113 protein-coding genes and 1 tRNA gene (1 of these 114 running past the window's edge) are annotated in these 115,343 nt (G+C 40.2%); 64 read left to right on the plus strand and 50 right to left on the minus strand.

The window, feature by feature from the left end; all coding sequences use genetic code 11:
* The 26 genes from AC1XUO_RS09670 to AC1XUO_RS09795 form a co-directional block, all read left to right on the plus strand.
* On the plus strand, positions 1–1,585 hold a 1,585-nt coding region (locus AC1XUO_RS09670; protein WP_483329578.1), incomplete at its 5' end, for a rolling circle replication-associated protein.
* Positions 1,586–1,614: 29 nt separating this feature from the next.
* A complete protein-coding gene (locus AC1XUO_RS09675; protein WP_483329579.1) occupies positions 1,615–1,884 on the plus strand; it encodes a hypothetical protein in 270 nt (89 codons plus the stop codon).
* Positions 1,884–2,219, plus strand: a complete 336-nt coding sequence (locus tag AC1XUO_RS09680; RefSeq protein ID WP_483329580.1) for a hypothetical protein — start codon at positions 1,884–1,886, stop codon at positions 2,217–2,219. Before AC1XUO_RS09675 ends, AC1XUO_RS09680 begins: the two co-directional genes overlap by 1 nt.
* A gap of 71 nt (positions 2,220–2,290) precedes the next feature.
* Positions 2,291–2,719, plus strand: coding sequence for a hypothetical protein (locus AC1XUO_RS09685; protein WP_483329581.1), 429 nt, complete (start codon positions 2,291–2,293; stop codon positions 2,717–2,719).
* A 510-nt stretch (positions 2,720–3,229) separates the two neighbouring features.
* On the plus strand, positions 3,230–3,715 hold the full coding sequence (locus tag AC1XUO_RS09690; RefSeq protein ID WP_483329582.1) for a hypothetical protein: 486 nt from the start codon (positions 3,230–3,232) through the stop codon (positions 3,713–3,715).
* Position 3,716: 1 nt separating this feature from the next.
* Positions 3,717–4,367, plus strand: a complete 651-nt coding sequence (locus tag AC1XUO_RS09695) for a hypothetical protein (protein ID WP_483329583.1) — start codon at positions 3,717–3,719, stop codon at positions 4,365–4,367.
* Positions 4,367–5,059 (plus strand): hypothetical protein, encoded by a 693-nt coding sequence (locus tag AC1XUO_RS09700; protein WP_483329584.1) that lies wholly within the window; start codon positions 4,367–4,369, stop codon positions 5,057–5,059. The genes AC1XUO_RS09695 and AC1XUO_RS09700 overlap by 1 nt, the downstream gene beginning before the upstream one ends.
* Complete coding sequence (locus AC1XUO_RS09705; RefSeq protein WP_483329585.1) at positions 5,038–5,514, plus strand: hypothetical protein; 477 nt, start codon at positions 5,038–5,040, stop codon at positions 5,512–5,514. The genes AC1XUO_RS09700 and AC1XUO_RS09705 overlap by 22 nt, the downstream gene beginning before the upstream one ends.
* Before the next feature lie 2 nt (positions 5,515–5,516).
* Positions 5,517–5,840: an LPXTG cell wall anchor domain-containing protein gene (locus AC1XUO_RS09710; protein WP_483329586.1), complete on the plus strand. Its 324-nt coding sequence runs from the start codon at positions 5,517–5,519 to the stop codon at positions 5,838–5,840.
* A 38-nt stretch (positions 5,841–5,878) separates the two neighbouring features.
* Complete coding sequence (locus AC1XUO_RS09715) at positions 5,879–6,529, plus strand: hypothetical protein (protein ID WP_483329587.1); 651 nt, start codon at positions 5,879–5,881, stop codon at positions 6,527–6,529.
* Positions 6,530–6,603: 74 nt separating this feature from the next.
* Positions 6,604–6,783 carry a hypothetical protein gene (locus tag AC1XUO_RS09720; RefSeq protein WP_483329588.1) on the plus strand — a complete coding sequence of 60 codons (180 nt, stop codon included), beginning with the start codon at positions 6,604–6,606 and terminating at the stop codon, positions 6,781–6,783.
* A 67-nt stretch (positions 6,784–6,850) separates the two neighbouring features.
* Entirely contained in the window at positions 6,851–7,396 is a 546-nt protein-coding gene (locus AC1XUO_RS09725) for a hypothetical protein (RefSeq protein WP_483329589.1), read from the plus strand.
* Positions 7,397–7,422: 26 nt separating this feature from the next.
* On the plus strand, positions 7,423–7,686 hold the full coding sequence (locus tag AC1XUO_RS09730; protein ID WP_483329590.1) for a hypothetical protein: 264 nt from the start codon (positions 7,423–7,425) through the stop codon (positions 7,684–7,686).
* Between the two features lie 10 nt (positions 7,687–7,696).
* Positions 7,697–8,158 (plus strand): hypothetical protein, encoded by a 462-nt coding sequence (locus tag AC1XUO_RS09735; protein ID WP_483329591.1) that lies wholly within the window; start codon positions 7,697–7,699, stop codon positions 8,156–8,158.
* Positions 8,158–8,700 (plus strand): lysozyme, encoded by a 543-nt coding sequence (locus AC1XUO_RS09740; RefSeq protein WP_483329592.1) that lies wholly within the window; start codon positions 8,158–8,160, stop codon positions 8,698–8,700. Before AC1XUO_RS09735 ends, AC1XUO_RS09740 begins: the two co-directional genes overlap by 1 nt.
* Positions 8,697–9,098: a hypothetical protein gene (locus AC1XUO_RS09745; RefSeq protein ID WP_483329593.1), complete on the plus strand. Its 402-nt coding sequence runs from the start codon at positions 8,697–8,699 to the stop codon at positions 9,096–9,098. Before AC1XUO_RS09740 ends, AC1XUO_RS09745 begins: the two co-directional genes overlap by 4 nt.
* A gap of 10 nt (positions 9,099–9,108) precedes the next feature.
* Positions 9,109–9,396: a hypothetical protein gene (locus tag AC1XUO_RS09750; RefSeq protein WP_483329594.1), complete on the plus strand. Its 288-nt coding sequence runs from the start codon at positions 9,109–9,111 to the stop codon at positions 9,394–9,396.
* Positions 9,393–9,947, plus strand: coding sequence for an N-acetylmuramoyl-L-alanine amidase (locus AC1XUO_RS09755; protein ID WP_483329595.1), 555 nt, complete (start codon positions 9,393–9,395; stop codon positions 9,945–9,947). Before AC1XUO_RS09750 ends, AC1XUO_RS09755 begins: the two co-directional genes overlap by 4 nt.
* Positions 9,948–10,034: 87 nt before the next feature.
* On the plus strand, positions 10,035–10,295 hold the full coding sequence (locus AC1XUO_RS09760; protein ID WP_483329596.1) for a hypothetical protein: 261 nt from the start codon (positions 10,035–10,037) through the stop codon (positions 10,293–10,295).
* 52 nt (positions 10,296–10,347) lie between these two features.
* Positions 10,348–10,548 carry a hypothetical protein gene (locus AC1XUO_RS09765; protein ID WP_483329597.1) on the plus strand — a complete coding sequence of 67 codons (201 nt, stop codon included), beginning with the start codon at positions 10,348–10,350 and terminating at the stop codon, positions 10,546–10,548.
* Positions 10,545–10,877: a phage holin family protein gene (locus tag AC1XUO_RS09770; protein ID WP_483329598.1), complete on the plus strand. Its 333-nt coding sequence runs from the start codon at positions 10,545–10,547 to the stop codon at positions 10,875–10,877. The genes AC1XUO_RS09765 and AC1XUO_RS09770 overlap by 4 nt, the downstream gene beginning before the upstream one ends.
* Positions 10,874–11,053: a hypothetical protein gene (locus AC1XUO_RS09775; RefSeq protein WP_483329599.1), complete on the plus strand. Its 180-nt coding sequence runs from the start codon at positions 10,874–10,876 to the stop codon at positions 11,051–11,053. Before AC1XUO_RS09770 ends, AC1XUO_RS09775 begins: the two co-directional genes overlap by 4 nt.
* 16 nt (positions 11,054–11,069) lie before the next feature.
* Complete coding sequence (locus AC1XUO_RS09780) at positions 11,070–13,655, plus strand: hypothetical protein (protein WP_483329600.1); 2,586 nt, start codon at positions 11,070–11,072, stop codon at positions 13,653–13,655.
* Positions 13,656–13,660: 5 nt separating this feature from the next.
* Positions 13,661–15,745, plus strand: a complete 2,085-nt coding sequence (locus AC1XUO_RS09785; protein WP_483329601.1) for a hypothetical protein — start codon at positions 13,661–13,663, stop codon at positions 15,743–15,745.
* A 198-nt stretch (positions 15,746–15,943) separates the two neighbouring features.
* Positions 15,944–16,156, plus strand: a complete 213-nt coding sequence (locus tag AC1XUO_RS09790; protein ID WP_483329602.1) for a hypothetical protein — start codon at positions 15,944–15,946, stop codon at positions 16,154–16,156.
* Between the two features lie 86 nt (positions 16,157–16,242).
* Complete coding sequence (locus tag AC1XUO_RS09795; RefSeq protein ID WP_483329603.1) at positions 16,243–16,611, plus strand: hypothetical protein; 369 nt, start codon at positions 16,243–16,245, stop codon at positions 16,609–16,611.
* Between the two features lie 520 nt (positions 16,612–17,131).
* Here AC1XUO_RS09795 and AC1XUO_RS09800 read toward each other — a convergent pair.
* Positions 17,132–18,295 (minus strand): hypothetical protein, encoded by a 1,164-nt coding sequence (locus AC1XUO_RS09800; RefSeq protein WP_483329604.1) that lies wholly within the window; start codon positions 18,293–18,295, stop codon positions 17,132–17,134.
* 166 nt (positions 18,296–18,461) lie between these two features.
* Between AC1XUO_RS09800 and AC1XUO_RS09805 the strand changes: the two genes are divergently transcribed.
* From AC1XUO_RS09805 to AC1XUO_RS09820, 4 genes are all read left to right on the plus strand, one after another.
* Positions 18,462–19,046: a hypothetical protein gene (locus tag AC1XUO_RS09805; protein ID WP_483329605.1), complete on the plus strand. Its 585-nt coding sequence runs from the start codon at positions 18,462–18,464 to the stop codon at positions 19,044–19,046.
* A 446-nt stretch (positions 19,047–19,492) separates the two neighbouring features.
* Positions 19,493–20,014 carry a hypothetical protein gene (locus tag AC1XUO_RS09810; RefSeq protein WP_483329606.1) on the plus strand — a complete coding sequence of 174 codons (522 nt, stop codon included), beginning with the start codon at positions 19,493–19,495 and terminating at the stop codon, positions 20,012–20,014.
* Positions 20,011–20,415 carry a hypothetical protein gene (locus tag AC1XUO_RS09815; RefSeq protein ID WP_483329607.1) on the plus strand — a complete coding sequence of 135 codons (405 nt, stop codon included), beginning with the start codon at positions 20,011–20,013 and terminating at the stop codon, positions 20,413–20,415. Before AC1XUO_RS09810 ends, AC1XUO_RS09815 begins: the two co-directional genes overlap by 4 nt.
* Before the next feature lie 91 nt (positions 20,416–20,506).
* A complete protein-coding gene (locus AC1XUO_RS09820) occupies positions 20,507–21,259 on the plus strand; it encodes a hypothetical protein (RefSeq protein WP_483329608.1) in 753 nt (250 codons plus the stop codon).
* A gap of 81 nt (positions 21,260–21,340) precedes the next feature.
* Here the strand turns inward: AC1XUO_RS09820 and AC1XUO_RS09825 are convergent, their stop codons facing one another.
* The 8 genes from AC1XUO_RS09825 to AC1XUO_RS09860 form a co-directional block, all read right to left on the minus strand.
* A complete protein-coding gene (locus AC1XUO_RS09825) occupies positions 21,341–22,522 on the minus strand; it encodes a site-specific integrase (protein WP_483329609.1) in 1,182 nt (393 codons plus the stop codon).
* A gap of 140 nt (positions 22,523–22,662) precedes the next feature.
* Positions 22,663–22,734 (minus strand) — tRNA-Arg (locus AC1XUO_RS09830).
* A gap of 103 nt (positions 22,735–22,837) precedes the next feature.
* Complete coding sequence (locus AC1XUO_RS09835) at positions 22,838–23,509, minus strand: NUDIX domain-containing protein (protein ID WP_235153907.1); 672 nt, start codon at positions 23,507–23,509, stop codon at positions 22,838–22,840.
* A 23-nt stretch (positions 23,510–23,532) separates the two neighbouring features.
* A complete protein-coding gene (locus AC1XUO_RS09840) occupies positions 23,533–24,216 on the minus strand; it encodes a hypothetical protein (RefSeq protein ID WP_483329610.1) in 684 nt (227 codons plus the stop codon).
* A 79-nt stretch (positions 24,217–24,295) separates the two neighbouring features.
* Complete coding sequence (locus AC1XUO_RS09845; protein WP_483329611.1) at positions 24,296–24,529, minus strand: hypothetical protein; 234 nt, start codon at positions 24,527–24,529, stop codon at positions 24,296–24,298.
* Positions 24,530–24,744: 215 nt separating this feature from the next.
* Positions 24,745–26,742 carry a 1,4-alpha-glucan branching protein GlgB gene (glgB, locus tag AC1XUO_RS09850; RefSeq protein WP_483329612.1) on the minus strand — a complete coding sequence of 666 codons (1,998 nt, stop codon included), beginning with the start codon at positions 26,740–26,742 and terminating at the stop codon, positions 24,745–24,747.
* A 163-nt stretch (positions 26,743–26,905) separates the two neighbouring features.
* Complete coding sequence (locus AC1XUO_RS09855; protein WP_483329613.1) at positions 26,906–28,111, minus strand: dipeptidase; 1,206 nt, start codon at positions 28,109–28,111, stop codon at positions 26,906–26,908.
* Positions 28,112–28,228: 117 nt separating this feature from the next.
* Positions 28,229–30,217 (minus strand): maltotransferase domain-containing protein, encoded by a 1,989-nt coding sequence (locus AC1XUO_RS09860; protein WP_483329614.1) that lies wholly within the window; start codon positions 30,215–30,217, stop codon positions 28,229–28,231.
* Between the two features lie 247 nt (positions 30,218–30,464).
* Here AC1XUO_RS09860 and AC1XUO_RS09865 point away from each other — a divergent pair, with 247 nt between their 5' ends.
* From AC1XUO_RS09865 to AC1XUO_RS09900, 8 genes are all read left to right on the plus strand, one after another.
* Positions 30,465–31,046: an RNA polymerase sigma factor gene (locus AC1XUO_RS09865; RefSeq protein ID WP_483329615.1), complete on the plus strand. Its 582-nt coding sequence runs from the start codon at positions 30,465–30,467 to the stop codon at positions 31,044–31,046.
* Positions 31,047–31,153: 107 nt separating this feature from the next.
* A complete protein-coding gene (locus AC1XUO_RS09870; protein ID WP_483329616.1) occupies positions 31,154–32,155 on the plus strand; it encodes a FecR family protein in 1,002 nt (333 codons plus the stop codon).
* 232 nt (positions 32,156–32,387) lie between these two features.
* Complete coding sequence (locus AC1XUO_RS09875; protein ID WP_483329617.1) at positions 32,388–35,861, plus strand: TonB-dependent receptor; 3,474 nt, start codon at positions 32,388–32,390, stop codon at positions 35,859–35,861.
* A 27-nt stretch (positions 35,862–35,888) separates the two neighbouring features.
* On the plus strand, positions 35,889–37,706 hold the full coding sequence (locus AC1XUO_RS09880) for a RagB/SusD family nutrient uptake outer membrane protein (protein ID WP_483329618.1): 1,818 nt from the start codon (positions 35,889–35,891) through the stop codon (positions 37,704–37,706).
* Positions 37,707–37,913: 207 nt separating this feature from the next.
* On the plus strand, positions 37,914–40,511 hold the full coding sequence (locus AC1XUO_RS09885) for a TonB-dependent receptor (RefSeq protein ID WP_483329619.1): 2,598 nt from the start codon (positions 37,914–37,916) through the stop codon (positions 40,509–40,511).
* 236 nt (positions 40,512–40,747) lie between these two features.
* Complete coding sequence (locus AC1XUO_RS09890) at positions 40,748–42,004, plus strand: NAD(P)/FAD-dependent oxidoreductase (protein WP_483329620.1); 1,257 nt, start codon at positions 40,748–40,750, stop codon at positions 42,002–42,004.
* A gap of 141 nt (positions 42,005–42,145) precedes the next feature.
* Complete coding sequence (locus AC1XUO_RS09895) at positions 42,146–42,697, plus strand: DoxX family membrane protein (protein ID WP_483329621.1); 552 nt, start codon at positions 42,146–42,148, stop codon at positions 42,695–42,697.
* Positions 42,698–42,817: 120 nt separating this feature from the next.
* A complete protein-coding gene (locus AC1XUO_RS09900) occupies positions 42,818–43,492 on the plus strand; it encodes an outer membrane beta-barrel protein (RefSeq protein WP_483329622.1) in 675 nt (224 codons plus the stop codon).
* Positions 43,493–43,547: 55 nt separating this feature from the next.
* Here AC1XUO_RS09900 and AC1XUO_RS09905 read toward each other — a convergent pair whose 3' ends face one another.
* The 4 genes from AC1XUO_RS09905 to AC1XUO_RS09920 form a co-directional block, all read right to left on the minus strand.
* A complete protein-coding gene (locus AC1XUO_RS09905) occupies positions 43,548–44,744 on the minus strand; it encodes an efflux RND transporter periplasmic adaptor subunit (RefSeq protein ID WP_483329623.1) in 1,197 nt (398 codons plus the stop codon).
* Between the two features lie 59 nt (positions 44,745–44,803).
* The gene (locus AC1XUO_RS09910) at positions 44,804–49,141 is read right to left on the minus strand and encodes a CusA/CzcA family heavy metal efflux RND transporter (RefSeq protein ID WP_483329624.1); all 4,338 of its coding nucleotides are present in this window, start codon (positions 49,139–49,141) and stop codon (positions 44,804–44,806) included.
* A gap of 178 nt (positions 49,142–49,319) precedes the next feature.
* The gene (locus AC1XUO_RS09915) at positions 49,320–49,730 is read right to left on the minus strand and encodes a hypothetical protein (RefSeq protein WP_483329625.1); all 411 of its coding nucleotides are present in this window, start codon (positions 49,728–49,730) and stop codon (positions 49,320–49,322) included.
* 152 nt (positions 49,731–49,882) lie between these two features.
* The gene (locus tag AC1XUO_RS09920) at positions 49,883–50,554 is read right to left on the minus strand and encodes an NAD(P)-dependent oxidoreductase (RefSeq protein ID WP_483329626.1); all 672 of its coding nucleotides are present in this window, start codon (positions 50,552–50,554) and stop codon (positions 49,883–49,885) included.
* Positions 50,555–50,930: 376 nt separating this feature from the next.
* Between AC1XUO_RS09920 and AC1XUO_RS09925 the strand changes: the two genes are divergently transcribed.
* The 7 genes from AC1XUO_RS09925 to AC1XUO_RS09955 all read left to right on the plus strand — a co-directional run bounded on the left by AC1XUO_RS09925 (position 50,931) and on the right by AC1XUO_RS09955 (position 56,023).
* Positions 50,931–51,446, plus strand: a complete 516-nt coding sequence (locus AC1XUO_RS09925; RefSeq protein WP_483329627.1) for a hypothetical protein — start codon at positions 50,931–50,933, stop codon at positions 51,444–51,446.
* Between the two features lie 78 nt (positions 51,447–51,524).
* The gene (locus AC1XUO_RS09930; protein ID WP_483329628.1) at positions 51,525–52,103 is read left to right on the plus strand and encodes a Crp/Fnr family transcriptional regulator; all 579 of its coding nucleotides are present in this window, start codon (positions 51,525–51,527) and stop codon (positions 52,101–52,103) included.
* Between the two features lie 227 nt (positions 52,104–52,330).
* The gene (locus AC1XUO_RS09935) at positions 52,331–53,206 is read left to right on the plus strand and encodes a pirin family protein (protein WP_483329629.1); all 876 of its coding nucleotides are present in this window, start codon (positions 52,331–52,333) and stop codon (positions 53,204–53,206) included.
* A 177-nt stretch (positions 53,207–53,383) separates the two neighbouring features.
* On the plus strand, positions 53,384–53,962 hold the full coding sequence (locus tag AC1XUO_RS09940; RefSeq protein WP_483329630.1) for a nitroreductase family protein: 579 nt from the start codon (positions 53,384–53,386) through the stop codon (positions 53,960–53,962).
* Between the two features lie 7 nt (positions 53,963–53,969).
* Entirely contained in the window at positions 53,970–54,305 is a 336-nt protein-coding gene (locus AC1XUO_RS09945; RefSeq protein ID WP_483329631.1) for a response regulator receiver protein, read from the plus strand.
* 73 nt (positions 54,306–54,378) lie between these two features.
* Complete coding sequence (locus tag AC1XUO_RS09950; RefSeq protein WP_483329632.1) at positions 54,379–55,311, plus strand: ring-cleaving dioxygenase; 933 nt, start codon at positions 54,379–54,381, stop codon at positions 55,309–55,311.
* Positions 55,312–55,402: 91 nt separating this feature from the next.
* Positions 55,403–56,023 carry an alpha/beta hydrolase gene (locus AC1XUO_RS09955; RefSeq protein WP_483329633.1) on the plus strand — a complete coding sequence of 207 codons (621 nt, stop codon included), beginning with the start codon at positions 55,403–55,405 and terminating at the stop codon, positions 56,021–56,023.
* Between the two features lie 84 nt (positions 56,024–56,107).
* Here AC1XUO_RS09955 and AC1XUO_RS09960 read toward each other — a convergent pair whose 3' ends face one another.
* From AC1XUO_RS09960 to AC1XUO_RS09980, 5 genes are all read right to left on the minus strand, one after another.
* Positions 56,108–57,007, minus strand: a complete 900-nt coding sequence (locus AC1XUO_RS09960; RefSeq protein ID WP_483329634.1) for a hypothetical protein — start codon at positions 57,005–57,007, stop codon at positions 56,108–56,110.
* A gap of 250 nt (positions 57,008–57,257) precedes the next feature.
* Positions 57,258–57,941, minus strand: a complete 684-nt coding sequence (locus AC1XUO_RS09965) for an SIP domain-containing protein (protein WP_483329635.1) — start codon at positions 57,939–57,941, stop codon at positions 57,258–57,260.
* A gap of 181 nt (positions 57,942–58,122) precedes the next feature.
* The gene (locus AC1XUO_RS09970) at positions 58,123–58,983 is read right to left on the minus strand and encodes a helix-turn-helix domain-containing protein (protein WP_483329636.1); all 861 of its coding nucleotides are present in this window, start codon (positions 58,981–58,983) and stop codon (positions 58,123–58,125) included.
* A 31-nt stretch (positions 58,984–59,014) separates the two neighbouring features.
* A complete protein-coding gene (locus tag AC1XUO_RS09975) occupies positions 59,015–61,582 on the minus strand; it encodes a M1 family aminopeptidase (protein ID WP_483329637.1) in 2,568 nt (855 codons plus the stop codon).
* A 23-nt stretch (positions 61,583–61,605) separates the two neighbouring features.
* Positions 61,606–62,559, minus strand: coding sequence for an esterase-like activity of phytase family protein (locus AC1XUO_RS09980; RefSeq protein WP_483329638.1), 954 nt, complete (start codon positions 62,557–62,559; stop codon positions 61,606–61,608).
* Positions 62,560–62,766: 207 nt separating this feature from the next.
* On the opposite strand from AC1XUO_RS09980, the gene AC1XUO_RS09985 reads away from it, so the two are divergent.
* Entirely contained in the window at positions 62,767–63,528 is a 762-nt protein-coding gene (locus AC1XUO_RS09985) for an NYN domain-containing protein (RefSeq protein WP_483329639.1), read from the plus strand.
* A 312-nt stretch (positions 63,529–63,840) separates the two neighbouring features.
* On the opposite strand, the gene AC1XUO_RS09990 is transcribed toward AC1XUO_RS09985, so the two are convergent.
* Positions 63,841–64,071: an addiction module component CHP02574 family protein gene (locus tag AC1XUO_RS09990; protein ID WP_483329640.1), complete on the minus strand. Its 231-nt coding sequence runs from the start codon at positions 64,069–64,071 to the stop codon at positions 63,841–63,843.
* Positions 64,072–64,271: 200 nt separating this feature from the next.
* On the opposite strand from AC1XUO_RS09990, the gene AC1XUO_RS09995 reads away from it, so the two are divergent.
* The 3 genes from AC1XUO_RS09995 to AC1XUO_RS10005 all read left to right on the plus strand — a co-directional run bounded on the left by AC1XUO_RS09995 (position 64,272) and on the right by AC1XUO_RS10005 (position 66,554).
* The gene (locus tag AC1XUO_RS09995; protein ID WP_483329641.1) at positions 64,272–65,048 is read left to right on the plus strand and encodes a 3-keto-disaccharide hydrolase; all 777 of its coding nucleotides are present in this window, start codon (positions 64,272–64,274) and stop codon (positions 65,046–65,048) included.
* 172 nt (positions 65,049–65,220) lie between these two features.
* Positions 65,221–66,099, plus strand: a complete 879-nt coding sequence (locus AC1XUO_RS10000) for a cyclase family protein (RefSeq protein WP_483329642.1) — start codon at positions 65,221–65,223, stop codon at positions 66,097–66,099.
* Positions 66,100–66,113: 14 nt separating this feature from the next.
* Positions 66,114–66,554 carry an acyl-CoA thioesterase gene (locus AC1XUO_RS10005; RefSeq protein ID WP_483329643.1) on the plus strand — a complete coding sequence of 147 codons (441 nt, stop codon included), beginning with the start codon at positions 66,114–66,116 and terminating at the stop codon, positions 66,552–66,554.
* 75 nt (positions 66,555–66,629) lie between these two features.
* Here AC1XUO_RS10005 and AC1XUO_RS10010 read toward each other — a convergent pair whose 3' ends face one another.
* Positions 66,630–67,913, minus strand: a complete 1,284-nt coding sequence (locus tag AC1XUO_RS10010; protein WP_483329644.1) for a PQQ-dependent sugar dehydrogenase — start codon at positions 67,911–67,913, stop codon at positions 66,630–66,632.
* Positions 67,914–68,155: 242 nt separating this feature from the next.
* On the opposite strand from AC1XUO_RS10010, the gene AC1XUO_RS10015 reads away from it, so the two are divergent.
* The 5 genes from AC1XUO_RS10015 to AC1XUO_RS10035 all read left to right on the plus strand — a co-directional run bounded on the left by AC1XUO_RS10015 (position 68,156) and on the right by AC1XUO_RS10035 (position 74,248).
* The gene (locus tag AC1XUO_RS10015) at positions 68,156–68,491 is read left to right on the plus strand and encodes a hypothetical protein (protein ID WP_483329645.1); all 336 of its coding nucleotides are present in this window, start codon (positions 68,156–68,158) and stop codon (positions 68,489–68,491) included.
* 233 nt (positions 68,492–68,724) lie between these two features.
* Positions 68,725–71,358 (plus strand): glycoside hydrolase family 2 protein, encoded by a 2,634-nt coding sequence (locus tag AC1XUO_RS10020; RefSeq protein ID WP_483329646.1) that lies wholly within the window; start codon positions 68,725–68,727, stop codon positions 71,356–71,358.
* 80 nt (positions 71,359–71,438) lie between these two features.
* A complete protein-coding gene (locus tag AC1XUO_RS10025; protein ID WP_483329647.1) occupies positions 71,439–72,620 on the plus strand; it encodes an AGE family epimerase/isomerase in 1,182 nt (393 codons plus the stop codon).
* A gap of 266 nt (positions 72,621–72,886) precedes the next feature.
* Positions 72,887–73,093 carry a hypothetical protein gene (locus AC1XUO_RS10030; protein WP_235153828.1) on the plus strand — a complete coding sequence of 69 codons (207 nt, stop codon included), beginning with the start codon at positions 72,887–72,889 and terminating at the stop codon, positions 73,091–73,093.
* A gap of 240 nt (positions 73,094–73,333) precedes the next feature.
* Entirely contained in the window at positions 73,334–74,248 is a 915-nt protein-coding gene (locus tag AC1XUO_RS10035) for an RpnC/YadD family protein (protein ID WP_483329648.1), read from the plus strand.
* A gap of 103 nt (positions 74,249–74,351) precedes the next feature.
* Here the strand turns inward: AC1XUO_RS10035 and AC1XUO_RS10040 are convergent, their stop codons facing one another.
* The 5 genes from AC1XUO_RS10040 to AC1XUO_RS10060 form a co-directional block, all read right to left on the minus strand.
* On the minus strand, positions 74,352–76,130 hold the full coding sequence (locus tag AC1XUO_RS10040; protein WP_483329649.1) for a DUF885 domain-containing protein: 1,779 nt from the start codon (positions 76,128–76,130) through the stop codon (positions 74,352–74,354).
* 220 nt (positions 76,131–76,350) lie between these two features.
* The gene (locus tag AC1XUO_RS10045; protein WP_483329650.1) at positions 76,351–77,121 is read right to left on the minus strand and encodes a dienelactone hydrolase family protein; all 771 of its coding nucleotides are present in this window, start codon (positions 77,119–77,121) and stop codon (positions 76,351–76,353) included.
* Between the two features lie 35 nt (positions 77,122–77,156).
* Entirely contained in the window at positions 77,157–78,389 is a 1,233-nt protein-coding gene (locus AC1XUO_RS10050; RefSeq protein ID WP_483329651.1) for a multidrug effflux MFS transporter, read from the minus strand.
* A gap of 92 nt (positions 78,390–78,481) precedes the next feature.
* On the minus strand, positions 78,482–79,642 hold the full coding sequence (locus AC1XUO_RS10055; RefSeq protein ID WP_483329652.1) for a lycopene cyclase family protein: 1,161 nt from the start codon (positions 79,640–79,642) through the stop codon (positions 78,482–78,484).
* Between the two features lie 152 nt (positions 79,643–79,794).
* The gene (locus AC1XUO_RS10060) at positions 79,795–81,162 is read right to left on the minus strand and encodes a Gfo/Idh/MocA family protein (RefSeq protein ID WP_483329653.1); all 1,368 of its coding nucleotides are present in this window, start codon (positions 81,160–81,162) and stop codon (positions 79,795–79,797) included.
* Positions 81,163–81,357: 195 nt separating this feature from the next.
* Between AC1XUO_RS10060 and AC1XUO_RS10065 the strand changes: the two genes are divergently transcribed.
* From AC1XUO_RS10065 to AC1XUO_RS10075, 3 genes are all read left to right on the plus strand, one after another.
* Positions 81,358–82,002: a hypothetical protein gene (locus AC1XUO_RS10065; RefSeq protein ID WP_483329654.1), complete on the plus strand. Its 645-nt coding sequence runs from the start codon at positions 81,358–81,360 to the stop codon at positions 82,000–82,002.
* A 154-nt stretch (positions 82,003–82,156) separates the two neighbouring features.
* Entirely contained in the window at positions 82,157–82,780 is a 624-nt protein-coding gene (locus tag AC1XUO_RS10070) for a class I SAM-dependent methyltransferase (RefSeq protein WP_483329655.1), read from the plus strand.
* Positions 82,781–82,919: 139 nt separating this feature from the next.
* Complete coding sequence (locus AC1XUO_RS10075; protein WP_483329656.1) at positions 82,920–83,198, plus strand: hypothetical protein; 279 nt, start codon at positions 82,920–82,922, stop codon at positions 83,196–83,198.
* Between the two features lie 67 nt (positions 83,199–83,265).
* On the opposite strand, the gene AC1XUO_RS10080 is transcribed toward AC1XUO_RS10075, so the two are convergent.
* The 18 genes from AC1XUO_RS10080 to flxA all read right to left on the minus strand — a co-directional run bounded on the left by AC1XUO_RS10080 (position 83,266) and on the right by flxA (position 100,153).
* Positions 83,266–85,893, minus strand: coding sequence for a sodium-translocating pyrophosphatase (locus AC1XUO_RS10080; protein WP_483329657.1), 2,628 nt, complete (start codon positions 85,891–85,893; stop codon positions 83,266–83,268).
* Positions 85,894–86,106: 213 nt separating this feature from the next.
* Positions 86,107–87,039: a M90 family metallopeptidase gene (locus AC1XUO_RS10085; RefSeq protein ID WP_483329658.1), complete on the minus strand. Its 933-nt coding sequence runs from the start codon at positions 87,037–87,039 to the stop codon at positions 86,107–86,109.
* Between the two features lie 40 nt (positions 87,040–87,079).
* The gene (locus AC1XUO_RS10090; RefSeq protein ID WP_483329659.1) at positions 87,080–88,237 is read right to left on the minus strand and encodes a DUF2062 domain-containing protein; all 1,158 of its coding nucleotides are present in this window, start codon (positions 88,235–88,237) and stop codon (positions 87,080–87,082) included.
* 52 nt (positions 88,238–88,289) lie between these two features.
* The gene (locus AC1XUO_RS10095; protein ID WP_483329660.1) at positions 88,290–88,646 is read right to left on the minus strand and encodes an ApeI family dehydratase; all 357 of its coding nucleotides are present in this window, start codon (positions 88,644–88,646) and stop codon (positions 88,290–88,292) included.
* A 36-nt stretch (positions 88,647–88,682) separates the two neighbouring features.
* Positions 88,683–89,315, minus strand: a complete 633-nt coding sequence (gene lolA2, locus AC1XUO_RS10100) for a flexirubin biosynthesis/transport protein LolA2 (protein WP_483329661.1) — start codon at positions 89,313–89,315, stop codon at positions 88,683–88,685.
* Positions 89,302–90,072 carry a polysaccharide deacetylase family protein gene (locus AC1XUO_RS10105; RefSeq protein ID WP_483329662.1) on the minus strand — a complete coding sequence of 257 codons (771 nt, stop codon included), beginning with the start codon at positions 90,070–90,072 and terminating at the stop codon, positions 89,302–89,304. Before AC1XUO_RS10105 ends, lolA2 begins: the two co-directional genes overlap by 14 nt.
* Complete coding sequence (locus AC1XUO_RS10110) at positions 90,062–91,030, minus strand: beta-ketoacyl synthase chain length factor (RefSeq protein ID WP_483329663.1); 969 nt, start codon at positions 91,028–91,030, stop codon at positions 90,062–90,064. Before AC1XUO_RS10110 ends, AC1XUO_RS10105 begins: the two co-directional genes overlap by 11 nt.
* A gap of 52 nt (positions 91,031–91,082) precedes the next feature.
* Entirely contained in the window at positions 91,083–92,267 is a 1,185-nt protein-coding gene (locus tag AC1XUO_RS10115) for a beta-ketoacyl-[acyl-carrier-protein] synthase family protein (protein ID WP_483329664.1), read from the minus strand.
* 83 nt (positions 92,268–92,350) lie between these two features.
* Positions 92,351–92,608: a phosphopantetheine-binding protein gene (locus AC1XUO_RS10120; protein WP_483329665.1), complete on the minus strand. Its 258-nt coding sequence runs from the start codon at positions 92,606–92,608 to the stop codon at positions 92,351–92,353.
* Between the two features lie 46 nt (positions 92,609–92,654).
* Positions 92,655–93,278, minus strand: a complete 624-nt coding sequence (locus tag AC1XUO_RS10125; RefSeq protein WP_483329666.1) for a hypothetical protein — start codon at positions 93,276–93,278, stop codon at positions 92,655–92,657.
* On the minus strand, positions 93,275–94,357 hold the full coding sequence (locus AC1XUO_RS10130) for a beta-ketoacyl synthase N-terminal-like domain-containing protein (protein WP_483329667.1): 1,083 nt from the start codon (positions 94,355–94,357) through the stop codon (positions 93,275–93,277). The genes AC1XUO_RS10125 and AC1XUO_RS10130 overlap by 4 nt, the downstream gene beginning before the upstream one ends.
* A 33-nt stretch (positions 94,358–94,390) precedes the next feature.
* A complete protein-coding gene (locus AC1XUO_RS10135; RefSeq protein WP_483329668.1) occupies positions 94,391–94,804 on the minus strand; it encodes an acyl-CoA thioesterase in 414 nt (137 codons plus the stop codon).
* Between the two features lie 40 nt (positions 94,805–94,844).
* Positions 94,845–95,261, minus strand: coding sequence for a hotdog family protein (locus AC1XUO_RS10140; protein WP_483329669.1), 417 nt, complete (start codon positions 95,259–95,261; stop codon positions 94,845–94,847).
* Positions 95,261–96,127: an LpxL/LpxP family acyltransferase gene (locus tag AC1XUO_RS10145; protein ID WP_483329670.1), complete on the minus strand. Its 867-nt coding sequence runs from the start codon at positions 96,125–96,127 to the stop codon at positions 95,261–95,263. The genes AC1XUO_RS10140 and AC1XUO_RS10145 overlap by 1 nt, the downstream gene beginning before the upstream one ends.
* A gap of 3 nt (positions 96,128–96,130) precedes the next feature.
* Entirely contained in the window at positions 96,131–96,397 is a 267-nt protein-coding gene (locus tag AC1XUO_RS10150) for a phosphopantetheine-binding protein (protein ID WP_483329671.1), read from the minus strand.
* A gap of 279 nt (positions 96,398–96,676) precedes the next feature.
* Positions 96,677–97,894 (minus strand): beta-ketoacyl-[acyl-carrier-protein] synthase family protein, encoded by a 1,218-nt coding sequence (locus AC1XUO_RS10155; RefSeq protein WP_483329672.1) that lies wholly within the window; start codon positions 97,892–97,894, stop codon positions 96,677–96,679.
* A gap of 1 nt (position 97,895) precedes the next feature.
* A complete protein-coding gene (gene flxB / locus AC1XUO_RS10160) occupies positions 97,896–98,627 on the minus strand; it encodes a flexirubin biosynthesis SDR family reductase FlxB (RefSeq protein WP_483329673.1) in 732 nt (243 codons plus the stop codon).
* Positions 98,624–100,153 carry a flexirubin biosynthesis tyrosine ammonia-lyase FlxA gene (gene flxA, locus AC1XUO_RS10165; RefSeq protein ID WP_483329674.1) on the minus strand — a complete coding sequence of 510 codons (1,530 nt, stop codon included), beginning with the start codon at positions 100,151–100,153 and terminating at the stop codon, positions 98,624–98,626. The genes flxB and flxA overlap by 4 nt, the downstream gene beginning before the upstream one ends.
* Positions 100,154–100,411: 258 nt before the next feature.
* On the opposite strand from flxA, the gene AC1XUO_RS10170 reads away from it, so the two are divergent.
* The 3 genes from AC1XUO_RS10170 (at position 100,412) to AC1XUO_RS10180 (ending at position 107,048) form a co-directional block, all read left to right on the plus strand.
* Positions 100,412–104,164: a 1-acyl-sn-glycerol-3-phosphate acyltransferase gene (locus AC1XUO_RS10170; RefSeq protein WP_483329675.1), complete on the plus strand. Its 3,753-nt coding sequence runs from the start codon at positions 100,412–100,414 to the stop codon at positions 104,162–104,164.
* 110 nt (positions 104,165–104,274) lie between these two features.
* Positions 104,275–105,804, plus strand: coding sequence for a phytoene desaturase family protein (locus AC1XUO_RS10175; protein WP_483329676.1), 1,530 nt, complete (start codon positions 104,275–104,277; stop codon positions 105,802–105,804).
* 2 nt (positions 105,805–105,806) lie between these two features.
* Positions 105,807–107,048 carry an NAD(P)/FAD-dependent oxidoreductase gene (locus tag AC1XUO_RS10180; protein WP_483329677.1) on the plus strand — a complete coding sequence of 414 codons (1,242 nt, stop codon included), beginning with the start codon at positions 105,807–105,809 and terminating at the stop codon, positions 107,046–107,048.
* 63 nt (positions 107,049–107,111) lie between these two features.
* Here the strand turns inward: AC1XUO_RS10180 and AC1XUO_RS10185 are convergent, their stop codons facing one another.
* Together AC1XUO_RS10185 and AC1XUO_RS10190 are read right to left on the minus strand one after the other, a co-directional pair.
* Positions 107,112–108,158 carry a beta-ketoacyl synthase chain length factor gene (locus AC1XUO_RS10185; RefSeq protein WP_483329678.1) on the minus strand — a complete coding sequence of 349 codons (1,047 nt, stop codon included), beginning with the start codon at positions 108,156–108,158 and terminating at the stop codon, positions 107,112–107,114.
* Positions 108,159–108,173: 15 nt separating this feature from the next.
* On the minus strand, positions 108,174–109,826 hold the full coding sequence (locus AC1XUO_RS10190; protein WP_483329679.1) for a glycerol-3-phosphate dehydrogenase/oxidase: 1,653 nt from the start codon (positions 109,824–109,826) through the stop codon (positions 108,174–108,176).
* Positions 109,827–110,038: 212 nt separating this feature from the next.
* Between AC1XUO_RS10190 and lysM the strand changes: the two genes are divergently transcribed.
* Positions 110,039–110,494, plus strand: coding sequence for a peptidoglycan-binding protein LysM (lysM, locus tag AC1XUO_RS10195; RefSeq protein ID WP_483329680.1), 456 nt, complete (start codon positions 110,039–110,041; stop codon positions 110,492–110,494).
* Positions 110,495–110,603: 109 nt separating this feature from the next.
* Here lysM and rplI read toward each other — a convergent pair whose 3' ends face one another.
* From rplI to AC1XUO_RS10215, 4 genes are all read right to left on the minus strand, one after another.
* Positions 110,604–111,050, minus strand: coding sequence for a 50S ribosomal protein L9 (gene rplI, locus AC1XUO_RS10200; RefSeq protein ID WP_235153793.1), 447 nt, complete (start codon positions 111,048–111,050; stop codon positions 110,604–110,606).
* 20 nt (positions 111,051–111,070) lie between these two features.
* Positions 111,071–111,322 (minus strand): 30S ribosomal protein S18, encoded by a 252-nt coding sequence (gene rpsR, locus AC1XUO_RS10205; protein WP_015811483.1) that lies wholly within the window; start codon positions 111,320–111,322, stop codon positions 111,071–111,073.
* Positions 111,323–111,325: 3 nt separating this feature from the next.
* Complete coding sequence (gene rpsF / locus AC1XUO_RS10210; protein ID WP_235153792.1) at positions 111,326–111,703, minus strand: 30S ribosomal protein S6; 378 nt, start codon at positions 111,701–111,703, stop codon at positions 111,326–111,328.
* A gap of 139 nt (positions 111,704–111,842) precedes the next feature.
* The gene (locus AC1XUO_RS10215) at positions 111,843–112,784 is read right to left on the minus strand and encodes a kinetochore Spc7 family protein (RefSeq protein WP_483329681.1); all 942 of its coding nucleotides are present in this window, start codon (positions 112,782–112,784) and stop codon (positions 111,843–111,845) included.
* A 138-nt stretch (positions 112,785–112,922) separates the two neighbouring features.
* Here AC1XUO_RS10215 and AC1XUO_RS10220 point away from each other — a divergent pair, with 138 nt between their 5' ends.
* Positions 112,923–113,585: a YggS family pyridoxal phosphate-dependent enzyme gene (locus AC1XUO_RS10220; RefSeq protein ID WP_483329682.1), complete on the plus strand. Its 663-nt coding sequence runs from the start codon at positions 112,923–112,925 to the stop codon at positions 113,583–113,585.
* Between the two features lie 17 nt (positions 113,586–113,602).
* Here the strand turns inward: AC1XUO_RS10220 and AC1XUO_RS10225 are convergent, their stop codons facing one another.
* Positions 113,603–114,673 (minus strand): glycosyltransferase family 9 protein, encoded by a 1,071-nt coding sequence (locus AC1XUO_RS10225; RefSeq protein ID WP_483329683.1) that lies wholly within the window; start codon positions 114,671–114,673, stop codon positions 113,603–113,605.
* A gap of 183 nt (positions 114,674–114,856) precedes the next feature.
* Here AC1XUO_RS10225 and AC1XUO_RS10230 point away from each other — a divergent pair, with 183 nt between their 5' ends.
* Both AC1XUO_RS10230 and AC1XUO_RS10235 read left to right on the plus strand, forming a co-directional pair.
* Entirely contained in the window at positions 114,857–115,237 is a 381-nt protein-coding gene (locus AC1XUO_RS10230) for a DUF423 domain-containing protein (protein ID WP_483329684.1), read from the plus strand.
* Between the two features lie 97 nt (positions 115,238–115,334).
* Positions 115,335–115,343, plus strand: partial view of a hypothetical protein gene (locus AC1XUO_RS10235; RefSeq protein WP_483329685.1) — the beginning only. 195 nt of this gene lie beyond the right edge of the window; only the first 9 of its 204 coding nucleotides appear in the window; it begins with the start codon at positions 115,335–115,337; its stop codon lies beyond the right edge, outside the window.

The following is a 115,343-nucleotide window of genomic DNA, read 5'->3' on the forward strand; positions in this document are numbered from 1 at the left end:
CGCACTTTCGTATTATTCATCTCTTTCAATCCTTTCAATGCAAGCTGCTCAATTCTTAACCGCTCCTGCTCCTAAAACTTTTGTTGAATATGAATTCCAGCGTTATGCAAAGCTGAAACCGCATTCAGTAATTATTCAGAAAAAACCCATCGTTTACAGCTATGACGAAAACGGGAACCAATCAATAATGAAGTTTGATAAAGGTCAGGACAATTTGAACAGCTTGAAAAACTTGGAAAAAGGTGCAAGTGGCCAATACAACGGGTATATGTCCCCGGCGACGCGTAGAAAAGTCAGAGGAATAATTGAAAATTTTCTGACTGCAATTCAAATGAATACGTCTATGGCTTTTCCTGCTTCATTTCCTTCTCAGGAGATATACCCAACATTTTTGACACTGACATTACCATCAAAACAGTTTCATTGTGATTTGGATATTCGCCGTGATATTTTCGGACGTTTTATTGAATGGCTTACAGGAGACAAGAAAAAAGGGTATTCAGGCTACGGAGTTAAAAATTACCTGTATTGCGCTGAAACTCAGAAAAACGGAAACATACACTTTCATGTTATATTAGATCGTGCGGTGCCTGCTGTTACCACTCAAAAAGTATGGAATCATTTTTGTGAAAGCCTGGGATATGTTACCAGGTTCAGAAATATTCAAAATGCCATTTACATGGACAAAACGAAGTACGGTAAAACCTGTTTTTACGTTCGTAAGGACATGTTGAATTCCAAGGTTCAGGAAGTCCGGAAGTATTGCCAAAAAATGAAACAGAATTTCAACTATGGTGATGCGGTGAATAATGAGAGAAAAAGGCAGCTGAAAGCATACAACAACGGGGTTGCAGACAATTGGAGAAATCCACCAACAACCAAAATACACGCTATCCAAAACATTAAAAAACTGACTGCTTATGTGTCCAAGTATATGACAAAAGAGCCGCCAATTAATCAACCGAACCTGCTACCAGGTGAAACACTGGTTGAAGAAAACGGACATTTCTTTATTGATTCAGAAGTGATTGAGCAAATTGAAACAATTGAAGGATTACAGGTGGAAACGGTTTCTAAGTCAAGAAGGCCAATTATTGTAAAGTTTGAAACACGCCGGTTGCGTGGCCGTACCTGGGGATGCTCTCAAAAGCTTCATTCGGATCTTGTTAAACCAATGCAGGTTATTTTAGAAACAATTTCAATGCAGAATACAACAACATATTCAATTCATCAAAGCAAAAACCAGGTAGCACAACATACGATTAATTTATTTGGTGAACGTGTTTTTGATAAAATGGTCACGGAATATCATTCGAAAATAATTTCAGAAGAAAAAAGAGGTGCCAAAGTTACCCAGGAACCGGACGCGTATACATATGTTAAATTCCTTGAAACTCAGTATGTACCCAAAGAAGATATTGAAAAGGCCACTTCGAAAGCCGGGGAACAGTTTCAGCATTTTGGCGGCGTAATAATTCCACTTGAATTTCATCAAAAGGACGTACTGAAAATGTACAGTCCATTGATGTACAATGCCTATTCAAACTATTATTCTGAAATGTTCAGTCAGCTTTACTCAGCGTAGTTTTTAAAAAGTAACCTTCCTGGATTATAATGAAAGTTGTAAAAATCGAACAGCCCTTTGCAACCTTCGGGACCTGGTCGGTTTATAAAGATGGAAGTATCAAAGGAATGTACCGGGGAGCAAATGGGAAAGAAAGTTTAGTCACAATTTACCCTGATAGGCTTGCAGAATCAAATATGTTGCAAGAAACGATAAATTCTAAATTGACCTCTGATTTGGGCGGTTTTGTTGAAGCCTGGTTTTTGGGATTGCGGATACTTGGAATTAAACAACTAACAATTCAAATAGAATACGAATAATGGCAAAAAATCCTACTCTTAAATATAATCATAACTGGAACGGGAAATTATTAAATCCGGTACATACGACGCTTAGACTTTGGAACACTAATATTTATTTCAAAGGTGCAAAGTTTGAAGAGACCCTGAACGGGGTTTATATGGGAACTGTAATTGTTGTGGATATTAAAAGAATGAAATTGGACGCGGTTAATGATTGGATTGCGGGATTAGATACAGGTTATCTGGCTGCTCCTTGTCATGAAATGATAAAAACAATGTATAAAAACATTGTAAAAGATTGGAGTACTCAGGAATTAGCTTGGATGCTTTTGAAGAAAGTAGATCCTGCATAGATGAAAGTATCTGTAAGCGATCGTTAATCGTAATTTTTATTTATCATTGTAAAATTTAAATCCCTATTAAAATGAAAAACTTAGCGTTATTATTGATTTTATTATTTTGCTTTTCCTGCTCGAAAGATGATCCGGAAGCCGATAAAATGAATGACCTTTTAGGAACATTTGAATATCAGGACAGTGATAAAGATGGATTGTACACAATCACCTGGGTAATTACAAAACAGAATTCTGAAAGAGTTGATTTGGTAATGACGCAAAAAGCCGATTTCAAGGATAGTAGAATTGCTGACATTGTAACAATAGTTCCTGTAAAATCAATCTTAGTTGAATCATTGAATATGATGAAATTTGACAATCCATGTGAATACGACGGTGAGAAATTTTGGATTAAAGGAAGCGCATTTTTAACAGCGGGTAGGTTAAATGCGGATTTAAAAGTAACAGATTCACAAGGAAGCGTAGAATACCAAGGATATGAATTAAGAAAACATTAATCACTTAGAAAATCGGTTGTGTAATCATTCAATTATCACTCTGATATAAATATCAAATCACATAAAAAAAGCCGCTAGAATTTGATTTCTAGCGGCTTTTTGTGTGTAAAAATCAGTGTTACCATACATATTCCTCTTTTTTAAGTGGTGCCCCTACTAAATTAATAATTCTTCGAACCTGTTTTGGGGTGAATCTCATTTTGCCAGACTTCCAGTTTAAAATTTCTTCACCGGATTTTCCGATCATATTTAGAAACTGTTTCTCATTTCGGATGTTCCAGATTCCCATTAGATCGGACTTGCTGTAAAAGTGAGTGTTAAAGCCTCGTTTTGTTGAAGTGGCGGTGTTTGCAGTTGTTGTCATAGGTGTTCTGTGCTTCGCTGTGCTTTCCGGTGATACACTCTAATTTACGAATATTTGACGGCAATAAAAAGCATATTAGTATTGTATCAACAAGAAACAATCATAAATAATCAAATGTGATCATTTAAAGATTTTAACATGTAAATATGTCTTATTCCACCACTGCAAATGTCTTTACACCTGAATATTTCAGACGAGCAGCAATTGCATATAACAATTCGCCAACGGATAGAAAGCAATGGTTGAAAGGACAAATTATTAATCTGGAAGCAAGTTTGAATAACTATGCCAAAGCAATGAATAATTTAATGGCAGCGGGCGCAACATTGGATGGTCAAAATACTGCTGCTCAATGGATGCAGACGCTTGGAGGTGTGGCCGTAGTCATACCAACGGTTGTCACTCAAATAGCCGGTGCCGTTGCAATTGCGGCGGGGACTATACTTGGAGCATTGGAAAAGAAAAAAGATAGTAAGGCATTGGCCCAACTTTCAAACCAGGCAAGAGAAATTCAGTTAGATGTTGCAGCTATTCAAACGTACTACAACAGCTATAATAATGAGTTGAATAAAATAACGTATTTACCGTTGGCTCTTTTGGGCGTAGCGGCATACATAATTCAAAGTAAATAGTATGTCAGGATATACAAGTGATTTGCGCGAATACATAAATCCGGGAAGGGGAGAAACCAAACCGCGTCAATATTCCGATCCTAGTACATACAACTTTATTGAGCATATCGGAGCTATTGGGCATACTGGGACTACTTATGGAAATGGTGCAAATTTTGGATTAGTTGCGGGATATTCAATTTATGCCAAAGCGGGTAATGTCGTAGCTTTTTATGAAGATAGTTTAGGTTCAAAACAAGTTGGTCCATCGGGTGGTAAAGGTGGTCAAGATAATCCACCAACACGGAGTGAATCCGAATTTGTAGGGACATTCACAGGTAAGGCAACAAAAGAATTTATTGAGGTTACCTGGGTGAATAAGTGGTGGCAAAATGCGTCTTGGAAACCGTGGATTCCATTTGCCACAATAAAAAAAGGTGAATACAAAACTGAAAAAAAAACCAGTTGGGTAAGGTTTTCACAGGTTGAAGGTCAGAAAGAATTTGTTCCTGCTTCTGATAGGCAAGATACAATTAATGAAGAAAAAGCATTGCAAGATGCATTGAACGTTTCTTCTGGAAATGTTGCCGCTGAAAGTATCGATACAACAACACTTGGAGTAATTGCAATAGGTGCCGCTTTATTTCTGAAACGTAAAAAGAAAAAGAAATAATGGCATACGAACTGATAAAAAAGCCGATTTGGACACGTCCACCGCTTACACCCTGGAAGCCGCCGTTAACTTTAACCCCTATTTATTCGGGTGGTGAAAACGAGGGCGTATATACAGGAGGGGAACAGCCGGAAACAGGAACCGAAACGGATACAACGGTAAGTTCAACCGTAGAAACGAACAGTTCATCAACTACGTTTTTGCAAGCTGAAAAGCCGGTTGCAGGTGACTTTGTAATATTTACCGGAAAGGTAAACTATTGGTATTTTGATTCTGATCTGCAAAGTAAGTTTCAGGTTCCGGGTCACCCTTCGGGAGATTTTACAAGAGGAGCCGGTGCGTTTGCAGGTGTTTACCAGGGAAAGTTTTCAGCATTCCTTGATTCGAAAGGAGTTAAAAGGGTCAAAGCATTTTTGGTCAAAATTGTGATGCCTTATAACGGAGCTGGGCAATTGGTTGATACGGAACATTTGCTGTGGGTTGTTGGTGATTCTCAGTATGGGAAAACTGCTGAAAACCAGTTTGAACTTTCAAACAACGGTTACGGCACCACACCAAACAATCCAGTCAATCCAGGTAATGGAACCGGATACGGACAAACCGGAAATAATGGCACAAACAACACAGGGACAAATATGAAGTGGGTAATCATTATAGGGATAATATTTTTATGGCTAATAACAAAAAAATAAATCCTACGCTGATCATTGCGATTGTAGTAGTCGTGTTTCTGGTAATCATGCAGAAAAAGCGGGTATTCGATAGTATGGATTTGCGCCCGACTTTTCCAAGGAATTTCAAGTTTGAATTCCCAACGACATTAATTTTTGATTTGCCTTTCACGGCATTCAATGCAAGTCAGGGTAGTTTAACATTAGGATCTGTCGATTTAAGAGTTTTTGCGGAAAATCAATACATAGGCCGTGCATACGCACTTATGCCGCAAACAATTTTCCCGACAGGGCAAAGCGTGTTAAATACGCGAGTAATTGTAAGCATTATCGATTTGGCAGCGGCGGTTCCTGGGTTCTTGGGAGGTGTGAAAGATCAGGCGGTTGATTGGAACATGAAAGGAACCGTCAATGTCGAAGGCTTTTACGTTCCGCTCGATATTCCATTACGTTTTAACCTACCGAAATTTAAATAGTTATGCCATACGGAGGATACGAAGAATTGACATTTACAACCGATTCGGAGGGAAACGTTCAATACGGTCAAACCGGAACGACACCCACTACACCCACCCCAACAACGCCAACAACAGGCGGCGGTGGTACAAAATGGTGGGAAGCAGTAATCGGAATTGTACCCGGTTTAACAACTGCAATTGGTGGACTTTTCGGGCAAAATAACCAACAGGTAACGCCGGTGTACTTACCAGCGGCCAATACAAGCAACAACAATAATACGCTGTTGATTGGAGGCATTGCTGTAATCGCAATCTTGTTTTTCACAATGCAAAAAAGAAGATAATTTATAAATCAAACGAGTAACCAAAACAAACCAAAAATATGGCAGATGTTCGCGTAATAGCCAATGTCGGTATATTTAAAGGCCTGAACGGATCAGGTGTTATTTATGTCGGCAAAACAACAGGAGGTACTTATTTTGCACTTTTGAAATCTCTGGAAGGAGGTATTGAATTGTGGAGATACTACCGTAAATCTCGTATTGAAACGGGTATGTCTTCCGGAGAAATCCAAATGGCAACTGATTTCAATATGACCCTTTTAACCGATGTAGAAGCCCCTGACTTTGCGCCGGATGGTGGAAACTTCCCAGAAGTTGAAGCAGTAACAAACGGTGATGATCTTGTACGCTTGTACAATCTGAATGCTCCTTACTCTTTGAAAGGTGAAGGCGTAACAACAGCGGAAGTTGATTCTATCAAAGTTGGATCAACAACAGGTGCAAAAACTGTAAAAACTCAGGTTACCAATGCTGACGGTTCAATAACCATCACATACAGCGATGGAACAACCGAAACAAAACCGGCTGGAACTTCAACGGCTGCTTTGGGTGGACTGATCCCGACTGACTTCTCGTTAGCATTTTCCAATCCGCTGAAATTCATTCAGGACAATATCATGTTTATGGTGCTTGTTCTGGCTGTGATTTATTTCTTCCGTAGAAAGAAGAAAAAACCGCTCTGGTTATTCTAGGCTAAGACCTATAAGGTCCGGATAAAACCGGACCTATAATAAATCATTCTATCAATTCTAATCAGGTTAAAATCATGGCCGTAAAAAAGAAAAAATACCCTAAAACACCAAAAGCAACTGCACCACTTACAAGTTGGGAAAGACACCGCGATAAGGTGAAGGAAGTTGACCGTTTCAATGCTCAGATTGAAGCTGACAAGAAAAAGAAATCTACTTTGATTTCTCAGGTTTCGAAAATGAAATCTAAGCGATAGTAGGTCTGATAAAATATTAAAAAGCGGCTTATCATTAAGCCGCTTTTTAACCTAACTCATTTCAGAAATGGATACCCGTGAAAAAGCACTACAATTTGTAAAAAACAAAGGCTTTCCGTTTTGGAAACTTTACCGCGGAAGCGTGCGGGTTTCACAGTGTGAGATTGGTGAAAATGAAACCATGTCTCAGGATGAAGCCGTTTATCTATTTCAGCAGGAAATGGAACAGGAACGCCCGGAAGGTCTGTATTATGTGAATGTTTTCAAAAATTCCAAAGGCGACAAAGGCGGGTTTAGATATGAATTCCGGGTTGAAAATCAGCAACAATCACCATCACAAACAACAACCTTTAACCGTGGCGGTATGGATCACCAAATGTTTGTACAGTTCATTCAAGACCAACTATTACAGAAACAGGCGAATGAACGAATTGAAAAGAAATTAGACGCATTGTTAGAATCCGTATTGCTTTTAAGTGATGGAGATAAAGACAATGACGACGATATTAAAAAACTGATCATGCCATTATTGGCTACCTGGATCGGAAAAGCAAAAACAGCATCAGTTGCGGCTCCCGCGGCGGCGGCTATTAAAACAGGAGCATTCGTTTAACAATCCATTTTTCAAAACTCATTATCATGCCAGACGCAAAAGAGATTCTTAAAGATTTTGCCGTATCCATTGAAAAAGTGATCGGTAGCGATGCAACAACTAATTTGTTGCAGGCAGTAACAAACTTTGCCAACGAATGCCCGGATACCATTAAAGAGCTGGAACAGCTTGTAATTGAAAATCCAGACGTGTTCAATAAGCTTCTTACAAAAGAGGGAGTTTTGGAGGCAAAGGAAACAATTGAAATGATCAAACTATACGCGCCTGCATTTTCTGCATTCGCAAAATAAAAAATAGCTTATGAATTACTTAGCCTTGGTTTTAGAAGCCTTACCTATTGTTGCCAGTATTTTTCTTTCAACAGGTAAAGTAATCAAAGGAAACAAAAAATACCTGGTTGCGATTGCGGCATATTTCGTACTGAAATGGATTGCTGACAAAGCGGCTTTGGAACGGGCTAAGGATAATTTACAAGTACCGATCAATCCAAGTACAGGGAACCCGGTTACACCACAGTACACAAGCCCGGAACTTTTGGCGAAGGAATATCGCCTCGCTTTTGATCCGTGGAATACTGGGTTCACTGGCTGGAATGGAACAGATACGGAAGCACTTTATACGCTTGCGGGTAAAACTTTCAATTGGTCTGCTGTTCGTCAGTCTTATAAGACTTTGTACAAAACAGATTTGATTGAAGACCTGGAAAGCGAGTTGGGCGCGTCTGAACTGAAAAACTTTTACAGCATTTTGAACCGTACCTAATGGCGAATTTCACAGTACAGGAAAGTACCCTAAAAATTATCAGGCCGTTTGAATCCCTGGTATTAAAAGCATACTGGGACGTTTCCCGGTGGTCAATCGGGTACGGATCAGGTACGCTCAGAAATGGCGCGAAGGTAAAACAGACAGATGTTGTCACAGCCGCGGAAGCTGAATATTTGCTGAAACGTGATGCAAGCGAAGCCGGTGGATATGTAAACAAATATGTCACTTCCAATATAAACCGTAATCAATGGGATGCGTTGGTTGATCTGGTTTACAATATTGGAATTGGGACCTATACCAAATCAAACCTGTATCAGCTGGTCAATGCCAATCCTAATAATTTACCATTGATCAAAACGGCTTTTGAGGCTCCGAACTTTACCAGCTATAACAGATTAGGCAGGCGGCGTGCGGAATATGCCATTTACTCTTCTCGGATAATTTCAACGGAAGAAAATGCAAGCGGGAACAGCATGTTGATAATTGTCGTGATCCTGGTAGCCATATTTTATTTATACAATAAGAAAAAACGGAAATGACAAAAAAGCAAAAAGAAACACAGCAAAACTGGATCATTGCCGGAATTGCAATTTTGGCACTTTTCTTTCTTTCGAAAAGTAAAGTAAATACGCGTCAAGCCTCCGTAAGATATTCCACTACCGGGACCTTAACCCCCGACATTCTTGCTGAAATGTACAATTCATTAATGCAGGACACCACCCGGACATTCATCACAGATGAAGCGTTGGGGATCGTGGATATGCCGTGGCAAAATGATCTTGCGCATTCAACCAAAAATTACTTTGCCGTTCAACAGGCATATTTCAAATACTACGGTAAAAACCTGACTACTGAATTGATAGCCTGGATGACACCGCCTGAACTGAGTAGCTATGTTGCTGAACTGCTGACCGTAAATCAAGTGATGTTACCGTAAACTCAACGCCGTGAACCTTGACGATTTTATAAAGTATGCCGTAACACTGGGTTCCGGTGCAGGAATTCAACAAGTAATTACGCATTACCTAAACCTGAAAAAAAACAAGATAGAACACGAAAAAGGAAGGGTTGAGATTGATACCAGGGTTTCAGACAATTGGATTAAATTCTGTATTAAGTTGGAAGAAAAAGTAAACGTTCAGGAAAAAGAAATACAAAAGTTGAAGCTGGAAAACATGGAACTTAAAGAACAGTGTATTTCACTTCAACAACAAATAACATTTGGACCAATATGAAACAGACCAGACGAATTTTAATTACAGCCGGACACCAGGGAGCCGGGACCGGTGCCCAAAACAAAGGGTATGATGAAGGAGCGGAAGCGATCATTTTACGTAACCTGGTAACGGAAGAATTGAAAAGTTTGGGTTTCAAGGTGATCAATGACGCTGACAAAGATTCATTGACAAAGGTGCTTGCCTATATCAATAAGCAGTTCAATGCAAAAGATTTGCTCGTTGACATTCATTTCAATGCGTCCATTTCAAACCAGGCTACCGGGACAGAAGTATTTGTGGCGAATAGTGCGGTTGATTTTGAAAAAGAACTAGCTGCAAAAATTGGCTGGGCAACTTCCGATTTGCTACAAGTTAGTAATCGTGGTGTGAAACCTTCCAGTCTTACCCAGCATAAAACAATTGGTGTTTTGGATAAAACAAAACTCAATGCCTGCCTTTGGGAGGTCTGTTTTCTAAGCAACAAAAATGACTTTAAAAAATACCAGGATCACAAATCGCAGCTGGCAAAAGAAGTAGCTGCAATAATTGCCGGGTATGCCGAAGCATAGATAAAATTATCTGTGCTGGCCGACATAGACAAATCGATCTATAAAGGATCCAGAAACACAAAATCAACTCATTAAAAAACTCATAAGATGAACCCAAAAATAATTCAAACCGCCGTTGCCGTTCTTTCTTCATTACGTCCTGTTCTGTTTGCCGTGATCGGTGGATTAATGGTTGCAGGTGTGAACAGATGCAGCACGCCGGAACCTGTTACCATTAATTTAACAAACCAGGCTTATGAACAGAAATTATCTGAAATTCAGAAAGGTCAGGATACTCTTAAAACTTATCTGCCTTCTATTGATCAGTCATTGCAGTATCTCTCAAAACGCTACCCAGCCAAAAAGTAGGCTTGATATAGGCGTTACACCTTACATCACACGCGATTTAATGGAATGTGATTTGATTAAGCAAGAACGAGACATTCAAAAAGCGTACATCTCCTCTTTAAATAATCAGATCAAAGTTTATCCGGATAGCTTAAAACAGGAGCGGAAGCAGACAGAAAAATACAAAGGCCGATCAAAACGCCGGGGAAATGGCGTGGCAATTCTGGCAATTGCAGACGTATTATTAATTGCCTTTATCAAAATAATCTTATGAAAGTACTGCAATATTTAGTCAACCATCCCGAAGCCTTTTACATGGTTTGGATTGTAGTCGCAATCGATACAATTACGGGAATTGTCAATGCAATTCTTTCAAAACGTTTTCAGTGGGTTTTGCTGGATACCTGGATTCGTAAAACGGTGAAGTATTCCGGAATGCTGCTGTTTGCAAATTTAATGGAATATTATACGCTGCTGGCCGGTGTGAACTTGAATAATATGGGTGTGATTGCAATAGCCGGGACAATCATTATTAAAGAGGCCGGAAGCATTCAGGCAAACTTTAAAAACCTTTGGCCGGACGAACAAAAAGAGCAATTATGAAAACATCAACCGTTATTTTAATTCTGGTCATTATGTTCCTGCTTTTTAGAAAACGCACGGTAGTCATGCCTCAAACGCAGTACGTTACCCGTGCTGAATTTGATGAACTAAAAAAGCAGGTAGGATTTGTGCAAACAGATTTCAGAGAAATGATTACAGAAACCGGATTAGCTTAAACCAATCAAAACTATTATGAAAAAGTTATTCACAGCATTACTGCTGATTGTTATTTCTTTGCCCGGATTTTCTCAGGTAGATACGTCAACAGTCGAGAAAAAAGCAAGGTTTCGTATTTCTCAGATTCGGGGAGTAAACATTTCCAAACTGCCAAATTACGCGCTTTCCAACGGTATGAAAGCATTGGCTGATATGGCAGCAATGCGAACGCCTTTTGTTTCTATTGCAGAATTAAGAGCCGGAAAAGCGGATACAGCTAGTATTGTTCAGATCACAGACAAAGATAAAAGCGGGGTTTTCAAATATGACGCTCTAAACACTACGTCCCTGGATGATAGTGTTTCTGTCATTAGGGTTGGGAGCAAAAGGTATATCCGTCAACCGGAAGGATTTCTTAATTCTAAATGGATAACTGCCAACACTGAAAACAGTTTTTTTAAGTTAATTGCGTCGGCTGGTTCCGATCCGCAAACAATCATTTTAAATAAAACAATTCCCGTTACTTCAAACCGTACTATTCCTGCAAATATCAAAATTGATTTCCAGGGCGGTGCAGTTTTCAATATCAGTGCAGGCGCGACTTTAACAATTCAATCAGGGATCAATGAAAGATTTCAGCAATTGTTTTCAGGTGATGGAAATGTGATTTTAAACGGTATTACTGAAATTTCACCGGCTGCATTCGGTGCAGTAATGAACGGGACCGTAGATGACAGAACAGCATTTGTTAAAACGTTGAAATGTGCGTCCACTTCTAAAATTTTAGTCGTAATAGAAAAACCTTTATTTATCAACATTCAGGATGATATTAATAAACCTGTGTTGATTGATGACAATACGCATATTTTGGGACGTGGATTAGGAAGTATTACCGTAAACAATAGGTACATACCTGCATTTGTTTTACCTCTTACAAAAAACTGCTCATTTGATATTACCATTTATTTTAATGGACAATACGACGCGGCGCAGTATGGATATGTTGAAGGATCAACAACTGAAACGAAAGGAAGCCGGTTTACAAATACGGTATACAAGACTTTTTTAACTGAAAAAAGAGGCGTTGTATTTACGGGTGCCTATAATCCGCGGGCACTTACTTACGCGTCTTCCTGGGCAATGTTCATGCTGAAAGGAGCTGAAAACATTGAATTCAAAAATACAAAACTGATTTCCACAGGAACAACGCCTGATAAATTTATCGTATGGGCTTTTAAGCTCATACGAGAAAGACCGGCTAATTCAACCGTAAATTCAACAACCGCTGATACCTACACGCATTGTAGTAATATCAGCTTTAAAAATGTTGAGTTTGACGGCGTAATTATGGGAATTCAGGGAGGCGGTAAGGATATTTTAATTTCTGATCTGGTCAGCAAAAGATATGCTGACGCGCAAAACGCTGACGGAACTTTTGTGGGAGGTTATAATTACGACGGAGCCAATAATTACTGGATGAGCCCGCCTCATTTAATTTACATGAATGATGAAAATGAAAGGCTTACAATACAAAATGTTTTTGATCATGGTATTCAGGTAGGATTAACAACAGCCAGGCCGACAGATAGCGGTTTTTCTAATAGCTTGAAAATTAAAGGTGATCGTGTAAATGTTGATGGTTATACCTCATATAGAAAAGATGGGTTTGCCGATATTATAAACGGATCAAAAAACATATCTATCAAAAACGTGTATGCAGTTTATGATTCTGGAATTTTCCCCGCTGGTATTGATTACATGGCGATGAGATTTCCGAGTGATGATGAATCGACAACCCCGCCTTTCAATAAATTGGAAGTTTCCAATGTGACTATTATAGATTTGAATCCCTTACCGCGCGTTTTTCCAATTGGTCAAATTTCCCGCGGTAGTCTTGTTTCGTTTAAAAACGTCAAAGTGTTCCTGGATGATTTCGTCGGGACAAGTTGTTCATTTGCGGCCAATGGCGACAACAACGACATACAATATGATGTGACGTTATTGAATCATACCCAAACAAATGATGCAGTTTTTCATTTGAATGTTAACAGTGTTAGCGGTACTGTTCCAATTGGAAGACAAAACTCGAAAAACAATAAATACGACATTACGATTCGAGGTTGGCGACTAATTTCAAATGATTCATTTTTCAGCACTAAAAAAGGGCGTATCACACTAAGTACCGCGGATAATGTCAATAATAATCAGGTAAGGGTACGCGACATTAGTAATGCCCTTGAAACATACCAGGAAGGAATACTGAAAAAAGAAACTTGGACCCGTAGCCAAATTATACCCGCTCCCACTTCGGTAGCTTCGGTACTCGCTACTATAAATGTACCGCTTGGATGGACGGTTCAAAGTGCGTCATTAGTCGTAATTACACCATTTGGAACAACAGGCGGAATAACGGGTATTGCCTTAGGTAGCACTAGTGGTGCAACTGATTACCTTCCTAGTTCTGCTTTAACAGCGGGAACAACCACAAATAATTTATCTATAACAGACCTGCCAACCAGCGCCAACCGCGCCATTCGATTAAATGCCATTGGAGGAAACTTTGACGGAACAGGGAGCGCGAAAATAATTTTCGCCATAGTTAGAACTATTCAAGGAGAATAATAAATATGAAAAACAGCGTAGAAAAATTTCTGAAAAATAAGAAAAACCGAAAAGTTCTGTTTTTCCTAATGGGTGTAATTGTGCTTTATTTCTATTCGAAAAGAAAAGGTAGCACCGGAAGCGGCACAAGTGATTACAGTAGCTTGCGCGTGCAGGATTTGTACGGAGATAAAGCCGGCCCAGGAACGGGTACTGAAACCGGAACAGGAACGGGCGGCGGTGATGGATATGGAAACAGCGGCGGCATTGGCGGCGCAATTGATCCACCAATTATAACTGATCCGGGCGCGGTTAATTACAAGCTCATTACGAAAGGTATGGACGAGCACATGAAAATTACCCGAAGTTCCCAGGGAGATATTGATTATGTAACAGATACGGTTGATACTAATTTGCAGCCAAATTATGAGTACCGTTATATTGTTGGTGCACAGGTTATCACAAGACCTACGCCACTGGTTAATTATCCGTTTGCGCGGAACAACGGTTTTAGAATAATCAAATTCATGTCAAAGGTTGGTTTGGATTCGATTAACCATTGGCCGGGACAAGGTGAGGACGGAAGCCAGGGCGGGTATTACGATAATAACGCAGGTCAAAGTTTCCAGTATAACGCGTCGGCGGCTGTTCAGTCGGGCGTATTTACCGGAAGTCCATCAGGTTTTAAAAACTATGTTCCTGCCAATTATATGCCAGAATCAGCGATGCCACAATGGGCTGATATTGTTCCGGACTTACAATTACCAAAAGGACATGTATTTATTTTAAAAAGAGGTGATTGGGGAATTGACCAGGTGATGCGTAAAGGTATTACGCACATATCTCACTTTGAATTACCACGTCCGGGCGGCGATGAATCCCAGGCCGTAGCATTAAAAAAGTTAGGTATTACCTACAATGACGTTCCAACTTCGTTCAGTATTTTCGGTAATCCATTACCGAACAATCCATCAGATGCACAAGTAGATGCAATGGTTTCGCAGCACAATCTCACAGATGCCGTTTGGATCAATGAAACGATGGAACAGGCGCACGCGGTGCCTCCTGAATCGGGGTGGTTAAAACGGTTCTATATGGGTATTGCAGCAATTCACAAACGTCTGTTTACAGACAAGGGAATACCATCATATATCTGCCATAACTATTTTCAGTTTTGGCCTACCCATTACCACATTGATCAGGTATCAGCTGACATTGCTAAAAACAATTTCAGAATTCCTGTTAACCAACTTCAAAATACAAATTTCAGTCCGGGCGGTTCTCTGTCAACTACGAACCTGATTGTTGAAGCGGTTTATCTGAGTGCTCCTGATATTCAGCAAAAGCAAATTTATGATCTTGCTTATAAACTGTTATTGTTCAAACGCATGGGTTATACGGGCGGGGTTTTCCTTGCCGGGGAACATGAGTGGAGACCCAACAATTTCTTTGAATCTGTATGGCCGGAAGGAAAACTTTACGGTGATGGAAAAATACCGCTTGATCCAAACGTTCTTGTAACCAGTGTAGTTTGGAGCCAGATATATGGTAAGGTGTTTGTTCAGTGGGGCGGCGGTGGAAAAGTGTCGGCGAAAATACTTGATAAATTTACTTTCGGTACTACGTTTTGGAAACGCAACGGGACCAACGATTATAAAACAAGTTTGGATAACCCGAATTATAACGGCGGTGCAAACGGCGACATATTCCCAAAAATGACGCACCCTGATTTTCCACACCAAAAAGCAGGCGGCATTGGTTATTATGGCTATAACGGTAATACGGATTTGTGCCGGTTCGCGGAACAGCTCTACGCTGAAACCTGGGGACAAATTGACGAAGACGGACAACGTCGTTTCCTTGCATTCAGGATTGACGGTGGTGCATGGGTTGAACCTGCAAACTTTGAAGCAGATGACATTATCAACGCTCACTCTGGGAAAAGAGGCTTTGTTGAATCCATCAACAAAAACGGAAAGATTGCATGGTTTTATGTGAATGGATACGCAGACAATAACTGGCATACTTTGGAAACGCGTTTCCCAAATGACAGAATTGTTTCAAACAGAATTGCAGGAAATGGAATTCACATGAAATTAGAGAATTTATAATTGATGTTTGGGTTTTGAAGTTAGTGAGTTAGGCGTATTGAGCGGTTCCATTGGGGCCGCTCAATTTTGTTTCATTAAAATGGTTCAAAAAAATAAAACGATTAGTCATCACGTTAAATAAATTTATTATTAGCATCATGTTTTATTTTTCTAATGTTTAGTACATTTAAAACTTAAATATTTAATAAAAATACAAATATGAGAAAACGATTTAATGAAGTTTTTAATGTCGCCAATGGAATGATTACACCAAAAGTAACAGTGCATATTAATGGTGTAACAATGACCCCTGGGGTTTCTTTTGGGGGTGGAGTTTCTTTTGGTGGGGTTGACCTTACTACAATTATAGGTAAAGATTTAGATGTCCAAGTAGGGTCAGATGGAGTGCATAACATAATTGGCCATTACTAGTTTTCGGCTTAAACAAAAAGCCTGATCCTTTGATCAGGCTTTTGCTATATCTATAATATCTTATTTTTAAATGAAATGCGTGCTATATGTGGTTAACCGAAGAATCAGCACCGAAAGACGGAAGTTTATTTTTAGTGATTGAGGAAGATTCGCCCGCAGTGTGGGCACCCTGGGAATTGGTGTTTTGGGATGGTGAACAGTTCAGTGGAAAAGATACGAATGAAGAAATATTTTTTGAATATTGGATGCCGTTAAATGAATCAATAGAGGTGGCATGCTTGCCACGTGAATATGCTCCAAAGGATGGAAGTTGGTTCCTAGCGATTGCAAACACTTCTGGTTCTCCACATGCACCATATGAATTAGCTTACTGGAATGGACAGCAATTTTGTGAATGTGACATTAAAGTAAAAATTGATTTTGATTTATGGATGCCATTACCACCGAAAAATTAACTATGGAACCAATCGAAAAATTACCTTACTAATACTTGACGACGCCTTTCCTATTAATCTATGGAATGGTATTAACAATTACCGGATTGTTCTTTCTGGGTTGGGGCGGGTATTTGTTTTACAATGCATATTTAAGATATAAACAATGATTTGTAATTAATAATAAAAAAGCCTGAACGATTCATCAGGCTTTTGTTACCAGTTGTAATTATTAATGTTCGGATCTGTTCGAAAACCGAGGGATATGTTTTGCAATTCTTTTATTCCCACTTCTGAGCGGTAAGCATTAACTGCTCCTGTATTCCGCCACGAATATCACGAATATAAAGTGTAATCCTTATTCAGTAATTTACATTTCTTCAACGCTGTGAGGTGCCTATTGTAAGGGACATTAAATTTCCAAACGGCCGAGTTGTTACAAACCGTGTAGACGGAAACGGAAAGTATCAAAAGAGAAAATTTAAATTGAGCATTCGGATAGTGAGTTAAATTTTTATAGAGCGGTTCCTCTGTGAACGCTCTATTTTTTTAAAGATGACAACCATTCCAAAATTGAATATTTAGCAATGTGCGCAATCAAGTTATAAGTCGGCAATTGTAGGTTAGTGCCCGTTTTAACATCGCTGTAGGTTTCGAAAAATTTGCTATAACTTGAATCCGGTGACTTATGCGGGGGTTGGATTCCTCTATGAACGAAAGAGGATCGATGAGCATAAGAGTTTGATAAGATAATTGATAGTTCATCATGACTTAAATCCTCGGGATAAACTTCATTTGGATTTTTGGCGGTCAATAAATCAGTTCTAGTTTCTCCTCTTGCCTTTAATAAATTGACAATATAGTCCATTGGATGCGAAATATAGCTACCCCAATCATTCGGTGGACAATATTTAAATATGAACTTTACATACCGCTGTTGTAGGTATAAATTATGTCCCCTAGCTTCTTTATATAGCATATACAATTCGCTGTATTCATCATCCACTTTTGCTTTTTGTTTCCATTTAACTTCTCGTGAATCTTTAAGTTTTACTGAATCTCGGGAAATCGTAATCTGAGTTATTGATTCAATTGCTGCAATTACCAATAGATAACATAATCCAAAATCCTCTCTTTTATTGAATAAAGAAAGCTGAACCAATCTTATACCTTGCATTGCATCTACGTAAGTCTTGAACGGAACAGCCATTAGTAAATGAATTAGCTTAACGGTTTCGTTAATATATATCACTTCTTGTTCATAACTAATAACAGTCTTCGAAGATCCTGGTCCATTAACTAATAATGGATTGAGTAGCGCTACCCTAATATAATCATCTGTCGTTAAATTATCGGAAAACATCGAGATGAAATCTTTGGGAGCCTTACACGGTTCTAAAAAAATAAATGACAGAATAGCTGCTAATGCATTCCCAAAATGGTGAGTATGACGGCTATCTACGTAGCTTGGGCATTCTATCTTACTTACATAAGAATTTTCCTGAAAGGATAATTGAATTGTCTGAGATGGGTAAATTGTCATGATACCCAAATTCCATATTTGGGTTATTTTAAATCCAGTTGCTATGTAAGTAAAGGGATTTCCGTTATAAAAAGGCTTATCATTTGGATCATCATTTCTAAAAACATCTATACTTTCATTGAAAAGAATATGATTTGAACTTACCGGCCTTATGTTTGGCATCCGTTGGTAATTAAAATTATGAAATAATAACTAGTTATATTTGATCTAGCAACCAAGGGCGTAATTTCCTCAGACAAGTTCTAAGTTAACTGAATTCATACTATTGCTCTTGATGGAATCAATACTAATACTTTGATCAAAAATATTTAAATTACAATTAATTTCTATGGATGGGCGTCTAGTATTTCTTCGAAGTTTGGAGGAACTTAAATCGAAAGTTAAAGGAGACAACTATGAACTCATAAGTGCGTGTGGAGTTTTAAGAAGATTTTTTTTAGATTCCAGACCATTGTATATTTCTGCCCTTAAATTGGTTGATTATAATTTCAAAATAGTATTCCGTCTCAAAAACTTGAAAAATGATTCGTCAATAGATAAAGGCACGTTAATGTTTTGGAGTAGAATTGTCCCTTTTAATTCAGTTTACCCATATGATCAGGTAGGAATAGATAAATTTCTTAAAACCGTATGCTTACATTATATGTTTGAAACATATACTATTAAGGATTTAATTTTGGTTTGTGCTAATAAGCTTGGAGGGGTTCACTATGACGATACTAGAAATGAAAAAGAAACTATAATAGCGGAGTGGATAAATTCCGAAGAATTTAACACAATTTATGAACCAGTTAACAAAGTTAAGTTTGACGATGTCTTCCCGACTGGTTCAATGGGATTTCATACAATAAGAGATATTATAAACATTTCTATTATCGCTTTGGAACCATTAGCAGAAAAATTGAAAGCTTAAAACTTTTAGGCGGCAAGTATGCAACAAATAAATTAGGCCACTTTATTAAAGTAGGTCATTTGTTTTGAATGCAGAAACTGGTAATTAGGTTTATGATTTCTGTTGTATTTGATATTGTAGTAAGACGTTAATAACGCTCAAATATCAAAATAGCTCATTTAATTTAATAAATTCGACTTATTGAGCGGCTCCAAAAACCACGGGCTTCTGGCAGTACCAGACCATAAACTTCTGAATCTTCCATTAGATAAATTCTGCACGTTTTTTTTAACTTTTTCGTTATATACTACACATATGTATAAAAAAATAATTTAGATTTACGGAATTCAAAAAATCAGTATAATGGTTTCGTAAACAAGAAGGAATTTAAATTCTACTAGTTATTATTGATAAATAGGATGTGGATTGCAAAAAAAACAACCCGACGATAAAACTAACTCGCTATAATGGAAATGGAAAAATTATCTTCTTTGGAAGGTAAATCAGATTTGGAAAGAAGCCACTCCAAATTAACTGCTATGTTATTTCTTCTTCAGACATATTTGGAAGAGCTAAAAACAGAAGCTGACAGGAGTTATGAACTTCATAAGATTGGAGAAAAGACTGATTTGATTAATATGATCGAGGAACGTCTTGCTGATCCTGTTGGTGGAATCATAAGTATGTCCAATAAACTTGATGGGCAATTGAAAGATATAGTAGATAGTTTTGTCAAACACTTCCTCAAAGATCGACGTGAATTGATAACTTCTGCATATATAAGTAATACACCTAAGAACGATTTATATTATTCAATAATTTTGAATGATGATTCATTTGAGACAAGGAGTGAAATTCTAGATTTCTTCGATATTTATGAAAAGCTTGAAACTGAACTGAGATTTCCAGTTTATTTTCAGTTTGTCCCTGGTACTTTGGAAGGAAAAATTAAATATTCCGAAAAAATTGATTTAAACGTATCGGAATGAGGGAACATTTAGAACAGGCAATCCATAACAATAACTTTCATTCCAATATCCAAGAGAATTTCACAGAACAATTTTTTGATTGGAAAATAACGGTAATTTTTTATATAGCGCTGCATCTTTTACAAGCACGTGCCGGACAATTAGGAAAAGATATTGGTGAATCACACCATGAAATGTTAAATAATATAAATCCTGATAAAGACAATTTATTGGGATTTTCAAGAGGTGCTTATCGGTTGTATCGAGATTTGTACCAATATTCCAGAACTGCACGTTACGATGGAATTTCCGATAAAAAGTTGTTTCAAGAATTGAAAAAGGCAGACCATGAGGTTTGCCTTGAAATAATAGTTAAGTTAAAACTTTACTTAAAAGGTGTGGGATTTGATTGCGGATTCTAAACAAATAGCTTTTCAAACATTAAAAAGGCCTGATCTATTAATCAGGCCTTTTTAATGACCTATATTAAATTCTTTAATTAATAAATTCGTTATGATCCTCTCCTACCCAGTAAAAAATAAATATAATTTAACAAGAACAATCCCTGATCCAGTTCAACGCCAAATCAGGCAGAATTCGGGATTTGGCTGCGTGATGTGCGGTTCAACTTTAACGGACTACGAGCACGTTGATCCTGAGTTTAAAGACGCTAAAACACACAACCCTAATTGCATGACACTACTATGTAAAGAACATCATGGTCGTGTTACCAGTAATTTATTATCCAAAGACATAGTAAAAGGAGCGATGGCAAATCCTTATTGTAAACGTAACGGATTCGCGCATAACTATTATGAATTTGAAAATCTTTCACCAACGATACTAATTGGTGGGAATACCTTTGTGAACTGTACTGTTCCATTGCAAATAAATAATAGGCCAATTTTAATTATTGAAGCACCTGAAAATAATGGAGATCCGTACCAACTTAGCGGACTATTTACTAATATAGAAGGTCATTCAACTTTAATTATCGAGCGTAATAATTTGAAATTATTCGAAAATAACTGGGATATTATATCAGTCGGTGCATCCATTAAGATAATGCATGCAGCAAGGAAGGTATGCCTGGAACTGGAATATAAGTTGCCAAACATAATTCAAATAAGGCGTTTAAATATGTCTTTTGGAGGCTACACGGTCGAAGTGAAAAATGGAGTACTGCAAATTACTGGTCCTGGGATAGGCCCGATTACGTGGACTAATTCTTTCATTAACGGTGTGTATGGAATTAGTTTACAATAATGGTAAGTGAGTAAAAAAGCCTGATTATAAATAATCAGGCTTTTTTAAAAAATATCATCCAACAACCCAATAATAAATTGTTCAAGTCAAGTGCACCGTATGCCTCAAAACTGTTTCCTGTAACATAAACGCGTAAATCTTTTCAGTAGTCCTAATTGACTTATGTCCTAATATTCTGCTGACAACTTCTAGCGGTACATCATTATTTAGAAGAAATGTACCTGCTGTTTTTCTTCCAACATGTGTTGTTAAATTCTTTTGAATTCCTACAGTTTTTGCAACTGTTTTCAAAAACTCATTCATCTTCTGATTACTAATAACCGGGATCGCACCGTTGTATTTATCAAGTAAATGTTGGGTGTAAGCTAAAACCGGAATTGTAAACATTACCGAGCCCTTTTGTCTGGAATATTGTATGATGTCCCGACCATGCAGTTGAATGATATGGTGCTTTGCTGAAAAGCGTTTGAGATCACAGTAAGCCAATCCGGTAAAACATTGAAATAAAAAAGCGTCTGCAACTCTGGTTAAGTGACTGTTGAGCAAATTACTTTCTTTGATTAAAGAAACTTCATTTTCTGTAAGAAATTTAGGATCACCAGGAGGAGCAATTTTTTCATGCAGATTTTCCAGTGGGTTCTTTTCTAAATATTCTGCTTTTACAGCATATTGAACAATACGTTGCAAGTGGCTCAAATTGCGGACAACATAGTTCTGCTTGTACTTCTTGACAGTTTTCAAATATTTAACAAAATCCTTCCCAAAAGATTGACGAATATCTACTAACTGAATATCCTTTCTTCCCTGATAGGTTAAGAAACGCCTGATAATCCGGTCAAGGCTTGCATGTGCTTTTTTTGTTCCTTTTGAATATCCGGGTTGTCCCAAATGTTCTTTTACGTATCGCTCATGAATTTTGTACTGGTCCAGTAGAGAGCGTTTTTCTTTTTTCTTTAAATACTGGTTCCGTAAATCATGGACATTAGGATCAGATTTTCTACGCAGCTCTTTTAAAAGAATCTCAATATCTGTTTTGATTTCAGAAAGCGTGTCATTGGATTTTAATGACTGAGAATCTTTGCCGATGAATAATTGATTGACTTTGTCCCAGTTTGAAGAACAAGGAATGAAGGTTGAAAAGTCAGTAGCATCAAACCCGGCGTATCTGATCCGGCAATAAATGTATGAGCTGTTACCTTTCTTTTGAGTTTTAGATCGAAAATTAATTTTTAGAGACATGGGTTTGTGCTTAACGTTATTCATTGATGAGTTAGGTATTATAATTGGTGAGATGTGAGAATACCTCAAATCATACATTATAATAATACCTAAAACAGACGTTTTTGCAGTATTCCAAGTAACTCTTTCGTAACTAACTGATAAGCAGTTGTAAAAATTTTATGTGCACCCAACGAGATTCGAACTCATATCGTCGGTACCGGAAACCGAAATTCTATCCATTGAACTATGGGTGCAGAAGGCTTATAGCCTGTAACGGGGTGCAAATATAGTTTCTATTTTGATTTCTTGTTATGGATTCACAGAAATTGTTCAAAATAATGTCACCATCCCTACGAATTATATTTTTTTCATCAGTTCCCAGTCTTCCACATGTTTCAGATACATGTAGTCAAGAAGTATTCCGTTTACATTTGTTATTAATTTATGACCTTCTGTGAAAGGCACAACGTGTGTCGTAATAAACTCATGATCTGATATTAACCCTTGCGTTTGATTGTGGTATGACGCAATTTGTTCGGAAGTCAACTCTATTTCGCTGTAAAATAAATACATTGCCTCATCACTCGTTCCTGTGGAAGGAAAGAACGGATCTTTATTCAGTTCGACCAACTCTTCTTTGGGAATGCTGATACCTGTTTCCTCAAAAACTTCACGGGCCGCAACAGACGCCGCATCGCTTTCGCTATCAAGCATTCCCGCAGGATGTTCATAAGTTAATGATCCATCACAGATCCTGCGTTGGCGAACCAAAAGTAGAAATTTTTCTCTTGTCTCTTTTTCAATGAAACAAATCAGAACGCAGACAACCTCTCCTTTTAGAAAACAGATTGGAGGAATTTTATCACCTTCCGGCGTTGTTGCGTCAGTCATCAGCAATGAGAACAGGATTTCACCGTTTCCATTTCTACGGGAATAAACCTCTTCTATGCCGTGAATGTCAAGACCATTTTTTTCCAGATTTCCTTTCCACAGATTGTATTTGTGGGAATCAACAAGTTTTTCACTCATATTGACCTTGCTATAATGCTGAATTAGTTATATAACGGGAATGATATTGCAACATAAGGCATATCGTATGTCGTTGAAAACAGGTTCTGATTATTGTCAAGCTTCACGTCAGTTTTATACGTTTGACGTCCATGGACATAACCAAGTTTTACGCCCACTCTTTCGGTAACCCAGTAGCGTACGAACACTTCCGACTGTCCACTGTTTTTTTCAAGGGCGAGTGGAACGACGTTGAAAAAGTTTGGAGAACTTGGAACATTGCTATTGTAGTAATCTGCGCTTTCGCCGGTTGGAAAAGCATTTTTCACATAATATCCATTCCTTTTTACACCGATTGCAATACCCATAATATCTGTGTTCGCGCCGATATCGAATTTGCCGAATTTTACGGAAATCCCTAGTAGTACACTTAACGAATTAGATGTAATTCTGCCAAATTTTAATGAGTCGCCCTTGGATTGCAAGTTGTCTGGCACAAGCGTTTTGTCACCAGTATAGTATGCAGCCGTACGTACACCCCACCCTAAATTGAACCAGGGAAAAGCCTTAACACTCAACTCCTGATGGTACATCGCTGAGGGTGCCCATTCTTTGTCGTAATAGCCTGTTCCCAGATCAATACCGGAGGTAACACGAGATGTATATTGTGCGTGGGATACCACTGTGCTCAACAAAAAGAATACTACTGCTAGTCTTACAATTTTCATTTTTTTAATAATTATGCTGACGTAAAGGTAAAGAAATGTAAAAAACAAGTGTGAAATGTTAATCCGACATATTGTTTAACTAAGCATTTCTCTTTTCCCTTAGTTTATGAATTTCCAATTTTCCTGCTTCGGTTAAGCTGGCTGTAATATTCACACCGCCTTCTTCCATCGCTGTAACGGTCACAAGATCATGTTTTCTTAAGAGTTCCGTTGCTTCCTGAAATTGATCCTGACTTTCCGCAGGAAATTCTATAAAGTTTCTGTCGTCCGCTGTAAGGAATAACAAGAGCGCATCTTCGATTTCCTTTGTCATGGTTATTAACACATTTATTGAAGTTCAAAATTCTATTTTTCAAATATTAATCGCTTACCTGAAATAATAGATTTTCAAATATACTCTAAAAAAATAAGGCAGAGATGTCTCTGCCTTTAACTTATTACTGTTTTTCTAATTTCTTACTAATAATACGCACAATTCTTATCTAACGGCTACATTTTTTACAAGTTGCACAATAACAATATTGCGACCTATAATTTCTTTTTAAGTATAACCGCTGCCATAGGCGGAAGATTTAATTTCACAGAATAATCTTTTCCATGCCATAGCTGGTTTTCGGCTTTCACAGGCTGCGAGTTCAGCTGTCCGCTTCCATAATACAGCAAGTCATCAGAATTAAAAACTTCTTCCCATAGACCACCTGTTAAAACGCCTACTCTATAATCTGGCCTCGGAACCGCTGTCAGATTAAGAACGATCACAAGATTGTGTGCCGGATCTGACGATTTTCTTGCATATACCAAAACAGAATTTTCCCTGTCCTGCGTATCAATCCACTCAAAACCTTCACTTGAAAACGAATACTCCGACAGCGCGATTTCAGTTTTGTAAATTTTGTTCAACGCCTTTACGCATTCCTTCATTCCTTTGTGAGGAGCAAAGTCGAGCAAATGCCAGTCCAGGCTTTGTTCAAAATTCCATTCAGATGTTTGTCCGAATTCGCAGCCCATGAACATAAGTTTCGTTCCGGGATGTGTGAACATATAACTGAACATCAACCTCAGATTCGCAAACTTCTGCCATTCATCGCCTGGCATTTTATTGATAAGCGATTTCTTTCCATAAACCACTTCATCATGCGAAAACGGCAGCATGAAGTTTTCAGAGAAAGCATAAACAAGACTAAATGTTAGTTGATCCTGATGCCATTTTCGGAAAGCCGGATCTTTTTCGAAATATTTCAAAGTATCATTCATCCAACCCATCATCCATTTCATCCCGAAACCAAGGCCTCCGACAAACACCGGACGGGATACCCCTGGAAATGCTGTGGATTCCTCCGCAATACTCTGGATATCAGGAAATTCAGAATATGCTGCAATGTTCATGTCGCGAAGCAGAGAAATTGCTTCGAGATTCTCACGTCCGCCAAATTCATTCGGAATCCATTCGCCGTGTTTTCTTGAATAATCAAGATATAACATAGAAGCTACCGCGTCTACACGAAGCCCATCGGTATGATACCGATCCATCCAGAATATGGCATTACTAATTAAAAAGGAACGTACTTCATTACGGCCGTAGTTAAAAATATAACTTTTCCAATCCGGATGATATCCCTTTCTTGGATCTTCATGTTCGTAAAGTGACGTTCCGTCGAAGCGGAAAAGTCCGTGTGCATCCCCCGGAAAATGCGAAGGAACCCAATCTACGTAAACACCGATTCCTTCCTGATGCAATCGATCGATCAGATACATAAGCTCTTGCGGCGTGCCCATCCGGGAAGCGCAGGAAAAGTATCCGGTAATCTGATATCCCCAAGAAGGCGGATACGGATGTTCCATGATCGGCATAAGCTCTACGTGCGTAAAACCCATTTCTTTCACATAAGGAACCAGCGTCTCTGCGATTTCTTTATATGTCAGGAAACGCTCAGGATCCGACGGATCACGTTGCCAGGACCCTAAATGCACCTCATATACGGAAATCGGTGCATTCAGTTTATTTTTTTCTTTCCGGGATTTGAGCCATTCGGAATCGTTCCATTCATACCAGGTATCCCAAACGATCGAAGCGGTTCTAGGCGCCACTTCACACCATAATGCAAACGGATCCGATTTTTCCAGATGCTGTCCGTCGTTCGTAATGATAAAATATTTGTAGACTTCACCAACCCCGATATTAGGTATCCATCCTTCCCATATACCAGAACTGTCCCAACGCGGTGCAAGTCCGTGTTCACCTTTGTTCCAACCATTAAAGTTACCGATTACTGCAATGGACGAGGCATTTGGTGCCCAAACTGCAAAATAGGTTCCCGTTACACCTTGGAATTCCATGACGTGAGAACCTAGTTTTTCATATAACTTAAAATGTTTCCCCTGCTTAAACAAGTGAATGTCGAAGTCTGTAAAACGGGTAAGGGTTTCTACTGGCTTCAAATCAGGTTTTTCCACCGAAACCAAGTCCTGGTCCACCGAAGGCGCTTGGGACGCATTCTTTTTATTTTTACTTGTTGACTTAGTCATTGGTTAATATACAATTTACAATAATCGGATGAGAGTATGGACTACCAGGGAGTTGTTAGCTCCCTTCCGTAATCGCTTCAATTTACAATTTTATTAAACTATTTCTTAAAATGTATCTATTATTTCATATCTCATCTAAAAAACCAATGCCAAAGTACTTTTGTTACATCGTTTTCCCCTTTTCAACCGCTTCCAAAACACGCATAATATTTCCGCCCCAGATCTTTTCGATATCCTTCGCTGAATAACCGCGGCGAACAAGTTCCTCTGTGATCACCCCAATTTGGCTTACATCGTCGAGTCCTTTTACCCTTCCACCGCCATCAAGATCCATGCCAATCCCTACGTGGTCTACGCTTGTCAGCTTTATTACGTGTTCGATATGATTTACAGCATCTACAATCGTCGGCATATCCGACTCATATTTCTTGGCATTCGCCTTCATTTCTTCAAATAGTGCCTTTCTATCTTCCGGAGAAAGATCTGTCTGACGGAGTTTCATACGAAGTGCTTTCACTGAAAGCTCCTGCTGCATGGAAGGTTTTTTCACAAAACCAGGAACAAAATTGATCTGGATTACACCACCGTTTTTAGCCAAAATTTTGATCATGTCATCTGTCATATTTCTTGGCACATCACAGAGCGCGCGGCAAGAGGAATGCGATGCAATAACCGGAACTTTTGTCAATTTAATAACATCATAAAAAGTTGAATCAGATACGTGAGAAATATCCACCATCATTCCCAAACGGTTCATTTCTTTCACAACTTGTTCCCCAAAAGGGCTCAAACCATTCCATTCCGGACCGTCCGGATCTGTGGAAGAATCAGCGATATCGTTGTTTGCCGAATGAGAAAGTGTGATATACCGAAGACCAAGATCATAGTAAAGTTTAAGGTTGGCAAGATCATTATTAACCGGCCAGCCATTTTCCATACCTATAAAAACCGCTCTTTTTCCTTCTTTTTGTAATCTGTAAGCATCGGCACGCGTAGTAGCTATGCCGGCAACTTCCGGATTTTTCTTCACTGCGTCATGAATTTTATCAAAAATTGCTAACGCCTTTTTCTTCGCCTCAGCATTGGTCTCCGGAGAACGTTTCCCCTGCCCTAAATAAACTGCGAAAAACATGCCGTCCATGCCTCCTTTTTTCATTCGCGGGAAATCAATTTGAGAACCATCTTTTGCATATTCATGCTCGATCGCAACATCAAACCCCTCTTTCATCATGTTTATCGGGACATCCGCGTGGGTATCAATAGTCAACGCTTTTTCGTGAATTTTGGCAGCTTTTTCCTTGATAACATCCGGATTTGTCTGACCATGCGATACCAACGGCAGAGCGAGGAGAAGTAACAGCTTTTTCATAAGTAGTAATATTGTAAGAGTGAAAATTTGGCAGAAACCCTCTGCAACCACCAAATTCACCTTTTTTCATGTAAAAAACCAATACATATTTGTCACTTATCCATATTTGCCAACTTTTTAATAGTATTCTCCATAATAATCCTCGATTCGTAACAAATGGAACGGAAGGATGTGCGGGTCGAGCTCAACATAATTCCATTCACCTCGCCATTCATACCGCGCGTCGGTGATGAGGTCGTGGGCGATGAAAATTTCATCGTCGTTTTTATTTATTAAATGCAGAGGAACCTGGACCATACCAGACTGCCTGTGATGGGCATTCAGATTTACGACACAAAGAATTTTGTTACCATTATCATGGCTTTTGTAGTAAGCCATAATCTGGTCATTCTGGACGGCACAGGTATGGATCCGGTTTGTCTGCTGTAATGCCTGATTTTCCTTTCTTATCCTGTTAATCATCGTAATCAGGTACGTGATTTTCGTTTCCTTATCCCAATCCCAATGTTTAATTTCATATTTCTCCGAATTCCAGTAATCTTCTTTGCCAGGGAAAGCCTCATATACCAACTGTTCGAAAACGGGCCCATAAATACCATAACAGCCAGATAAGGTTGCGGCGAGAAAAAACCTGATCAATTGCTGGGGCTCATGCCCGGATTGTAAATTATAAGGATTAAGGTCGGGCGAGTTGATCCGGAAAACAGGCCTGAAAAAATCTTTTTGCTCCGAATAGGCAATTTCATTGATATATTGCTTCAATTCATATCCCGAATTTCTCCACATAAAATAGGAATCTGATAAGGCAAACCCCGATTTTGCGAGATAATTCATCACTTTCGGGCGTGTTACAGTGCCGGCGTAAAAAATAATTTCAGGGCTGTTGGCATTCACTTCACGAATTATTTCCTGCCACCAGCCTACCGGATGGTAGTCAGGTTCAGCAATCCTGAAAATTAAAACACCACAATCGATCCATACCTTTAATATTTGCAGCACGGTATTTTTAATTTCTTCCCTGTTTTCAGTATTAATTTTAATTTGTAAAAAATCAGGCTGCGAGGTATTTGGTGAAGCTGTCAAGTCACTTGATCCGGAACTTGGTTTTTCAAACCAATCGGGATGCAGGGTTAGCCACGGGTGATCAGGAGAAAATTGTAAAGCGAAATCCAGCGCTATTGAGATATCGTGCTTCTTCGCCTCCGCGACCAGATCTTTAAAATCATCAATCGTACCCAATTCATGATGAACGGTTTCATGTCCGCCAATAGAATTTCCGGTCGCATAAGGCGAACCTGGATCACCCTGTTCTACCTTTTTACTGCCATTTTTCCCCTTCCTTTTTTGATTTCCAATGGGATGAATTGGCGGGAAATTCAGCACGTCGAATCCCATATTTGCAATTCTTGGCATTAAATTGACGACATCCTGAAATGTTCCGTGTTTTCCTTTAAAAGGAGATGCTGAACGGGGAAACATCGTGTACCACGAGCTGAACTCTACCTTTTTTTGATAGGAATTTAATTCAAATTCATCAGTTTCAGTGGATAATGTCATGTCCGGATACCGGTTTAGCCACTCTGTAAAGCGAAAGCTCATCGCTAATTGCCCCGCTTCGTCTGCTCTTTTTTGATCTTTAAAAATCCTGACAGCTTCCTTAATCAGTGCTTTGTCTTCTTTGGAGGCTTTTTTGGCCATCCCTTCCAAAAGTGAAACACCTGTGGGCAGTAAATCAGTGAGGAAAAAAAAATGATGCACCCTTCTCATCATTTCTGATTGCCAGGTTGCAATCGGATCGATCCAGGCTTTTATAAAATACTTACACGACCCGGTTTTTTCTACCCGAAATTGTCCTTCCCAACGATCATTACCAATCGGCTTCAAATAAGTTTCGCGCCAACTATTTTCATCTTCATATTGATATAAAATCCTTGCAGCCAGACTATTGTTGCCATTTGTAAAAATATCGGCATAGACAAAAAAGGTATCCCCTTCAATCACTTTAACCGGGAATTTTCCGTGATCAATTTGGGGAATAACATTTTCAATCACCACAGGATCGTTGGTCAGTATTACAAGTCCTGCCTTATCAGAGTCGTTATTCATATATGAAAAATAATTTACTTTCAATTTTTACTAAAAATATTCACAAATATTGATTAAACCGTTAATATCAGGGATTCGCTAACGAAATCATTCCAGCATAAAATTATTACTGATTTTTTAGTGTATATATGACAAGTATAAAATTATCACGGTTTCCTTATGGTTGTAAATATCGCGCCCCGAAGAATTGATTTTGTTTAAACAGTAACAAAAGATGTTGTTAAACCGATATTAAATCACTGAAAAATTGATCACTACTTACCGCCTTTTTTCCGACGAAGAGTTGACAAAACTGATTTGTCAGCAAAATGATGCACTTGCTTTTGGAGAGTTATACAGCCGGCATGTTCGTTTACTGGTGCATACGGCTATTAGGAAAACGGGAGCTCGCACTGCCGCCGAGGATCTGGTGCAGGAAGTGTTTTATAAATTCTGGCTTGGAAGAAATAAATTTGATATTCAGAAAAATGCCCAGGCCTATTTGCAGGGAATGCTGAAATATAACATCGTCAATTATTATTATCAGGAGCAAAAAAAACACGTTTTTTCGATTGATGAGGTGGAATCTCCCGCCGACGATGAGACGCGCGAGCATGTCGACTACAATCTGTTAAGCGAGCTTTACGAGCAATCACTTCTTAAACTTCCCGAAAAATGCCGCCAGGTTTTTGTTCTGAGTCGTAAGGGTTACAGCCTCAAAGAAATCGCTCTGACACTGGCAATTTCAGAAAAAACGGTTGAAGGGCACATCAGCAAAGCACTTCGGATTCTTCGTGTTGAGATGAAGGATTACATCGCTTTAGCGCTTATAAGCGTTGCATTTGCCTGATGAATTCAATTTTTTAAAAATAAATTCATATTTGACTAAGGGATATCCATTGAAATAGCAGACTGTATAATAAAGCTATATCAACAAGTGTAAATTGTACACCTAAAATGGATCCCAAAATTCCTTCTTCTGATTTATTCAAAAGATATCTGAATAAGCAGTGCAGCGAACACGAGCGCGCACTTGTTGACGCATGGTATCAAAACCTTAAAATTGATTCCGGGGAGACTTTTTCAGCCTCTGATGAGGAAGTATTGTACGAACGAATTCAATTGCAAATTTCAGATTCGGAAAATATCCCCAAAACCAGAATTCTGCCAGCAAGGAAATTGTGGTATTATGCTGCCGCAGCTGTTATAGGCCTGGGCATTTTCTTTACCTATGATACTCAGCAGAAAACCAGAAAAATCTTAGCAGAAACAAATTCTATCGATTCCTCACAGGTCACTTTTCGTAACAATGAGAAAAGAATCATTCGCTACAATTTGCCTGATCATAGTATTGTCTGGCTTCAACCTGGTGCTTTTGTAACACATCCCTACTCCTTCGCCTCAAAAATAAATCGTGAAATAAATTTTCAAGGTGAAGCATTTTTTGACGTAGCGCGTGATGCCCGGCATCCATTCATCATTCACTGCGGCAAATTGAAAACAGAAGTGTTGGGTACCAGCTTCAACGTGAAGGCGAATGAAAATGAATCGAGTTACAAAGTTTCGGTTGTTACGGGAAGCGTTGCAGTAAGTAAACAAAACCCGGATCACAAAACGGAGACAGTTGTATTAAAACCAAAACAACAAGCTGTATTTGAAAAAATTACCAATCGAATGACCGTAGATGTTTCACAGAGCAATGAGGTAATCAATGAAAACTGGCAATCGGTTTCATTGGTTTTTGACGAAACACCCATGAGTGAAGTCGCTGATCGCCTGCAAAATACCTTTCGCATAAAAATCGAATTCGCGAATCCTGCCATCAAAAAATGTCGTCTGAAAGTAGATTTCAATAACCAAAAACTGCCTGAAATTCTTGGAATGATCGAAACACTTCTTGGGACGACGTATGAGATTGACGGCGAGAAGGTGATTTTGAAAGGAGAAGGTTGTAATTGATAGTTAATAATTAGCGTGTTAAATACTTAAACAGTGCAGCAAATGACCTAAGACAATTACTCAATCAAATTAATGTCTGTTCAAAAAAAATCAGGAGTGGTTGCGACACTCCTGAAAATAAATTGATCAGATATCCAAGAACGTGCAGTTCACAAGTGATCACCCGGCAAATGTTGCCTAGTGATTTTGCAGGATCGTTGTTTCCAACATTTAATCAATTCTCAGTAAAATTATGAAAAAACATTTTCATCCACGGCATGGATTGCTATTCAAAATCATGCGATTAACATTTTATCAACTCGTTTGCGTCGGTTTGTTTTCTGCAATGGCCTATGCACATACCACGCCAGCCCAGGATCTGCTGAACAGGGGAATAACTTTGGAAGTAAAAAATGTGTCTTTGCAGGAAGCTCTTACCAAAATCGAGCAAAAAGCAAAAATGCGCTTTGCATACAGCAGTGACCTCGTCAAAGCGCATCAGGGCGTAACGATTACGGCAAACCAGGAAAAATTATCTTTGGTTCTTGATCATTTATTTTCTCCGATGGGCATCGCTTATAAAGTCAGCAACGATCAGATACTTCTGTCAAAATCTGCCGTTAAAACTGGTGAAAATTTATCTCAACAGCCCAAATCGACTGAGGCATTTGCAGATGTTAGTATATCCGGCACCGTCAAGGCTGAATCGGGTGACGGGTTACCGGGAGTAAGTATCATCTTAAAAGGAACGCAGCGCGGAACAACCACCGATATCAACGGAAAATATCAGCTGGAATTGCCAGATGCAAATGCGGTTTTGATATTCTCTTTCGTGGGTTTTATTTCGCAGGAAGTAATTGTTGGCAACCGTACAACTGTTGACATTTCCCTTATAGCCGATACCAAAGCGCTTGACGAAGTGATCGTAGTTGGATATGGTACGCAGAAAAAATCAACTTTAACAGGTTCGGTTGCTTCCATTAAGGGAGGAGAAATTGCCGAAACGCCGGTACCGAATATTTCTAATTCCATGGCCGGAAGAGTTGCGGGTGTCAGCATGCGTCCAAATGGTGGCCAGCCAGGTGCAGATTCTCCTGAAATTCATATTAGAGGAATTGGAACGACCGGAAATAATAAACCGCTTATCGTTGTCGACGGAATTATTCGTGATAATATTAACCAGATCGACCCGACTGCGATTGAGACAATTTCAGTTTTGAAAGATGCTGCGGCGGTTGCTCCCTACGGACTTGGCGGGGCTAACGGCGTAGTTTTGATCACCACAAAAAGAGGAAAAACAGGTGCGCCTTCCCTGACTTTCAGCAGCTATTACGGAACACAGACACCGACATATTATCCAAAATTACTGAGTGCGCAGGATTATATGCGGCTGAAAAATGAAGCCTATTCCAACGAAAATCCGACGGGAACGCAGGTTCCATTTGCAACAGATCTTATTGAGAATTACATAAGTCTGAATGCAAAAGATCCGGATCTTTACCCGATCAGCGACAGTAAAAAGCTGGTTAATATGAATGCGCCGATGCAAAATTATAATCTGCAATTGAGCGGAGGCGCTGAAAAAATCAAGTACTACGCAGGTTTGGGTTTTTTACAGCAAAAAGGGATGTTTGACCCAATTCGCTATACCCGTTACAACTACAACCTGAATCTGGAAGCGCAGGCAACCAAAACAACTACTGTTACCCTGGCGCTGATTGGATCTATTGAAAACACAAAATCTGTGGATGATGCGGTCAATGCTACCAATCTTTTCAGGAATGGATTCAAATATATTCCAATCCGCAGCTTGTATTACAGCAATGGTTTATGGGGTGAATTTGCAGGAAATTCACCGGTTGGCATCCTGAATGCAGGTTATAGGAGAAATACAAATAACACCCTGTTAACAACGCTGGCGATTGAACAGAAACTTCCTGTAAAAGGATTAAGTATCAAAGGTACTTTCAGTTATGATCCAAACCAGCGGACTGAGAAAGGCTGGCACACGCCATTTTATTATTACACCCAAAATACCAATGTAACGCCTTACACTTACAAAAGAGAAATTTCTACCTCAGAAGGTGGCGCACCGGCCTTTACCTATCTGAGACAGGAATATAGAAAAACGCAAACGTTCAGTTATCAGGCTTATCTGAATTACCATAATTCATTTGGAAAACATGATTTCACTGGTTTGTTAGTAGCAGAAGCGAGAAATAATACCTACGAAATTTTCTCTGCCCGCAGAAATAACTTCGCCATCAATACGGATGAACTCGATATGGGCAGCTCGAATAAGAATGATTTTGACAACTCAGGAACATCATCGACCGGAAGTCAGATTGGTTATGTCTACCGGGTTGGTTATGCTTATGCCGGAAAATATCTCTTCGAAGCGTCAGGCCGTTATGATGGGCACTACTACTTTGCGCCGGGAAAAAGATATGGATACTTCCCGGCATTCTCTGTGGGTTGGGTAATGTCAGAAGAAGATTTCATCAAGAAAAGTCTTCCGATGGTGGATAACCTGAAAATAAGAGGATCTTGGGGAAAATCCGGAAATCTAGCCGGTACTGCTTTTCAATATCTGACAGGATATAATTTGTATGGAAATGCTTACGCGCTCGGTGCCGGCTCTATGGTTCAGGGTTCATATCTTCCAAACGAGGCAAATAAAAATATCACCTGGGAAATTGCGACCAAAACAGATATCGGTTTTGAAGCAACGTTATGGAGAGGTTTGCTGAATATCGAGGCAGATTATTTCCACGAAAAAAGAAGCGGTATGTTATTGCCTCCTGCTGTGAGCGTCCCGATCGAGTACGGACTTGGACTTGCGGATGAAAATGCAGGAATCATGACCAACACCGGATTTGAATTCAGTCTCGGTACACAATACAAATTTTCGAACGGGCTAAAACTTGGTATTAACGGAAACATGAGTTTTGCCAAAAACAAAATGGTACAGATCTTCGAAACGGCAGCAACCCGCAACAATCCAAATCGCAGCCGGACAAACCGTCCATTCGGAACACCATTCGGCTATAAGGCGCTGGGAATTTTCGGAACCGAAGACGACACAAATGATGACGGGATCATTGATACAAAAGATGGTTACAATGTAACACAATTTGGCGTTTTGCATCCTGGTGATATCCGTTATGCTGATATCAGCGGGCCTGATGGAAAGCCGGACGGAAGAATCGATGCGAACGATGAAGCGGTCATTGGAAAACCTGTCTCGCCATTTTTGAGTTATGGTCTTACGCCGACAGCAAACTGGAAAGGCTTTGATGTCAGCCTCTTTTTCCAGGGATCGGCGCTTGCCAGCCTTGATATCCGCCAGTTTCAAACCATTCCTTTTAACAATAATAATAGCAATTCCAGCTACGAATATTATGACAACCGCTGGACACCTGACAATCAGGGAGCACGTTACCCGAGAGCAACACAGGCACCTTATGCCAACAATACCCAGGCTTCGGATTTCTGGTGGACAAGTACTGCGCATGTGCGTTTGAAGACTGCAATCATCGGTTACACGCTTCCAAAAAGTTTAATACAGGCTTTGAAGATTCAGTCGGTGCGGATTTATGCATCGGGACAAAACCTTTTCACTTTGAGCAAGCTGAATTTTATGGATCCGGAAGTTGGCTACACAGATCGTGAAACGGCTTATCCCAACCAAAAAGTTTATGTATTCGGTTTGAATGTTACTTTCTGATTTTTGACCATTCTAATATTATCTGATATGAAAAATACGAAACAAATCATTTTTACAGCGCTGCTCGGCCTTTGCCTCAGCACGATTTCCTGTAAAGAAGATTTTCTGGATAACGAAATAAAAAGCCGGCTGACGGAAGAAACACAGTGGGAATCAGAAGGGAATGCGGATATTTTCCTGAATGATATTTACCACGATCTTTCCAATAAATGGAATTCACCTGAAAATCTTGACAATTTCACGGATGATAATGATGCCGGATTTTACTGGCGTTCATATAGCTGGAAACAGGGTATCGTAGATCCGTCCGTGAATCAGGGCTCGCCCATGGATCAGGAATACAATACAGCGGCCACGGTTACCAATTCGACCAATCACGCAACGGATTACGCCACCTGGTCGGCAGGATATTACAAGATCCGGAAGTGTAATTTATTTATTGAGCGGGTTACAGAAAATGCTGCCAATTTCTCAGAAGCTTTTGTGAAGCAGAAAATTGATGAAGTGAGATTTTTACGGGCGTTTCTGTACAGTGAATTGTTTATGCACATGGGCGGCCTCCCGATCCTGACAAAAACTCTCGACAGGAATACAATGTCTACGGAAGAGCTTTACAATAAACGGAGCACTTTTGAGGAAACCTTCAATTTTATAACTTCCGAACTGGATGCAATTGTAACCAATAAAGCTTTGCCGGTGAAATATAATAATGGCGATGCAAATGCGGGCCGTTCGACACTTGGCGCAGCCCTTGCGTTGAAAGGCTGGCTTGAATTATATGCTGCAAGTCCGGCTTTTAATACAGCAAATTCCCCTGCCGGCGCCGATCCGAACAAGATGATCAGTTTCGGAAACAATGATCCGGAACGTTGGAAAAAAGCCGCGGCTACCAACAAGCTTTTCATGGATACTTACGGCGGCACTTATGGTTTGTTTCCGGATATTTCTGCTTTCTGGTGGGAGAAAAATGAATACAATGCCGAAGTGATCTGGGATCGCCAGATTGTCGCTGTGATCATGGGCTCCAACTATGAGCAATATGGCGGACCAGTCTGGATTGACGGCGTTTATTATACCTGGGGCAACTATAATCCAACACAGGAACTTGTCGATCAGTTTGCGATGGCTAATGGCAAACCAATCTCCGATCCTACATCTGGTTATGATCCGCAAAATCCATACGTCAACCGCGAAAAACGTTTCTATGATTTTGTGGTGTACGATGGCGCTCCTTATAAACAGGACTGGATGGCGAGAGTAGACACCATTTACACCAGAATTGATAAAGTAAAACCTTCGAAAAACCAGATTGATTTTGGTACTGATGATGTTGGAAATACGGGATATTATTTCAAGAAAAAAATTAATCCACTGAAACCGAGAGGCGGTGCTTCAAGCGGCCAGAATTATGTTTACTATCGTTATGCAGAAGTATTACTGAATTATGCCGAGGCTCAAAACGAAGTTTCCGGCGCAGATGCTTCCGTTTATGCTGCCATTAATGCAATACGCAAACGTTCCGCTCTTCCGGAACTGCCGGCAGGATTGAGCAAGGATCAAATGCGGGAGGCAATCCGCAGAGAACGCCGTGTTGAGCTTTGTTTTGAGTCAAAAAGATTTTACGATATCATTCGCTGGGCCATTGCAGAAGATGTAATGAATAAAGATTTGCACGGCATGAAAATCACGAATTCTTCACCTAATGATAACAGGGGAAGATGGGTTTACGAAGTGGTCGGCCTGAACCACCCACACGTATTCCACAAGAAAATGTACATGAACCCTATCCCACAGTCGGTAAGAGATCAGAATAAAGAGATCGTCCAAAATCCGGGATATCAATAACAATCGTGTTTAATCAGAGAAAAACCTTGCAGCTCAGATTTCTGACTGCAAGGTTTTTTGCATTTGTATTATTACGTTCAAAAATATAAAATTCATATTATTACCATTCTGCATAAACTGCGTTACGGAAAATATAATTAAGTGATAGTCAAAAATTGTAAACTTTTATTAGCTTAATTTGCGGTTTTATTACTTAAACTTCGTCACATGACTAAATGTTATTTATCACTATTTTTCTTCTTACTTTCACTTTCAGCCTTCGCTCAGAAATTTAAAGTATCAGGAAAAGTTACAGATGCCAATGGCGACCCGCTAATCGGCGCCTCAGTAATCGAAAAAGGGACCAGCAACGGCACAACGGCCGACGGAAGCGGAGTTTACACCCTGTCAGTTGGGTATTCCAATGCAACATTGATCGTCACTTATGTCGGTTACAACAAAATCGAAAAGGAAATTGGCGGTCAGGAAACTCAGAATTTTACGCTCGAAGATGCAACCTTATTAAGTCAGGTTACTGTAGTTGGTTCGAGAAACATGAACCGTTCATCAACTGATACACCGGCACCTATTGACGTGATCAACATCCAGGAAGTTACCACCAAACAAGGGCAGCTTGACGTGAATCAGCTTTTACAATTTGCAGCTCCTTCCTTCAACTCAAACAGACAGACTGGTTCGGATGGTGCTGATCATGTGGATCCGGCTTCGCTGCGCGGCCTGGGCCCGGATCAAACGCTGGTGCTTATTAACGGGAAAAGACGTCATCAGTCTGCATTGGTAAATTTGTTTGGTTCAAGAGGCCGTGGAAATACGGGCACGGACCTGAACGCAATTCCAGCGGCTGCCATTGAAAGAATTGAAATATTAAGAGATGGTGCGGCAGCACAATATGGTTCGGATGCAATCGCGGGTGTTATTAATATTGTTTTGAAAGAAACAGTGAATCAATTAACTGCCAATGTAAATGCAGGAATGTACAAAGCCAAATACCGTTTTGATGATAAAAATTTTGATGGACAGAATTATAATGTCAATCTGAATTATGGTTTGAAAGTGGCTAAAACTGGTTTCATTAATGTTACCGCCGACTACAACTTCCGCGATCACACGAACCGCGCCAATACGAGTCCGCTTGACGAAATCAGCCGCAGACAATATGGTGATCCTCAGATGAAAAATGCTGCGATTTACTACAACGCAAAAATCCCAGTTGGAAAAAACTTCCAGGTTTATAGTTTCGGCGGCCATAATACCCGCACCGGAGATGCTTATGCCTGGACACGTTTTGCTGATGATCCTAAAAATATTCCTGCAATTTATCCAAATGGTTTCGATCCGATTATCGCAAGCAAGATTACCGACAATGCGGCGACAGTTGGTGTGAGAGGTGTATGGAAACAATGGGATATAGATTTGAGTAATACCTACGGGTTTAACAAATTTGACTTTTCTGTCAAAAATTCTTTAAACACGTCGCTTGGAGCGCAGTCGCAGACTTCATTTGAGGCGGGAGGTTTTCAACTGGGGCAAAACGTTACCAACCTGAATTTTACAAGATTTTACAAATCAATTCTAAGTGGCCTGAATGTTGCCTTTGGAGGAGAATACCGTACGGAACGCTACAAAATATTTGCAGGAGAGGAAGCTTCATACGCAACCTATGATCAGAATTTCGCAGGCGGTTCTCAGGGTTTTCCAGGTTTCAGCCCGGCGGATATCACCAATAACAGCCGTTCAAATGTTGCCGCTTACGTCGATATTGAAGCTGATATCACAAAAAAACTTTTGGTTGACGCCGCAGTTCGTTTCGAAAATTACAGTGATTTTGGAAGTACATTAAATGGTAAACTGGGCGCCAGATACAAGATCACTGACGATATCGCGATTCGCGGCTCGGTGAGTACAGGATTCCGCGCGCCGTCACTGGCTCAGAAGTATTTCAATTCAACATTTACCAACTTCGTCAATGGACAGGCTGTTCAGGTTCTTCTGGCAAATAATAACAGTGCTGTTACCAAAGCCCTCGGAATTCCGGAGCTGAAACAGGAAACATCTGAAAATGCAAGTTTAGGTGTGACCGTTACGCCAAAAGGATCTGCGTTGTCGGTGACGGTGGACGGATATTACGTAAAAGTAAAAGACCGTGTTGTTTTAACTGGTCAGTTCAGTGACGAAGATGAAGCAATCGGCCCGTTATTGAAATCGTTGAATGTTGGTCAGGCACAGTTCTTCACCAACGCACTTTCATACACAACAACGAAAGGAATAGATGTAATTATCGCCCATTCGACCGCTTTGGGAAAAGGGCGTTTCAGCACCACACTAGCGGCTAATTTCAACTGGATGAAACTTGGACCGATCAACACGAGCCCTGCACTTATTGGAAAAGAAGATACCTATTTTAACCAAAGAGAGCGCAGTTTTGTACTGGCGTCAGCTCCTCCATCAAAAATCAACCTTACGTTTGATTACACGGTGAACAAATTAAGTTTGATGGTAAGATTTGTTCGATTTGGAGAAATAGAACTGACAAACTGGAATTACGGTTCTTTCAACGAAGAGACAAATAAGGATTATACACCAGCGGAATACACAGACGTTTACAAGCCAAAAGTACAGACAGACGTAACTGTGAATTATAAGTTCAGCAAGAATGTCTCACTTTCAATCGGTGGAAGTAATATTCTGAATGTATATCCAAACATGTCAAAACCCTATCTGACGGAATCGGGCGGTGCGTGGGATCCGGTTCAAATGGGCAGTAACGGCGCATTTCTGTTTACTAGATTGGGTTTTAGATTTTAGAAATTTGAAGTGCTGATCAATCCTGATTTTAGAAATAAAATGAGGGCTATTGATTAGATTTATAGCGAGAAGAAACGCCGTGTGGATCAGAAAAATGATCTGCACGGTGTTTTTATTTTAAGTTATAATTCAGAAAAGGATTACTCTTTAAGATTTACGACGTCAAACCTTAGCATGGCACAGCATTTATAGCCATATTGTAAAGAACTATATCTTAACCCGTCAAAGCAGGAAAAATGAAAATTGTCGTTATAGGAGGAGGATTCGCAGGTATCAATCTGGTCAGGCATTTAGGAAATAAGCCAGGTATTGAAATAATCTTAGTAGATAAAAACAATTATCATTTTTTCCCCCCACTGATCTATCAGGTCGCGACCTGCTTTCTGGAAGCTTCCAGCATTTCCTATCCGTTCCGGATGTTTATGCACAAAATCAAAAACCTGCGGTTCAGACTTGGTACGCTTTCCATGATCATTCCGGAAGAGAAAAAGGTAATTCTCAGTACCGGTGAGCTCACTTACGATTATTTGGTACTGGCCAGCGGAACGGTAACCAATTTTTTTGACATGAAGAATGTTCAGGAAAATGCTATTCCAATGAAAACGCTTGACGATGCCATGGCCATGCGCAACATTTTGCTTCAACGTCTGGAAAAAGCAACTGTTACGACAGATGAACTTGAAAAGGAAAAATTGACTACAATTGTCGTTACCGGCGGTGGACCGACCGGTGTGGAAATATCCGGTATTTTAGCAGAAATGAGAAACAGTATCCTTCGAAATGATTACCCGGAACTTGAAGGTATTAAAACGGAGATTTATCTGATCGACGGGGGTGAATCCTTGCTTTCACATATGAGCGAAAAATCGCAGCGACATACGCATGATGAGCTCAGAAAAATGGGTGTTAAAATAAAGTTAAAATGCCGTGTCAGTGATTTTGTCGACGGGCAAGTTTTCTTTAAAGACGGAGATTCGATTAATTCTTACAACCTGTTATGGGCCGCAGGTATCACTTCACAAAAATTTGACGGAATTCCGGCGCAATGTTACGGAAGAGGAAACAGATTAATGGTCGACGAATATAATGAAATCATTGGTATGCCTTCCGTCTATGCAATCGGTGATACCAGTTTTCAAACAAACGATCCTGCCTATCAGCAGGGACATCCGCAGGTAGCCCAGGTGGCTTTACAGCAGGGAATAAATCTTGCGCGCAATTTTGTAAATATTCAAAAAGGCGCGGGTCTGCAATCGTTCAGATATAAAGACAAAGGTGCCATGGCGATTATCGGAAAAAGTAAAGCAGTCGCTGATTTACCAAAGCCGAAAGTCCATTTTAAAGGATTTATAGCCTGGATCGCCTGGCTCTTTATTCACCTGGTTTCTCTGATTCATTATCGTAACCGGGTGAAAACACTATACAACTGGTTTGTCTCCTATCTAAAAAATGATCAGTCGCTGAGAATGATTTTCAGGCCGAAAAATTATTGACCGATCATCATGCAGTCTGGCTAAAACCTGAAAGAATATTCCTGGACATGGTTGTAAAACTGATTGTAAATGAACAATCGATTCGCAGGATTTTGGCGTAGATGAAGTATCATCACCAAACAACGTCTAAATTTACCTGCTATGGGAACTCCTGGAAATCTTTTTGATCGTTTTGACAAACTTGACACGAACATCAACAAATGGCTGGTCGCTAACAGTATCGGCATTCTACGATTTTCCATGGGAATCGTTTTTGTTGGATTTGGGATACTGAAATTTTTTACCGGTATCAGCCCCATCGAATCACTGGCAACACGAACGACCTCCGTTCTGACATTAGGTATATTTTCAGGACACAGCGCCATGATTTTTGTTGCGACGCTTGAATGTATTATCGGTTTTTGCTTTTTGTCTGGTATGTTTTTACGTGTCGGAGTCTGGCTTTTGGCGGTTCAAATGATTGGGGCGATGTCCCCCCTAATTTTTTTCCCGGCAGAATTATTCCCTGGACCTCTTCATGCGCCGAGCCTTGCTGCGCAGTATATTATTAAAGATATTATCCTCATTGCCGCCGGAATGGTGATCGCTTCCACCTGGACGGGTGCTAAGATCGTTGCAAAACCGCAAAGTTTAAGGAGCACACTTGGAAAGCGGGTGCCGAACGTTTATAAAAGTATGAATGTGATTTCATGATAACATCTCACTGTTTACTAAGTCTGCTGTAATGTACTATCTGTGATCCTAATTATAAACATTGTTACAACTAAAAACCTTTTTTTCGTGTCGTAAAGAATAAAATCATAATTCAACGATATGAGAAACAATATTTTACCAACTCTGCTTTTCTGTTTTGTAACGAGTCAGGTACTTGCGCAAACAGAGGTTTCAGAACGAAAAGTACACTTCGGGATAATTGCTGGAAGTCATATTTTTGGTGAAACTTTTACCTATGAAAAAATAGCAACAGTGAAGGGAGCCGTTCTTGGTCTTGACCTTTCGTATAATTTTTCACCGCGAAAATCAGGATTATCCTTTCATGTTCAGCCAAATTGGAGTAATTACATCCGTTCAAATAAGGATATCTATACGTCCTATAATTATAAAATTCAATCCGTTAATTTACCGATGCTCCTGCGGTATACTTTCTTCTCCGGAAAAATTCGCCCATTTGTAGACGCCGGGCTAAATGTAAGATCACGAACTTCATTTAACATTAATATAAATGGAGAAATATGCCGTGAAACACCTTCCACGTGTGTAACAGGCGAGGAAAATATAAATTTGCATCCGCAAACTACCAAGGACCGAATTGGTGTCTTAGCCGGAGCAGGAGTCGAATTTGATGTCTGGCGGGTTACAATACCTGTCACCTTAAGACTAAATGAAGGAATTGGAACATATAAAATGAAAAACATGCTACAAGACGCCTCCTATTATGACGATATCAAAACCAGAAATATTCAAATAACAACCGGAATCACATTTTAGGCAAAAAGATATTCCAGCTGTTATTTGTAAAAAAGCGAATATTACGCAATCCAGTTTATTCACCGGCAGGCTCGCTTCTTTTGGCAAATTCCGCATCAATAAGATATGCACCTTTTACAACCAGTTTCTCATTTTCAAATATAGTTTTTGAAATAATTTCAACTAAATCATCCTTGACCGCGTTTCCTATTTCAACCGGCAAACGGCGGAATTCTTTGTTATTTTCTTCAATATAAATAAATCCAGTTGCTCCCTTGCGGACAATCGAAGCAGCGGGAACCATCGTTGCCTCACGGTTTCCTGTCTGGATTTTTGCATTGACATAAGCGCCTGGAACCAGCTTTGCTTCCTGAATTCTGTCTTTAATATGCGCATGAACATTCAGCGTCCTTGTTTCGCCTTCCAGAACTTTCCCAACCATGAGGACATTTGCTTTTACAGGTGAAGCGCCATCGTTAAATTGCACCATCACCGTTTGATCTTTCTTAATTTTGGAAGCATCCTGTTCAAAAACGGTTAACGAAATATGCATATCACTCTTATCTGCCAGCTCAAAAATGGGCTGGCCAGCCGGTACTTCTTTTCCAAGATTGACATTCGCAGCCGTGATATAACCATTCACAGAAGAAATGATTCGAGCCGCAGACGTGATGCCTTTTTTATTTAACGTTTCCGTTGAAAGGCCAAGTATTTTAAGTTTCGCTTCAAGTGATTGGAGCAAGGCTTTTGTAGATCGCTGGTTGGCTTGGGCTTGTTCAAAATTTTTCCGAGCGCCAACATTTTCACTGCTCAGTGTCCGCTGTCGTTCCAGTTCCTTTTCCTGATAAGCCAGCTGACTTGCATTTTGAAGATAATCCTGCTGCAATTGAATAAATTCAAAACTTTCCAGTGTAGCCAGCAATTCTCCTTTTCTCACAGGCTGGCCTGGAATTCCTTTCATATAGTTGATTTTTCCGCTGACAGGCAAGCTGAGCGTTGCCTGGTTTTCAGGCGGAAGTTCTACAATTCCGTTCGCCTTCACCTCATCACTTACCGTCTCCAATTTCACTTTTCCAAGTTGGATACCAATGGATTGATACTGCTGCGGTGTCAGCTTAATCTGATCAATTTTCGAGGTATCAACAACGGTTTTTTTCTGTTCAATCTCAGCTTCTTCCGTTTTCGATTCACAGGAAATCGTGGCACAACCGATCACGCTGACCAGTCCGGCGTAGAAAAGCCCTTTTCGGGAAATATTTTTTAATGTCTTCATTTCAGTGAACAATTATTTTGATTCGGGATACTCTCCGGTTTATGTAATTTGGATGACGGTTACTTCTCTGCACCAATAATTTCTTCGATTCTGATCAGGTTGAAATCATAATCCAGGACATTAATCAGATATTCTTCCTGCAACTGATAGGCTTGCTGAATGGCCGCAAAAAATTCCAGGTAACCAATTTCACCTCCTTTAAAAGTTGAAAGTGCCGTTTGCCGGATCAGCTGCGCTTGGGGAAGTGCGTGGTCTTCATAATATTGAAGCGTCGCGGCCAGATTTTTTTGCCGCGTTTCCATCATATCCAGCTCAGTATTCAGCTGTTCCTTCACCGAAGCCAATTGCGTTTCATTCACCTGTTCCTGAATTTTCGCAGACTGAATTCTTGCTTTTTGTGCTTTGGTAAAAATGTGAAAAGACAGACCTGCATGCAGCACATTGAAATTTTTCTCGCGCGCAATTGACTGGTTGATAACGCCTACCCGCCAATCCGGTAATGTATTCCGCTGTTCGAGACGTGTCTGAATCTGGCTGCTGGTAATGTTTTGCTGCAAAACGTTTAAGAATGGATTGGAATCCGGAGTCAAATCCGGCCTGATCAAACTACCGGAAAGTCGTTTAAAAACAGTATTGGTATCAATCGAAATCGTATCCCGCGTATGAAGAAGTAACCTCAGCGCAGCATAATGGATCTGCTGTTCCCTCTGCGAACTTCTGATTCGCTGTAACAGATTTTGATATCGGCTTTCGGCAGTAACTTGTTCGAGCCGATTGGTCTCGCCTGTTTTGAACCGCACATCTGCCGCCCGCGCCGATTGCTGATATAACTCGCTCTGCTCCCTAAGGAAACCGAGTAATTTCTGATCAAAAACAAGTTGGTAATAAGCGCGTTTTACTTCATTGGCCAGGCGCCACTTATCCGCGTCCAGCTGATATCGCGCGCCCTGCACATTAGCTTCCGAAAGTTTTTTCTGCGTTTTATAAACACTCAGCGGAGCGAACGATTGAATGGCAGTGGCGGTGTAATCCGTATTTCTGGCCTGGGTCTGACCATATTGCACATCCAGATCTGTTTTTGCAGGATTAAATGAAGCCCCGACCAGCGCCTGCTGCCTACTGATAACCAGCTCTCCTGATTTTACAGCAAGATTTTGTGTCGTTGCTTCTTTAACAGCCTGATCGAGCGACAAAACCCTTTGCGCCTGAGCTTCTGTTTTTGGGAAAGAAAGCAGGACAATCAGCATCATTCCGGCAACTACTACCCTATTTGCTTTATTCCGTTTTTCAACCCGTTCTTTCACCAGACTATATAAAACCGGAAGTACAATCAGGGTTAATAAAGTTGCAGTGATCAGTCCTCCGATAACAACTGTCGCCAACGGCCGCTGTACTTCCGCGCCTGCCGAGGTAGATAATGCCATGGGCAAAAAACCAAGGGAAGCCACACCGGCAGTCATAATTACAGGTCTGAAACGAGCCTTAACCCCAGCCACAATCCGCTCACGGAGTGATCCTATACCCTCTTTTTCCAGCTGATCAAAATAGCTGATCAACACAATTCCATTCAAAACCGCAACACCAAAAAGTGCAATAAATCCAACGCCCGCAGAAATACTGAAAGGCATATCACGGATCCAAAGAGCCCAGATCCCTCCGATTGCGGAAAGTGGAACGGCGGTGAAAATGATAAGTGCTTCTGTCAGTCGTTTGAATGTAAAATAAAGCAGAACAAAGATCAGCAGCAGCGAAATTGGCACTGCGATGGACAACCGCTGACGGGCCTGTTGCAGATTTTCAAACTGTCCGCCATAAGAATAATAATAACCAGGCGTCAGCACCACGCCTTTTTCAATTTTTGCCTGAATATCATGGACGACACTCTCAACATCACGGTTTAAAACATTGATACCGATCGTGATCCGGCGTTTTGTATTGTCGCGGGAAATTTGTGCCGGAGCTTGTTCATAGGTAATATCTGCCAATTCCCCCAGCGGAACTGAACCGCCATTTGGAATGGTCACATACAGATTCCGTATGTCTTTCAAGTCTTTTCTATGCAAAGTATCCAGACGGATTACCAGATCAAAACGGCGTTCTCCTTCAAAAACGACACCGGCAGTTTCTCCTGCAAAAGAGGTTTTGATCAGCTGATTAATGGATGCAACATCGAGCCCATATTGAGCCAGACGATCACGGTGATAGGAAGCTTTGATCTGCGGTAAACCTACGATCGGCTCAACGCGACAGCTCGCAACACCTGCAATAAGTTGTATCAATGCAGCGCAATCGTTGGCGTGTTCGAACAATTTATTTAAATCATCACCATAAATTTTGACCACAACATCAGAACGTGCTCCTGTAATCATTTCATTGGAACGCATCTGGATCGGCTGCGTAAATTCAGCCATCACGCCAGGCACTTCTCTTTCCAAAACCTTATTCATTTTTTCGGAAAGTTCCTCCCGGGTATGTGCGGAAGTCCACTCGGACCTGTCTTTCAGATTGATCATCTGATCAGTCATTTCAACCGGCATGGGATCTGTTGGCACTTCGGACGCGCCGATACGCCCAACGATCTGACGTATTTCCGGGAAATTTTTAAGCAAAGCGCGTTCCGCTTTTAATGAAGCCTGGATGGTTTCGGTAAGCGAAGTTCCTGTCGGCATACGGAGGTCAATAGCAATATCACCTTCATCAAGCTGCGGAATAAACTCGCCGCCCAAGGCTCCAAACAGCATCACACTTCCAATGAGCAGAGCCAGTGAAGCACCGACAATTGCTTTTCGATATGACAAGGCGCCTTTTATTAAAGGGTGGTAAAAACTGAATAATTTATTAACGAGGCGGTCTGAGAAATTCTTTTCGTTATTGATTTTGGAAGCAAGAAACAGTGCCGAAGCCATCGGAACATAGGTAAACGAAAGAATCAGTGCACCCAAAATTGCAAAACTCACCGCAAGTGCCATGGGCTGGAACATTTTCCCCTCAATACCTGAAAGTGAAAGTATGGGAAGATATACGATCAGAATAATGATCTGACCAAAAACAGCGGAGGTCAGGATTTTGGATGCATTAACCTGAACAGTATCGTCCATTTGTTTTTGAGAAAGTTTATCTCCCGTTTTAAAATGGGTTTGCAAATAATGCATGACTCCCTCGACAACAATCACGGAACCATCTACCAAAAGTCCAAAATCGATGGCACCGAGGCTCATCAGATTTGCTGAAACACCGAAGGTATGCATCATACCAAAAGTGAAAAGCATCGAAAGCGGGATTACCGAAGCCACGATCAATCCTGCACGAAGACTTCCAAGTAACAATACCAGAACAAAAACTACGATTAACCCACCTTCCAAAAGGTTGTTCCGAACCGTTTTTATAGCTTTATCAATCAGTTTCGCCCGGTCAATGAACGATTCAATTTTAACACCTTCCGGCAAAGATTTCTGAATTCTAGCCATGCGCTCTTTTATGGCTTTTACGGTTCGGTCTGCGTCAGCACCTTTCAACATCAACACCACCGCCCCCACGGCTTCACTTTTTCCATCTCGCGTCATCGCGCCATAGCGAACTGCATGACCGAACTGAACCCTAGCCACATTGCTAACCTTCATAGGAACGCCGTTCACGGTTTTGATCACGATATTGCCAATATCATCCAGATTTTTCACGGTTCCTTCTCCACGGATGAAGTATGACTGGCTGTCTTTTTCAAGATAACTTCCTCCCGTATTGCTGTTATTCCGCTCGACAGCAGTGAATACATCACCAATGGTTATACCGGCTGCACGAAGTTTTTCAGGGTTGATACTTACCTCATACTCTTTCACAAAACCGCCAAAACTGCTGACTTCCACTACCCCAGGAATCCCTGTCAGCTGGCGTTTCACGATCCAGTCCTGCATCGTTCGTAGTTCAGAAAGGTCGTAACGATTCTCGTAACCGGGCTGCGGGACGAGTGTATACTGATAAATTTCACCCAGCCCGGTCGTGATTGGAGCCAGATATGGCGAACCAAATTCCTTTGGAATATCCTGAGCAGCCAGAGATATTTGCTCTCCAACCAGCTGGCGGGCTTTGAGAATATCCATATTGTCATTAAAAACAACCGTGATCACGGAAAGCCCAAGACGCGAAACCGAGCGAATTTCTTCGACACCCTGTACATTTGTCAAACTGAGCTCGATGGGCGCCGTGATGTATTGCTCCACCTCCTGCGCGGCGAGTGCCGGTGTCTGCGTTAATACCACAACCTGGTTGGTAGTAATATCGGGGACCGCGTCTATCGGAAGTTTTGACAACGCATAGATTCCCCAACTGATAAGACCCAAAACCATCAGGCCCACAATCAATTTGTTCCGTATACTAAAACGGATTATTGAATCAAACATAAAATAAATATCAATTGACTATCGGTGACAAATCTTTGATACCAACAGCAGCCTGCTTCAGAGTGAAAATTCAATTTTTTAAAAGATTGAAATACAAACGGAAAGGCAGAACTGATGTTAGCATAAAGCTATCAACAACCAGTATAATAGGAAATTAGGAGTACAAAAACAGAGGAATTCAGCCTAAATTAGGAGGATTCAAAAGCGAAGAATGATGTTGGAACGAATAGAGATTATTCCACCAGTAAGTATTGTTATCCTGAAATTCAGTCACCAAAGGTTCAGAATATCCGGAAAAGTGAAAATCAGCTATGACGTAAGAATGCAGAGAATGTCCGCTTAGCGAAGGCAATGTTTCATGCTGGTTTTTTTCTGAATCAGGAGCATTCTGCGCATGCTGAGAAGCTGTGGCATAGTGCATTTGCATGAACGTGCAGAAAGTGATCCGACCGTTACTCTCCTGTTTGTGTTTTTCAAAATGCGCCATCAGCTGCGGCAAACGGCTCAATTCCTCCCAGCATTCCATGGAAGGTAAAAAGCTGCCCAGCAAAATATGGAAACTCAATAAACAGGCAAAAATCCGGATCAAGGTGCTTTTCTGATTATACTTATCTTATGAATTTCAAAGATAGAAATTTTACGAACAGGCGAGTTTCCAAAACAGATAAATACAAAAAGTACTTGGTATAATAAAATCCCGGCGTAATTTGATAAAGATCCGCCGGGATTAAATACGCTTTTTTAATCAACATTATAAAGAAAAGGCGCTTGTCTGATATACTTTTTATCGTGCAACTGTTGTTCCAAAAATTCAGCAATATCAGCAGTACTGATTTTATCTCCCGCACAATCCTCTGTATTTGAATCTACTGCGAAACTTTTACTGGTATATTCAATTACCGGAAACCTCACCAAAGTCCAGTCCAGCTTGTTTTGTGAAAGAAGACTATATGCCTTTTCACGATCGGCATGAATTTCAGGAAAACTTTCTTTCATCCATTCTGTTGCTGCTTTTGTCTTTTCACTTTTTTTATCAAAATGGGTGTCAACATTGATACCGGCAACGACAATATAACGCTGAATATCTGCTTCTTCCATCACCTGTAAAATATGTTCACTGGCCGTGCTCGCCACCATAGGCTCACCCGGTCTTTGTCCAATCGTACTGATTACCGCCTGACAACCGGATAACAATTCACGGATATTCTCTAAAACAACTGCATCACCAATTATAATTTCGACGAGAGGATTTGTAAGATTTTCAGCGAATGCTTCATTTGAAGTTTCGAAGTTTTCAGGAATATTTCTAAGCAGGATTTTTAATTGATACCCTCTGGAAAGAAGCAGATTAACAAGATATTTTCCGGTACGGCCACCACCGCCAAGAACAGCTATTTTTTGATAAGGATTCATTTCTCTTCTAAATTAAGATATAAAATACAGATTCAAAGGTTGATTTTCGGTATGAAAACAACCTCGTTCGCAGCGTTTCGATCAGCTGCTATCGTTTCAATATTTTATCAAGAGATTTGAATGAATCAAAAATAATAGAAATTTTTGAAAGTCTAGATTTAAACAATTGATGACTGCACCGCTTCTTCCTGTTTTTTCCATTTTTTAGTAAAAAACCAGGAACCCATGAAGAATTTTATAGGTTAGCAATGCAGTCAGGGCACTTCCAGTTTAATTTATACAATTGACTTGCGGGTTGCACGGCTGGGATAAGCCCCTTACATTTGAAGTGTTAATGGCTGTCTGGAAAATTCTTAAATAAAATTATAACAATATCATGAGTCGCTATTTAAAAGGTTTTGAAGGCAATCCAGTGAATTCTGAGCTGATCGATGTACTTGATCAGGCGGTTGGAATTTTATATAATAAAAGTGCTGGTGCCGAATCTAATGGAAAAATTTCTGATGGTCCAGTGGGTTACGAACTATCGGAGATGCCTGATAACGTTGTTACAAAATCTTTCGAAATTATAACTTGCAAAGCGGCAGTAGGAAATCCGGCAGATGATCTTGCGGAAAAACTATATAATTGTTTTTATGGATGGCTGGTTGAAAAAGAAGACGGCGAGTCGCTGCTCGAAGATTTTGATGGTCCAAAAGAAAAAATACCGGTTTCTTATATTGTGACGAATGAGCCTTACTTCGTTGAACCCTTTAAAAATCTTGGCGTAAATTTTGATTTAAAAGCAGACGTGGATGGCAGAACTCCTGAATTGTTTGGTGAAGAATATGCCAAGGAGATTGTCTGGACATATACTTTCGAAGTGCGAATTTGCGCCCCAAGTAAAAACTGATTATTATTATTTCAAAAAACCAACTTTTAGAAAGTTGGTTTTTCTTTGCCTCTACCTCCCAACCTCCCCAAAATAAACATGTTCGACCGCATCAATACATACCTGATACGCCACGCCAATCTGACGGTCGAAGAACTTGCGTATTTCAATTCGATTTTACAACACAAAACTTTTCCTAAAAAAACAATTTTATTGCACGAAGGCGAGGTTTGCAATTTCGAAGCATTCATCAATAAGGGCTGCATCCGCATGTATTATATCGATGAAAATGGTTTTGAAGTGACTTTGCAGTTCGCGATCGAGGATTGGTGGGTTAGCGACATCGCCAGTTTTCATGATCAGAAACCAAGTGCTATGTTTATCGAAACGCTTGAAGAATGTGAATTGTTAATCCTTTCTCCACAGACCAAAGAATCGCTGCTGGCACAGGTTCCACAGCTTGAACGAATGTTTCGGATTTTGGTACAGCGTAACCTATCCAGCTTACAGGGACGATTATTCAAAACCATTGCAACCAGTGCCCAGGACAAATATCTGGATTTCATTAAACGTTATCCAACGATTCCTCAGCGCGTTCCACAACATTATATTGCTTCCTACCTTGGCATTTCTGCCGAATTTTTAAGTAAAGTTCGTACCAAGCTTTTGAAAAAATAATTTTTCATTTTTCAGTTTTCTTGTCCTGGTTCAATGTTTTCGCTTCCCGGTTACTGTTCCTTTGTATTGTTAATTTATTAACGCGAAGCAAAAACAGATTGCGGGATAAGGCAGGAAATGTTGTTGAAAAATACTTTATCAATTGTTGTTTTCTTGTCCTGGTTCAATGCCCGGCACTCGTAGAATAAAGAACTTTGTAACATTAAATCGGTAAACGACTATCAATCATGGAAAGAAAAGATTTTATCCGCAAAGGCCTGATGGGAACTGGAATGTTCGTGGCGTCGGCATCGGTTGGAAGTGTAATTAAGAATGATATTGATGAATTAAAAGAACTGGATGTGATTGGTTTTAATCATTTGCCAAATACAGAATCAAAAGTAAAAGCCAACACCGTTCTCCATAAAGCAGATACCCGCGGACATGCAAATCATGGCTGGCTTGACAGCCACCATACGTTCAGTTTCGCGAATTATTACAATCCTGACCGTATGCATTTTGGTGTTTTGCGTGTATTAAACGACGACCGTGTTGACGGTGGAAAAGGTTTCGGCAGACATCCGCACGACAATATGGAAATTATTTCAATTCCATTGGAAGGCGATCTTGAACATAAGGACAGCATGGACAATGTGGCCGTGATCAAACATGGTGATATCCAGGTAATGAGCGCGGGAACGGGAATTTTTCATAGCGAATACAATAAAAACGAAGATCAGGACGCGAAGTTTTTACAGATCTGGTTATTTCCAAAAAGCAAAAATGTAACGCCAAGATATGACCAGTTAACACTGAATGTTGAAGACAGGCATAATAATCTGCAACAGATCCTTTCTCCAAATGCCGATGATGCCGGTGTGTGGATCAATCAGGATGCCTGGTTTCACATGGGAAAATTTGATAAAAATTTCTCGGTAGAATACAAATTGAAAAATCCTAAAAACGGTGTTTATGCCTTTGTGCTAAAAGGTGATTTCACGATTGAAGATCACGAACTGAACCAACGTGACGGATTGGGAATCTGGGATACTGGCAGTATCGCTATCAAAGCAAATTCGCAAGATGCCGAGGTGCTTCTGATGGAAGTGCCCATGTCCATTTAGGTATTAGTAGTTAGCTTTTGGCTATTAGCTTAATGGCTCCATTCCAATATCCCAGTCATTTCTGAGAGCTAAATCGCTAACCATTGACAATCAACATAATAAAGATAATTTAATCTATTCGATAAGTCGGAGGTAACAAACTAACCGCAAGTGCCTAACCGCTAATAGCCACAAACAATGGAACATATCAAAATTGCAAATACGAAGCACGATGTGCTTGACCTGATAAAAAACAGATGGAGTCCGCGTTCATTTTCTGATAAGGTGATTCCGCAAAATGATTTGAATACAATTCTTGAAGCTGCGGCCTGGGCGGCCAGCGCGAATAACGAGCAGCCGTGGCAGTATTATTATGCTTCGAAGAGCAACGAAGGTTTTGCAAAAATCGCTGACAGTTTGTTTAAAGGAAATAAACCCTGGGCTCAACATGCAGACGTATTAATTGTGGCTGTTGCCCGCAAAACCTTTGAAGCAAACCAGACAGAAAACGTTACAGCATTGCATGATTTAGGAATGGCCAATGCGCATTTACTTTTACAAGCATCCGCGTTGAATATCTATGGCCACATGATGGGTGGATTTGATAAAACTAAAATTTCAGAAACGCTTGGACTTACAGAAAATCAGGAAGCGGTTGCGGTCATCGCCCTGGGATATAGAGATGAGGCCGAAAAACTGGAAGAGCCGTTCAAAACGAGGGAAATAACACCACGTGTACGCAAACCACTTAGTGAGTTTGTTTTCCTACAAAACTGAAATCGTTATGAAAACTCCGAAAGTAAATATTCTGGTGATCGGAAGACATGAAGAAATTCTTGAAACAGTTCTTAGGATCATCAATAAAAGTGAAAACTGGATTGCACGGGGAGCGATGAAAGACGAAGAAGCAATTGCGCTATTCGACGCCGAAAAATTCGATATCGTGCTTTTATGTGGCGGTATCCAGGCGGAATGTGAAGCCGTTTTGCGTGAAACTTTCAAGCAAAAAGATCCGGAAGTTATGATCATTCAGCATTACGGCGGCGGAAGCGGATTATTAAGCAACGAGATCATTCACGCTTTGTCGCAACGCGAATCCTCAAAAAATTACAACATCTGATTTTCTTGTCCTGGTTCAATGCCCGGGATTCTGAAACTTCGGAAATTTGTATAACATAAAAACAAAAACAATCATGGAAAATCAAATCTTAGGTCTGCATCATATCACTGCCATCGCAGGAAACGCGAAACGTAATCACGATTTTTATACGCAAGTATTAGGTTTAAGATTGGTCAAAAAAACCGTCAATTTTGATGATCCCGGCACATACCATTTTTATTATGGCGACGAAGTTGGATCCGCCGGAACGATACTAACATTTTTTCCATGGGAAGGTACTGCACAAGGCCGTACCGGAACAGGGTTGGCGACTGATATCGGATATTCAGTTCCAAAAGGAAGTCTTGATTTCTGGGCTGACCGTTTTACAGAATTTAAAATAAAACAGGGAAATAAAGATGAAAAATTCGGTGAATTGTATCTGCCATTCCAGGATCCCGACGGTTTGAAAATAAACCTGATCGAGTCAAAAACAGAAGATACCAGGAAACCTTGGGAAACCGCGGAAGTGAAAGCGGATGTAGCTACCAAAGGATTTCACAGCATTGTGCTGACATTGAAAAATATAAAACCAACTGCTGAAATTTTAACCGATATTTTCGGATATAGATTGTTGGAGCAGGAAGGAAATCGTTACAGATTCATCACAGATGCAGTTGAAAATGCAGCCATTGTGGATTTAATCGAATCACCAAATGAAGATCGCGGTTATAATGCCGGAGGAACCAATCACCATGTAGCATTCCGGGTTAAAAACGATCAGGTTTTAATGGAATTCCGTGAAAAAGTTGCCCGAAAGGGCCTGAATATTACGCCAAAAATTGATCGTGATTATTTCTTTTCACTATATTTCAGAGAACCAGGTGGGGTTTTGTTCGAACTTGCTTCTGAAAATCCAGGCTTTGCGATCGATGAAAGTGTTGAAAATTTGGGAAGCAGTTTAAGACTTCCAAAACAATATGAAGCATCTCGTAAAGAAATAGAAAAAATATTGCCAAAGTTGTAAAAGCCAGTCAAAATTTCGAAGAAAAAGCGGGGTTAAAACCCCGCGCTTTTCTCCTAAATCCAAGACTTGCTCAACATTAAGTTCTGAAATCATGCATACGAAAAAAGTAATAACCGCAGGAAAAAGTATTGACGAAACTGATAAAGTTTTGATCATGATTCATGGCCGGGGCGGAAGTGCAGAGGATATTCTATCGCTGGCTGCACATCTGAATACCAAAGATTACGCGCTTCTTGCCCCACAGGCCACCAACAATACCTGGTATCCGACATCATTTCTCGCGGCTCCGTCTGTGAATGAGCCATGGCTGTCCTCGGCTTTGCAAATTATTGATGAAGTGGTCGTTGATGTGGTGGCCAAAGGTATTTCGAAAGAAAATATTTTTCTGGCCGGCTTTTCCCAAGGCGCCTGTCTGACGCTGGAATACGTTACCAGAAACGCTGCAAAATACGGCGGTGTGGTTGCTTTCACCGGAGGATTGATAGGCGATAAAATCTATTATGAAAATTATTCCGGGGATTTTGAAGGCACGCCAATATTCATAGGAACCAGTGATCCAGATCCACACGTGCCTGTTTCACGGGTAAACGAAACAACAGGAATTCTGGAATCCATGAATGCCAAAGTAACAACAAAAATTTATCCGAACATGGGACATACCATCAGTCGGGATGAAATTGAGAAAGCTAATACTTTGGTTTTCAATAAATAAAATAAAAAATTTAAAGCCGGAAATCGCAAAGTACTGAGCTTTGCGATTTCCGGCTTTTTTTATGAATTAATTTCTAATTCCAGGTTAGTCACGATAATCCGGATCGCCGTCGTGAAAACCGATTGCAAAAACATAACGAAGAGATATCCCAAATGTCATTCCGGTACCGTCCGCTTTTATCGTTGACTGCTGCGTTTGTACCTTATTAACGAAATATGCCAGATCCGTAGTCAAGGAAGTTCCAAACCCCCATTGTTTTCGGGCGTAAAAACTGAGATCAATCGACTTTGCAACTTTCAAAACATACTCGGCCGTAACGTCTGCAAAGGTTGTGATCCTGGAACTCGTATGGGTATCACTCGTCAAAAATAAAGTATCTAAAACGGGCAGGCGGCCTTGTCGTGCATAACCTTCGAACTGTAAATATTCTTTTTGTTTTCCTGAATTTGGTACCACTCCCACACCCGCACCAACCCAAAAAGCGGATTTCCGAAGAGAGGAATTTGATCTTCCAAACAACAGCCGACGTTTTACTCTTAATGCAAGGTTGTTCTTGTCATTTTCCATTTTGTACTCCAGCGGATAGTCGCCATTAATAATCAAAATATTATGAATTGGCGATCTGGCATAATCCAGTTCGAGCGCCCATTTTTCCTGGTTTACCCACCCAAGCGAAACGCTGTATCCCGACTTTGCGCCGGTCCTGGTATCAATTAGTCCTCCGAAAGTACTGGAAATTGAAGCTTTATCCGTTCTTAGAAGTCCGTCTATTCCAAAATACAACCGGTTGCGGATTTTTAAATTATTTGTGGTGGATATCGCTTTAATTTTCTGATGCGTTTTGAACCTGTTAACCTGTGGTGTTACCGGCTCATAACTAGGTTTAACTGGCGCGGTAACCGGATTATAGTAGTCCTCAGTACCTTGCGAAGCCGCCACCTGAGCACCAATAATAATGATCAGAAGAGTGTAAAGTGTTTTCATAAAAAAGGGCTCTGAATTTATTTAGCCTTACGCCTTCAAAGTTAGAACCGTTGCATCAGTCAAATATTAATAAGGCGTTATTTGTCAATTTAACAATTTCACGAAAACTGTAACCTTTTGACTACAAAATGGAATATAATGTTACAATATATTAAAGAATATTTTACAAAAAAAAATCCCTCCGAATCAACTCAGGGGGATTTTCATGGCTAATTTAACCTAACACTTAGTTCATATTTTAATCAAATTATCACGACCAAAACCCTTGCACACGCACAGTTTCGGCAGACGTTTTTTTCAATTGTTTTCTTAAATGGACACAGGTGGGTATATGTCCGGCAACGTAGACTGTCGTGTTTTCAAGATTCTCGTTTTGTACCCATTTCGTGATTCCATGAAAACCGCCCTGATCTGTTTGTTCCACAGGAATTATATCCCAATTGAAATATTGTGAAAACTCAATCCGATGATTTTCTTCGGCAATAGCAATCGCGCCGGAAAGACTGTTTTCGCCGGATAGCTGCTGCAATGCCAGATAATGCCCGATCGTGGTCATGTCTCCCAGCGCTATCATTTTGCCATGATCAGCAGGTTTGTGCATGGTCGAGCCTACACCAACATAGGTAACATGATCTCCGTCTTTCAGCGACTGCACCCATTCACTTCCCGGACCTTCCTGAACGGCGTCAATGTAGAGCGTACATGTTCTGGTTTCAACATCCCAACCGGCAGGAGTATAGTCGCGGTAAATTCCCGGAGCAACTTTTATTTTAATATGCTGTACAGATTTCCATTTTGACATATCCATAAATGGAAAATGAAAATCTACTTCAAAAAATGTAGCCGGATACCAGGCCCTTGTGGCCAGCACCACTCCTTGTTTGGCTAATGAGTTTTCAAATAAATTCAGCGCGGTTTGTTTTAAAATATTCATGACTTGTGGCGTTGGCTGTTAATAGATTAGTTATCATAACGGACTTCTCTCAGGCAGACGTTCAAGTTTCGCTTTTACTTTAACAGAAAAGTGAAAATTTACTTGTCTCCTGCCGTTTGACATTACAAAACAACACCTGAAACACGGAATTGAAAAGACATGGATAAAGGTAATGACTGGACTATTCGCGGTATTGTTTTCTGAAAGCCAGCGGCGTATTTGAAGTAACTCTATGATATAGCCTGGAAAAATATGCCGGATCGTCATACCCCAGTGCGAAAGAAATCTCCTTAACTGTCAAATCTGTGTGACAAAGCAGTCGTTTAGCTTCCATAATGACCTCGTTTTGTATCCAATAAGTGGCAGAAAAACCGGTTATATTTTTGACTGCTTCGTTAAGATAGGCGGAGGTAATATGAAGCATACCTGCATACTCAGCAGGACTTTTTATGGATTTATAATTTTTACTGATCAGGCTTTTGAAAGTATTACTGATCTTAAACGGACGAGAATTTTTTATAAAGTTTTCTTGCTTCCTTTGCTGAAAAATACCGGCAAAAATTCCGGTACAAACCTGTGTGATGGACCGAAGCAACTGTGATCGGAAGGGTGTATCCTGCTGATGACACAGGATTTCCTGTAAAAGACTCAGTGATTTATTCAGTATTTCCGCCATTTGCGCATCTACCGGCACAGGCGTTGCACAGCGCGCATATTCTTCGAAAACAGCACGGTGCGTGTCATCCATAAAAGCAAGATCTGTCGCCAGCAGCCAACCGGAAGAATTCTCTGATGCCATCATACGGTGTACCTGTCCTGGTAAAACGCAAAAGACTACACAATCATGAAAATTTACTTCCCGAAAATCAATCATCATTTTTCCCTTTCCTGTTTGTTGAAAAAGGAACATGTGATGGTCGTCTCTGTGAACTCCATACGTTGAAGCTTTGTGGGTTGCAGCTCCGTCAACCCTATGAATTTCCAAACCAAGCCTGGTACGGTCGTTTAGGGAATGAAGCGGAATTGATAAAGTTTCAGACATTTTCTCTCAATTTCTTTTACACAAAAAAGATCTATTGTTTCAGCTTAATTGCTCTGTCGAGCATATCGGTAGATTGCAATATTTTATTTTTCAAATAATAAGGATAATCACCTTTTTCTTTCAGAAAAGTATTGGCTATGTCAGCTGCTTCTTTTTCTGAATGTCCTGAAAATGTGCTATGCAGCCAACGTTGCGGGAAGAAAATGTCACCTGTCAACTGTACGTCCTGCAAAAGATCAAGCGACGGCCGCAGATATTTCAATGCGCTTCTGGATCGCAAAGGATGATGCAGAAAGGACAATGCTTCCAAAACCCAGGCCTCGTGTTCTCTGTTTTCTTCCATTTTTAATGATTCAAAGAACTTGTCGCGTTCTGGTTCGCCCTGGCTTATGGCAGGAATGACGAATTCCATTTTAGCACGCCGGTCTGGATTTTTCGTATTGCTCAGCTGCTTGGCCAGTACACCTTTCGCATCGACATGTCCTTTCAATGCCAGTTCATAAGCCAGTGAAATTTTATCATCTTCAGACAACACCAGATCTTTAACTTTCAGCTGATCATTCCAAAGCACTTCGAGTTTTCTCAACCCGCTTTCCGTTAAAGCTACATTTTTGAAAGCACGGAAATAAGAGTTTTTCATTCCCTTATCAGGCGTGTTTTCCAGTAGTGACCATAGTATTTTTTCTATACTTTCCTGATTTCGTTTACGCTGCTGATCCGTCAGAAATTTCCACCAAATCGTCTGAATATTTGCAAGCAGATAATCAGAGATCAGCGCATTATCTTCCTTTTGCAAAACATCTGAAAGGTAAATAAGGTAACGCTCAGGTTTTGCGCCGTCACCACGCAAAAATCCCTCCCAAATATTAACCAGCATTGCTCCTCTGAAAACCGGATTTGCAAAAGTAGTATCCTTCGAAGTATCGTAACGCAGGAAAAAGTAATCTTCCGAAACAGAATCCATTTTAAAATAGCCATACGCCTCTCCATCCGAATTTGGAAAGACCATCGCCGGAAAATCAGGTTTTCTAACACTTTGAAGCTGATTTGACAGGTTAAGGTTCACCCTGCCCTCAGCAAACTTTTCTTTCCAAAAAACCGCAGCCGGCTGCTGCCAGACACGATCAGAAACAGAATCCTTTTTCTGACGGATCTCAATTTCTTCTTTTTCGCCAATTAATTCATACTCCGGCATTCCAGGCGTTTTGACCCAGACATTACTCCAATCGGCAATATCCAGCGGACTTTTTTTATCAATTATGCCAATCAGATCATCCCAGCGCGCATTTCCGAAAGAATACTTTTTCAGATATTCACTAAGGCTCTCCCGCATCAAGTCTTCCCCAATTTTCGTTTCCAGTTGGCGCATGACGATTGGGGCTTTCTGATAAATAATCCCGCCATATAAAGTCCCGGCATTTTTCAGATTTCCCAGATTTTGAAGGATTGGATTGGTACCCGCACTTCTGTCGACCTCATACGCTCCCGGATAATGTGCCAATAAAAACCTCAGTTTGTGATTGATTTGCGGGAAGGATGGGTGAACAATTTTCGCGGCCATAAAATTGGCAAAAACTTCTTTCAGCCATACGTCATTAAACCAGTCCATCGTGACCAAATCGCCAAACCACATGTGCGCAGATTCATGGGCAATCACACTTGCGCGGGCGAGCTGTCTGTTCACGGGAGGATTTTCGTCAAGAAAAAGGGCTGATTCATTATAAAAAACGGCACCCGGATGCTCCATACCGCCATACTGAAAGGAGGGCAAAAGTACAAAGTCAAACTTTCCGAACGGATATTTGATTGCGGTGTAATCTTCCAGCCAGGAAACAGCTTTTGCATGTAAATTAAAAACCTCATCGCGGTTGCGCTTCACTTTTACGCTGTCCGTTTCCCGATAATACATCGTCATTTCCCGACCATCAATCGTTTTATTCTCCTTGAAAAACTTCCCAACCGCAAAAGCAAAAAGATAGGAACTGATGGGTTTTGTTTTTTCAAAATGGTAGACGCAGGTATCGCCTGACATGGTTTTTTCTTTCAGTTTACCATTAGAAACGGCTTCCCAATGGCCTGGCGTTTTTAGCGTAAGCTGATAAGAAGCTTTAAGATTTGGCTGGTCAAATAAGGGGAAACAAGTGGATGCACGGTCAGGAACGAAGAGTGTGTAAAGATATTCCTCATTCCGGTTTAGAGACAGATCACCTGCAATGAATTCGATCGTGATCTGATTTTGTCCTTTAACAAGTTGATCCGGATTGATGACAATATGTTCATTGATAAATTTATAATCAACGATCTTATCTCCTGATTTTACCGATAGAATCTGACTTTGATCATTACTAAAATCAAGTACCAGAGCAGAATCCAGCGCATTCAGATTAAATAAAATGGTTTGTGTACCTCGTATTTTTTCTACTTTTTTTGAAGGAATATTCAGCTCAATAACATATTGAACACTATCAATCGTCTTCTTCCGGTACTCGTTGAGTGCGAAAGAAACACCCTTTTCTACAACATCTTCTTTATTAGTTTTACAGCTAAAATTCAGCACTGAAACGCTGACTAAAAATATAATTAAAGATCTGATTTTCATTAATGACTTTTTATTAAGTATTGCTATTTTTCTTTCAAAAGAATTAACTGTGTCTGCTGGTTATTCTTCATTCCGGGATTATCGTCGGTGATCAACAGAAGCCGTCGTTTCACATTCTCAGTTCCCCACCACGACATACCTTCCAGATTATCAACCGTAATAGGAAAACCTTCGTTGAAATCAAATGCCGGTTTGGTTTCCTTTTTCAGATGGGAACCTTCAACGGTGACCTGCCACAATTTTGCTTTGATTTTGTTTGTGATTTTCAGATCGAAACACCTTTCCAAAACCAGCAGCTGATTCTCGTTTACGGATAGTATTTCAGAGATTCCGCCACGCTTTTCAGTCGGACTTTGCGGACAGCCACTTCTATCAATGACATAGGAATATTCTCCCGCCTGCGAATATCCGTTTTTTAGTTTCTCAAATTTTCTGAAATGGATCGTATCATTTCCAACTTCGGTCTCCCCGGCCCAACCCGCTTCCGGCGCCACCCAAACATTTCCACTATCAGTCACGGCGATACCCTCGATACCCTTGTTGTCTGCAGGAAGATGAAGCGGCGGAAATAAAAAAGATGGAGGAAAGGCGTCCATGTAACTGACATAAGTAGTCGTGTCACAAGTTTCCGAATTGGCCACATATTCATTTTCAACGGCATAAAAAAACGTATTCGAAGTTGCGTCAAAACGGAGAGCCTCATACCATAATCCCGTTTTTTTATATACAGCAAGATGTTGCCTTTTTTCAAAATCCTGAATGGTATCGATGCTGTCAAAAATAAAATAACTGCCTCTGTCGCTGGCCAGATGCCATTGATTTTTGGAAGAAATATATTCAATTCCGGATATCCCATGCAGGTTACCTTCCGGTTTTTGAGGAAGTAATGTATAATCAGACAGCTCAAATTGGAGCGGCTGCGCTTTTGTAACGTGGGATAAAGAGACAAATAATATTACTATGATCAGGTTTCTCATTTCTGGTAAGCGCTATTGAGGGGGACTGCAAAAATAGTACACATATAGCAGATAATACAGGTTGGGCCCGAAGAGTTTCCGGAAGATCACTCAAATTTTAATCATCCGGCAGATTCTGGGATCGGCTGATAAAAAGCTGGTTCACTCTTCTCAATCTAATAAATCACATCTTTTTGACAACTATAAATCTTCTCTTACCTTTATCTTATGGAAAATACCAGAGAACTAAGGCTTGCGGTGTTGATCGACGCCGACAATGTGCCGTATGCCAATGTAAAGGGTATGTTGGAAGAAATTGCAATTTACGGCACCCCTACTTTTAAACGAATTTACGGCGACTGGACGAAACCTACGCTGTCGGGATGGAAAACGGTTTTACTTGAAAACGCGATAACGCCAGTTCAGCAATATAGTTATACCTCAGGAAAAAACTCTTCGGATTCCGCGTTGATCATCGACGCAATGGACATTCTATACACGGGCAATGTGGATGGTTTTTGCATCGTGTCCAGCGACAGCGATTTTACAAGGCTGGCCACCAGATTGCGTGAGGCAGGGATGAAAGTTTTCGGTATCGGGGAGAAGAAAACGCCATCTGCATTTATAGCTGCATGTAACAAATTCATTTACATAGAAATCCTTAAAAAAGAGACTAAGCCGGAAGCTGCCGTAGCCGAAACATCGAAGTCTGCGAGCGTTCCGAAAGAAGAAATAACGCCTGTTTCTAAAATAGATAAAGGTCTTATTAAATTGATTTCTGAAAGTATTAACGACCTTGCAGATGAAGATGGCTGGATTTTTTTGGGTGTTTTAGGAAATATGATCCTGAAAAAACGACCTGAATTTGACTCCCGAAATTATGGCTTCAAGAAACTGCTGGACCTGATTCGTTCGATTAAAACCATTGAAGTTGAAGAACGGCATACCGGAAAAAATAACACTTCTCACTTTTATGTGAAGACGAAGTGACGTTGAAATTAAATTCGGTTCCAGATACCATCCGGCGACTTCTTGTGGTGTAAAATAGATACGATCACAACTGTGCCCGCAATTTCATCCACGTAAAAGTGAATTCCTTAGGGGAAAATTTTCGTATGAGCCACTCTGACGTTTTTGTACTGGACATTATAAATGAATGGAGCTTTCTGAATATTTGATATTGTATTCCTTATTGCGCTGACAAATCGTTTTTTAAGACCTGGTTTTTGCTCATAATACCAAATTTTTGCAGATTGAAAATCAATATCGACATCATCGAGATATAGAATTTGATACTTCATATCAAATTTCCTTATCTAATTCCTTAAAAAGATCTTCTATTGGCTTTAAGCTGCCTGGATTCTTTTCTATTTTATCAAGTCGCAAATCGATAATTTCTCTTTGCCATTTCGGCAGTTCTTGATTTAGTGTCTCAATATCCGGATAGACTGATTTTATTAAAGTCCAATCGTCAATCGGGATAAAAACGCTGGTGTTCTTTCCGGAACTGTCTTGAATAACCTGTAATTTCATTGGTTACCAATTAGGTATTAACAAAAATAAGAAATTCTAAGCAGCGGTTCAATACACCGTTTGGAATCCTGGAAAAACGCAGATCTTTGTTTTATTCATTTAAAACTTTTTGAGTAATTAAAAAACCTCAGTGACTTATACTACCTAAGCGGAAAAAAATTACGCTTCAACTTATTACTCAAAACCAACTTACCACATTTATGCATTTGAATCGTATTAGCCGCATTATTCCGGCTGTTGTTATAGGATTAGGACTTTTTACTTCCGCCAGTGCGCAGGTTGGCGTTGGAACCAAACCGGTGAAAGGAGCCGAAGTTTTTATGGATGGTTCAAAAAAAATGCTTGACGAAAAATGGATTTATTGGAAAGGTCCCAGGTTAAAGGCTGAGATGCCGATAAAATGGACCGTTGTAAATGATCCTGTCGATAAAGGAACGGTTATTAACTGTTTTGATCCGGCAGCGGCTGGTGGTTTGTACGGCGCAGCTGACATTGTTACGAAAAAGGAGTTCCGCGACTTCCGTGCGCATGTAGAATTTTTTATTACCAAAGAAGGCGGAAACAGCGGTGTTTATTTGCAAAACAGATACGAAATTCAGGTTTTGGATGGCGATACAACATCACATGGAATGGGCGCAATTATTAACGAGACGAAGTCACCATACCAGGCTTACAACGGCGTTGGCAAATGGAATGCCTACGATATCCTCTTCCGTGCAGCAAGATTTAAGGATGGCAAACTGGTCGAAAAACCTATAATTACGCTTTATTTTAATGGAAAAAAGGTTCATACCAATCATGCAATAACGCAGGTTTGGGGCGGGCCAAATTCCGGAATTGACGGCGGTAACGATGGCGGAAAGGGAATCACGGATGTTCCCGGCGGGTTGAAATTACAATCCGAAGGGCATAATGTGTATTATAGAAATATCTGGATCAAGGAAGAAGATCTGAAAAAAGCTGATACTAATTTTTAATATTTCAACTGGAAAAATAAGAAATACATACGTGTTTCAGGAAAGTGTAATCTTAGTCAGGTTACACTTTTTTGTTTAAAAAATTCGCAATTGAGAGGAATAGCCTTGTAAGAGGATAAATTCATTATAAAAAAAGGCTAAATTATACGCTATTAAACCCGATCAATTGACGATGGATAACAGAGTAGTATTTGATTTTGAAATAGCATTCACAAATGGCGGTGGCATACAAGGCCAGGATTTTCGGCTGGATATAGATTCCGACACGATTTCTGACGAAGACCTGGCAGACTATATTGTCAAAGACCTTCGATTACTCATGGTTGGAAAAGTTAATATTCTTAATAAATTCTATATCAATGAAAAACATAAAAGGAAAAGCGAATCCGCTATATCGCCTGATAAATTCATTGATTTAAGCCATGTAATTTTCGACGGATTGATAACGTATAAAGGCCTGCCTGCTCCAATTATTTGTGATTATCTGAGTCGTGAAAAATCAAGGGGCAATTATGAAGAAGGAACAGAATTCCAGATCGGAAAAATCGAAATGGTTACCAATACCGGAACGTATATCGACTGCCCATTCCACCGTTTTAAAGATGGGAAAGACCTGTCAGAAATTGAGCTGGATGCATTTGCCAATCTGGATGCAATTACCATTTTCGCTCCGGAAACGCTGGAAATCGGCATGGAATATTTCAAAGATATTGATATCAGAGAAAAGGCTGTATTGGTTAGAACTGACTGGTCTAGACATTGGAACACCGGGAAATATTATGAAAATCATCCTTTTTTAAGCCAGAAAGCTGCCGAATATTTACGTGATTGCGGCGCTAAACTGGTTGGCATTGACAGCCACAATATCGACGATACGAGAGTAAAAAGCAGGCCGGTCCACACCGTACTTCTTGGCTCAGAAATCCTGATTGTGGAACATTTGTGCAATCTGGATAAATTACCGGAGGCTAATTATACGTTCAGTGCCGTTCCACCAAAATTTAAGGGCGCCGGAACATTCCCTGTTCGCGCCTTTGCCACTATTTTCTAGTTAAAACAAATTATATGATTAATCTCGAAGACGCAAAAAGTAAATATACTTTCAAAATGAAACTGGATATTCGCTGGAGCGATATGGATGAACTACGGCATGTTAACAACGCAGTTTATCTTACCTATTTTGAGCAGGCACGCGTTTACTATTTTCAGGAAGCGTGTCGGTGGGACTGGAAGGAAATCGGTGTAATCCTGGCAAGTGCGCATGTAGATTATTTAAAACCTGTTGTATTTCCTAATCCGACCAATATATACGTCAGGACAAGTAAATTGGGCACAAAAAGTTTCGAAATAAGTTATCTGATTACAAGCACTGTAGATGGCGTTGAAGAATTAACAACAACCGGCTATACAACTATGGTTTTGTATGATTATGAAACCAATAAAAGTGTGATAATCCCCGATTTTCTCAGAGAACGTATCAGGGCTTACGAATCCGCAGGAATCTAAGTTTTTACTGCTGAATATAAAACAAAAAGGGCTGATAATGAATACAAAACCAGCCCATTTCAGAGATTTTTAAACCTATTTCTTCTTATAATTAATCCTGAAAATTGTTCCGTTTAAATCGTCGGTAACATACAGCGCGCCATCGGGCCCTTGGGCGAGCCCACATGGACGGTGCTCTATTGGACCGGTTGGTTTCACAAGGTCAGTACCCGCAAAGTTGTCGGCGAAAATCTCCCACTTCCCTGCTTTTCCATTAACGAATGGTACGAAGGCAACCATATAACCTTTATGCAATTCCGCAGACTGGCTGTGAAATGCGATGAATGCTCCGTTTTTATATCGGGCCGGAAACATGTTTCCCGTGTAAAACATCAATGCATTGGGACCTAAATGTGCTGGAAACGCGGCAACGGGATCCAGTGCTTTTGCTCCGCCTGTTTTTTTGCCGTCACCTCCATATTCCGGAGCCAGGATTTTCTTTTTCTGAATATGATCATAGTAGATATATGGCCAGCCGGCATCGTCTCCTCCTTTCAACTGATACATGGTTTCAGCAGGCAATTCTGCACTTTGTTTCGGCGTATAATACTGAGGATAGAAATCATCAAATTTTCCTCTTCCATGCTGCGTGGCAAACAATGAATTCGTTTTTGTATCCCAGTCAATTCCGACCGCATTTTTGAGTCCGGTACTATAAAGTTTGCCGTCAGCGAAAGTCTGGTTTAACTTATCCGCCTTAAATTTCCATATCCCGCCAGCCGAATCAAGGATTGTACATGGCGACATTCCCTTCCCACTTCCGGCAACCCTGCAATTGTCGTTATAAGAACCAACAGTGACATAAAGATTCCCCTCTTTGTCAAGCGTGATCGGTTTTGCATTATCGCGGCCCTTATCGACCAATCCGTCCAGAATTTTTTCAGGTTTGTCGGTATCAATAATTTCCTCTTTTTCATTTAGTTTGTACCGATACACGCCTGTATTACTCGAAGAATACAAATATCCATCCTTGATATAGATGCCGGTTCCTGGGTAATCGCCAAACATTTTTTTCTCGTCAATAACACCATCGTTATTTGCATCCCGTAAAATGTATATACCTTTCCCATCTTTCAGCTTTGAAAGTTTGACGTAGATATCACCACTTTTTCCAACTGCAATATGTCTGGTCGGGCCAAGATCGGAAGCCAGAACGGTTGCGGAAAAACCGACAGGAAGTTTAATCTTTTTATCTGTTTCATTGGCAGTAATTTTCCGGGCTGTCGTTTCAGACCGATCAAATTCTCTCATGGCGAGTAACCCACTAATTCCTGCAACGGCTGTAAAAATTGTAGCAGTTCTAAAAAATGTTCTTTGCATCTGGTTAATCAAAAGGTTTAGAAAAGTTTAACTTTATGTAATAATTGGACTGATGGACGGATTGACCTATGCTAATAAAAGCATTAGAAAGGCAATATTACTCTGGACCTTCAATGATTTTCAAAATAATAAATTCTTATGGAATGTTTTTTGGAAAAATTAGTTTAAAACAATTGTCAGTAATATTTTTGACCACGTTTTAGGCACTTGCCAAACTTCCGCTAACCTTAAATTCTATTAACATGATAATTGATGACGATTTTTCACTAGATGACGATGATGATGACTTGCCGGGATATCCGCTCTACCCTGCATCAGAGGATGTTTTCAGCAAAGGATTGATTGAGGAAGATATTGATCCTGAGGATATCAGCAAAATAAAAAAAGAATTGGGCCTGGAAGCCGATGACTGGAATGAGAAAGATTTCGACGATGATCTGACTGGTGATGACCTGGATGTCCCTGGATCAGAACTGGATGATGATGAAGAAATTGACGGGAACGAGGATGAGGAAAACAATTATTACAGCTTAGGCGGCGATAATCACAACGATCTTGAAGAAAACCAGGGGGATTAAAAATTCATAAAAGGTTTATAGCTATCTGATTTATCCCGGTCCTTAACCGGGATAACATTTTTGTTACCGTTAACAAAAAAGAATTAGGAGAACACAGTAGATAATTTTGAAATTAATTTAATAATAAGAGGATTCTTATTCAATATTTTAATCAAACCAATATTATTCCTTTTTTCTCACTTTTTGTTAGAATATATTTGCTGTAATGATTATTATTATACTCAAATATTCTAATGAAATTCCTATTTACAAGTTTTCTTCTCCTATCCTGTCTTATACATCCCGGCGTTTTTGCTCAAAGCAAATATGAATTAAATGCTGGCTGGAAATGCAGCTCTATCCTGAAAGTAAAAGATCAGGGACAAGCTATTTCTTCTCCGGCTTATTCTTTAGCAAACTGGCTACCGGCAGTTGTGCCAGGTACTGTTTTGACCACAATGCTGGAAAATAAACAAATTCCGGATCCGTTCATTGGCATGAACAATGAGAAAATCCCTGATATTTTCAAAACCGGTAATGACTATTACACTTATTGGTTTGTAAAAGATTTCTCTGAAACCGTTAAACCTGGCGAAGAAGTATGGCTTCATTTCCGGGGTGTGAATTACAGCTCGGATATCTTCTTGAACGGAAAAAAACTTAACGCTAAAAAGCACAGCGGCATGTTTCTTCGTCAGTCTTTTAATATCACATCTCTATTACAAAAATCAGGCACCAACCGTCTGGCTGTCATTGTTTACCCACCCGAAGAAGTTGGAAATCCAAATGGAGGGCAGGGCGGAGATGGCGCTATTGCCAAAAATGTTGCACATCAGTATGTGGCTGGCTGGGACTGGATTCAGCCAGTTCGTGACCGCAACACAGGGATCTGGGACAAAGTTATTATTGAAAAAACAGGGAAAATCAATATCAAAAACCCTCATATTGTTACGCTTGTCAATGGTCCGCGAAAACCAGAAGGAAATCAGAAACCTGCAACGGTTAAAGTTTCAACGGAGGTCGAAAATCCAACGAACGCTTCTCTAAAAGGGACTTTACTATTCACGATCGATGGAAAGAAAGTTTCGAAAGAAATTACAGTAAAACCGCATACCACAGCAGAAATTACTTTGCCTGATCTTACTCTGGAAAACCCAAAACTTTGGTGGCCGTATGGGTATGGGGCCCAGCATTTGTATGCTTCAAAAATTCAGTTTGTTATTAACGGAACGGTTTCAGATGAGGAAAAAATTAATGTGGGTGTCCGCGAGATCCAGGCTGACTGGAATTCGGTGACGCGCAGCAAGCAAATTTCTGTGAACGGTCAGCGCGTATTTATTAAAGGTGGAAACTGGATTATTTCGGATGCGATGCTTCGTTTTACTGATGCCAGATATGATGCAGAAGTTCGCTTCCACCGGGATATGAACCTGAATTTGTTGCGTATCTGGGGCGGCGCGCTGACAGAAAGGCCTGAATTTTATGACGCCTGTGATAAATACGGAATCCTGGTTATGCAGGATTTCTGGGGATCCGGTGATTGCAATGGCCGGTGGGTTGACCCTATGAAGAGAGACGACCAGTGGGTACGCAGGAAATATCCGGACGATCATAATTTGTTTCTTGAATCAGCGGCAGACCAGATAAAGATGATACGAAATTATCCGTCGCTTGCCATCTGGTGTGGCGGAAATGAAATTACGCTGCCACAGGATATTATGCTTCCGCTTCGTGATTCGATACTGACCAGGCTGGACGGAACTCGTTGGTTTGTTGATTATTCAAATTCTGATGATATGTCTTTCAATTTCCTTGGAGGAAACGGTGACGGGCCTTATGGAATTCAGCCATTAAAACGCTTTTTCGAATATAGAACCTGGCCGTTTAACTCAGAAATCGGGTCCGTAGGTGTTGGGGATTATGAGTCGCTGGAACGTTTCATGTCAAAGGAAAATCTTGTTCCACCGGTTTACAATACAAAAGACAAAAAGGAAACTGTGGATTCGGTTTGGGAATATCACAAATATATCGGCTACGGCGGATATATCGAACCTTACGGAAAAGCAAAAGATCTGCGGGATTTTGGTAAAAAAGCACAGCTTGTGAATTATGATCAGTACCGATCTTTGATGGAAGGTTTTACTGCGCATATGTGGGATTGGTATACCGGTGTAATCATCTGGAAAACACAAAATCCATGGACATCGCTTCGCGGCCAGATGTATGATTATTATCTTGACCCAAATGCCTGTTTATACGGTTTAAAAAACGGAAGTGCGCCTCTGCATATCATGTTTAACCAAGCCGATAGTACCATCATGATCGCAAATAACACCTTCAAACATCAGTATGATTTGATGTGGGTGGCCAAAACGATTGATATGAATGGCAAAGAAACCAGTCTTGGACAGGCATTTTCAGAAATAGGGCCTTCGACTACGAGAATGATTACGCCTTTCAATACTTCTATTCGTGAACTTGCAAAAAAAGAAGGCGTTTTCTTATCGCTAAGATTGTTGAACCTGGACAAGGAAATTGTGAGCGATAATTTATACTGGCTCCCCGATGCCGAAGGTAATTACAGCGGTTTGAATAAAATGCCAAAGGCTGAGATCAGTATCAGAACAAAACAGCTGGAAAAAGGAAAAATTGAAGTGACTTTATCAAATCCAGCAAAAAATCCTGTGGCATTTTTCAACCGATTATCACTTGTTGACCCAAAAACGAAAAAGCGAATTCTGCCTGTTTTTTATGATGACAATTATGTGTCTGTTTTACCGGGAGAAAATAAAACGGTAATTATGGACTATACACCTTCATCAGAAGAAATGCCACTCGTGTCACTCGATGGCTGGAATGTGAAAGAGCAATTTATTGAAATAAAATAATTTATCGCAAAATATAAAGACCGGAGAAAAGACAAGTAAGTTAAGATTGCGTATTCCTTTTTTTATAAACAATCAAAACCATGGCTGACTTTTCTCCGGAATCTTTTAAAATCGAGTTACTCAATATTCTCAGTTACTGGGAAAAATATGCTGTTAACAGAAAAACCGGAGGTTTTTATGGGCGGGTAAATTATGACAATGAAGGAATTGCTGATGCGCCGCACGCCGTTGTGATCACCAGCCGTATTCTCTGGACGTTTTCAATGGCGAAGCGATTACTCAAAGATCCTAAATATCTGATCGTTGCTGACCGCGCTTTCCAGGACCTTTCGATTCATTTTATTGATGCAAAATATGGTGGTGTGTTTTGGTCGACAGATGGTGATAATAAGCCGTTGGAAATGAAAAAGCAGATTTATGGAAATGCTTTTGCCTTGTATGGTCTAAGTGAATATTACCGGACGACCAACTTCCCTCCTGCTCTTGAACGTGCGAAGGAATTGTTTTATATTATTGAAAAACATGCTTTTGATCCTGTGAATGGAGGTTACCGCGAAGCATTTTCCAGAGACTGGACGAATACTGACGACTTTATTTTGAGTAAAAGTCCATGGAATAAAAGTATGAATACGCATTTGCATTTGGTGGAAGCCTATACAAATCTGTACCGCGTTTGGCCTGATAAGAAGCTTAAAAAACAAACCATTGGCATGCTTAATGCAATACTTGATCGTATCGTAAATAGCAAAACCAACCGTATGGAAATGTTTTTCAGCGAGAAATGGGAAACAAAAGATCAGGTAATTTCCTATGGCCATGATATTGAAGCGTCCTGGCTTTTATACGAAACCGCGGAAGTTTTAAAGGATGAAAAGTTGTTGAGCAAAACGCGTAAACAATGTATTCTGATGGCCGAAGCAGCTTTAACAGGCCTTGGTGCTGATGGTGCATTAAACTATGAATATGATCCCAAAACCAATCACACCAAAACCGAGCGAAGCTGGTGGGTTGCAGCCGAGCAATTGGTAGGATTTTATAATGCATACCAGCTCACAGGTAATGGAGATTTCAGGGTAAAAGCGGAGAAAAGCTGGGATTACATAGAGAATAAATTCGTAGACAAAGAACGCGGAGAATGGTTTGGCACGGTAAAAGACGACGGTATTCAGATCCGCGGCGACAAAGCAAATTTCTGGAAATGCCCATATCACAATGCCAGAGCATGTGTCGAAATGTGGAAACGGCTTGAAAATGCACATTAGTAGACGTGAATATTCTTATTCTAATGTAACTTTTAAAAGAATCTTTTAATTTATTTATTCTACGAGTAATTAAATTTATTTAAAAAAGGTAAATTTAGGAACACATTCCTATATTTATAACGACAACCACTCATCGTTACCTCATTATATTGGCAAACTACCCACACTAACGGATTTTATTTCGGATTCTTTAATCAAATAGAACAATTCTTGCGTATACCAAAAAATACAACCTAACTATAAAAATTTAACCTAACTCCGCTACAATGGCAAAAGTTAATCTTGACGTACCCGATAAAGTTCATCTAAAAGCGAAACAGCTTCAACTTGAATTAGAAGAAAACGACAAACGCATTACCCTTCAGGAGCTATATAAAGAGCTGGTCATCATCGGACTCGAAGCAATGAAGAAAAAAATGATTAATGGCACCGCTCTGACAGATTCCAAGAGTTTTTCAGCAATCGCCAGTTAGTTTTATTACCATTTTGTCAGGAATATCTTTCTGACTGTCCAGCCATGTCTTAATTCTTGTTAGTGATTTCTTAGCATTTTTTGCTAGGATGTTATTCTTATGCGTCTCGTCTTGATATACCGGTGTGACCATTTTGCTCCATGACAGTCTGTTATTGAAAAATGTAGTTATTTGATTGGTGTTTAAAATTAAATAAACACTCGTTGGGAGATTACATAAAATTCATCAACACACGAGTCAATGAAACGCAATGACACGCTATGGAAGGGCATATTGGAAAATGTCTATGAAGATTTTCTACGCTTCTTTTTTGAGAACGCGGATGAGCTTTTTGATATAGAAAAAGGCTTTCAGTTTCTGGACAAAGAGTTGGAACAACTGTTTCCGACTGAGGATATTGAATCGCCAAAATTTGTTGACAAACTGGTAAAGGTGTTTACAAAGAGCGGAACTGAAGATTGGATTTTGGTCCATATTGAAGTTCAGGGCTACGACGATAAAGACTTCGCCAGGCGAATGTTCACTTATTTTTATCGTATCCTGGATAAGTATGGAAAGCCGGTAACAGCCATTGCAATCTTTACAGATTCTAACCAAAAATTTCGCCCATATGAATATGAGTACGATTATTTAGGCACCAAGTGTGTTTTTCAGTTTAATACTTTTAAAATAGCTGACCAAAGTGAAATAGGGTTATTAAAAAATGAAAATCCATTTTCTGTCGTTGTGCTAACGGTCATGCTGGCGTTGAAGAAAAAGGATCTAGGTGACGATGAGTTATATAATCTGAAATTTTCACTTGCTAAAAATCTGCTTGGAAGAAATATTGAGAAGAGGAAAGTCAATGATTTGTTGATTTTTTTACAGCGGTATGTAAGCTTTGCAGATCCACATTATAATGTTAAATTCGATAAAAAAATAGAAGAGTTAACCGAAAACCAAAAGACTATGGGAATAAGGGAGCTAGTACTGGACCTGGCAAAAAAGGAAGGTATCAAGGAAGGAATTACCAAAGGAGTTGAAAAAGGGATCGAACAGAGCAAAACCGAATTTGTTAAAAATTTGTTAAAAACCGCTAAATTTTCGGTATCAGAAATAGCCAGTTTAGCCGACGTGACAGAGAGCTTCGTTTTGAAGGTTCAAAAGACAATATAACAATTAATTTGAAAGCTCAGTCTATCTTAATTGTGCAGGTATTATAAAACGAAACGCTCCGGAAATTGACTTTTCGGAGCGTTTTGTTTTCTGATATATCGAACTATTTTGTTGTTTCGCCACCCGTAATCCAGGTATTTATTTTCGCTTCCAGCAGGTTCAGCGGAACACATCCTGATTCCAAAACTTTGTTATGAAATACCTGGATATTGAATTTATCACCTTTTTCCTTTTCAGCTTTCGAACGTAGTTCACGGATTTTCAACTGCCCTATTTTATAGGACAATGCCTGCCCTGCGCCCGCCATATATCTTTCTACTTCTGCGGTGATACTTTCCTCCGATTCCGCTTCGTGATCGATTGAATATTGGATCGCCTTCTCTCTCGACCATCCTTTTGAATGAATTCCGGTGTCAACGACAAGACGTATTGCGCGGTGCATTTCGGCACTTAACATTCCGAAATACTGATACGGATCGGTATATAATCCTAATTCTTTACCAAGCGATTCACAATAAAGTGCCCAACCCTCGCCGTATGCGCTATACCAAATATTTTTCCTAAAAGTTGGCAAAGCTTTATTTTCTTGCTGTAACGAAATCTGGTAATGATGTCCGGGAATAGCTTCGTGTAAAAATAAACTCTCGTCTGAAACGTCGTTATACTCTTTCACATTTGGAATCGGAACATAAAACACGCCCGGCCTCGAACCATCGGCCAAACCCGGATTATATTCGGCCGAAGCAGATGCTTCTCGAAAAGCCTCTGTACGCCGCACCTCAAAAGCTGCCTTCGGCGTCAGATCAAACAATTTTCTCAGATTAGGTTTCATCGTTTCGTGAATCTGATTGAAATGCGCAATCACCTCTTCCGGTTTTGTAAAAGGCATCAGCTTCTTATTAGTTCTGACATCAGCGAAAAATGCTTTAAGATTTCCTTTGAAGCCTACCTGCTCTTTTACTTTCAGCATCTCTTTAGAAATACGCTCCACCTCACTCAATCCTAACGCATGAATTTCGTCGGAAGTCATTGAAGTGGTTGTGTAATACTTGATGTAGGCGTCATATAAGGCCTTCCCATTCGGAAGATCCATAAAACCACTCGTTGAGCGACCGGCCGGCAAATACTCTTTCTCAACAAAATCATGTAACCGTTTGAAGGCAGGAATTACCTTTTCTTCCACCATTGCCGTATATCCCTTCGTCAATCGGGCCTTGTCATCAGCGGCAAAAGAATCAGGGAACTTCGTTACGGGTGTATAAAACAAATGCTGCGCCGTTGGGCCATGATCCATGTCAGCCAGCTGAGGAATCATTTTCTTAATCAAAGGTACCGGTAAGACATATCCCTTTTTTATCCCCTCCCTCATATTAACGATGGCAGTATCACACCAAACGGTAAATCCATCAACACGTTTCAACCAATTGTCATAATCCTCTACTGTTTTAAAAGGCTGCATACTTGCTCCACTGGCCAATTGGGCAACCACCAAATGCGTTGAAAAGATCTGGTTTATCGGCATAAGTTGTGTCGGAAAAGTCAGCAGTTCCAGGTTAATACTGCATTCCCAGCTTAATAAATCAAAACTGGTTTTCTCCTCCTCATTTAACTCCTCCCGATCATATTTCCCAAGTTCCGCCTGATATTTGCTGTAAAATTCAACGAGCTTCTTTTTATAATCTTTTGTCAGATCATTAGGAAACTGATCATTGTATCGGTTATCACCGTTCATCGTTGCTTCCAGCGGATACAGAGGCAACTTATCTTCATAATAATTATCAAACAATTCGCCAACCGGCGGAAGCAATTCTTCAGAAGCTTTTTGTTGACAGGCTTGCATAATAATACTCATTAATAAAACCAGAATCAGGGATTTGTTCATTGTAAGGATTTAAGGTAGTGGGCTAAAACAGGTTTATCGCCTTCAACGATTTTCCTGTCCAAGTTTAAGAAAACAGACGAAAAAATCTAATTTTTATTTTACATTTATCTCAAATTAATGGCGTGTCCCGCCATTGTTATTAAAAGAAAATCCTGCGCATCAATTTCTCCACTTGACCGTGAGAAGAAATTGATGTGCAGGATTTATAAATTTTTCCTTATTAAAACAATTCATCAAAAAATTGAAGCATTGCTTCCCAGGAACGCTTCGCCGCTTTTTCATTGTAAGCGGCGCCTTTGGAATTATCATTCCCTGCCGCTGGATCTGTAAAACTATGCACGGAGTTGGCATAATAAACCATTTGCCAGTCCGCGTTTGCCTTTTTCAGTTCGCTTTGAAACGCCGCAACTTCTTTCGCAGGAACAAAATTATCATCGGCTCCATGCAGAATCAGAAGTTTTGGCTTAATCGCTGGAACCGCGCGAGAAAAATCACGACCCAAACCGCCGTGGAAGGAAACAATTCCCTTCACCGGGAAGTTTTCTCTTGCCGCTTCAACTGCTCCCGTTCCGCCAAAACAATATCCGATTATGGCAATGTTCTCTGGATCGGCCCCAGCCTTCACCAATTGATCTAAAGCCAGTGTGATACGCTTTTGGTATTCGGTATAATTTTTCTTAAAATAACCTGACAACTCTGCCGCCGCTTTCTGGTCTTTTGGTACTTTTCCTTCACCATAAATGTCAGCCACAAATGCATAATAACCCAAGGCAGATAATTTTTCTGCGCTGTTCTTAGAATGCGCATCGATACCCATCCAGGCTGGAAGAATCAATACGCCGGCTTTTTTCTTATTCGAGGTTTTCGGTTTTGCTGCGAAACCATTTAATTTTTGAGTTCCGTCAGCATAACTGACAGGTTGCAGCTGCGCATAACCGGAAGACGTCATCAGGAGTAAAGCAAATAACAGGTAAAATTTCTCGATTTTCATAGGTTTGATTTATGGGTTTCTAATTTAAAACAAAATTAAAGCAACATGGAAACTTCACTTTCAACATCACTGTTTCGCGCAGCATTGTTGACAGTTGCATTACCAACAAACAGGATTACCAGACTCACCAGCGAGCAGGCGGCCATCATCGCCACCATAGGAATGGCGGTATTGTTGTGCAAAACACTGACAATAATAGAAATGATTGCCCCAGCTCCCATCCGCCAGCTTCCCATCAGTGCAGAAGCACTACCCGTATGTTTTTTGAAGGGTGCCAGAGAAAGTGCGGATGTATTTGGCCCGGTCAAACCTTGGCCTGTCAGGAAAATAAACATCATTCCGATCAATGTATACAGGTTATACCAGTTGTAATAAACGCCCAGAACAAGCAGTGTACCGACAACGCTTTGATACATCAGTGTTGTTTTAATGATCTGCTCGCTATTGTATTTCTTCAACAGAAAATGATTCAACTGGGTGGAACCGATCATGGCAAATGCCAGAAACGCAAAAATCCAACCGTACTGCTGTTCAGAAACTTTGTAGATATTCATGAAAACATCAGAAGAACCAGCGATATAAGCAAATGGAGCCGCTGTTGCCAGACCTCCTGCCATCGTATAAATTAAAAACTGAGGCTGTCTGAGTACCGTTAGAAAACTGCCAATAACCGCTTGTGGTTTTAGTGATACAGTCGGGTCTGGTGATTTGCCGGCTGGAAGAAAAAAGTAAATCGCGGCGATAATCAGAAGCACAATACCTGCAAGAATGATAAAAACCCAGTTCCAGCCAAAAGCCGAAGTCACGTAACCGCCAACCGTCGGAGCAATCATTGGGGAAACCGCGATTACCAGCGTAATCATAGAAAAAACTTCTGCTCGCTTATCTTTTGTAAATAAATCACTTACCAAAGCTTGTGAAGAAACTAATCCTACGCAACCACCAATAGCCTGGAAAAATCGCATAACAATCAACGCCTCAACAGAAGAGGTAAGTGCGCAGCCGATCGATGCAAGAATGTAAATCACAAGGCCGGCATACAGTGGAGTTTTCCTCCCAAAACGATCCAGAAGAGGGCCATAAAGCACCTGACCGATACATATCCCAATCAGATATCCTGTTAAAGATAGTTGAACTTTATCAATTGTCGTGTTGAGATCCGTTGCAATCCTGGGAAAACCAGGCAGATACATATCGATTGAAAACGGACTTACAGTGGCAAGTGATCCTAAAATCAGGATCATGTAGGAGTATTGTTTGCGGCTCATGCGTGTTGACGGAACTTATTAGCATGACAACGAAAACAGAAGCGTTTATAGTTCCTATTATCTTAGAATAATCTTATTTGCAATATATAATCCTACTTATTCGCCAGTACCTTCAAAAAGGGTCCGATAAAATGTTTTGCTCGCAGACTGGCCATGATTTTCAGGTCGTCAAGAACTGAACTCTCCGAGTCCAGAAATTTAAATATCGTTTTCGCCTTTACATTCTTAAAAAGATCCGTGAATATTTCATCGCCGGGGTACCGGCCTAAATCAAAGACATTCAGAAACGTGGCATCCAGGACTTTATGTTTTTGACTGATCTGCTCATCCTTGAAGAATGGGTGATTATTCTCAGCAAATGAACGGATTATTTTGGAAATTGTCTTTTGTGTGTTTAAAAAAGTGTAACCGGTAGAAGCTCTTGTGTCACCTCCTGCACTTCCAATATTAATCACATTTCCTGATCGCCTTTGAAAAGCGTAATCAGTCATTGGGATCACACCAAACTCCTCCTCAATAATTTTATAGTTTTTGATTTTCAGAATGTCGCTAATGTATTTTCTTATTCCGGCATCATATTGCTCTTGTGTTAAAAGCTTTTTAGAAAATATAGTATACTCGGTGAAGATTTCTGTTTGAGAAAATGGCAGGGTGTAAAAAAAAGTTGCTCCGTTTTCCTGTGATGTCCTGAAATCCATGAAGTTTATCTGCGATGGATCTCCCTCGAATTCGTCCGTCTGAATTGTGATGCCTTTAAAATGCTGTAAAAAATATTGATCGTGACGTTTTAATGACGGTTTTATATAGATCGAATTAAATACATATTTTGCACTGTAAGTGGCTGTTGCGGTCATCACCTCAGCTTTTCCAACTTTACTGGCGACTGATTTAACCTCTTCATTTATAAATCTAACCTGATCGTGATTTTCAAGGAACGAAAGTACATGTTTATAAAAATCAATGCTCCTGATCATCGTGTAGCCGTATGAACCTGTATCCAGTTTGATTTCCTTTCCGTTATTTGAGAAAAATAAAAGGTTACTCCATCTCCTGAAAATTATTTCTTCAAACGCTGTTCGATCTTCTTCTTTTTGCCAAAAACACCAGGTCCGGTCGTTCTGGTCTTTGCTGTTTTTCTCTACGACCAGAATTTTCTCATTATTCCAAACGCCCTCTTTCAAGGCACGATATACCAGGCTCAGACCGGCCATTCCGCCTCCGCATACAATAATGTCGTATTGTTCTGATTGCATTTAACAAAATTTAGTTATGCTCGTTTATTTCACGCAAAGTAGTAAAAGTTAAAAAAGCAAAGCGCGCAAAGTTCAAAAAACTTTGCGCGCTTTGCTTTGATTCTATGTTTTAAAAAAATTATAATTCTGAAACGTTAAATAATCAAATATGATCAGACTTTATCCGGATTTGGATGTATACAAGGTTTCCGATAGGTTCGGGCCAGTAATCCGTTCGCTTCCTTGTCACCAACAATTTCCCTTTTCTTTGGATCGTAAACAATAGGCCGGCCTGTTTTCATGGAAATATTTGCCAGAATACAGCTCGCCGTAGAGATATGCCCTTCTTCAATATCTGCCACCGGCCGGCCACCATTTTCGATTGCCGCAATGAAATCAAGCATATGTAAACGCGTTGCAGGGGCAGCATTTAATTCTATCTTATCTTCTTTCAGATCTTCGGGATACTTCTCTTTTTCAAAAACAACATCCTTATGAATTTTTTCTCCTTTCCCGACCGGAATAAAATCGTAGGCCATTGTGCTGGCTTTCAGCGTTCCTTTTTCACCAAACAAAGTAAAAGACCAAGGATATTCCAGATCAGCCGGAGTGCCCCAGGTTCTGTGTTGCCAGACACAATTAAGACCGTCATACTCAAATATTGCAGATTGTGTATCTGAAATATTTGATTTCCCCTCTTTCTGCACGTAAATCCCACCCGTTGAGCTGATTTTATTTGGCCAGCCAAGTTTCAGCATCCAGCGTACGGTATCAAACATGTGAACACACATGTCACCCATTACTCCGTTTCCATATTCGTTGAAAGTCCTCCACCAACGTACGTGGGGTATGCCGTCATAAGGGCGAAGCGGCGCCGGACCAGTCCACGTTTCGTAGTCCAGAAACTCCGGAACAGCTTCAACCGGAGGATTTCCATTTGCTCTCATGTGATAATAACAGCACATTTCGACGTGGGAAATTTTGCCAAGCAAGCCCGCGTCGACAATATTTTTCTTGGCGTCGATCAAGTGAGGCGTACTTTTCCGTTGAGTTCCAACCTGCACAACTTTTTTATATTTCCTGGCAGCCGCAACCATTGCTTCTCCTTCCATCACATCCACACTGATCGGTTTCTGCACATAAACGTTGGCTCCCGCTTTCACAGCGTCGATCATTTGCAGCGCATGCCAATGATCGGGAGTTCCAATCAGAACGATATCCAATTGGTTTTCTGCCAGCATTTTCTGGTGGTCGCCATACAGTTTAGGTGTTTTTCCGGATTTCTGCCGCTGACTGACCAACTTTCCAGCCTCGGTTAATTGATTCCTATCGACATCACATAAAGCGATAACTTCAACCTGAGCAACCTGGATTAATCTGAACAAATCACTTTTCCCGTACCAGCCGGTGCCTATTAAAGCAACTCTATAAGTTTTTGCGGAATCTTTCAGATCCATACCCTGAGCACCAAGTGTTGTCAAAGCAAGTGATGCAGAAGCTCCGCAGAGAAATTGGCGACGATTGATATTATAGTTGTCCATCGTTTATGTTATCAGGTTTTTAGCCGGTTTAGTAATAATTTAAACATTAAAGCAGTGATTATTATTTAAATACTTCAATGCATTGTACGATTTTTTATAGAGCTGTTACAATAGTTATTCTTTTGATATTACCAGTAATTTAAAAAAATGTACATTTATCCAAAAAACTTTTGATAGCTAACACATAGGATTGCCATGATTCGTCGAGCATTTTTATATCCATTACTGGCGGTTTCGCTTTTATCAAGCTTTGCACCAGCCAAGAAAATCGGTGATTTTGATCTGAACGCCGACATCGGAACTCCGAAACTTCCCGGAACTTCTGAATACGATAAAGAAACTAAAACATATACGCTTAAAGGAGGTGGATATAATATCTGGTTTGAACGGGATGAATTTCAATTTTTATATAAAGAAATGAGTGGAGATTTCACCTTCACAGCAGACTTTGAATTTCAAGGGAAAGGCACTGATCCGCATCGCAAAGTTGGGTGGATGATCAGGGAATCACTTTACGACAATGCCGCACATGTCAGCGCAGTATTGCATGGCGACGGATTGACTGTCATGCAGTGGCGGGTAAAAAAGGGAGATAAAATGCGTGATCCTGAGGATGAGATTTTCAGCAAAGAGAAAAATCCCCAAACCATCCAGCTCCAAAGGAAAGGAAAAATATACACCATGAGAGCCGCAAAAAAAGGGGAAGCATTAAAACTGGTCGGTTCTCAGAAAATGGAAAATCTATCTGATAAAATCATTGCTGGCCTTTTTATCTGCTCTCATAACCCGGAAATTTTGGAGGCAGCCAGGGTTTCCAATGTAACGCTGATTGCAAATTGACCATTTTTTCCAGAATCACTTATGTTATGTCTGAGATAAAATATGAATCAAACAAAATCCCCAGGTGGTAATTCTAACTTTGCGCCTGCATCTTCAAGCTTAACAGGAGTGGGTTGAAATGTAGTTGAACAGCACTTACCTTAACAAAAAATTCATGAACCTTAGCAGAGTCATTAGACAAACATTTTTTAACAAACCCGATTTCAAACCTTATCAACCTTCCAAATTGGCCAAACCGGAAAATTTGCTGGATGTAGTTTCTGCCTGGAAAGGTTTGGAATTGATTATTGAAGACATTCTGGACGAGTTTTCAATTGGCCGGGAAAGCTGTATCGAATTCGGGGTTGAGTTTGGTTACTCCACCGTTGTATTTTCTAATTATTTCAAAAAAGTGACTGGCGTCGATACCTTCGAAGGTGATATTCATACTGATAATAAAGAAAATCATTACGAGCAAACGAAGGAAAAGCTGTCGGTATACCAGAACATCGAACTAATCAAATCCGACTATCAGAACTGGATTTTGAAAGACAATTCCCGTTATGATTTTGCGCATGTGGACATTGTTCATACGTATAAAGAAACCTTTGAATGCGGTCTGTGGACTGCGAATCACAGCGATTGCACGATTTTTCATGATACGGAAAGCTTTCCTGAAGTAAAACAAGCTGTTTTAGATATTGCCAAAACAACCGGCCAGTCGGTATACAATTATCCAAATCATTATGGCCTGGGAATCCTGGTTGACAAAAAAGGAATGAAGAACAGGAAACGGTGACATTAACAATATGTTAAGATCGACAGAAGTTACTCTCCTTTGTACCGTTTCAATGATTTATACACCGCTAAATTTATTTCGCTGGTACAGGTTTTTTACTATACTAAGTAACTAAATAACCAGCTTAATAAATAAAAAAATGAACCTTGAATCTTTCGAAACAAATCACGAAAATTTACTGATGGCCCAAACGGATCTTGCAGTACTTAAAGATCTGTTTCATACTCTTAACGATGCTGGTATCAGCTATTCGTCGTTAAACTGTTCTATCGCATTACTTGAAAAATATATAGAAAACGCTTGTGTGCTGACCCCGGATTTTGAGACGACAACAAGTGTTATCGGCACAAACTACACATTAAAAAATTCACAGGTGTGGAGAAAGAGTAACAGAACTTTCGCATATCAACAGTTTTAGGAAACATTAATTTATAAAAAAGCCGGATTAAGAAAATTTAATCCGGCTTTTTTTATATTTTTTTATATCACTTTTTTGTCACTCTCATAGAAATCCTTCTATTTCTGGCTCTTCCATCTTCTGTATCATTGGATGCAACCGGGTGTTCTTCCCCATAACCTTCGGCATCCAGCCTCTCCTTGTCAATATCCAGATCCGACAGTTCTTTCATGACGGATTGTGCCCTGTCGGTCGATAGTTTGAGGTTAGCCGATGCATCTCCTGTGTTATCCGTATATCCTCCAAGTTTTATCTCAACCTCCGGGTATGCTTTCAGAATTTCAGCAACATTTTCAAGCTGTTCTGCCGACTGAGGTTGCAGTTTCGCACTTCCTGTCTCAAAAAGTAACCTGTCGAAATCAAACCAGGTTTCTTTGTCAACTTTTTTATCCGACTTGACAAAATCCAGCAACGCTGCTTCAACAGGATTTCCGGAAGCGGCGATATTTAATTTAGTCCCATTCAGATCAAGCGTTGTTGTTTCAATGTTTTGAACAGGCATTTCGATAACTTCCTCTTCAATAACATTAACCTCCCCTGCTGCCGGAACCACGGCGATATGCGGAGCGATCACAAGTGAAACGATAGACATCAGTTTAATCAGGATATTCATCGATGGTCCAGAGGTATCTTTGAATGGATCACCGACCGTGTCACCCGTCACCGCAGCTTTGTGCGGATCAGAGCCTTTGTAATAAGTTTTACCGTTGATGTTGACGCCTTTTTCAAATGATTTTTTCGCATTATCCCAGGCTCCCCCCGCATTGTTTTGGAAAATACCCATCAAAACACCTGAAACCGTAACGCCTGCCAATGTTCCGCCCAATACTTCCGGACCGAATAAAAATCCGACGATAACCGGAACGAGCAAAGCGATTAATCCGGGAGCCACCATCTCCTTGATAGAAGCCTCAGTCGAAATTGCGACACATTTGTCATACTCGGGTTTTGCAGTCCCTTCCATAATACCTGGTATTTCACGGAACTGACGACGAACTTCCTCCACCATTTTCATTGCTGCGCGGCCTACTGCCGCTATGGCAAGAGAAGAAAAAATAAACGGAATCATCGCTCCTACAAAAAGTCCGGCCAGCACGTTGGCCTTATAAATATCAATCGAACTAATCCCCGCCACACCGCAAAAAGCTGCAAAAAGAGCAAGGGAAGTAAGCGCTGCGGACGCAATAGCAAATCCTTTTCCGGAAGCAGCCGTCGTGTTTCCCACTGCATCGAGCACATCTGTCCGACCACGAACCTCCTCTGGTAAATGTGCCATCTCGGCGATACCACCCGCATTATCCGCAATAGGCCCGAAAGCATCAATGGCAAGCTGCATGGCAGTCGTCGCCATCATACCGGCGGCTGCAATAGCGACGCCGTATAAACCTGCAAATTCGTAACTAATAAAAATCCCTGCTGCCAAAACCAGTGTGGGAATAACAGTTGATTCCATACCAACAGAAAGACCACCGATAATATTTGTCGCATGCCCGGTAGAAGACTGATTTACAATCGATTGCACCGGTCGCTTACCCATTGCTGTATAGTATTCAGTCACTGTTGACATAATTGCACCCACGATTGACCCTAACAAAATAGCATAAAATACATGCATGGAGGTAAACTCTACCCCCCGAATGGTGAGCACGCCTTCTGGTAACATCCACATGGTTAGCGGATAACAGGCAATCAGTGTCAAAATAATGGAGCCCCAGTTACCGCGGTTTAAAGCGCCCTGGACGTCGCCACTATCGCTACTTATTTTCACAAATAGCATACTGATGATGGAAGCGATCAACCCTGCTCCGGCAATCACCATCGGTAACAATATGGGAGAAATTCCTCCAAAATTATCAGCACTTTCTGTAATGATTTCGCGACCTAAAACCATTGTGGCAAGAATTGTTGCAACATACGAACCGAATAAATCGGCGCCCATACCTGCCACGTCTCCTACGTTATCACCCACATTATCCGCTATGGTTGCCGGATTTCTCGGATCATCTTCCGGAATCCCTGCTTCCACTTTCCCAACTAAATCAGCACCCACGTCGGCGGCTTTGGTATAGATACCTCCACCAACACGTGCAAAAAGCGCTATCGATTCAGCGCCCAGTGAAAAACCGGCAAGAACTTCCAGCACTTTCTCCATACCGAGGCCATTCACCTCTGAACTATCGCCAACAAAAAAATGATATAGTATAATAAAAAGACCGCCAAGCCCGATCACAGCCAAACTCGCGACGCCGATTCCCATGACCGAACCACCGGTAAATGAAACTTCGAGTGCTTTGGTCAGACTTGTGCGCGCGGCTTGTGTGGTACGCACATTCGATTTGGTTGCAATATTCATCCCGATGTATCCTGCAAAGGCCGAGATGAAGGCTCCGGCGATGAAAGAGGCACCAATAAAAACACTGGAATTTTCAACCAGTGTGCCGGAATATCCTAATAAAATACTGACAATGATACCGAAGACGATGAGTACCCGCCATTCAGCTTTTAGAAATGCGAGCGCGCCATCGGCAATGGCATCTGCAATTTCTTTCATGTTTCCGTCACCGGCATCTTGCCTGATAACCCAACCTCTTTTAAAAAACATAACCAGCAAGCCAATCAGGCCTAAAACTGGCACTAAATAGGTAATATTACTCATGCGCGATATGAATTAGGTTAACGGTTTTAAATTCTCGTAAATATAGAGAATGAGGCCACATAACAAAATCCAAAAACGCTTATTTTTGATTAATTCCTATTTTTTTTGTTAAAATACATAGAAACCGTATATCACTATTTTTATAAATAAAATAAATAGTCATAGTTAACTATCACCAAAATATATCCAAACATTTAATAGTCAACGAATTGATCATTTTACCGGAGCCAAATGATAGAATCTTGACAAAATATCATACAATTCCGGATGTTTTTCATGAAATTCCTCCGGATTATTAAAGAAATATTCACTGACTACTGCGAGAAACTCGGCGTTATTGGTGATCGCATAAGGATTAATGTCAGAATCGCCACTTCTAATTTCCTGTATCTCTTTTTTTATCAAATGCAGCCATGGCAGTACGTAGGCATGATCGGCAAGGCGCTCAGGCATACCGTCGGCCACGCCATCTTCCCGATCCAGCAAGTGAACAAATTCGTGGATACCGACATTTTCATCTCCGTTTCTTCCGTTGAAACCACTAAGCAAAGCAGGTTTCGATAGCAACAGCGAATGATTCATGTATCGATTTCCAACCATTCCTTCAATATTTTCAGCTTTCTGATTCTCCCCTATTTGAAATTTTTCACTAAACGACGCCGGATAAACGAGTACTTCATTCAGGTCAGGATAATCAAAAGCAGGAAATGCAAAAGTTGGAATAATTGCACTGGCAGCAACCAGGACGCGCACCACATCATCGATTTCGGTATCAATTCCTTCAACCCTTTTTTCAAGCAAAAATAACTGAACACGTTTTTCAAACAACCCTTGTTTTTTCGCATCCAGGCTTTGAAAGAAAACGGAATGTTTTTTCAGAATTTCACGCCACGTGTCGGGAAAAGGGGTTTTGAAAATCGCTATTCGGGCATAAGACTTTTTGTAATAATATTGGTGAATGATTGCGATAACGGCTACAATTACGAAACCGAGGATATACAAAACGGTTTGTTTACTAAAATAAGCCAGAACGCCAAACAAGATCATTACCGCCAGCTCCCAGCCAATCGTCCGTAAACGCGCCGACTTTAAATGATTTTCATGATAGGTTTTAAAATCCGAGACGGAAGTAATTGTGGAATTCATAGGTTAAACTTGATCAGGGCAGACCAGCAAAATTGAAAGTTTAGGAATTTTTTCGGACGGTCATTAAAACCAGCCATGAAATAGTAAAGGCCGCAAGCCCGGAAAATAGTGCAAGTAAAGTGCCACCGATAAAATACTGAACAAAATTCACATGGATTGATTCCAACGTCAAATCCTGAAAAGAAGTCAACTCCACGCCATTTCTGTAAAATAATCCGCCAAATTTATAACTCCCGAAAATAATAAGAGGAATACATGGTGGCAAACTGATATTCGCAGCGGTCAGGAAAAGTACCTTGTTCATTCGAAAATAGATCGAAAGAGGAATACCGATCAGCAATTGAAATCCCCAGATCGGAACAATTCCCATAAAAATACCAAAGCCGATTGATTTCGCCTTACTTATATTGCTTTCATTTTTTTTCAACGCTTCCTCTTTAATAATCTGCCAAAGACCTTTTTTTTTTACATAATAAAAAAGTCTGCGCGGTAGATAAAAAAGCAATGTCAGAATAACAAAGTAAGTATTTAAAATGCTGATCCGTGTAAAATCGCGGAAAGGCCGAAAGTGCGTAACACGCTCATTACTGTCATAAATAACCTGAATATTAATTGGAATGATCTTCACATCGCGCCAGGCGAGTTTAACGATTACTTCAATTTCAGTCTCAAACTTCGAAGTAAAAAGCCTGATTTCCCTGATCGCATCAAGGGGATAAAGCCGGAAACCGGTTTGTGTGTCTGGCAAGGTAAGGCCGGTCTCGAATTTGAACCAGAAATTCGAAAATTTATTCCCAAAAGAACTTTTCCCCGGCACGCCTTCCTGATCCATATTTCGGGAACCCATCAACAGTGCGCCTGGATTTCTCAATGCGGTTTCTATAAAAAGAGGTATATCCGAAGGCAAATGCTGTCCGTCAGAATCAATGGAAATGGCATTTTTATAACCCAACGTCGTAGCTTCTTTAAATCCACGTCGCAGCGAAAATCCCTTTCCACTATTTTTCTCATTCGTCAGTATATGGATGTTTCCACGATAAGACTCAAGAATTAAAGCAGTATCATCAGTAGATCCGTCGTTAATGACAATAATATCCTCAGAGCTGTATGCTAAAACACCATCAATAACACTGCGAAGCGTTTTTTGATTATTGTAAGTAGGTATTAAAATGCAGCAATGAATATCTTTTAAAGTCATTGATTAATATCAGACGGTGAGTTTTTTGCACTCCAATGGCGCAAATCCGGCTTTAAATATAAGAAACTTGCGTTTTAAAAAAGATAATCTCCTCAGAACTTCCCAAAGCGACGACATCAATGACTTCTCCCTCAGTAAATTTAATATCAATCCGAATCTCAGGTGTTTTCTCAGGATTAATAATTTGAAGAAATTTACAAACCCGCATGGTTTTCATCATCAGATTCTTTTTGAGATGCTGCGCTAATAACTCCTTTACAATCTGCAGTTGAACGACACCTGGCATCACAGGTGCTCCCGGGAAATGTCCTTTAAAAATTTCATGCGCAGGATCCAGGATAATTACAGCAGAAATGGATTGAGAATCGGACGAGATTTCCGATATGGTATAGAGATTATTGAGAAACATAACGGTGCAATTTGGTATTAATTCCAGAAACAGGCACTATAATTTCGAAAACACCGACTCAGCAATTTGCTGATTAAATTTCTCGTTCAGGAATTTCATGACACTTTTATCTCCGCCTTTCTCAAAAAAAGTAAGTTCCTTTAATCGAAGACTACTGCGGGAAAAAACCAGGTTGATTTTGGAATAAACACTTCTCATTCGCTTGTTGGTTGGCGTCAGAACGACCATATACTGATCGGAGCTTTCCATGCAAGCCAGGGTAAATGCCTTGCTGTTCTGAAAATCTCCATTTACAAGTCCGAGCATCACCTGCTTGATCTGACCGGCCATACGTCCAGCCGAACTCATATTTTTTTCCTTGCTGCCATCCTGAACACGCAATTTATCTCCGTTTATCAAAATGATATATTTGAAAGGTGACTGCTGTTCCCAGCGCATTTGATCGGACTTCTTGAAATAAAAAACCCCACTCGATTTCTCAGGTTCTTTCAAAAATGACAAATATTTTTCCTCCCGGAAATCTGCCTGAATCGATGTGGTTGCCTGTGATGATTTCCTGAGATCTGACAAAATTTTATCCGGGTTTACAGCCTTTTTAAATTCCTGTGAACGGGCAGATAGAGCACTGGTAATCAGGATAATCAGAAGAAATAATTTATAAAATTTCATAAGGTTCTTTGTTGATTATTAACGGAAGCGGCTGGATATCGATTTTTTTACTGCGACAATGTTCGATTAAGTCTTCAAGTGCGTCTGCGGTAACGGGCAGGTGATCGTGAAGTAAAACGATATCACGTTTTTGCAGTTTTGAAATTACATTCTGAATCAATTGGTACTTATTTTTCGCACGGGTATCAAAACTACGCAATGACCAACCGATGGATTGCAAGTTCAATTCCTTTAAAACATTCCCATAACGAGGATTTGTTACACCAAAAGGTGGTCGGAAAAGTTTCGGTTTTTTTTCAAGTATCTGATGAACAATATCGTTACAATTCGTCAGATCATTTTTCAAACGTTTTGTCGAGAAAAAACCGATCAGATAATTGTGGCTGTAAGAATGATTTGCAACAATATGCCCTTCGGCATCAATCCGGAGTACCAGGTCAGGATATTTTTCAGCATTTTTTCCAATAACAAAAAAAGTTGCTTTAACACCCTTTTCCTTCAAAATATCCAAAATTCGAGGGGTATTCTCAGGATGCGGACCATCGTCAAAAGTAAGTGCAATTGACTTTTTCTTTCCTTTGTGAATAGATGTTACAAAATAATTGGCGCGGATCTGAAACGAGCCGTAGGTAGTGCTAATCAGATAAAAAACCGAAATAATTCCCAGAATATATTCAACATATCCCGTCTCCCAAAAAGCGAATCCGCAGAGAACAAGCGAAATTCCGGTGATTGCCGTAACTATATTATGCTTCAAGAGATTCTATTAAGATTAAACCCAGATTTATTTTATTCAACCCGTTGAGAATTAAAACGTTTTTCAGCTTTGGCTCCAGCTGAATCCTGTCGACTGCATAATGCATTGCAAAGGCTGAATTCGTAGGATATAATCCTGACAGTTTCGTACAATTGATCAGTTTGGAATCCGTATGATAGTGCTCATTAAAATACTGATGCGCAAACGACTCCATCATTTCCCTCTCGCTAAAATCAGAATACAAAACCAGGTCAACTTCGGAAATATTTAGAAAATTATCCAGCAAAAATGAATCAATCGCAGCATCAATATCCTGAATAAGACCCATTGTCCTCACATCCTTTACCCTGGCAACAGACGTTTCCGTTTTATTTTTACCTAATATAAAAAATGAAGCCCCGGAAGTCAGATGACGTTTTGACGATGCAGCGAGATGTTCAGCAGCTTCGTCCAAAAATGTGATAAACTCATCCGCCGCGCCGGTTATAATATTATCTTTTCCTTCGCCAAGCAGCAACGATGCATCGATTAAGGCATGTTCAAAGGAAAGGGTATTTTGTGTATGTGTCATATTATAACCATGATTTCCAATACTCAGGGAAATCTGGCCGGCGATGGTGTTGTGGGTGGACTGAATAAAAGAGGTTGGCGGAAGAAGGCCTTCAATGGATAAAAAAGTGCTTAAAAACTTCTCCGTATCTTGTAAACATCCTAAACCTGTACCTACGATAATGGCTCCCGGCTGGTCTATTTCTGCTTGTTTCAAACATTCTTTCGCTGCTGCAACGGACATTCGCAAGATCTTGCTCATCCGGCGAAGAAGCCCGGCATCGATATATTCTTTATAATTCGGACTTATCAGTTCGGAAGAATTATCGAGCGGCTCAATCAATTCCGAAAAACCTGCATTCTGAAATGTAGGCTGATGAGAAATCGTAGACGCAGCGTTTATATACATTTTTTAATAACTTATTAATTCACAAAAGGATAACAACAAAAAGCTGACTCTCTTATCGGTTAACAGAAAAAACCAAAGAAGAATTATTTCCACCAAATCCGAAAGAATTTGACAGAACAGCCACGACCGGCTGGTCTTTTTGCAACTCGGTTACAGGTACAAGACCTGTTTCTGTAATTGGCGTTTTAAAATTCAGATTAGGGAAAATTAATCCTTTTTGAATAGCTAATGCAGAAAAAACAGCCTCGATGGCACCAGCGGCTGCTAAGGTATGTCCTGTGAATGGCTTGGTTGAGCTAAAATAAGGGATATTGTCACCAAAAATATTAATCATCGCCGTAGACTCGGAAAGATCATTATTCTTCGTACCAGTTCCGTGCGCATTCACATACGAAATATCCAAAGCGCTCAGCCCGGAAACTTCAATTGCATTCTGGATAGCCATCGTCGCTCCGGTTCCCTCCGGCGAAGATGCGGTCTGGTGGTATGCATCTGCGGCATTCGCCCAGCCGCTCAGACAACAAATCGTCGGGTTACCTGAAATCCTGGCACTTTTGTCACTTTCCAACAACAAATATGCAGCACCTTCACCAAGATTTAGTCCTGTCCGGGATTCATCAAAAGGACGGCACCACTGATCATCGTAAATCATCAGTGAACGAAATCCGTTTATCGTAAAATTGGTCAATGCATCTGTTCCACCTACCAAAACACGGTCGAGCTTCCCTTGTTCAATGAGCCTGGCACCGAGCATGATCGCATTAGCTCCCGACGAACAGGCCGTTGAAAGTGTATTGATATATCCTGAAATTCCGAGTTCTGCGGCAATTCGCTCCGTTGTACTTCCGCTGTCGTGGCATCTCAAAACAGCATAATCAGGATTATTTTGATCCAGATAATCCCTGTAAAATCGCTCGGTCGTATCCATTCCTCCGACCGAAGTAGCAGAGATAAAACCTGTACGCAATTCTTGTGTATGACGATTCCTGCCCCAGGCCTCTCTTGCAGCGGCCAGACCAAGCAATGAAGTTCTGGAAACGGGTTGAGATTTTATGTTGAGATAATCGGACAACTCAGCATTAGCGCATTTCACTTCCCCAACCAGAAAATCTTTTTTACTATCTAAATATTTCACAGGTGCAATACCGGACCTGCTGTTTTCTAACGAAAACAGATTTTCTGCAACGGTCAGCCCAATTGCAGAAATAATCCCTAAACCTGTTATCCGTACTGCCATTTATTCCTAAAACGTCGAGATTAATAAAGTAGAATTGACGCTTCCGGGAATCATATTCAACCGGAAAATCAAACGTTAATAATTCAACTTCGTTTTTTTTCAATATAATCAGCCATCGTATTGATGGTCAAAAACGCGTCTTTTCCTTCCTCCGGGTTAGTTACCTGAATTCCGTAAAACTTTTCCATCAGCACGATGAGCTCCAATGCATCGATCGAATCCAAACCAACCCCATCGGCACTGAACAAAAGACTATCGTCATCAATATCGGCAACCTGTAAATCTTCCAGGTTTAATTGTTCAATTATCTGCTTTTTTAAATCCTCTTTTAAGCTTTCCATTTGTTCTAGTAATCGTTTATTGAAGGCGTAGCGTTTGGTGAAATGATCATTCCTGATCCGCCAAACCGACACACTTGATTATGTTTGCTCTATTGAACGGTAATCCGTCAGCCTTGTTTTGTTCAATTAAAAACACTGATACTTCAACCTTGCCTTTCAGAATGTTGACCCAACCTGCCAACACCGCCTTCGAGCCGGTTGTCAACATAATTTCTCCGTATTGAAGGAAAAAATCAGGTGCGAATTTAGGGAAAACTGCAAACATATTTTCACCGTAAAATTTATTCCTGATCGCCAGTTCGCCCAACACAATGTTAGGCAGCGTATACACAAAAAGAGACGGGCTCGGCGATTTTCTGTCCTGATACGATTCCTTGAAACGGATATCAGTATCCGCACTGGACTCACTATTGGCAAATAACAGCGCGATCTCATCATCAGCATAAGATGATATCAGCTCGGGAAAGGTTTTTTTTATAAATTCAGAAGCTAAAAACCCGGCTTGTGAAAGCATATCCATTTTATAAAATTTAGGATAATCAAGCGCTAGCTCCTTGTATAATTGTTTAAACCAGGTATCGGCTGACTGATCGTTTTTCCGGACAATAACGTTTCCGTTTATAGCACAGGCATCCGCACTGATTTGACAATAAGCAGTAATAAAATTCATAATTTCCGAAGTAATAAGGATGCGTTACAACCTCCAAAACCCGAAGCCGTTTTTAATATCGTATTTAATTCGGAAGATCTGTTTTCTGTTGCAATATTCAAGGTCTTGGAAGTTCCTGTCTCAGAATACCCCAGGCTTTTAATCAGGAAATTATTCTGCATCATCTGCATTGAAATCGCTGTTTCCATAACCCCTGCGGCACCTAAGGTATGACCAAAATATCCTTTCATACTGTTTAAGGGAATATTTGCCATATTGAGGCGGTCAAAAGCAACAGCTTCCATTTCGTCATTGAAAACAGTCGCCGTTCCGTGTGCAGAAATAAAATCTATCTCATCCGCCGAAACATTGTTTTGCCGTAATGTTTTTTGAATGGTCCGGTATAATCCTTCGCCGGTTCTTGAAGGACCGGAAATATGATTGGCATCATTTGCCGAAGTACCGGATAACAATTCCAACGGCAGATTTTTAAATATATCTTTTGTCTTTGAAACAACTACTGCGGAACAACCTTCACCCAAAGTAATGCCATTTCTGTTTTTATCGAAAGGCATACAGGGCAACGCACTTACCGCGAAAAGTGACTGAAACCCGTAGAGGACAAAGTCAGAAATAACATCACAGCCGATAACGACTACGTGCTCGAAAAAACCGGCTTTAATAAAATTATTCGCAGCATTGATTGCAAGGACGCCCGAAATACAGGCATTTGAAACAATGACCGGTTGAGTTTTTAAATCAAAATGTTTTACCAAAACCCCTACTGCCGGATCAAAAGGGTTAGAAATATCGCTATCCAGATCTCCTTTTGTTGAGCTTAATATGACAAGTGTTTTGGTTGATGAAATTACAGACGGGTCAATCTGTTTTGATATATTTTCTAACATATCAACTAGTAAAAACTCGAATTTTTTCTCACCTGACAGCGAAGTTATTTTTGCCAGGTGCAGATCCTCATTGCTAAAACCTACCTTCGGCACCAACGAAATCCCTGAACGGTTTTCGCATACCGCCAGAAAACTCTCCTGAATATTTTGCCCCAGTGGACTTATTATTTCTTCAGCACCTATGTAGGTCATTTCAAACTTCTCTTTACAAATAACCCGAAGGTCTCAAATATTATTATTTTCTTTCCAAATCCGGTAAAAATCCGGGGTAAGCAGTTCAAGTGTCCGGCTATCTTTTTCTAAAAAAACCTGCATTGTTTTTCCGACTGCACAAAGTTCTCCCGTTGTGACATTCATTACCTCATATTCAAACATAAGTTTAGCCGCTTTCGAAGGGATAAATTTGGTAATGACCTTGATCACCTGGCCATAATGAACAGGCGCCTTATGATCAATTTCAGACTTAACGATGGGAGTAAAATATCCGTGGCCGAAAATAGTGAGATATTCAAGTCCAAATTCTTTACCGAAAGCCTCCCTTCCGTCTTCAAAAAATTTGAGATAATTGCCATGCCATACAACACCCATGGCATCTGTCTCACTAAATCTTATATCAATTTCAATTTCCGAGATGAGCATATATTCTACTATGTAACCACAAAAGCACCTTCACAAGTGATCAGTTGACTACAATTTTAATTTCACATTCAAGCAATTTACGCCCATTACAGTAATTCTCGCCTTTTACCAGAAAAATATTTCCTAACTGGTGCGTTGGTGTAACGATTGTATGGATTGTCGAGTTAACCTTAGGCAATTCAAATAATTCGAGTTTTGAAACGGCTCCGATGAAACCAATCCTCGGTTCACCTTCCTTTTCCCTATCCAGAAAACCAAAACCTGCGGCGCAGGTTTGTGCAATATTTTCTACCAACCCGGACTCTTCAAAAAATCCTGACCGAACCAGAATATTATCATCATGGACAAAAAAGTCTGACTCAAAACGGCTTTCGCTCACTTCGAGCAAGTTATCAATCATCACAAAAGGTGGCCTGTGCGGTATGATTTCTGCTATTTTCTCTTTCGTTACGAGCATTACTGAAAAAAATTAAAATAGTTAAACCACTGTTCCGGATACTGTCGAACTTTTTTCTCTAACTCATCAACATATAATCTTGCTATTTCCTCAGGCTTCATTTTCCCGGTGATTGGCGCAGTTGCACTCAGATGATAACTGTATTCGCCATCTTTTGCTGCGAAAACAAAGGTTACAGGAGCGTCAAACTTCGAGGCAATTATAAAAGGTCCGTAGGGAAATTTGGCCGTCTTACCCATAAAATCAAGCTCGATAAATTTTGCACCTTCCAGGAACCTATCCGCATGAATGGCAACGAACTCGTTATTGATCAGCGCATTACGGATAGAAATAATGTGCGACAAATCGTTCTTAATGGGTATGACTTTGAATCTGGAACCTCCCGTTGAGAGCTCCATAAATTTCTTAATGCTTTCAACTTCCGCATCCAGCATTACAATATTGATTGTGGGAGTAATTCTTCCTTTAAGCAAATTACCAGCCGTTTCCCAGTTTCCAAGGTGAGCACTGAGTAATATGCCTCCTTTTCCGCCATTTTTTATATCCAGCAGATATTGTTCATTCTCAAAGGTGTGGGTAAAAATGGTATCTTTCCCTAAAAGAAACGCAGCTCGATCCAATAATGTCTGTCCGAAAATATAGAAATTTTTTCGTACTAAATTCAGTGCAGGTTTACCAGAGATGTGCAGCGTTTCCTTATAAAATCCAAGCAGGGCATTCTTCGGTTTGGCAGCAAAAATATAATAATAAAACGTTACCAGTTTAAGCAGTTTATAAGCAGCACCCAAACCAAAAACGTTAACAAAAAAAAGGAAAATTTTATACCCTAATAAAGATCCTTTGGTTTTACCATCCCAACGGCTCATTAATTAAAGCGATAACTTCTTTTGCACCAGTTGATAAAAATCGCCGAAGGTTACAATATCTTTGAAATCTTCGCCTGTTACCTTGATATTTAAATTTTCTTCAATCAACACAACCAAGTCAACATAGTCCAAACTATCCAGATCCAGCGTATCTTTTAAGCTATTCTCAGGAAGAATAAGATCGCGATCAACCTCAAATTCTTCTGACAAAAAGTCCCTGGTATCCTCGATAATATCTTCCCATTCCATCGTAACAAGTGTTTCATTCATGGCTACAAAATTAATTTATTCTTTGGTTATACTTTTCAAATTGTCTTTAAATTTTGAGAGATTCCTTATGAATCAGCATCAATCCATACAGGCGAGTCGAATTATATCTGCTAAGTCGTTATATATCAAAATTATAGAAAACAAAAATGTCACTTTTAAACCTGATTTTATATGCCGGAGAGTAAAATTGAAATAAGTTTTTATCAAACGGAAAATAGTGGAGGACACAAAAATCCTGATTTTATGCCGGGATTCAATTCAAAATCAATAAAAAAGCCACTACATTTTCTTAATAATCAAAGTAGAATTAGTTCCACCAAAGCCGAACGAATTGGATAGGAAACAATCGATATACTGTTCCCGGGTCTCGGAAATTATATTGATTTTTGAAGACTCTTCATCCGGATTTTCAAAATTGATATTAGGGGCAATAAAACTTTGCTGCATCATCAGCATAGAATAAACAACCTCACTCGCTCCTGCCATCCAGCATTCATGTCCGGTCATAGATTTTGTGGAACTTACAGGCACCTTGCCACCAAATACTTCTCCAATAGCTTTTGCTTCGCTGCTGTCACCGACGGGCGTTGAAGTGGCATGTGCATTGATATAGTCAACTTTATCCACAGAAATATCTGCCTGTTTTAAAGCCATGTTCAGTGATCTGACCTGGCCATCCATACTTGGATTAGAAATATGGTCGCCATTAGATGAAAACCCATATCCGATCACCTCAGCCAAAATCGGCGCGCCACGTTTCACCGCTGCTTCATAAGATTCCAGAATCACCGTTGCTGCGCCTCCGCTGGGTACAAGCCCATCGCGGTCTCTGTCAAATGGCCGGGAAGCTTTTGTTGGATCCGACTCTTTAACAGAAAATGTGCCCAAACCGTCAAAACTACACATGGCGGCTATATTGATTTCCTGAGCTCCACCACAGATAATCCGATCCTGCAAACCTTGTTTGATCATAATGTAACCCATTCCGATGGAATGAGAACCGGAAGCACAGGCAGCGCTCAACGTAAAATTGATCCCTTTCAACCTGAAAATCGTTGAAAGGTTCATATTAACCGTGCTGTTCATATTCTGAAAAATTGCGCCACTTCCGATCAAAGTCGTATCAAACTTTTCTCTTGCCTTATCATGCGCCTCCACAATGGAAGCGGCCGTACTGTCATTGCCGAAGATGATGCCCGTTTCGGTTGATTCAAGAAAGTCTATGTCCAGCTTCGCCATTTCCATCGCCTCTTTCGTAGACATATAGGCGTACATTGCCGGCTGGTGCATACCCAGGCGCTGTCTCCTGGATAAAAAAGGTTTCAGATCCGGCTCCTGAACCATGCCTGTAAGTGCAGAGCGAAAGCCGAAATCTTTTCTGACCTGATCAAAAATAATACCACTTTTCCCGGCATACAGGGATTTTGCAACCTCCCCGAGATTTTCTCCAAGGCAGGAATAAATACCAATTCCGGTGATGACAACTCTGTGGTTCATTCTAAGAATAAATTCCTCCGTTAATATTAATCACTTCTCCCGTTATGTAAGATGCCTTATCCGAAGCCAAAAAGCTTACCAGATGGGCCACCTCCTCCGCTTTTCCAAAACGATTCATCGGAATCATTTGTTTCAATTCGTCTTCGTTGAGATCCTTGGTCATATCGCTCGTGATAAAACCAGGAGCAACCGCATTAACAGTAATTTTCCGCTTCGCAACTTCCTGAGCAAGAGCCTTTGTAGATGCAATCATCGCACCTTTCGCAGCCGAATAATTTGTCTGGCCGGCTACACCTTTCAAACCCGAAACCGATGCAATATTGATGATTCTCCCGGTACGTTTCCGAAGCATTTGCTGGATAACATTCTGGGTTACGTTAAATAAACCTTTTGTGGAAGTATTCAGCACATCATCCCAATCTTTCTCCGGCATCCACATAAAAAGACCATCACGGGTAATGCCAGCGTTGTTCACCAGAACACTGATAAACTTTTCGCTATTTTTTTCTTTCCAACCATTCAGGGCTTCATCGACTTCCGTTTTAGTCTGGACATTAAATTGCAAAATCTCCCCGTCTCCGCCATTCTCCTTGATTTCTGCAAGCGTTTCCTCCGCCGCCGATTCATTGGAAGTGTAATTGACCAAAATAAAAAGACCATGATCTTTGGCCAATTGAATAGCAATCGCCCGACCCAATCCTCTTGATGCTCCTGTTACAAGTGCGCAGTTCATACGTTAAACGGGGTTTCTTTGATTAATTTACAAACTTCTGCGATGCTTTCAAAAGGCACAATATCGTCTTTTATAAAGTGTGCCTTCGAACGTATTTGTTTGTATATAGTTTTTGTTTTCGGCGACAATCTTTCCTTTTCGTCCGCTTCCAACAGGTCAATCGCCTGGCATATCGCCATAATATGGATCGCAGTAACCTGAAACGAGTTTTCAAGAACTTTTTTAGCCAGCACCGCACTATTGGTCCCCATACTCACAATATCCTGATTATCATTATTGTTCGGAATACTATGCACATACATGGAAGTAGACAAAGCCTGGCTTTCAGCCGTCGTCGAAGTTGCAGTAAACTGAATTCCCTGAAAACCAAAGTTTAACCCCCAGGTTCCTGCATTCAGGAATGGAGGAAATTTACCATTTAATTTGCTGTTCATCAAGAAGTTAAGCTGGCGCTCCATCAACATGGAAAGTTTGGTCAGGACAATTTTTACCTTGTCCATTTCCAGAGATATATAATCGCCATGGAAATTTCCGCCGTGGAAAACATTATCCTCATCCGGTCTTACAATCGGATTGTCATTCGTGGAATTTAACTCATTTTCAATGACTTCCTGAGCGTAATTTATCGTATCAACGATTGGACCGATAATTTGTGGCACACAGCGGATCGAATAATATTCCTGTATTTTCCTTTCAAATTCGCGCGTTTGAAGCGCTTTATCATCCTTAAACAATTCTTCTCTGTTCCGGATCATGCCGCTGCCGGCAAGAAATTCACGCATTTGCGCTGCAACATACTGCTGTCCTTTGTGGTGTTTTACAGCATTCAATTCCTGTGAAAAAGAATCATCAAAAGCTTCCATAATTTCATTCAGCATGGAAGAAGCGGCAATGGACCATTGAACGAGACGCTGCGCATAAATTAAATTTACCGCCGCAATTCCAGTCATGCAGGAAGTTCCGTTGATCAGGCCCAGGCCATCACGAAGTTCCATCTTTAATGGAGGTATACCATGTTTTGCCAACACATCAGCGGTTTTCTGACGTATTCCATTTTCATAAACATACCCCTCGCCAATCAAATTCAGACCCAAATGAGATAACTGAACAAGATCTCCACTCGCGCCAACGCTACCATGTTCGAATATCTCGGGAACAATGCCGTGATTAAGAAACAAAACCAATTGCTGAATGACACCCACACTTATTCCCGAATTTCCCTGCAAAAAAGAATTCAGGCGTGCGATCATTACACTACGTGCATACGTTTCATCCAATACATGACCGATTCCGCTGGAATGGCTTCTGATCAGATTATATTGAAGTTGATTTAATTTATCAGTATCAATGCGAAACTGGGCCATCGGACCAAAACCGGTATTGATACCGTAGATAATCTTATCTTTTGAAAATTCAGTTAAGAAATTAAATGACTTTGAAACGTTGTTGAGTGCGTCCTCTGCTAGTTGAAATTCCTTCTTATCAATGGCATACTGCTCGATTTGAGCTAACGAGATACTATTCATTTATTGTTACTGTAATTAAAACCCATGTAAAATAAATCTTTTTTTATGGCTTTGACAAGAAACGCTATTTAGCGGCGCGGTATGTCAATATATTGTCAGGACTCTTACATTTGTCTAAATTTACCCCAAACTCACGTTCAAAATCCGATGATTGGAGATTTATTACTTAGACTAAACACCCTCCTTTCAAGAAAAAAAACACTTTTTTTTGCCGTATTATTTCTCATGATCGGTATCCTGTTTTTCGGGATATCAAAATTGAGAATCACAGAAAGTATATTTTCCACGCTGCCAAAAGGTAAATCCTTCGAAGAATTCAACCGTTTAGTCGAAAATAAGAGCATTATCAATCAAATTGTATTTTCGGTCAATCTGCCTGCTGGTATTGACACGGAAGAGGCGAAAACAATTGCTGAAACTTTTGCTGATTCACTTGCCAAACATACTTCGGGTTATATCAAAAACATACAGGCGGTTCGACCCAATATTCAGGTGGACGTTTATGAATATACCTATGCACGTTTTCCTGAACTTATCGATTCTTCTTACTATCGACACATACAAAACAAGGCGAACCCGGATTCTATAAATGCCTCAATTACTGCTTCTTACAAACAACTATTGGCACCTGGCGGCACATTTCTCCGACAGTTCATTTTAAATGATCCCATTGGAATCTCCGGCCAATATTTTCGTGTTCTGAATGAGATCAACAATACTAATGGAATGACAGTCGACGACGGATTGATGTTTTCTAAAGACAGAAAACAGATGATCGTGATGGGTGGTACAAACTATGATTCCGGAAATTCTGCAAAAAACATCGAGCTTTATATTCAGGTTGAAGATTTTAAAAAATCCTGGGCCCGGCACCATCCGCAATTTAACTTTACTTATTTCGGCACCTTTGAGATTGCCGCACAAAACGCAATCCAGGTAAAACATGACTCGTATTTGACGATGATCATTGCGCTTTCTGCCATTTTACTGATGCTTATATTTTATTACCGAAAAGTTTTAATTCCATTTTACATTGTGTTACCGGCAGTTTTTGGCGGCACGTTCGCTTTGGGAATTATTGGTTTTTTCAGACCGGAAATTTCCGGAATTTCCCTGGCTACCGGCGCAGTTATCTTCGGAATTTTGCTTGATTATTCTTTTCACTTTTTCACTCATTTACGGCATACCGGATCGATTACCACGGCAGTCAAGGAAGTGAGTGAGCCGCTCTTGACAGGAAGTTTAACTACAATTCTGGCTTTCAGCGCACTTCATTTTGCAAACTCAGCCGTTTTGCAGGATTTTGGACTTTTCGCATCGCTGAGCTTGTCGGGCGCCGCACTTTTTACCTTAATTGCACTCCCGGTAATTTTGGAGGCTCTTTCGTTTGATTACAAAAATATTCCTGGCGAGGTTAAATTTTTTACATTTCCAAAAATCTCCGGGAAATTTCGAAGTTTTGTGCTGGGTCTGGTTGCCGTACTTACTATTGTCTTTTTGTACTATTCCCAATTTACAGAATTCGACAGCAGCTTTGAGAATCTGAGTATCCATAGTGTTGATTTAAAGGAGAAGGAACAGACTTTGACAGGTCTGGATCCAGCGACGGAAAAACGTATTTACGTTTTTTCTATGGACGAAAATCGGCAAAAAGCAGAAGAATTAAACTATAAGGTTTACCAGAAATTGACCGACTTAAAAAATCAAAATCATGTAAAAGGTTTTACGTCATCCGGCTCCTTTCTGGTTCCCGAAAGGCTGCGACAGGAACGTCTGGCAAGATGGCGGAGTTTCTGGGATGAAAAGAAAAGAAAGCTGACGTTTTCCGAAATTGACAAATCAGCTGCTCAAAATGGCTTTAACAGCACCGCCTTTAATGATTTTAAGCGCTGGATTTCATTAGAAATTCAAAATCCGGTCGAGGAGCAAGAACTTTTCCGGGCGTTGGGATTGAATAACCTGATCGAAAGTAACGCATCCAAAACAACTTTGATCACAACGGTTGTGGCCAGCCAAGATCAATTAAACGCGGTTAAATCCGACCTTCGAAAGATTGAAGGCATTGAAATATTTGATCGCGGCGAACTTGCGGAGGAATTGCTTACGATGGTCAAAGACGATTTTAATTATATATTATTTATTTCAGCTTCGATTGTTTTCATAACACTTCTCCTGGTTTACGGGAGAATCGAACTCACATTGCTTTCTTTTTTGCCGATGGTGGTCAGCTGGATATGGATCCTGGGGATTGCTGCGATTTTTAATATAAAATTCAACTTCGTTAACGTTGTCATTACAACCTTCATCTTCGGTTTAGGTGACGATTTCAGCATATTTGTGACAGAAGGATTGTTGAGCAAATATAAATATGGCAAGGACACACTTCGCTCCTATCAGTCCGCCATTATTTTGTCGGCGTTTACGACCATCATCGGAACAGGGGTATTAATTTTCGCTGAACATCCGGCCATACATTCTATTGCCTTGATCAGCGTTTTAGGGATTGGCTGTATTTTGTTTATATCCTTTATTGTTCAGCCAGTCGTCTTTGCATTATTTGTAGAAAACAGGATAAAAAATAAAAAGGCACCCGTTACATTTTTACCATTTCTACTTAGTATTTCAAGTTTCACTTATTTCCTTTCCGGCTGTCTTTTTCTTCATTCCAAGCTTGTCACGATACTTCTTTTGCCAATTTCTAAAATCAGAAAAAAGAAGATGATCAATAATTCACTTGCTTTTTTCGCAAAAACAGTGATTTATTCCGGCCCGCATGTCAGGAAGAATTTCTCCGGAACTGAAAATATGGATATTTCTAAACCGGTCATTTATATCGCAAACCATACTTCCTTTCTCGATATTTTACTGGCTATCATGATCAATCCCAAGATTGTTATGATGGTAAAAGGCTGGGTTTACAATTCTCCTTTTTTCGGTCCAATCATCCGTTTTGCCGGTTATATCTACACCGAGGCCGGGCCAGATGAGAACATTGCCCGAATGCGAAAGCTTGTCGAAGAGGGATATTCGATCCTTGTTTTTCCCGAAGGAACACGGTCAGCAGATGGTACTATCGGACGTTTTCACAAAGGGGCCTTTCATCTGGCACAGGAACTTGGCCTTGATATCCAGCCGATCCTGATTCATGGGGCTTCCGATGTTTTACCGAAAAATGATTTCCTCATCCGTCCGGGTGCATTGAATGTAAGGGTTTTGCCAAGACTAAAATACAGCGATCCGATATGGGGAGAATCGCTTCGTGATAAAACAAAAAATATCGCAGCGCATTTTAAGTCTGAGTTTGCATTATACAAAGATGAGATGGAAGACACCAGTTACCTCAAACATAAAATATTCACCAATTATGTATTCAAAGGGCCGGTTTTAGAATGGTATTTTAAGACAAAATGGAAGCTCGAAGCAAAGAATTTTTCCAATTATAACGCGCTGATCGGTGATCGAAAAACGATATTGGACGTGGGCTGCGGTTATGGTTATCTATCTTTTTTCCTCCATTACAAAAATCAGGACAGGATTATCAAGGCGATCGATTATGACGAAGACAAAATTTTGATTGCGCAAAACAGTTACAATAAAACTGGTAACCTGCATTTTGAATATGGAGATATCAGTCTGGTTAAAGTAGAAAAACAGGATGTCATATTTTTAAATGATATCCTGCATTACCTGTCAGAAGAAAAGCAGCAGATTGTATTAAATCGCTGTGCCGACGCCCTTAACCAGGATGGGATTTTATTTATCCGGGATGGCATTACGGACCTCGGCGAAAAGCATAAAAACACAGAACGTACGGAAGCATTATCAACTGGACTATTTTCTTTTAACAAAAAAGAAGATGCATTCCATTTTTTCTCGTCCATAGATATCCGAAATTTTGCAGAAAAAAATAATCTTAGCGTTGAAATGCACAAACACTCAAAGAAAACATCCAACGTGCTGTTTATTTTAAGAAAAGAAAAATCAGCTATTCATTTCAAAGTATCCGGATAATTTTAGTCTGCCGTTTACTCACAAAAAAAGCTGATTTAGAATTTTATTTAAAAATTGCGGAGATTTCCGGCTGGTAACAAATTAAAGAATACGTTTTATATCTGAATTTCATGCAGAAAAAGTCCGGAAAGGAATATGATTTCGTCATTGTAGGAAGTGGGTTAGGTGGGTTGGCATGTGCATATATCCTTGCTTCGGAAGGCCACAGCGTAGTAGTTCTGGAAAAAAATCATCAGATCGGTGGTCATTTGCAGGTGTATAGCCGGGACAAAGCGATTTTTGATACAGGTGTGCATTATGTTGGAAGCATGGACAAAGGCGAGAATCTTTACCAGTTTTTCAAATATTTTGGAATTCTGGAAAAGATGAAATTAAAACGACTGGATGAAGATAAGTTTGATGTAATACGCTTCGACGATGGCTCGGAATATGCTTATGGGCAAGGATATGAGGAGTTCAAAAAAAATATGATAGGTTATTTCCCTGATGAAAAAGAGGCGATTGATACCTATTGTGAAAAAATAAAAGAGACATGCAAAAAATTCCCGCTCTATAATCTTGAAGTGTCCAACGAAAATTATCAGATGGATTCGAGTATTATGGAGTTAAACGCCCATGACTATATTGCCTCAATCACTAAAAATGAGCGGTTAAGAAATGTCCTGGCTGGCTCCAATCAATTGTATGCGGGTGTAAAGGAAATGACGCCATTTTATGTGCATGCGCTGATCATAAACAGCTATTTGTCTGGTGCCTACAAGTTTATTGATGGCGGCTCCCAAATCGCGATTCAGCTAAGTAAAGGAATCAGAAGTTTCGGGGGAGAAATTTTGAAACGGAAAAAGGTCGTTGGCGCGGAGTATAATGAGGTGGGTGAAATTAGTGCTGTGGTTCTGGAAAACGGTGAAAAGTATAGTGGTAAGCAATTTATTTCAAATGCGCATCCGGCCATAACCATCGACATTTTTGGAGAACACCGATTTTTACAGGTTTACAGAAACAGAATCAAAAGTCTTAAAAACAGCATTTCCACCTTTCTGGTACATTTTACCTTTTACGAAGACACCTTCGAATATCTGAATTATAACATTTACCAACATCATATCGAAGATGTTTGGGGGGGTGTGGATTATGACCAGAAAACCTGGCCGCAGACTTATTTTATCTGCACACCCTTCATATCAAAACATCAAAAATATGCAGAATCTATGTCTGTAATGACCTACATGAATGCGGAAGAAACCGCCCAATGGAGTGAGTCGTTGCATACCGTTGCAGAGCCGGGTAAGCGTGGAGAAGGTTATGAAGAATTTAAGAAATTAAGAGAGGAACAGGTAATCAATCGAATCGAGGAAGTTTTTCCAGGTATCCGGGAGAAAATTAAAGCGGTACACAGTGCCTCGCCACTTACATTCCGTGACTATATCGGTAACAAAGACGGTTCATTGTATGGGGTTATGAAAAATTCCGCATCGCCAACAAGGACACAGATCAATACAAAAACAAGAATTCCAAATCTTCATTTGACCGGGCAAAATATTTCCATGCATGGAATATTAGGCGTCACCGTGAGTGCTTTTGTTACCTGCTTTGCTTTTGTAGATAAAGATAAACTTATTCAAAAAGTCAAAAATGCTTAATCATGCGAACAGTTGATGTTTTAGTAATTGGCGCAGGCCCGGCAGGAACCGTCGCCGCATCCTATTTGAAAACAAAAGGATACGACGTGATGATCTTGGAAAAAGATAAATTTCCGCGTTTCCAGATCGGTGAAAGTCTTTTGCCATGTTGCATGGAACATCTCGATCAGGCAGGATTGTTGGAAGCGGTTATTCCTAAAAATTTCCAGAAAAAAACAGGCGCGGCGTTTATGAAGGGCGACAAGCGCTGTGAATTTTTCTTTGAAGAACAATATACCAAGGGTTGGTCATGGACCTGGCAGGTAAAACGCGCCGACTTTGATCTAACGCTTGCAGAAGCCTCAAGGGCGAAAGGCGTGGATGTGAATTTTGAATGCGAAGTATTGAGCGTAACTTGCAGCAAAGAAAAACAAATAGTTGAATATAAAGACATTAACGAAAATATTATCACGGTAGAATCGAGATTTATTATCGATTCCAGTGGATACGGACGTGTTTTGCCAAGACTTTTTGACCTCAGCAAACCTTCTGCTTTCTCACCAAGAGGAGCAGTTTTTTCGCATCTTGAAGACAAAAACAGAACCGCCGATGCCAGCAATAATATTTTTGTACATTCTTTCGACAACAACAAATCGTGGATCTGGGCGATACCTTTTTCTGACGGATCGACTTCGGTGGGCATTGTAAGCGACCGGGAGAAAGTTGAAGAACTTGCAGAAAATAACGGAGAAAAGTACAAAAACTTTATCCGTGAATTTCAAGATTTGAATGGACGTTTTAAAAATTCAGAACTAAAATGGGAGCCAAAACATATTCTTGGTTATTCAGTCGGCGTCAAACAAATGTATGGTGAGGGTTTTGTATTATCAGGAAACAGCACAGAATTTCTTGATCCGATTTTCTCGTCTGGCGTAACATTCGCGACGGCATCCGGACTTCTTTCTGCCAAAATGACCCACAGGCATTTGCAGGGAGAAATTGTCGACTGGAAGAAAGAATATGAAGATGTGGTGCAGGGCGGAATTAATGTTTTCAGAAGTTATGTAACAGGTTGGTATAGCGGCGATTTTCAAACGATTGTTTTTGCGAATCATATTCAGAATGATATCAAAAACCAGATTTGTTCTGTGTTAGCGGGTTATGTCTGGGATCAGTCTAATCCATTTGTAAAAAAACATGATACCATTCTCCCCACACTTGCGAAAGTGATTAAAATGAAGGAAAAAAGTTTGAACAGGGAATAAATTCCCTGGCAATTTCGGGAAAGAAATCCATCACCTGGAACGGTAATTTTTAATAATGATTTACTACTTTGACAGCAGAATAAAGCCATGCTGAACACCCTTATGGTGATTATAAATAAGTATTTTCTCAGCTGGTTTATCAGATTTCTTCACATAAACAGTATTTTCCGGCAGCTGCTTTCCACTTAATAACTGGACGCCCAGCCACGTTGCGAACGCGGAAGCCGTAGGAAAATCACCCGTCAGATTTTTAAAATTGTAGACAGCACTGTCAGGAAAAAACTTTTCATTCAGCCACTTATACCAGTAATCATTTCTATTATCGCCGCTGAAACCCAAAATCACTGTATCGATCCCGGAAGGCAAAACATTATTTCGGTTGAGAAAATAAATCAGTTTCGCCTGTAATTTATGTTCATCTGCATAACTTATCTGTTCAACGTCGACGATTTCAGCAAGAGAATTTTCAGACTTTTCTGATTCAACGACAAACATGATCGCAGCTTCGCCACAAACCGTTCCGGCCGTCTTTGAATGAAGCAAAATATTGGAATCGGTTTCTTCTTTTTTGAAAGAACCGGCCAGCATATCAATATTATAATTATAATCGGAAATTTCCTCAATACTGCCAACTAGAAAAGACGTCGCCTTTTTGTCTTCCAAAAGTAAAATTGCATCCAGCAAAGCGGCTTCAAAAGCAAGACCTTTATGGACGTGCGTGTTGTTGTAACCCGTATTTTTGCTCATCAGTGCCAGATTTCCTGCGACTGCATTGGGAGTGCTCTGAACAAAATTCGTGGGTGTTAAAGTACCCTCATTGTAATCAACAATCTGATTAAGGAATTTCAGACAGTCTTCAAGTCCACCGTTTGCTGTGCCCAGGATAATTCCATCCAGGCCGGGGTTTCTCTGTATCAGCGGAAGTCCGGCACCCACCCCCATCCGAACTGCCTTACCCATCCTTCTGAGCAAGCCAGCCGGAATTAGCTTACCATAAGCCGGTTCAAGAGCTTCGTAACGGTTCCCAAAATAGACTTTCGGATCATTTTCAAAAAATGTATCGTCGTAAGTTTGCTGCGGTGATATGCAGAATAAATCTTTTATAAACATGTTTCAGGATTTATTTCAGAGGTCCTTTTTTACCCCTCCCGTTGCTTCCTTCTGAAAATATTGCAGCTGCTGCGCGTATTGAGATATTTGCCTTTCCCTTTCTGCGTTGTCCCAGCCAAGTTCGATCCCCATTATTTCTACAACAGTTGGCAAAACCTGTAATGTAGTTTTCCAATCTGTAATTTCCAAACGGATCCTTCGCGCAAGAAAATCTCTTGGTATCACAGCCATTTCCTGCCTGACCGTATATAACACCTCAGCTTTGATATAGGGATATTGGGGACTAAGTCTTTCTTTCAAAGGATTACTAAAGGTAGTCAGCTTCGCAACTTCACCAGCCCTGCAACCATATTTTTGTACGAGATGTTTACTGACATCCTCCGGCAAACTGAAATCCCTTGCCACGTATTTCCAGGAGTCAAAATCATAATTCGCTCCACCAACGAGCATATGGCCGGCAGTCGAACACTCATTTTTTTGACCCAAAATAAGATCGGCCTGATCAATTGTATCCTTTGCCATTAAACGATAGGTCGTCCACTTTCCACCTAAAAGACTTACAAGCCCGGAAACAGCATCGATTTCAATCTCATGGTCTCGCAGCAATGTTTTCGTTGACTTATTCGGATCGGCAGACAGTAGCGGTCTTAAACCTCCAAAACCTGATTTGATTTGGGATTTATCAATTTTATTTGCCAGGTAAGGATTTAAGGTACTGACTAAATAATCTACCTCATTAACGTTTAGATTAGCCTCATTTTCTATATCGTTTGAATCGGTATCCGTCGTCCCAAGCAACATTGATCCTTCAAAAGGAATTGCAAAAACAACCCTACCATCGGGCGTTTTAGGAATCAGCATCGCGTGATCGCTGTTTAATACTTCATAAGGAAGAACCACATGAACACCTTTGCTTGGACGAATTCTTGCTGGCAGACTGTTATTGGCAAAATGGCGAATTTTATCCGAAAACGGCCCGGTACAATTAATGACCAATTTCGCATTTATGATGAATTCTTGCCCAGATTGCGTATCGGAAACCAGCACCCCATTCAGTTTTCCAACCTGATTTTTTTCAAATCCTTTTACTTCAATATAATTTGAAACGACCGTACCGGCCTCTGAAGCAGATTGTGCAAGTGCGAGACAATAACGGGCATCGTCAAGCTGGCCATCGTAATACATAACTGCGCTGTGCAATTTTGTTTTATTAAGCGTCGGAATTTTTAACAACACCTGTTCCTTTTTCAGCCATCTGCTTTTTGGCAAGCTGTCATTCGTTGCAAACCAGTCGTACATTCGAAGTCCTATACTGAAATAAAGCCCTTCTATCCAGGAACTTACCGGTGTCAACAACGCTAACGGCCTTGCCAAATGTGGAGCGTTTTTTAATACGATATGCCTTTCTTCAAGTCCGTGCCGAACTTGTTTTAATTGAGCAAAATCGAGGTTTTTGAAAGCCTGTTCCAGATATCGGACGCCCCCGTGAATTAGCTTTGTCGAGCGCGACGAGGTTTCGGATGCGAAATCACTTTTATCAATTAATGCTACTTTGTATCCTCTCAGCACTGCATCCAATGCACAGCCGGCCCCACTCGCTCCTCCCCCAATTATACAAATATCAAATTGCTCATTTTTTAATTTCAGGAGTGACTCGGTACGATTCATGCCAGGCGGGTATAATAATTGTATTTATTGAAGTGATATACAAAAGTACAAAGATGAGCATTCTAAACGCAGTAAAAAATGTATTAAATAAGCACTTTGGAAATGTGACGAATCTGTTAAATAACCGTCTGAAAGTTGTTCTATTCAAAAAATAGACTAGCTTTGACTCTAAGATTAAATCAATTTTTTACACACAAAACCAAATTTTTACGATGGGACTAATCTCTTTTTTTCAAGGAGTAGGAGAAAAAATTTTCCACAAGGAAGCAGCTGCTCCAACACCGGAAGCAGAACCACTACGCGCCAGTGCTCTTTTGGCTCATGTAAAACAACTTGGACTTGCTTATAACTCGTTATCAGTAAAAACTTCGGTTGACACAGTTACTATTGAAGGAGAAGTCTCCAAACAGGAAGATGCAGAAAAAATTGCGCTTGCTGTTGGGAATGTTGAAGGCGTTAAGATCGTAGACAATCGTCTGAAAGTGGCTACGCCAGCACCTGAGGCAACGTATCATACCGTTGAAAAAGGTGATACGCTGTCATTGATCGCGAAAGCTGTATACGGAGATATGATGAAATATCCGGTTATTTTTGAAGCTAACAAACCTATGCTTACGCATCCTGATAAAATTTATCCGGGCCAGGTTTTGAGAATTCCGGCACTATAAAAGCTGTCGGCTATCAGCAATCGGCAGTCAGTTTGTTGAAAAAAACGACATAAAAAAAATGACAACTCTTTCGGGTTGTCATTTTTTTTATATCGAAGAAGATTGAATATTAATCTTCTGCTGCGATTACGTTCAAAGTTACTTTGTGTTTCACTTCTTTGTGTAGATCGATCAATGCTGAATAAGTACCAACAGATTTTACGTCATCAACAGTAATTTTCTTACGGTCAATATCAAAACCTTTTGATTTAAGCACGTCAGCAACCTGAGTGTTGGTAACACGTCCGAAGATACGGCCGCTTTCTCCAACAACAGTGCGAATGTCAATTATCAAATCGCCAATTGCTGTTGCAATGTCTTCTGCATCTTTTTTAAGCTTTTCAGCTTTGTGAGCAGCCTGACGCACGTTTTCAGCAACGATTTTACGATTAGAGTCATTAGCCAATAAGGCAAAACCCTGCGGAATAAGGTAGTTACGACCGAAACCCGCTTTTACATTCACGATGTCGTTCTTATAACCTACTCCGGCAATATCAGTTATTAGTATGATTTCCATTGTTAGTATCTCTTTCTATTTTATTTCAATTGATCAGCAACAAAAGGCAATAAAGCCAAATGACGTGCTCTTTTAATTGCCTGAGATACTTTACGCTGGTATTTCAAGCTAGTACCTGTAAGACGACGTGGCAAGATCTTTCCTTGCTCATTTACAAGTTTCAACAAAAAGTCAGGATTCTTGTAATCAATGTACTTAATGCCTGCTTTCTTAAAGCGGCAATATTTTTTGCGGTTGATGTTTTTTTCAACCGGTTCGTTTACGAGTGACATAGCTTATGCTTCGGTTTTAGATTCAGTTGTTTCTTCCTTCTTTCTTCCAATCAGACCTTTACGTTTTTTCTCGTTGTAAGCAAGAGAATGTTTGTCAAGGGCGATTGTCATAAAACGCATAACGCGTTCGTCACGGCGGAATTCCGTTTCCAAAACGTCAACAACGGCTCCATCTTCCGATGAATATTCGAATACAGTGTAATATCCTGTATTTTTCTTTTGAATGGGGTAGGCTAGCTTACGCAATCCCCAGTTTTCTTCGTGTACAAGTGAACCACCATTCTCAGTGATCAGCGTACGGAATTTTTCAACGGCATCCCTCATCTGAGCCTCAGACAAGATGGGAGTTAGAATGAACACCGTTTCATACTGCTTAGACATACGGCAAATATTTAAATATAAATTGATTTTAATACTCATCAGGGATTACTGGAATCCATAATGAGGGTGCAAAAATAGGGCTTGCAATTGACAATTGCAAGCCCTATTTATATTTATCAGAAAGTTAAGCGGTTACAGATTATTTTACTGTAAAATCTCCTTGTCCGATTTTAAATCCTTCACTGTAAACTTCAATTGAATATTTTCCGTCTTTCATCTGGATTCCGCCACGACCATAGTAGATATCGACCAACTGACGACTGTTTGTGAAATTAATGGTCTGTTTCGAACTGTAAATCATTTCCTTTCCATTATAAGAAAACGCACCTGATCCAGTAGCCATATCAGACAATACTGCTCCTTCCGGATCCAGAATTCTTAAATAAATATCCTTCTCATTCTGTTTTGCCACAGCATTTTCACCGAGTTTAAAGCTAACTTTCAGTTTATCAATTCGTTTAGCTTTATATTTCCCGCCTTCACGTTCTTTTCCTTTCGAGGATACTGCGTTGATAGCCAGCTCTTCTGTACGCAAAGCGGAGGCAAGTGTCACTTTTTCCGCCAGTTCACGGTTTTGAGCTGAATAGTTAGTAACCGAATCATTCAGTAATTGCCTTTCCGATTCCAGTCCCGAAACCTGCTGACTCAGCTCCTGATTTTTATTGGTAACGATCCCCAATTCCTCTCGTAAGTTCGCCAGTTCGGTATCTTTCTGCAATAATACCTGTTCGTATGATTTTATTTTTTTATCAAAATTTGCGGCTGAGAAACTATTCACATTTTTCAGCTCCTGCTTATCTCTTTCAAGTTGTTTTTTCAATTCAATCAGAGAATCAACACTTCCACCCAACTTTTGAATTTCTGCGATTTTGGTATCTAACTCAGCTGATATGGAATCGAGTTTTGTTTTCGTGAACAAAACCTCCTCGGTTTTTGCTGTGATGATATCATCTTTAACCCTATTTTCTTGTTTTTCGTGATATATAAAATAGACAAGTACCAAATTAAGCAATCCTAAAACGGCCAGAGCAGCCCATAGAAGAGTTTTTCGATCTTGCTTTTGTTCTTGGTTATAGTCCATATAGAGAGTTAAATTTTAAATTAATTGGTAAAAGAACTATGTTTTTTTCAATTTTGAAATAAGTTAAGCTCGATTTGTGCAAAGTAAGTTCCATTTATTCGATCTAAGCTGTTCATTATCATAAATTTTACTTTCAAGATGTCCACAATCGCTGAAAATATTGCCGCAATAGAAGAGCAGCTCCAAGGAAAAGCCAGGTTAATCGCTGTTACTAAAACCAAACCAGTTGAAATTTTACAAGAAACCTACGATGCCGGATTTCGCAGATTTGGAGAGAATAAGGTCCAGGAAATGACTGCAAAATATGAGGCACTACCAAAAGATATTGAATGGCACATGATTGGCCATCTGCAGTCGAACAAGGTAAAATATATGGCTCCTTATGTTTCTATGATACATTCTGTGGACCAGTTCAAACTTTTAAAAGAAATAAATAAAGAAGCGAAAAAAAATGACCGCGTCATTAATTGTCTGCTTCAGATATTTATCGCAGAGGAAGAAACCAAATTCGGACTTTCAGAAACCGAAGCGCGTGAAATACTTGAATCTGAGGAACTGCCTTCCTTAAATAATATTAAAATCGTTGGTCTGATGGGCATGGCTTCAAATACAGACGATAATAATAAAGTCCGCCAGGAATTTCGTACGTTGAAAAATATGTTCGAGTCTCTTAAATCTTATGATAAGGAAAATGTGGAAATGAAAGAATTATCGATGGGTATGAGCGGTGATTTTCCAATTGCAGTTGAAGAAGGCAGCACCTTCGTTCGTGTCGGTAGTGCGATTTTCGGAGCACGATAGTTAGTACGAAAGCAGTATTAAAAAGTACTGCTTTCTTTCTTTTCCGTATTTCCCAATGCTGAAACCACTTTATTTTGCACGAATTCAAAGGTCAGATCTGAACAAGGTGAGCCATCCTTTCTGACGAAAACTGCATTTTCCTGTCTGCCAAACTTACCAGAATAAGGATTGTAAGAAGGAAAACTGCCCAAAGATCCCATCAAAATGATTCCATTCGTACCAACAGCATTTGCCAGGTGTGATGGCCCGCTATCAAGTCCTATAAAAAATTCCGCCCGTTTAATAACCTCTGCGGTTTCGAGTATGGACAACTTTCCACACAAATTCCGGTAAACAGGTGTTTTTACAGACAAGTTACTAACCAGGCCAATTTCTATAATATGGTACGAATAGTTTGCCGCTAGCCATTCGATAAGCTGGTTCCAGCGCGCTGCCGGCCAATCTTTTGGCGCATAATTCGACTGGCAATGGAGCACAATAAATTTTTCCGGCAACGCCAGCGTATCCACTTTCTGACGATGACTTTCCTGCAAATACAGTCTTGGATTATCGTCCGCTGGAAAAGCCACTTTTTCGCCAATCAAGTCAGCCGTTTGCGCAAAAACTTCAAGCAGATTACCAAAGTTGAAATAAGTATGCACATTAATACCCCTCTTTTCTGCGACAGGATTATCTACAAAAACCTGGCATTTGGAGCAATGATTATTGTTGCTGAACTGAAGCGGATAAACTTTGTCAAATACACCCGTATTTAACAAAACCCGACGTTGTGTTACACAAAACTCTGCAAAAGTCTCATCTATGGCAGGGTTATGATCCAGCAACTCATGGTAAGCAGGTTTGACAAACCACACGATATGCGCATCCGGGTGAAGCGAACGCACATATCTGGATATCGGTTCTGCTGCAACGATGTCGCCAAAATGTTCAGTCCTGACGATAGCGATTAATTCTCTCCGCTTTGAAAAACCCGCTTTTTTAAATTTGAAATGTAACCAGGCCTTATAACCTTGCAGGTGAGCTTTAAATATGTGGGTATATTTAAAATAGCGGTGCGTCCAAAGCTGGATAAATCGTTCAATAGTCATTTTAAAAATTTTGCCCGGACCAAATATTTACCGCCGGATATTTATGTGCGCAAGTTAATAAAGAAATATGAATCAAGAGTTGGTTAGCCCTTTTCTCAAACCTAACTTTGCCCCCGGCCTATTCGTACCTGGCTGACAAGCTCGATACAAGTATTTTCAATTACAAACTTTCCTTTTTTTTATATGAAATTTATTATTCAAGCTGGTGGATTGTTTTGCGCAATAGCTGTAGCACTTGGCGCATTTGGCGCACATGCATTAAAAGGGATGCTGGAAGCTTCCGGAAGAATGGACACTTTTGAAACCGCTGTTAAGTACCAGTTTTATCACGCGCTGGCGATGGTTTTGGTAGGACTTTTGTTGCAGAGAGCGGGAGAAGACGCCGTAAAATTATTAGGGTGGTCCGGCCATGCATTTATTTTTGGCGTATTGATTTTTTCAGGATCCTTGTATGCAATTTGCTTTACCGGCATCACAAAATTTGGAGCGACCGCACCTATCGGCGGATTGCTGCTGATAATCGGATGGATATTGTTAATAATGGCGGCAGGAAAATTGAGTTAATTTTTTGCTATTCGCGAGGTAATTGTCATTGATCAACGCATATCATAAGGGTTGACTGTTGATAATTAGTTTGTTATATTTGTTAAAAGGATAACAAATGGTAATT

The sequence above is a fragment of the Dyadobacter sp. HNCC25DJ186 genome (assembly GCF_056895235.1).

What these genes read in the sequence shown, in the direction of transcription:
- AC1XUO_RS09675 (WP_483329579.1), top strand. Translation starts at nt 1,615, where the DNA reads ATGAAAGTTGTAAAAATCGAACAGCCCTTTGCAACCTTCGGGACCTGG.
- AC1XUO_RS09680 (WP_483329580.1), top strand. Translation starts at nt 1,884, where the DNA reads ATGGCAAAAAATCCTACTCTTAAATATAATCATAACTGGAACGGGAAA.
- AC1XUO_RS09685 (WP_483329581.1), top strand. Translation starts at nt 2,291, where the DNA reads ATGAAAAACTTAGCGTTATTATTGATTTTATTATTTTGCTTTTCCTGC.
- AC1XUO_RS09690 (WP_483329582.1), top strand. Translation starts at nt 3,230, where the DNA reads ATGTCTTATTCCACCACTGCAAATGTCTTTACACCTGAATATTTCAGA.
- AC1XUO_RS09695 (WP_483329583.1), top strand. Translation starts at nt 3,717, where the DNA reads ATGTCAGGATATACAAGTGATTTGCGCGAATACATAAATCCGGGAAGG.
- AC1XUO_RS09700 (WP_483329584.1), top strand. Translation starts at nt 4,367, where the DNA reads ATGGCATACGAACTGATAAAAAAGCCGATTTGGACACGTCCACCGCTT.
- AC1XUO_RS09705 (WP_483329585.1), top strand. Translation starts at nt 5,038, where the DNA reads ATGGCTAATAACAAAAAAATAAATCCTACGCTGATCATTGCGATTGTA.
- AC1XUO_RS09710 (WP_483329586.1), top strand. Translation starts at nt 5,517, where the DNA reads ATGCCATACGGAGGATACGAAGAATTGACATTTACAACCGATTCGGAG.
- AC1XUO_RS09715 (WP_483329587.1), top strand. Translation starts at nt 5,879, where the DNA reads ATGGCAGATGTTCGCGTAATAGCCAATGTCGGTATATTTAAAGGCCTG.
- AC1XUO_RS09720 (WP_483329588.1), top strand. Translation starts at nt 6,604, where the DNA reads ATGGCCGTAAAAAAGAAAAAATACCCTAAAACACCAAAAGCAACTGCA.
- AC1XUO_RS09725 (WP_483329589.1), top strand. Translation starts at nt 6,851, where the DNA reads ATGGATACCCGTGAAAAAGCACTACAATTTGTAAAAAACAAAGGCTTT.
- AC1XUO_RS09730 (WP_483329590.1), top strand. Translation starts at nt 7,423, where the DNA reads ATGCCAGACGCAAAAGAGATTCTTAAAGATTTTGCCGTATCCATTGAA.
- AC1XUO_RS09735 (WP_483329591.1), top strand. Translation starts at nt 7,697, where the DNA reads ATGAATTACTTAGCCTTGGTTTTAGAAGCCTTACCTATTGTTGCCAGT.
- AC1XUO_RS09740 (WP_483329592.1), top strand. Translation starts at nt 8,158, where the DNA reads ATGGCGAATTTCACAGTACAGGAAAGTACCCTAAAAATTATCAGGCCG.
- AC1XUO_RS09745 (WP_483329593.1), top strand. Translation starts at nt 8,697, where the DNA reads ATGACAAAAAAGCAAAAAGAAACACAGCAAAACTGGATCATTGCCGGA.
- AC1XUO_RS09755 (WP_483329595.1), top strand. Translation starts at nt 9,393, where the DNA reads ATGAAACAGACCAGACGAATTTTAATTACAGCCGGACACCAGGGAGCC.
- AC1XUO_RS09760 (WP_483329596.1), top strand. Translation starts at nt 10,035, where the DNA reads ATGAACCCAAAAATAATTCAAACCGCCGTTGCCGTTCTTTCTTCATTA.
- AC1XUO_RS09770 (WP_483329598.1), top strand. Translation starts at nt 10,545, where the DNA reads ATGAAAGTACTGCAATATTTAGTCAACCATCCCGAAGCCTTTTACATG.
- AC1XUO_RS09775 (WP_483329599.1), top strand. Translation starts at nt 10,874, where the DNA reads ATGAAAACATCAACCGTTATTTTAATTCTGGTCATTATGTTCCTGCTT.
- AC1XUO_RS09780 (WP_483329600.1), top strand. Translation starts at nt 11,070, where the DNA reads ATGAAAAAGTTATTCACAGCATTACTGCTGATTGTTATTTCTTTGCCC.
- AC1XUO_RS09785 (WP_483329601.1), top strand. Translation starts at nt 13,661, where the DNA reads ATGAAAAACAGCGTAGAAAAATTTCTGAAAAATAAGAAAAACCGAAAA.
- AC1XUO_RS09790 (WP_483329602.1), top strand. Translation starts at nt 15,944, where the DNA reads ATGAGAAAACGATTTAATGAAGTTTTTAATGTCGCCAATGGAATGATT.
- AC1XUO_RS09795 (WP_483329603.1), top strand. Translation starts at nt 16,243, where the DNA reads ATGTGGTTAACCGAAGAATCAGCACCGAAAGACGGAAGTTTATTTTTA.
- AC1XUO_RS09800 (WP_483329604.1), bottom strand. Translation starts at nt 18,295, where the DNA reads ATGCCAAACATAAGGCCGGTAAGTTCAAATCATATTCTTTTCAATGAA.
- AC1XUO_RS09805 (WP_483329605.1), top strand. Translation starts at nt 18,462, where the DNA reads ATGGATGGGCGTCTAGTATTTCTTCGAAGTTTGGAGGAACTTAAATCG.
- AC1XUO_RS09810 (WP_483329606.1), top strand. Translation starts at nt 19,493, where the DNA reads ATGGAAATGGAAAAATTATCTTCTTTGGAAGGTAAATCAGATTTGGAA.
- AC1XUO_RS09815 (WP_483329607.1), top strand. Translation starts at nt 20,011, where the DNA reads ATGAGGGAACATTTAGAACAGGCAATCCATAACAATAACTTTCATTCC.
- AC1XUO_RS09820 (WP_483329608.1), top strand. Translation starts at nt 20,507, where the DNA reads ATGATCCTCTCCTACCCAGTAAAAAATAAATATAATTTAACAAGAACA.
- AC1XUO_RS09825 (WP_483329609.1), bottom strand. Translation starts at nt 22,522, where the DNA reads ATGAATAACGTTAAGCACAAACCCATGTCTCTAAAAATTAATTTTCGA.
- AC1XUO_RS09835 (WP_235153907.1), bottom strand. Translation starts at nt 23,509, where the DNA reads ATGAGTGAAAAACTTGTTGATTCCCACAAATACAATCTGTGGAAAGGA.
- AC1XUO_RS09840 (WP_483329610.1), bottom strand. Translation starts at nt 24,216, where the DNA reads ATGAAAATTGTAAGACTAGCAGTAGTATTCTTTTTGTTGAGCACAGTG.
- AC1XUO_RS09845 (WP_483329611.1), bottom strand. Translation starts at nt 24,529, where the DNA reads ATGACAAAGGAAATCGAAGATGCGCTCTTGTTATTCCTTACAGCGGAC.
- glgB (WP_483329612.1), bottom strand. Translation starts at nt 26,742, where the DNA reads ATGACTAAGTCAACAAGTAAAAATAAAAAGAATGCGTCCCAAGCGCCT.
- AC1XUO_RS09855 (WP_483329613.1), bottom strand. Translation starts at nt 28,111, where the DNA reads ATGAAAAAGCTGTTACTTCTCCTCGCTCTGCCGTTGGTATCGCATGGT.
- AC1XUO_RS09860 (WP_483329614.1), bottom strand. Translation starts at nt 30,217, where the DNA reads ATGAATAACGACTCTGATAAGGCAGGACTTGTAATACTGACCAACGAT.
- AC1XUO_RS09870 (WP_483329616.1), top strand. Translation starts at nt 31,154, where the DNA reads ATGGATCCCAAAATTCCTTCTTCTGATTTATTCAAAAGATATCTGAAT.
- AC1XUO_RS09875 (WP_483329617.1), top strand. Translation starts at nt 32,388, where the DNA reads ATGAAAAAACATTTTCATCCACGGCATGGATTGCTATTCAAAATCATG.
- AC1XUO_RS09880 (WP_483329618.1), top strand. Translation starts at nt 35,889, where the DNA reads ATGAAAAATACGAAACAAATCATTTTTACAGCGCTGCTCGGCCTTTGC.
- AC1XUO_RS09885 (WP_483329619.1), top strand. Translation starts at nt 37,914, where the DNA reads ATGACTAAATGTTATTTATCACTATTTTTCTTCTTACTTTCACTTTCA.
- AC1XUO_RS09890 (WP_483329620.1), top strand. Translation starts at nt 40,748, where the DNA reads ATGAAAATTGTCGTTATAGGAGGAGGATTCGCAGGTATCAATCTGGTC.
- AC1XUO_RS09895 (WP_483329621.1), top strand. Translation starts at nt 42,146, where the DNA reads ATGGGAACTCCTGGAAATCTTTTTGATCGTTTTGACAAACTTGACACG.
- AC1XUO_RS09900 (WP_483329622.1), top strand. Translation starts at nt 42,818, where the DNA reads ATGAGAAACAATATTTTACCAACTCTGCTTTTCTGTTTTGTAACGAGT.
- AC1XUO_RS09905 (WP_483329623.1), bottom strand. Translation starts at nt 44,744, where the DNA reads ATGAAGACATTAAAAAATATTTCCCGAAAAGGGCTTTTCTACGCCGGA.
- AC1XUO_RS09910 (WP_483329624.1), bottom strand. Translation starts at nt 49,141, where the DNA reads ATGTTTGATTCAATAATCCGTTTTAGTATACGGAACAAATTGATTGTG.
- AC1XUO_RS09920 (WP_483329626.1), bottom strand. Translation starts at nt 50,554, where the DNA reads ATGAATCCTTATCAAAAAATAGCTGTTCTTGGCGGTGGTGGCCGTACC.
- AC1XUO_RS09925 (WP_483329627.1), top strand. Translation starts at nt 50,931, where the DNA reads ATGAGTCGCTATTTAAAAGGTTTTGAAGGCAATCCAGTGAATTCTGAG.
- AC1XUO_RS09930 (WP_483329628.1), top strand. Translation starts at nt 51,525, where the DNA reads ATGTTCGACCGCATCAATACATACCTGATACGCCACGCCAATCTGACG.
- AC1XUO_RS09935 (WP_483329629.1), top strand. Translation starts at nt 52,331, where the DNA reads ATGGAAAGAAAAGATTTTATCCGCAAAGGCCTGATGGGAACTGGAATG.
- AC1XUO_RS09940 (WP_483329630.1), top strand. Translation starts at nt 53,384, where the DNA reads ATGGAACATATCAAAATTGCAAATACGAAGCACGATGTGCTTGACCTG.
- AC1XUO_RS09945 (WP_483329631.1), top strand. Translation starts at nt 53,970, where the DNA reads ATGAAAACTCCGAAAGTAAATATTCTGGTGATCGGAAGACATGAAGAA.
- AC1XUO_RS09950 (WP_483329632.1), top strand. Translation starts at nt 54,379, where the DNA reads ATGGAAAATCAAATCTTAGGTCTGCATCATATCACTGCCATCGCAGGA.
- AC1XUO_RS09955 (WP_483329633.1), top strand. Translation starts at nt 55,403, where the DNA reads ATGCATACGAAAAAAGTAATAACCGCAGGAAAAAGTATTGACGAAACT.
- AC1XUO_RS09960 (WP_483329634.1), bottom strand. Translation starts at nt 57,007, where the DNA reads ATGAAAACACTTTACACTCTTCTGATCATTATTATTGGTGCTCAGGTG.
- AC1XUO_RS09965 (WP_483329635.1), bottom strand. Translation starts at nt 57,941, where the DNA reads ATGAATATTTTAAAACAAACCGCGCTGAATTTATTTGAAAACTCATTA.
- AC1XUO_RS09970 (WP_483329636.1), bottom strand. Translation starts at nt 58,983, where the DNA reads ATGTCTGAAACTTTATCAATTCCGCTTCATTCCCTAAACGACCGTACC.
- AC1XUO_RS09975 (WP_483329637.1), bottom strand. Translation starts at nt 61,582, where the DNA reads ATGAAAATCAGATCTTTAATTATATTTTTAGTCAGCGTTTCAGTGCTG.
- AC1XUO_RS09980 (WP_483329638.1), bottom strand. Translation starts at nt 62,559, where the DNA reads ATGAGAAACCTGATCATAGTAATATTATTTGTCTCTTTATCCCACGTT.
- AC1XUO_RS09985 (WP_483329639.1), top strand. Translation starts at nt 62,767, where the DNA reads ATGGAAAATACCAGAGAACTAAGGCTTGCGGTGTTGATCGACGCCGAC.
- AC1XUO_RS09990 (WP_483329640.1), bottom strand. Translation starts at nt 64,071, where the DNA reads ATGAAATTACAGGTTATTCAAGACAGTTCCGGAAAGAACACCAGCGTT.
- AC1XUO_RS09995 (WP_483329641.1), top strand. Translation starts at nt 64,272, where the DNA reads ATGCATTTGAATCGTATTAGCCGCATTATTCCGGCTGTTGTTATAGGA.
- AC1XUO_RS10000 (WP_483329642.1), top strand. Translation starts at nt 65,221, where the DNA reads ATGGATAACAGAGTAGTATTTGATTTTGAAATAGCATTCACAAATGGC.
- AC1XUO_RS10005 (WP_483329643.1), top strand. Translation starts at nt 66,114, where the DNA reads ATGATTAATCTCGAAGACGCAAAAAGTAAATATACTTTCAAAATGAAA.
- AC1XUO_RS10010 (WP_483329644.1), bottom strand. Translation starts at nt 67,913, where the DNA reads ATGCAAAGAACATTTTTTAGAACTGCTACAATTTTTACAGCCGTTGCA.
- AC1XUO_RS10015 (WP_483329645.1), top strand. Translation starts at nt 68,156, where the DNA reads ATGATAATTGATGACGATTTTTCACTAGATGACGATGATGATGACTTG.
- AC1XUO_RS10020 (WP_483329646.1), top strand. Translation starts at nt 68,725, where the DNA reads ATGAAATTCCTATTTACAAGTTTTCTTCTCCTATCCTGTCTTATACAT.
- AC1XUO_RS10025 (WP_483329647.1), top strand. Translation starts at nt 71,439, where the DNA reads ATGGCTGACTTTTCTCCGGAATCTTTTAAAATCGAGTTACTCAATATT.
- AC1XUO_RS10030 (WP_235153828.1), top strand. Translation starts at nt 72,887, where the DNA reads ATGGCAAAAGTTAATCTTGACGTACCCGATAAAGTTCATCTAAAAGCG.
- AC1XUO_RS10035 (WP_483329648.1), top strand. Translation starts at nt 73,334, where the DNA reads ATGAAACGCAATGACACGCTATGGAAGGGCATATTGGAAAATGTCTAT.
- AC1XUO_RS10040 (WP_483329649.1), bottom strand. Translation starts at nt 76,130, where the DNA reads ATGAACAAATCCCTGATTCTGGTTTTATTAATGAGTATTATTATGCAA.
- AC1XUO_RS10045 (WP_483329650.1), bottom strand. Translation starts at nt 77,121, where the DNA reads ATGAAAATCGAGAAATTTTACCTGTTATTTGCTTTACTCCTGATGACG.
- AC1XUO_RS10050 (WP_483329651.1), bottom strand. Translation starts at nt 78,389, where the DNA reads ATGAGCCGCAAACAATACTCCTACATGATCCTGATTTTAGGATCACTT.
- AC1XUO_RS10055 (WP_483329652.1), bottom strand. Translation starts at nt 79,642, where the DNA reads ATGCAATCAGAACAATACGACATTATTGTATGCGGAGGCGGAATGGCC.
- AC1XUO_RS10060 (WP_483329653.1), bottom strand. Translation starts at nt 81,162, where the DNA reads ATGGACAACTATAATATCAATCGTCGCCAATTTCTCTGCGGAGCTTCT.
- AC1XUO_RS10065 (WP_483329654.1), top strand. Translation starts at nt 81,358, where the DNA reads ATGATTCGTCGAGCATTTTTATATCCATTACTGGCGGTTTCGCTTTTA.
- AC1XUO_RS10070 (WP_483329655.1), top strand. Translation starts at nt 82,157, where the DNA reads ATGAACCTTAGCAGAGTCATTAGACAAACATTTTTTAACAAACCCGAT.
- AC1XUO_RS10075 (WP_483329656.1), top strand. Translation starts at nt 82,920, where the DNA reads ATGAACCTTGAATCTTTCGAAACAAATCACGAAAATTTACTGATGGCC.
- AC1XUO_RS10080 (WP_483329657.1), bottom strand. Translation starts at nt 85,893, where the DNA reads ATGAGTAATATTACCTATTTAGTGCCAGTTTTAGGCCTGATTGGCTTG.
- AC1XUO_RS10085 (WP_483329658.1), bottom strand. Translation starts at nt 87,039, where the DNA reads ATGAATTCCACAATTACTTCCGTCTCGGATTTTAAAACCTATCATGAA.
- AC1XUO_RS10090 (WP_483329659.1), bottom strand. Translation starts at nt 88,237, where the DNA reads ATGACTTTAAAAGATATTCATTGCTGCATTTTAATACCTACTTACAAT.
- AC1XUO_RS10095 (WP_483329660.1), bottom strand. Translation starts at nt 88,646, where the DNA reads ATGTTTCTCAATAATCTCTATACCATATCGGAAATCTCGTCCGATTCT.
- lolA2 (WP_483329661.1), bottom strand. Translation starts at nt 89,315, where the DNA reads ATGAAATTTTATAAATTATTTCTTCTGATTATCCTGATTACCAGTGCT.
- AC1XUO_RS10110 (WP_483329663.1), bottom strand. Translation starts at nt 91,030, where the DNA reads ATGTATATAAACGCTGCGTCTACGATTTCTCATCAGCCTACATTTCAG.
- AC1XUO_RS10115 (WP_483329664.1), bottom strand. Translation starts at nt 92,267, where the DNA reads ATGGCAGTACGGATAACAGGTTTAGGGATTATTTCTGCAATTGGGCTG.
- AC1XUO_RS10120 (WP_483329665.1), bottom strand. Translation starts at nt 92,608, where the DNA reads ATGGAAAGCTTAAAAGAGGATTTAAAAAAGCAGATAATTGAACAATTA.
- AC1XUO_RS10125 (WP_483329666.1), bottom strand. Translation starts at nt 93,278, where the DNA reads ATGAATTTTATTACTGCTTATTGTCAAATCAGTGCGGATGCCTGTGCT.
- AC1XUO_RS10130 (WP_483329667.1), bottom strand. Translation starts at nt 94,357, where the DNA reads ATGACCTACATAGGTGCTGAAGAAATAATAAGTCCACTGGGGCAAAAT.
- AC1XUO_RS10135 (WP_483329668.1), bottom strand. Translation starts at nt 94,804, where the DNA reads ATGCTCATCTCGGAAATTGAAATTGATATAAGATTTAGTGAGACAGAT.
- AC1XUO_RS10140 (WP_483329669.1), bottom strand. Translation starts at nt 95,261, where the DNA reads ATGCTCGTAACGAAAGAGAAAATAGCAGAAATCATACCGCACAGGCCA.
- AC1XUO_RS10145 (WP_483329670.1), bottom strand. Translation starts at nt 96,127, where the DNA reads ATGAGCCGTTGGGATGGTAAAACCAAAGGATCTTTATTAGGGTATAAA.
- AC1XUO_RS10150 (WP_483329671.1), bottom strand. Translation starts at nt 96,397, where the DNA reads ATGAATGAAACACTTGTTACGATGGAATGGGAAGATATTATCGAGGAT.
- AC1XUO_RS10155 (WP_483329672.1), bottom strand. Translation starts at nt 97,894, where the DNA reads ATGAACCACAGAGTTGTCATCACCGGAATTGGTATTTATTCCTGCCTT.
- flxB (WP_483329673.1), bottom strand. Translation starts at nt 98,627, where the DNA reads ATGAACTGCGCACTTGTAACAGGAGCATCAAGAGGATTGGGTCGGGCG.
- flxA (WP_483329674.1), bottom strand. Translation starts at nt 100,153, where the DNA reads ATGAATAGTATCTCGTTAGCTCAAATCGAGCAGTATGCCATTGATAAG.
- AC1XUO_RS10175 (WP_483329676.1), top strand. Translation starts at nt 104,275, where the DNA reads ATGCAGAAAAAGTCCGGAAAGGAATATGATTTCGTCATTGTAGGAAGT.
- AC1XUO_RS10180 (WP_483329677.1), top strand. Translation starts at nt 105,807, where the DNA reads ATGCGAACAGTTGATGTTTTAGTAATTGGCGCAGGCCCGGCAGGAACC.
- AC1XUO_RS10185 (WP_483329678.1), bottom strand. Translation starts at nt 108,158, where the DNA reads ATGTTTATAAAAGATTTATTCTGCATATCACCGCAGCAAACTTACGAC.
- AC1XUO_RS10190 (WP_483329679.1), bottom strand. Translation starts at nt 109,826, where the DNA reads ATGAATCGTACCGAGTCACTCCTGAAATTAAAAAATGAGCAATTTGAT.
- lysM (WP_483329680.1), top strand. Translation starts at nt 110,039, where the DNA reads ATGGGACTAATCTCTTTTTTTCAAGGAGTAGGAGAAAAAATTTTCCAC.
- rplI (WP_235153793.1), bottom strand. Translation starts at nt 111,050, where the DNA reads ATGGAAATCATACTAATAACTGATATTGCCGGAGTAGGTTATAAGAAC.
- rpsR (WP_015811483.1), bottom strand. Translation starts at nt 111,322, where the DNA reads ATGTCACTCGTAAACGAACCGGTTGAAAAAAACATCAACCGCAAAAAA.
- rpsF (WP_235153792.1), bottom strand. Translation starts at nt 111,703, where the DNA reads ATGTCTAAGCAGTATGAAACGGTGTTCATTCTAACTCCCATCTTGTCT.
- AC1XUO_RS10215 (WP_483329681.1), bottom strand. Translation starts at nt 112,784, where the DNA reads ATGGACTATAACCAAGAACAAAAGCAAGATCGAAAAACTCTTCTATGG.
- AC1XUO_RS10220 (WP_483329682.1), top strand. Translation starts at nt 112,923, where the DNA reads ATGTCCACAATCGCTGAAAATATTGCCGCAATAGAAGAGCAGCTCCAA.
- AC1XUO_RS10225 (WP_483329683.1), bottom strand. Translation starts at nt 114,673, where the DNA reads ATGACTATTGAACGATTTATCCAGCTTTGGACGCACCGCTATTTTAAA.
- AC1XUO_RS10230 (WP_483329684.1), top strand. Translation starts at nt 114,857, where the DNA reads ATGAAATTTATTATTCAAGCTGGTGGATTGTTTTGCGCAATAGCTGTA.